Origin of the sequence: Ketobacter sp. GenoA1, from assembly GCF_003671475.1 — a bacterium.
Lineage (GTDB): Bacteria > Pseudomonadota > Gammaproteobacteria > Pseudomonadales > Ketobacteraceae > Ketobacter.
In genome coordinates this window covers 922,743-1,038,085 of record NZ_RCHM01000042.1, presented here as the reverse complement: position 1 = coordinate 1,038,085, position 115,343 = coordinate 922,743, and the positions used below count along the sequence as shown (strand labels likewise).

General features: G+C 52.7%; 99 protein-coding genes and 4 tRNA genes (2 of these 103 cut by a window edge). 36 read left to right on the top strand and 67 right to left on the bottom strand.

Annotated features, from left to right (window positions below):
- A protein-coding gene (ppsA, locus tag D9N13_RS18440) for a phosphoenolpyruvate synthase (protein WP_290593027.1) crosses the window boundary here: on the bottom strand, positions 1 to 674 show its start. It extends 1,693 nt beyond the left edge of the window; the window shows 674 of its 2,367 coding nt (coding positions 1-674); the start codon lies at positions 672 to 674; its stop codon lies off the left edge, out of view.
- Positions 675 to 951: 277 nt separating this feature from the next.
- On the opposite strand from ppsA, the gene D9N13_RS18435 reads away from it, so the two are divergent.
- Both D9N13_RS18435 and pabB read left to right on the top strand, forming a co-directional pair.
- Positions 952 to 1,770 (top strand): pyruvate, water dikinase regulatory protein, encoded by an 819-nt coding sequence (locus D9N13_RS18435; protein WP_290593026.1) that lies wholly within the window; start codon positions 952 to 954, stop codon positions 1,768 to 1,770.
- An 11-nt stretch (positions 1,771 to 1,781) separates the two neighbouring features.
- On the top strand, positions 1,782 to 3,107 hold the full coding sequence (pabB, locus tag D9N13_RS18430) for an aminodeoxychorismate synthase component I (RefSeq protein ID WP_290593025.1): 1,326 nt from the start codon (positions 1,782 to 1,784) through the stop codon (positions 3,105 to 3,107).
- A 9-nt stretch (positions 3,108 to 3,116) separates the two neighbouring features.
- On the opposite strand, the gene thrH is transcribed toward pabB, so the two are convergent.
- Positions 3,117 to 3,734: a bifunctional phosphoserine phosphatase/homoserine phosphotransferase ThrH gene (gene thrH, locus D9N13_RS18425; protein ID WP_290593023.1), complete on the bottom strand. Its 618-nt coding sequence runs from the start codon at positions 3,732 to 3,734 to the stop codon at positions 3,117 to 3,119.
- A gap of 238 nt (positions 3,735 to 3,972) precedes the next feature.
- Here thrH and D9N13_RS18420 point away from each other — a divergent pair, with 238 nt between their 5' ends.
- Both D9N13_RS18420 and D9N13_RS18415 read left to right on the top strand, forming a co-directional pair.
- Positions 3,973 to 4,704: a phosphoadenylyl-sulfate reductase gene (locus D9N13_RS18420; protein ID WP_290593022.1), complete on the top strand. Its 732-nt coding sequence runs from the start codon at positions 3,973 to 3,975 to the stop codon at positions 4,702 to 4,704.
- 12 nt (positions 4,705 to 4,716) lie between these two features.
- On the top strand, positions 4,717 to 5,052 hold the full coding sequence (locus D9N13_RS18415) for a hypothetical protein (protein WP_290593020.1): 336 nt from the start codon (positions 4,717 to 4,719) through the stop codon (positions 5,050 to 5,052).
- Between the two features lie 107 nt (positions 5,053 to 5,159).
- Here the strand turns inward: D9N13_RS18415 and cysB are convergent, their stop codons facing one another.
- Positions 5,160 to 6,131, bottom strand: a complete 972-nt coding sequence (gene cysB, locus D9N13_RS18410; RefSeq protein ID WP_290593018.1) for an HTH-type transcriptional regulator CysB — start codon at positions 6,129 to 6,131, stop codon at positions 5,160 to 5,162.
- Between the two features lie 175 nt (positions 6,132 to 6,306).
- Between cysB and D9N13_RS18405 the strand changes: the two genes are divergently transcribed.
- Positions 6,307 to 7,092 (top strand): sulfite exporter TauE/SafE family protein, encoded by a 786-nt coding sequence (locus tag D9N13_RS18405; protein WP_290593016.1) that lies wholly within the window; start codon positions 6,307 to 6,309, stop codon positions 7,090 to 7,092.
- Here D9N13_RS18405 and D9N13_RS18400 read toward each other — a convergent pair.
- Positions 7,073 to 7,597, bottom strand: coding sequence for a universal stress protein (locus D9N13_RS18400; protein ID WP_290593014.1), 525 nt, complete (start codon positions 7,595 to 7,597; stop codon positions 7,073 to 7,075). The two genes, D9N13_RS18405 and D9N13_RS18400, sit on opposite strands and share 20 nt — an antisense overlap.
- Positions 7,598 to 7,880: 283 nt before the next feature.
- Here D9N13_RS18400 and D9N13_RS18395 point away from each other — a divergent pair, with 283 nt between their 5' ends.
- Positions 7,881 to 8,372, top strand: coding sequence for a hypothetical protein (locus D9N13_RS18395; RefSeq protein ID WP_290593012.1), 492 nt, complete (start codon positions 7,881 to 7,883; stop codon positions 8,370 to 8,372).
- 18 nt (positions 8,373 to 8,390) lie between these two features.
- On the opposite strand, the gene D9N13_RS18390 is transcribed toward D9N13_RS18395, so the two are convergent.
- From D9N13_RS18390 to D9N13_RS18380, 3 genes are read right to left on the bottom strand one after another with little or no spacing between them, the layout of a single operon-like run.
- Positions 8,391 to 9,302, bottom strand: a complete 912-nt coding sequence (locus tag D9N13_RS18390) for a 5'-nucleotidase (RefSeq protein WP_290593010.1) — start codon at positions 9,300 to 9,302, stop codon at positions 8,391 to 8,393.
- On the bottom strand, positions 9,302 to 12,649 hold the full coding sequence (locus D9N13_RS18385; protein WP_290593008.1) for a UvrD-helicase domain-containing protein: 3,348 nt from the start codon (positions 12,647 to 12,649) through the stop codon (positions 9,302 to 9,304). Before D9N13_RS18385 ends, D9N13_RS18390 begins: the two co-directional genes overlap by 1 nt.
- Positions 12,636 to 15,305: a PD-(D/E)XK nuclease family protein gene (locus D9N13_RS18380; protein ID WP_290593006.1), complete on the bottom strand. Its 2,670-nt coding sequence runs from the start codon at positions 15,303 to 15,305 to the stop codon at positions 12,636 to 12,638. The genes D9N13_RS18385 and D9N13_RS18380 overlap by 14 nt, the downstream gene beginning before the upstream one ends.
- Positions 15,306 to 15,461: 156 nt before the next feature.
- Between D9N13_RS18380 and D9N13_RS18375 the strand changes: the two genes are divergently transcribed.
- A complete protein-coding gene (locus D9N13_RS18375) occupies positions 15,462 to 16,529 on the top strand; it encodes a 3-deoxy-7-phosphoheptulonate synthase (RefSeq protein WP_290593004.1) in 1,068 nt (355 codons plus the stop codon).
- A 45-nt stretch (positions 16,530 to 16,574) separates the two neighbouring features.
- Here the strand turns inward: D9N13_RS18375 and nfuA are convergent, their stop codons facing one another.
- Positions 16,575 to 17,171 carry a Fe-S biogenesis protein NfuA gene (nfuA, locus tag D9N13_RS18370; RefSeq protein ID WP_290593002.1) on the bottom strand — a complete coding sequence of 199 codons (597 nt, stop codon included), beginning with the start codon at positions 17,169 to 17,171 and terminating at the stop codon, positions 16,575 to 16,577.
- A 210-nt stretch (positions 17,172 to 17,381) separates the two neighbouring features.
- Here nfuA and metH point away from each other — a divergent pair, with 210 nt between their 5' ends.
- The 6 genes from metH (at position 17,382) to D9N13_RS18340 (ending at position 25,490) form a co-directional block, all read left to right on the top strand.
- On the top strand, positions 17,382 to 21,068 hold the full coding sequence (gene metH / locus D9N13_RS18365) for a methionine synthase (protein WP_290593000.1): 3,687 nt from the start codon (positions 17,382 to 17,384) through the stop codon (positions 21,066 to 21,068).
- Positions 21,069 to 21,098: 30 nt separating this feature from the next.
- Positions 21,099 to 21,545, top strand: a complete 447-nt coding sequence (locus D9N13_RS18360; RefSeq protein WP_290592998.1) for an MgtC/SapB family protein — start codon at positions 21,099 to 21,101, stop codon at positions 21,543 to 21,545.
- Between the two features lies 1 nt (position 21,546).
- On the top strand, positions 21,547 to 22,884 hold the full coding sequence (locus D9N13_RS18355) for an MATE family efflux transporter (protein WP_290592996.1): 1,338 nt from the start codon (positions 21,547 to 21,549) through the stop codon (positions 22,882 to 22,884).
- A gap of 15 nt (positions 22,885 to 22,899) precedes the next feature.
- Positions 22,900 to 23,154 (top strand): DUF2970 domain-containing protein, encoded by a 255-nt coding sequence (locus D9N13_RS18350; RefSeq protein WP_290592994.1) that lies wholly within the window; start codon positions 22,900 to 22,902, stop codon positions 23,152 to 23,154.
- A gap of 202 nt (positions 23,155 to 23,356) precedes the next feature.
- Positions 23,357 to 25,009, top strand: a complete 1,653-nt coding sequence (locus tag D9N13_RS18345) for a nitrite/sulfite reductase (RefSeq protein WP_290592992.1) — start codon at positions 23,357 to 23,359, stop codon at positions 25,007 to 25,009.
- Positions 24,999 to 25,490 carry a DUF934 domain-containing protein gene (locus tag D9N13_RS18340; RefSeq protein WP_290592990.1) on the top strand — a complete coding sequence of 164 codons (492 nt, stop codon included), beginning with the start codon at positions 24,999 to 25,001 and terminating at the stop codon, positions 25,488 to 25,490. The genes D9N13_RS18345 and D9N13_RS18340 overlap by 11 nt, the downstream gene beginning before the upstream one ends.
- 68 nt (positions 25,491 to 25,558) lie before the next feature.
- On the opposite strand, the gene D9N13_RS18335 is transcribed toward D9N13_RS18340, so the two are convergent.
- Entirely contained in the window at positions 25,559 to 27,016 is a 1,458-nt protein-coding gene (locus tag D9N13_RS18335) for a TrkH family potassium uptake protein (protein ID WP_290592988.1), read from the bottom strand.
- 203 nt (positions 27,017 to 27,219) lie between these two features.
- Here D9N13_RS18335 and D9N13_RS18330 point away from each other — a divergent pair, with 203 nt between their 5' ends.
- Positions 27,220 to 28,266, top strand: a complete 1,047-nt coding sequence (locus tag D9N13_RS18330; protein WP_290592986.1) for a methyltransferase domain-containing protein — start codon at positions 27,220 to 27,222, stop codon at positions 28,264 to 28,266.
- A 65-nt stretch (positions 28,267 to 28,331) separates the two neighbouring features.
- Entirely contained in the window at positions 28,332 to 29,498 is a 1,167-nt protein-coding gene (locus D9N13_RS18325; RefSeq protein WP_290592984.1) for a cation:proton antiporter, read from the top strand.
- A 5-nt stretch (positions 29,499 to 29,503) separates the two neighbouring features.
- On the opposite strand, the gene D9N13_RS18320 is transcribed toward D9N13_RS18325, so the two are convergent.
- From D9N13_RS18320 to D9N13_RS18270, 11 genes are all read right to left on the bottom strand, one after another.
- The gene (locus D9N13_RS18320) at positions 29,504 to 30,082 is read right to left on the bottom strand and encodes a hypothetical protein (protein ID WP_290592983.1); all 579 of its coding nucleotides are present in this window, start codon (positions 30,080 to 30,082) and stop codon (positions 29,504 to 29,506) included.
- 155 nt (positions 30,083 to 30,237) lie between these two features.
- Positions 30,238 to 30,741: an FMN-binding protein gene (locus D9N13_RS18315; RefSeq protein WP_290592981.1), complete on the bottom strand. Its 504-nt coding sequence runs from the start codon at positions 30,739 to 30,741 to the stop codon at positions 30,238 to 30,240.
- Positions 30,742 to 30,824: 83 nt separating this feature from the next.
- Positions 30,825 to 31,997 (bottom strand): porin, encoded by a 1,173-nt coding sequence (locus D9N13_RS18310; protein ID WP_290592979.1) that lies wholly within the window; start codon positions 31,995 to 31,997, stop codon positions 30,825 to 30,827.
- 97 nt (positions 31,998 to 32,094) lie between these two features.
- Complete coding sequence (locus D9N13_RS18305) at positions 32,095 to 33,099, bottom strand: YhdH/YhfP family quinone oxidoreductase (protein ID WP_290592977.1); 1,005 nt, start codon at positions 33,097 to 33,099, stop codon at positions 32,095 to 32,097.
- Positions 33,100 to 33,109: 10 nt separating this feature from the next.
- Positions 33,110 to 34,147 carry a protease SohB gene (gene sohB, locus D9N13_RS18300; RefSeq protein ID WP_290593119.1) on the bottom strand — a complete coding sequence of 346 codons (1,038 nt, stop codon included), beginning with the start codon at positions 34,145 to 34,147 and terminating at the stop codon, positions 33,110 to 33,112.
- Between the two features lie 81 nt (positions 34,148 to 34,228).
- Positions 34,229 to 34,885, bottom strand: a complete 657-nt coding sequence (locus D9N13_RS18295; protein WP_290592975.1) for a phage holin family protein — start codon at positions 34,883 to 34,885, stop codon at positions 34,229 to 34,231.
- Positions 34,886 to 34,897: 12 nt separating this feature from the next.
- The gene (nudC, locus tag D9N13_RS18290) at positions 34,898 to 35,731 is read right to left on the bottom strand and encodes an NAD(+) diphosphatase (protein WP_290592973.1); all 834 of its coding nucleotides are present in this window, start codon (positions 35,729 to 35,731) and stop codon (positions 34,898 to 34,900) included.
- Between the two features lie 9 nt (positions 35,732 to 35,740).
- Positions 35,741 to 37,456: a hypothetical protein gene (locus D9N13_RS18285; RefSeq protein ID WP_290592971.1), complete on the bottom strand. Its 1,716-nt coding sequence runs from the start codon at positions 37,454 to 37,456 to the stop codon at positions 35,741 to 35,743.
- Between the two features lie 273 nt (positions 37,457 to 37,729).
- Positions 37,730 to 38,443: a DNA polymerase III subunit epsilon gene (gene dnaQ, locus D9N13_RS18280; protein ID WP_290592969.1), complete on the bottom strand. Its 714-nt coding sequence runs from the start codon at positions 38,441 to 38,443 to the stop codon at positions 37,730 to 37,732.
- Position 38,444: 1 nt separating this feature from the next.
- Positions 38,445 to 38,888 (bottom strand): ribonuclease HI, encoded by a 444-nt coding sequence (rnhA, locus tag D9N13_RS18275; protein ID WP_317622534.1) that lies wholly within the window; start codon positions 38,886 to 38,888, stop codon positions 38,445 to 38,447.
- Positions 38,885 to 39,703 carry a class I SAM-dependent methyltransferase gene (locus D9N13_RS18270; protein ID WP_290592965.1) on the bottom strand — a complete coding sequence of 273 codons (819 nt, stop codon included), beginning with the start codon at positions 39,701 to 39,703 and terminating at the stop codon, positions 38,885 to 38,887. The genes rnhA and D9N13_RS18270 overlap by 4 nt, the downstream gene beginning before the upstream one ends.
- 60 nt (positions 39,704 to 39,763) lie before the next feature.
- Here D9N13_RS18270 and gloB point away from each other — a divergent pair, with 60 nt between their 5' ends.
- Positions 39,764 to 40,543 (top strand): hydroxyacylglutathione hydrolase, encoded by a 780-nt coding sequence (gloB, locus tag D9N13_RS18265; RefSeq protein ID WP_290592964.1) that lies wholly within the window; start codon positions 39,764 to 39,766, stop codon positions 40,541 to 40,543.
- Between the two features lie 206 nt (positions 40,544 to 40,749).
- Entirely contained in the window at positions 40,750 to 42,309 is a 1,560-nt protein-coding gene (locus tag D9N13_RS18260; RefSeq protein ID WP_290592962.1) for a LysM peptidoglycan-binding domain-containing protein, read from the top strand.
- 4 nt (positions 42,310 to 42,313) lie between these two features.
- Here the strand turns inward: D9N13_RS18260 and D9N13_RS18255 are convergent, their stop codons facing one another.
- Positions 42,314 to 43,945, bottom strand: a complete 1,632-nt coding sequence (locus D9N13_RS18255) for an HDOD domain-containing protein (RefSeq protein WP_290592960.1) — start codon at positions 43,943 to 43,945, stop codon at positions 42,314 to 42,316.
- Positions 43,946 to 44,149: 204 nt separating this feature from the next.
- Here D9N13_RS18255 and D9N13_RS18250 point away from each other — a divergent pair, with 204 nt between their 5' ends.
- From D9N13_RS18250 to D9N13_RS18230, 5 genes are read left to right on the top strand one after another with little or no spacing between them, the layout of a single operon-like run.
- Positions 44,150 to 46,021, top strand: coding sequence for an extracellular solute-binding protein (locus D9N13_RS18250; protein ID WP_290592958.1), 1,872 nt, complete (start codon positions 44,150 to 44,152; stop codon positions 46,019 to 46,021).
- A 13-nt stretch (positions 46,022 to 46,034) separates the two neighbouring features.
- On the top strand, positions 46,035 to 47,846 hold the full coding sequence (locus D9N13_RS18245; protein WP_290592956.1) for an extracellular solute-binding protein: 1,812 nt from the start codon (positions 46,035 to 46,037) through the stop codon (positions 47,844 to 47,846).
- Positions 47,847 to 47,851: 5 nt separating this feature from the next.
- Entirely contained in the window at positions 47,852 to 48,937 is a 1,086-nt protein-coding gene (locus D9N13_RS18240; RefSeq protein ID WP_290592954.1) for a microcin C ABC transporter permease YejB, read from the top strand.
- A gap of 5 nt (positions 48,938 to 48,942) precedes the next feature.
- The gene (locus D9N13_RS18235; RefSeq protein ID WP_290592952.1) at positions 48,943 to 49,965 is read left to right on the top strand and encodes an ABC transporter permease; all 1,023 of its coding nucleotides are present in this window, start codon (positions 48,943 to 48,945) and stop codon (positions 49,963 to 49,965) included.
- 12 nt (positions 49,966 to 49,977) lie between these two features.
- The gene (locus tag D9N13_RS18230; RefSeq protein WP_290592950.1) at positions 49,978 to 51,576 is read left to right on the top strand and encodes an ABC transporter ATP-binding protein; all 1,599 of its coding nucleotides are present in this window, start codon (positions 49,978 to 49,980) and stop codon (positions 51,574 to 51,576) included.
- Positions 51,577 to 51,624: 48 nt separating this feature from the next.
- On the opposite strand, the gene D9N13_RS18225 is transcribed toward D9N13_RS18230, so the two are convergent.
- The 10 genes from D9N13_RS18225 to D9N13_RS18180 form a co-directional block, all read right to left on the bottom strand.
- Positions 51,625 to 53,514 (bottom strand): SurA N-terminal domain-containing protein, encoded by a 1,890-nt coding sequence (locus tag D9N13_RS18225; protein WP_290592948.1) that lies wholly within the window; start codon positions 53,512 to 53,514, stop codon positions 51,625 to 51,627.
- Positions 53,515 to 53,630: 116 nt separating this feature from the next.
- Positions 53,631 to 53,707: transfer RNA gene (locus tag D9N13_RS18220), tRNA-Asp, on the bottom strand.
- 136 nt (positions 53,708 to 53,843) lie between these two features.
- Positions 53,844 to 54,119, bottom strand: a complete 276-nt coding sequence (locus tag D9N13_RS18215) for an HU family DNA-binding protein (protein ID WP_290579152.1) — start codon at positions 54,117 to 54,119, stop codon at positions 53,844 to 53,846.
- A gap of 299 nt (positions 54,120 to 54,418) precedes the next feature.
- Positions 54,419 to 56,821, bottom strand: a complete 2,403-nt coding sequence (gene lon / locus D9N13_RS18210) for an endopeptidase La (protein ID WP_290592946.1) — start codon at positions 56,819 to 56,821, stop codon at positions 54,419 to 54,421.
- A gap of 172 nt (positions 56,822 to 56,993) precedes the next feature.
- A complete protein-coding gene (gene clpX, locus D9N13_RS18205) occupies positions 56,994 to 58,295 on the bottom strand; it encodes an ATP-dependent protease ATP-binding subunit ClpX (RefSeq protein ID WP_290592944.1) in 1,302 nt (433 codons plus the stop codon).
- Between the two features lie 131 nt (positions 58,296 to 58,426).
- A complete protein-coding gene (gene clpP / locus D9N13_RS18200) occupies positions 58,427 to 59,056 on the bottom strand; it encodes an ATP-dependent Clp endopeptidase proteolytic subunit ClpP (RefSeq protein WP_290592942.1) in 630 nt (209 codons plus the stop codon).
- Between the two features lie 197 nt (positions 59,057 to 59,253).
- Positions 59,254 to 60,570, bottom strand: coding sequence for a trigger factor (tig, locus tag D9N13_RS18195; RefSeq protein WP_290592940.1), 1,317 nt, complete (start codon positions 60,568 to 60,570; stop codon positions 59,254 to 59,256).
- A 115-nt stretch (positions 60,571 to 60,685) separates the two neighbouring features.
- A tRNA-His gene (locus D9N13_RS18190) sits at positions 60,686 to 60,761 on the bottom strand.
- A gap of 61 nt (positions 60,762 to 60,822) precedes the next feature.
- Positions 60,823 to 60,899 (bottom strand) — tRNA-Arg (locus tag D9N13_RS18185).
- A gap of 45 nt (positions 60,900 to 60,944) precedes the next feature.
- Positions 60,945 to 61,021 (bottom strand) — tRNA-Pro (locus D9N13_RS18180).
- A 197-nt stretch (positions 61,022 to 61,218) separates the two neighbouring features.
- On the opposite strand from D9N13_RS18180, the gene folD reads away from it, so the two are divergent.
- The 3 genes from folD to D9N13_RS18165 are packed head-to-tail and all read left to right on the top strand — an operon-like array spanning position 61,219 to position 63,358.
- Complete coding sequence (folD, locus tag D9N13_RS18175) at positions 61,219 to 62,073, top strand: bifunctional methylenetetrahydrofolate dehydrogenase/methenyltetrahydrofolate cyclohydrolase FolD (RefSeq protein WP_290592938.1); 855 nt, start codon at positions 61,219 to 61,221, stop codon at positions 62,071 to 62,073.
- Between the two features lie 53 nt (positions 62,074 to 62,126).
- Complete coding sequence (locus D9N13_RS18170) at positions 62,127 to 62,624, top strand: peptidylprolyl isomerase (RefSeq protein ID WP_290593117.1); 498 nt, start codon at positions 62,127 to 62,129, stop codon at positions 62,622 to 62,624.
- 2 nt (positions 62,625 to 62,626) lie between these two features.
- Positions 62,627 to 63,358, top strand: coding sequence for a UDP-2,3-diacylglucosamine diphosphatase (locus D9N13_RS18165; protein WP_290592936.1), 732 nt, complete (start codon positions 62,627 to 62,629; stop codon positions 63,356 to 63,358).
- Here D9N13_RS18165 and D9N13_RS18160 read toward each other — a convergent pair.
- Positions 63,350 to 63,979, bottom strand: coding sequence for a tRNA-(ms[2]io[6]A)-hydroxylase (locus tag D9N13_RS18160; RefSeq protein WP_290592934.1), 630 nt, complete (start codon positions 63,977 to 63,979; stop codon positions 63,350 to 63,352). The genes D9N13_RS18165 and D9N13_RS18160 overlap by 9 nt on opposite strands.
- A gap of 111 nt (positions 63,980 to 64,090) precedes the next feature.
- Here D9N13_RS18160 and D9N13_RS18155 point away from each other — a divergent pair, with 111 nt between their 5' ends.
- Both D9N13_RS18155 and acnB read left to right on the top strand, forming a co-directional pair.
- Positions 64,091 to 64,996, top strand: a complete 906-nt coding sequence (locus D9N13_RS18155) for a lysophospholipid acyltransferase family protein (RefSeq protein WP_290592932.1) — start codon at positions 64,091 to 64,093, stop codon at positions 64,994 to 64,996.
- 228 nt (positions 64,997 to 65,224) lie between these two features.
- Positions 65,225 to 67,828: a bifunctional aconitate hydratase 2/2-methylisocitrate dehydratase gene (gene acnB, locus D9N13_RS18150; RefSeq protein WP_290592930.1), complete on the top strand. Its 2,604-nt coding sequence runs from the start codon at positions 65,225 to 65,227 to the stop codon at positions 67,826 to 67,828.
- A gap of 49 nt (positions 67,829 to 67,877) precedes the next feature.
- On the opposite strand, the gene D9N13_RS18145 is transcribed toward acnB, so the two are convergent.
- From D9N13_RS18145 to leuC, 24 genes are all read right to left on the bottom strand, one after another.
- The gene (locus D9N13_RS18145) at positions 67,878 to 68,498 is read right to left on the bottom strand and encodes an outer membrane beta-barrel protein (protein WP_290592927.1); all 621 of its coding nucleotides are present in this window, start codon (positions 68,496 to 68,498) and stop codon (positions 67,878 to 67,880) included.
- Positions 68,495 to 69,406: a hypothetical protein gene (locus D9N13_RS18140; protein ID WP_290592925.1), complete on the bottom strand. Its 912-nt coding sequence runs from the start codon at positions 69,404 to 69,406 to the stop codon at positions 68,495 to 68,497. The genes D9N13_RS18145 and D9N13_RS18140 overlap by 4 nt, the downstream gene beginning before the upstream one ends.
- Positions 69,407 to 70,147, bottom strand: a complete 741-nt coding sequence (locus D9N13_RS18135; RefSeq protein ID WP_290592923.1) for an SDR family oxidoreductase — start codon at positions 70,145 to 70,147, stop codon at positions 69,407 to 69,409. It abuts the gene before it with no gap.
- Positions 70,144 to 71,454: an FAD-dependent oxidoreductase gene (locus tag D9N13_RS18130; protein ID WP_290592921.1), complete on the bottom strand. Its 1,311-nt coding sequence runs from the start codon at positions 71,452 to 71,454 to the stop codon at positions 70,144 to 70,146. Before D9N13_RS18130 ends, D9N13_RS18135 begins: the two co-directional genes overlap by 4 nt.
- A gap of 3 nt (positions 71,455 to 71,457) precedes the next feature.
- The gene (locus tag D9N13_RS18125) at positions 71,458 to 72,879 is read right to left on the bottom strand and encodes a UbiA family prenyltransferase (RefSeq protein WP_290592919.1); all 1,422 of its coding nucleotides are present in this window, start codon (positions 72,877 to 72,879) and stop codon (positions 71,458 to 71,460) included.
- A gap of 4 nt (positions 72,880 to 72,883) precedes the next feature.
- Complete coding sequence (locus D9N13_RS18120; protein ID WP_290592917.1) at positions 72,884 to 73,852, bottom strand: YbhN family protein; 969 nt, start codon at positions 73,850 to 73,852, stop codon at positions 72,884 to 72,886.
- Between the two features lie 20 nt (positions 73,853 to 73,872).
- Entirely contained in the window at positions 73,873 to 75,912 is a 2,040-nt protein-coding gene (locus tag D9N13_RS18115) for a DUF3488 and transglutaminase-like domain-containing protein (protein WP_290592915.1), read from the bottom strand.
- Entirely contained in the window at positions 75,899 to 76,741 is an 843-nt protein-coding gene (locus D9N13_RS18110; RefSeq protein ID WP_290592913.1) for a DUF58 domain-containing protein, read from the bottom strand. Before D9N13_RS18110 ends, D9N13_RS18115 begins: the two co-directional genes overlap by 14 nt.
- Positions 76,742 to 76,866: 125 nt before the next feature.
- On the bottom strand, positions 76,867 to 77,793 hold the full coding sequence (locus D9N13_RS18105) for an AAA family ATPase (protein WP_290592911.1): 927 nt from the start codon (positions 77,791 to 77,793) through the stop codon (positions 76,867 to 76,869).
- 141 nt (positions 77,794 to 77,934) lie between these two features.
- Positions 77,935 to 79,128, bottom strand: coding sequence for an O-succinylhomoserine sulfhydrylase (locus D9N13_RS18100; protein WP_290592909.1), 1,194 nt, complete (start codon positions 79,126 to 79,128; stop codon positions 77,935 to 77,937).
- A 33-nt stretch (positions 79,129 to 79,161) separates the two neighbouring features.
- Entirely contained in the window at positions 79,162 to 80,682 is a 1,521-nt protein-coding gene (purF, locus tag D9N13_RS18095; RefSeq protein ID WP_290592907.1) for an amidophosphoribosyltransferase, read from the bottom strand.
- Positions 80,683 to 80,742: 60 nt separating this feature from the next.
- Complete coding sequence (locus tag D9N13_RS18090) at positions 80,743 to 81,243, bottom strand: CvpA family protein (RefSeq protein WP_290592905.1); 501 nt, start codon at positions 81,241 to 81,243, stop codon at positions 80,743 to 80,745.
- Positions 81,244 to 81,328: 85 nt separating this feature from the next.
- A complete protein-coding gene (locus tag D9N13_RS18085; protein WP_290592903.1) occupies positions 81,329 to 81,922 on the bottom strand; it encodes an SPOR domain-containing protein in 594 nt (197 codons plus the stop codon).
- 16 nt (positions 81,923 to 81,938) lie between these two features.
- Positions 81,939 to 83,204, bottom strand: a complete 1,266-nt coding sequence (folC, locus tag D9N13_RS18080; protein WP_290592901.1) for a bifunctional tetrahydrofolate synthase/dihydrofolate synthase — start codon at positions 83,202 to 83,204, stop codon at positions 81,939 to 81,941.
- Complete coding sequence (gene accD / locus D9N13_RS18075; RefSeq protein WP_290592899.1) at positions 83,194 to 84,057, bottom strand: acetyl-CoA carboxylase, carboxyltransferase subunit beta; 864 nt, start codon at positions 84,055 to 84,057, stop codon at positions 83,194 to 83,196. Before accD ends, folC begins: the two co-directional genes overlap by 11 nt.
- A 33-nt stretch (positions 84,058 to 84,090) precedes the next feature.
- Positions 84,091 to 84,894 carry a tryptophan synthase subunit alpha gene (gene trpA, locus D9N13_RS18070; RefSeq protein WP_290592898.1) on the bottom strand — a complete coding sequence of 268 codons (804 nt, stop codon included), beginning with the start codon at positions 84,892 to 84,894 and terminating at the stop codon, positions 84,091 to 84,093.
- A 37-nt stretch (positions 84,895 to 84,931) separates the two neighbouring features.
- Entirely contained in the window at positions 84,932 to 86,146 is a 1,215-nt protein-coding gene (gene trpB, locus D9N13_RS18065) for a tryptophan synthase subunit beta (protein ID WP_290592896.1), read from the bottom strand.
- On the bottom strand, positions 86,133 to 86,753 hold the full coding sequence (locus tag D9N13_RS18060) for a phosphoribosylanthranilate isomerase (protein ID WP_290592894.1): 621 nt from the start codon (positions 86,751 to 86,753) through the stop codon (positions 86,133 to 86,135). The genes trpB and D9N13_RS18060 overlap by 14 nt, the downstream gene beginning before the upstream one ends.
- 84 nt (positions 86,754 to 86,837) lie before the next feature.
- Entirely contained in the window at positions 86,838 to 87,641 is an 804-nt protein-coding gene (gene truA / locus D9N13_RS18055) for a tRNA pseudouridine(38-40) synthase TruA (protein WP_290592892.1), read from the bottom strand.
- 76 nt (positions 87,642 to 87,717) lie between these two features.
- Entirely contained in the window at positions 87,718 to 90,840 is a 3,123-nt protein-coding gene (locus D9N13_RS18050) for a FimV/HubP family polar landmark protein (RefSeq protein ID WP_290592891.1), read from the bottom strand.
- A 320-nt stretch (positions 90,841 to 91,160) separates the two neighbouring features.
- On the bottom strand, positions 91,161 to 92,183 hold the full coding sequence (locus D9N13_RS18045; protein WP_290592889.1) for an aspartate-semialdehyde dehydrogenase: 1,023 nt from the start codon (positions 92,181 to 92,183) through the stop codon (positions 91,161 to 91,163).
- Positions 92,184 to 92,230: 47 nt separating this feature from the next.
- Positions 92,231 to 93,316: a 3-isopropylmalate dehydrogenase gene (gene leuB, locus D9N13_RS18040; protein ID WP_290592887.1), complete on the bottom strand. Its 1,086-nt coding sequence runs from the start codon at positions 93,314 to 93,316 to the stop codon at positions 92,231 to 92,233.
- A 20-nt stretch (positions 93,317 to 93,336) separates the two neighbouring features.
- Positions 93,337 to 93,984 (bottom strand): 3-isopropylmalate dehydratase small subunit, encoded by a 648-nt coding sequence (gene leuD / locus D9N13_RS18035; RefSeq protein WP_290592885.1) that lies wholly within the window; start codon positions 93,982 to 93,984, stop codon positions 93,337 to 93,339.
- A gap of 19 nt (positions 93,985 to 94,003) precedes the next feature.
- Complete coding sequence (gene leuC, locus D9N13_RS18030) at positions 94,004 to 95,410, bottom strand: 3-isopropylmalate dehydratase large subunit (RefSeq protein WP_290592883.1); 1,407 nt, start codon at positions 95,408 to 95,410, stop codon at positions 94,004 to 94,006.
- Between the two features lie 145 nt (positions 95,411 to 95,555).
- Between leuC and D9N13_RS18025 the strand changes: the two genes are divergently transcribed.
- Positions 95,556 to 96,428 (top strand): LysR family transcriptional regulator, encoded by an 873-nt coding sequence (locus tag D9N13_RS18025; RefSeq protein ID WP_290592881.1) that lies wholly within the window; start codon positions 95,556 to 95,558, stop codon positions 96,426 to 96,428.
- Between the two features lie 4 nt (positions 96,429 to 96,432).
- Here the strand turns inward: D9N13_RS18025 and D9N13_RS18020 are convergent, their stop codons facing one another.
- Positions 96,433 to 97,059 carry a TetR/AcrR family transcriptional regulator gene (locus D9N13_RS18020; RefSeq protein WP_290592879.1) on the bottom strand — a complete coding sequence of 209 codons (627 nt, stop codon included), beginning with the start codon at positions 97,057 to 97,059 and terminating at the stop codon, positions 96,433 to 96,435.
- Between the two features lie 156 nt (positions 97,060 to 97,215).
- On the opposite strand from D9N13_RS18020, the gene D9N13_RS18015 reads away from it, so the two are divergent.
- Positions 97,216 to 98,139 carry a homocysteine S-methyltransferase family protein gene (locus tag D9N13_RS18015; protein WP_290592876.1) on the top strand — a complete coding sequence of 308 codons (924 nt, stop codon included), beginning with the start codon at positions 97,216 to 97,218 and terminating at the stop codon, positions 98,137 to 98,139.
- Positions 98,140 to 98,156: 17 nt separating this feature from the next.
- Here the strand turns inward: D9N13_RS18015 and D9N13_RS18010 are convergent, their stop codons facing one another.
- The 8 genes from D9N13_RS18010 to D9N13_RS17975 all read right to left on the bottom strand — a co-directional run bounded on the left by D9N13_RS18010 (position 98,157) and on the right by D9N13_RS17975 (position 104,892).
- On the bottom strand, positions 98,157 to 98,564 hold the full coding sequence (locus tag D9N13_RS18010) for a gamma-glutamylcyclotransferase family protein (RefSeq protein ID WP_290592874.1): 408 nt from the start codon (positions 98,562 to 98,564) through the stop codon (positions 98,157 to 98,159).
- A 2-nt stretch (positions 98,565 to 98,566) separates the two neighbouring features.
- Positions 98,567 to 99,259: an acireductone synthase gene (gene mtnC / locus D9N13_RS18005; RefSeq protein ID WP_290592873.1), complete on the bottom strand. Its 693-nt coding sequence runs from the start codon at positions 99,257 to 99,259 to the stop codon at positions 98,567 to 98,569.
- The gene (locus D9N13_RS18000; protein ID WP_290592871.1) at positions 99,256 to 99,810 is read right to left on the bottom strand and encodes a 1,2-dihydroxy-3-keto-5-methylthiopentene dioxygenase; all 555 of its coding nucleotides are present in this window, start codon (positions 99,808 to 99,810) and stop codon (positions 99,256 to 99,258) included. Before D9N13_RS18000 ends, mtnC begins: the two co-directional genes overlap by 4 nt.
- Positions 99,811 to 99,821: 11 nt before the next feature.
- The gene (locus D9N13_RS17995; protein WP_290592869.1) at positions 99,822 to 100,436 is read right to left on the bottom strand and encodes a methylthioribulose 1-phosphate dehydratase; all 615 of its coding nucleotides are present in this window, start codon (positions 100,434 to 100,436) and stop codon (positions 99,822 to 99,824) included.
- Positions 100,414 to 101,595 (bottom strand): MFS transporter, encoded by a 1,182-nt coding sequence (locus D9N13_RS17990; protein ID WP_290592867.1) that lies wholly within the window; start codon positions 101,593 to 101,595, stop codon positions 100,414 to 100,416. The genes D9N13_RS17995 and D9N13_RS17990 overlap by 23 nt, the downstream gene beginning before the upstream one ends.
- 3 nt (positions 101,596 to 101,598) lie before the next feature.
- On the bottom strand, positions 101,599 to 102,702 hold the full coding sequence (aroC, locus tag D9N13_RS17985; protein ID WP_290592865.1) for a chorismate synthase: 1,104 nt from the start codon (positions 102,700 to 102,702) through the stop codon (positions 101,599 to 101,601).
- Positions 102,703 to 102,821: 119 nt separating this feature from the next.
- Positions 102,822 to 103,733: a 50S ribosomal protein L3 N(5)-glutamine methyltransferase gene (prmB, locus tag D9N13_RS17980; protein ID WP_317622533.1), complete on the bottom strand. Its 912-nt coding sequence runs from the start codon at positions 103,731 to 103,733 to the stop codon at positions 102,822 to 102,824.
- A gap of 310 nt (positions 103,734 to 104,043) precedes the next feature.
- Positions 104,044 to 104,892 carry a DUF4892 domain-containing protein gene (locus D9N13_RS17975; RefSeq protein WP_290592861.1) on the bottom strand — a complete coding sequence of 283 codons (849 nt, stop codon included), beginning with the start codon at positions 104,890 to 104,892 and terminating at the stop codon, positions 104,044 to 104,046.
- 143 nt (positions 104,893 to 105,035) lie between these two features.
- On the opposite strand from D9N13_RS17975, the gene D9N13_RS17970 reads away from it, so the two are divergent.
- The 3 genes from D9N13_RS17970 (at position 105,036) to D9N13_RS17960 (ending at position 107,471) form a co-directional block, all read left to right on the top strand.
- Positions 105,036 to 105,863: an SDR family oxidoreductase gene (locus D9N13_RS17970; protein WP_290592860.1), complete on the top strand. Its 828-nt coding sequence runs from the start codon at positions 105,036 to 105,038 to the stop codon at positions 105,861 to 105,863.
- A gap of 101 nt (positions 105,864 to 105,964) precedes the next feature.
- On the top strand, positions 105,965 to 107,032 hold the full coding sequence (locus tag D9N13_RS17965; protein WP_290592858.1) for a hypothetical protein: 1,068 nt from the start codon (positions 105,965 to 105,967) through the stop codon (positions 107,030 to 107,032).
- A gap of 10 nt (positions 107,033 to 107,042) precedes the next feature.
- Positions 107,043 to 107,471, top strand: a complete 429-nt coding sequence (locus D9N13_RS17960; protein ID WP_290592856.1) for a phosphate ABC transporter substrate-binding protein — start codon at positions 107,043 to 107,045, stop codon at positions 107,469 to 107,471.
- A 46-nt stretch (positions 107,472 to 107,517) separates the two neighbouring features.
- Here the strand turns inward: D9N13_RS17960 and D9N13_RS17955 are convergent, their stop codons facing one another.
- Both D9N13_RS17955 and D9N13_RS17950 read right to left on the bottom strand, forming a co-directional pair.
- Positions 107,518 to 108,930, bottom strand: a complete 1,413-nt coding sequence (locus tag D9N13_RS17955; RefSeq protein WP_290592854.1) for a hypothetical protein — start codon at positions 108,928 to 108,930, stop codon at positions 107,518 to 107,520.
- A 49-nt stretch (positions 108,931 to 108,979) separates the two neighbouring features.
- Positions 108,980 to 109,576, bottom strand: a complete 597-nt coding sequence (locus tag D9N13_RS17950; RefSeq protein ID WP_290592852.1) for a hypothetical protein — start codon at positions 109,574 to 109,576, stop codon at positions 108,980 to 108,982.
- Between the two features lie 318 nt (positions 109,577 to 109,894).
- Here D9N13_RS17950 and D9N13_RS17945 point away from each other — a divergent pair, with 318 nt between their 5' ends.
- From D9N13_RS17945 to D9N13_RS17930, 4 genes are all read left to right on the top strand, one after another.
- Positions 109,895 to 111,325 (top strand): DUF6986 family protein, encoded by a 1,431-nt coding sequence (locus D9N13_RS17945; RefSeq protein WP_290592850.1) that lies wholly within the window; start codon positions 109,895 to 109,897, stop codon positions 111,323 to 111,325.
- A gap of 105 nt (positions 111,326 to 111,430) precedes the next feature.
- The gene (locus tag D9N13_RS17940; RefSeq protein WP_290592848.1) at positions 111,431 to 113,101 is read left to right on the top strand and encodes an acyl-CoA dehydrogenase family protein; all 1,671 of its coding nucleotides are present in this window, start codon (positions 111,431 to 111,433) and stop codon (positions 113,099 to 113,101) included.
- Positions 113,102 to 113,117: 16 nt separating this feature from the next.
- Positions 113,118 to 114,302 carry a MaoC family dehydratase gene (locus D9N13_RS17935; protein ID WP_290592847.1) on the top strand — a complete coding sequence of 395 codons (1,185 nt, stop codon included), beginning with the start codon at positions 113,118 to 113,120 and terminating at the stop codon, positions 114,300 to 114,302.
- A gap of 24 nt (positions 114,303 to 114,326) precedes the next feature.
- Positions 114,327 to 115,343, top strand: the 5' portion of a protein-coding gene (locus tag D9N13_RS17930) for a protein meaA (RefSeq protein WP_290592845.1). It continues 1,008 nt past the right edge of the window; 1,017 of the gene's 2,025 nt are visible here — the first part of the coding sequence; it begins with the start codon at positions 114,327 to 114,329; its stop codon lies beyond the right edge, outside the window.

The following is a 115,343-nucleotide window of genomic DNA, read 5'->3' as shown; positions in this document are numbered from 1 at the left end:
GTTTCACCCAATCCGTAGGCGGCGGTGATAAAGACCACATCGCGGAAACCGGATTCAGTATCGAGGGAGAACATAACGCCGCTGGCCCCGGTCTCACTGCGCACCATGCGCTGTACCCCGGCGGACAATGCCACCTGGCGATGCTCAAAACCCTGGTGCACGCGATAGGAGATGGCTCGATCATTAAACAGTGAGGCGAACACTTCCTTAACCGCATGGAGAACATTGTCGATGCCGTTAATATTGAGGAAGGTTTCCTGCTGGCCCGCGAACGAGGCATCGGGCAGATCTTCGGCGGTGGCTGAAGACCGCACCGCTACGGACATGTTGTCGTTGCCGTCCTGTAGCTTCTGGTAAGCCTCGCGTATGGCGGTTTCCAGTGCGGGTTGTAACGGGGTTTTGATTATAGATTCGCGGATTTCCTTACCCACCTCTGCCAGCTGATTGACATCGTTGACATCAAGATGGTCGAGGGCATCGTGGATTTTCTTGTCCAGTCCGCTTTGCTCCAGGAATTCACGGTAGGCCTGGGCGGTGGTGGCAAAACCACCGGGTACGGAAACCCCTGCACCAGACAGGTTGCTGATCATCTCACCGAGAGAGGCGTTCTTGCCACCCACTGTTTCAACGTCGTTTTTAGACAGATCCTGGAACCAAATTACATAGTTGCTCAAGGTCGTTCTCCCTACCTTGTAAAATGTGGAATCTAGGCACTTTTGGTGCCCGGCCAAAACGGGCGCAGGATAGCGCTCGCTCCTTTGGCGTGACTGGACGTTCGCTGCCGAAATGGGCAGGAATAATGCAATGACAGGGTACCATCATCCATTAGCAGCCACGCGGCGTTTCTTTTTAAGACGCAAGATTCTACTAAAAAAGTCAATAAATTACTCGTTCTAAATGGGGTTTCACGTTAAATTATTGCGTCAGTTTTGCCAAGCTTGGGAAGCACATATGAAGCGTACGGTTTTTTTTATTTCCGATGGTACCGGCATCACCGCCGAGACCCTCGGGCACTCTCTTCTGGCCCAATTCGATACCATCGATTTCGATCAGGTCACCATTCCGTACGTCTCCGATGAGCAAAAATTACGTCAGGCTGTATCGCGAATCAACAAAGCGGCTTTGGAAGACGAACTACCGCCTTTGGTGTTCAGCACCATAATCAATGATGACATTCGCTCTCAGCTGAGTCGCAGCAAAGCCTTTATGCTGGACATTTTTTCCAGCTTTTTAAAACCGCTGGAGGGGGCACTGGGTGCGGAATCCTCCTACTCAGTAGGCAAATCCCACTCCATCGTGGACGACAAAAGCTATCAGGTTCGCATCGATTCCGTGCATTACGCGCTGGATAACGACGATGGTGCCCGTACCCGGCATTACGATTCGGCGGATGTAATCCTGATCGGGGTTTCCCGCAGCGGCAAAACACCCACCTGTCTTTACCTGGCCCTGCAATTCGGGATCAAGGCCGCCAACTACCCTCTGACGGAGGATGATCTGGATGATCTTAATCTACCCAAGGCCCTGCGGGATCACCGCGCCAAGCTGTTCGGGTTAAGTATTGAGCCCGAGCGCCTGACGGCCATTCGCACAGAGCGTAAACCCAACAGCCGCTATGCCTCCATCAATCAGTGCGAAAGCGAAGTGCGCGGTGCGGAAGCGATCTTTAATCGGTTTGGCATCCCCTATGTAAACAGCACCCATGCCTCCATTGAAGAGATCTCCACACGGGTCATCGAAGCGGCGGGCATCAAACGTCGATTAGCTTAAATATCAATGGGTTGCATAACATAGTTAAACTGGATTCTGTTTTATTACCGTATTCATCCTGCACACTTGGTTGCTTTGAGCGAATAAGAGCACTGGGTGGTGGGCTGCTGCTGGACAGCGGCAGCGGCTACCCGGATCACATTGATGTGATCTGTGCAGCCCCCATCAGTGTGGCGCAGATGAACGCCAACGACACCGATCCTGACTCGTTCTACCGGCACCTGCGGCAACTGCTCGGGCAGCACCGGGCAACAGCCGGTGGGCACCCCGTTGCGCCGGGCTGGTTTGGGGTCTGGAGTTATCACCTGGGTCAGTTGCTGGAGTCGGTTACCTGCCAACAAAGTACATTACCCAAAGCCTGGATGGGCTTCTACCCCGCCATTATTCTGATTGATCATCAACGATGCCAAACTCATATGGTGAGCCTGGCAGACTATAAGGATCATGCGCAACGGTTGCAGTCTGCCTACCTGGCGTCATTGCAGGCACCAGCGGATAGCACACAGCCTTTCCGGTTGACCACGCCCTTTGAGGGCAATTTACCAGAACCGGATTATCAGAAAGCCTTTGCCCAAGTTCAGCACTATATAGAGCGCGGTGATTGCTATCAGATTAATCTTGCGCGGGAATTCAGCGCACACTATGAGGGCTGCCCCTGGCAGGCTTACCGGGTTTTGAGACAACAACAATCCGCTCCCATGGGTGGCTACCTGGAAGCTGACGATTGGAATCTTATAAGCCTTTCTCCCGAACGTTTTCTCAGCGTCAACCAAAGTAATGTACAGTCCAAGCCCATCAAAGGCACCCGCCCCCGCCACGATAACCCCCGCCAGGATCTGGCCAATCGTGAGGAGCTGCTCGGCAGCGTAAAGGATCGTGCAGAAAATCTGATGATTGTAGATTTGTTGCGCAATGACCTGGGACGCTCCTGCTCGGTGGGCAGCGTCAAAGTGGAAAAACTGTTCGACATTGAAAGCTTCAGTAACGTACACCATCTGGTCTCAACGGTGAGCGGCCGCCTGGCGCCGGATCTGGATGCACTGGATCTGCTGGCAGGGGCCTTTCCCGGTGGCTCCATAACCGGTGCCCCCAAACGCCGCGCGATGGAAATCATTGCTGAGCTGGAACCCCACGGGCGTGATTTCTATTGCGGCAGTTTGATGTATCTGGATGTGTGCGGACGCCTGGATTCCAGCATCCTGATTCGCAGCCTGGTGGCCCAGGCCGGCGTGATACGCTGTTGGGGCGGAGGTGGTATCGTGGCTGATTCCACCTGCGCTGCTGAATATCAGGAAATCAATGACAAAGTTGGAAAGATTCTTAAGACAATCCAATAAGATATTAAATTATAAAGAAATATCCCGGTTAGACGCCTTAATAAACTCAAGCTTCAAATCGGCATAGGTATTCACAGCAGGAAACTGGGGAAACTCATTTATCACGTTCTGGGGCGCTTTAAACAGGATGCCTGCTTCCGCCTCGCTGAGCATGGTGGTGTCATTGTAGGAATCACCGGCAGCAATACAGCGATAATTCAGCGAATGGAATGCTTTGACAGAAGAGCGCTTCGGATCTGCCTGGCGTAATTTGTAGTCGACGATGCGGCCGTCATCCGCCACTTCCAGGCGGTGACAGAACAGGGTCGGCCAACGCAGCTGGCGCATGAGAGGCTGGGCAAACTCGTAGAAGGTGTCCGACAGAATCACAACTTGAAAACGCTCACGTAACCAATCCACGAACTCCAGCGCCCCGTCCATCGGGCCCAGGGAATCGATGACTTCCTGAATCTCATTGAGCCCCAGTTTGTGCTGGTTGAGAATGGCCAGGCGCTGCTTCATCAGAACGTCGTAATCAGGAATATCCCGTGTCGTGGCTTTCAGTTCCTCAATTCCGGTTTTTTCAGCGAAATTGATCCAGATTTCAGGAACCAGTACCCCTTCCAGGTCAAGACATGCGATTTCCACGACATTCTCCAGTGATTTGCGTTAATTAGAGGCGTTTTGCTGGCGCAACTCTAGCGATATTCGAGGTGGGTTGCAATCACGGCGTTTTGATTCGGTTGAGTGCTTTACAGGGCTTTTTATATTTCTTTGGGTTATATGAAGGTGCCATTCTTGTATTTCGGACTTTTCTCCTTCTCTGCTAGAATACGCGCCCTCAGAGAGGTATGACGAATTACGTGCAGTGAGTAGAGAGGCTGAAATGACTTTATCCCAAGCGGAAGCGCAAGCGTGGAACAGCGAGCTGGAATCCAAATCACCCCAGGAGGTCCTGGCGGCAGCGCTGGATAAATATGACAACCTGGCCATTTCTTTCAGCGGTGCTGAAGATGTGGTTTTGGTGGATATGGCTGCAAAACTGGGTAAACCCTTCCGTGTTTTCACGCTGGATACCGGCCGTTTGCACCCGGAGACCTACCGTTTTCTGGAGAAGGTCCGCAATCATTATGATGTTAAGATTGAAGCCACCTTCCCGGATATGGCTCAGGTTGAGAAACTGCTCGAAGAAAAGGGCATGTTCAGCTTCTATCAGGATGACCACAAAGAGTGCTGCGCCATTCGCAAGGTGGGCCCACTGCGCCGCAAACTGAGTACGTTGAATGCTTGGGTGACCGGCCAGCGCAAGGATCAAAGCCCCGGAACCCGGGTGGATATCCCCCTTATCCAGATTGATGGCGCTTTCTCCACCGAGACCAATCAGTTGATTAAATTCAATCCTCTGGCAAACTGGAGCTCTGAGCAGGTCTGGGCGTACATTCGAAGCAACGACGTTCCTTATAATGAGCTGCACGAGAAAGGTTTCATCAGTATCGGTTGTGAGCCTTGCACCAGACCGGTTTTACCGAACCAGCATGAACGGGAAGGCCGTTGGTGGTGGGAAGAGGCAACGGCCAAAGAATGCGGCTTACACGCCATTAATGTTGATAAAAAATAGAGAGTTAGTGCGATGAAAATCACTCTGGTTAAGAAAATCCTGGCAGACGGCTCCCCCTGTAAAAAATGTGGTGAGGTAATCGGTCGGCTTGAAGATTCTGGCCAAATGGAGCGCATCGACGAGATTCTGGTGGCGGACGAGCGTGACCCCACCAGCGCCGGCATGTTGTTGGCCGCAGAGCTGAACGTCGACCGCGCGCCCTTCTTCGTGGTGGATTACGATGATGGTCGACAGAGTGTATACACCGTGTACTTCAAATTCGTAAAAGAAGTCCTGGAACAGACCACGGAAGAAAAGGACGAGCTGAAAGAGATTCTGCACAACAACCCGGATCTGGATTTTCTGTAACGGGTCACTGGCGGAAACCACAGCTCAGTACCCTATATACGAGTACCCCATAAAAAAGCCCCGGACGACCTGATCGCCCGGGGCTTTTCGCTGAGGAAAGCGACTTGTTACAGAACTGGCAGCTGGATGTGGCTGAATAACTCATCCAGCTCTGAGCGGGTGTGCCGTTCGACCGCTTCGTTGACCACTTCTTTGGTCAAATGAGGCGCAAACAGCTCGATGAACTCATACATAAACCCACGCAGGAAGGTACCCCGCCGGAAACCGATTTTGGTAACACTGGGCTCGAACAGATGCGACGCATCCAACGCCACCAGATCCGGGTCGTTATCATCGCAGGCCATTTTCGCAACGATGCCCACACCCAGCCCCAGCTTGACATAGGTCTTGATAACATCGGCATCCGCTGCGGTAAACACCACTTTCGGCGATAACCCTTTATCCAGGAACGCATCATCCAGTTTGGAACGGCCGGTGAACCCGAAGGTGTAAGTCACGATCGGCTGGCGGGCAACCTCCTCCAGTGTGATCTTGGATGATTGTGCCAGAGGATGGTTGCGGGGCACGATAATAGCCCGGTTCCAGCTGTAACAGGGCATCATAATAAGGTCACCAAACAGCTCCAGTGCTTCTGTTGCGATGGCAAAGTCTACTGTGCCGTCGGCCGCCATTTCTGAGATCTGGATCGGCGTGCCCTGATGCATGTGCAATGACACTTCAGGGTATTTATCTATGAAAGTTTCGATCACACCCGGCAGCGCATAGCGTGCCTGCGTGTGGGTGGTGGCCAACGACAGGCTGCCTTTGGTTTCATCACTGAACTCCTGGGCAACCTGCTTGATACTGTCAACTTTGCGTAGAATCTCGCCGGAAATCTTGAGGATCGCTTCCCCGGCCGGTGTTACCCGGGTTAAGTGTTTTCCACTGCGGGAAAAGATCTCGACACCCAATTCATCTTCCAGGAGTCGAATCTGTTTACTGATGCCGGGCTGCGATGTGTAGAGGCTTTGCGCGGTAACTGAGACGTTCAGATCGTGTCGCGCCACTTCCCAGATGTAACGCAATTGCTGAAGTTTCATGGATCTCCCTCCCCCTTCCTTTTTTATATTTGCACTCGGGGTTATAACAATATGAAAATATATTCCTTTGCAGAATAGGACAGAATGGATAAATTTACCAACCTCAAAACTTCAGATTGTTAAATTTTTTTCTGTTATTGCTGTTTAAACTTAGAAGAGATTGCCGGCGGCGTCTATGGATTTGGTTGTATACATATTAGCGGGCGCAGCGGTGGGCTTTGCCGTTGGGGTTACCGGTGTCGGAGGTGGCTCATTGATGACCCCTCTGTTGCTGCTGTTCGGCTTTCCGCCTCATGTGGCCGTTGGCACTGACCTCCTCTACGCGTCCATTACCAAAGCAGGTGGTGTGGTGGTGCACAAGCGCCAGGGCACCATACGCTGGAACATCGTATTTTATCTGTTTGCCGGCAGCCTGCCGGCCAGTCTAGCCACGGTGTATGTCCTGCACAGCTATTTCCCAGATTCTGAATCCTATGGCCATGTGCTGACCTCCATGCTGGGCATCATGCTGATTCTGACCTCTATTGTGCTGCTGTTTCGCAAAAAGATACTGTCGGAATCCCACGAGCACAACAAATCCGGGATTCTTGCGCACCTGCAACATCATTCTCCCCGCTATACCTGGGCCATGGGGGTTTTACTGGGAATCATGGTAACGCTTTCCTCGGTGGGCGCGGGTGCCTTCGGCGCGGCCGTGCTTCTCCTCCTTTACCCCCGCCTGCCTTCCATCAACGTCGTGGGCACCGACCTGGCCCATGCCGTACCCCTGACGTTGGTGGCGGGTACCGGACACCTGTTTTTAGGTAACGTGGATTTCTATCTGCTGGGTGCCCTGTTGGTAGGCTCTCTGCCCGCCATTTACGTGGGAACCAAGGTGGCCACCCGTCTCCCGGAGAAGTTTTTACAGCCCATGTTGGCCAGCATGCTGCTGGCTCTGGGTGTCAAATACGCGTTTTTCTAAGTTGTTGCTGATTTGGACGTATTCCTACCGCGGTGGTGGGCACCAGGTAAATGGGAATATGGGATAGCTGCAATACTTTCGATGCCACCGAACCGATGGCGGTGCTGTTATCCGATTGGTTGCCGTGGGTGCCCATCACAATCAGATCCGCATCAACGGCCCGTGCGGTTTCGAGAATCACTTCACAGGCCTCCCCATCCAGCACCAAAACATCCTGTATACAGGTCTTGGCTTCGCTGCGATCAATAAAGTCCTCCTCGAACGCCTGCCTGACCCTGGCGCGGATGGTGGTCATCACGGCTTCGTAGCCATGCAATCTCAATGCAGCCTTATCTTCCTGGGGTACATAGGTTTCCAGCAGCGCACCGGCAAAGACGCTTACCGGTTCCACCGCGTGAATAACCGTGACCCGGGCGCTGTGTTTGTTTGCGAGCTCACACACGTGCTCAAGAATATAGGGGCCATACAGCCCGAGATCGGTAGCATACAGGATGTTGTTTAACATTAATTAACAAGACTTCAACGGCAGAATGTACGTTCTTTGACCATTTTTAAATCATAGCAGGTGCTCCTGTCTTTGCCTGAATTGATTCACTCTAAATAACTGGAAAAGAAGAAGTAAATTCAGTTAGGCGCAGCTAAAAACGGTGGCTTGAAATTGTGCGCTGAAAAGCGCGAAGTGGTCCGCATTCCCGCTATTACAAATTGGTTTAGTTTGGGTTTGGTGACTACTTTTTAAGTATTCAAATGGACGCAGTTTCAATAACGTATTAGGTAGTCGTTGCAGTATGAATGTGCATGGTTTCTGGAAAGGTTTGATCGCGGGCGCAGTGTGCAGTGCGTGTATTGCTTCTGTTGGAGCGAACGCCGCCGAGATCGAAGCCCATGGCATCCGACTGACAGAAGAACAAAGCCACCTGTTAAACGGTTACCATCCCCCTGCCCGTGCCAATTATGACATGCACGGACTCATGCCCAACCCGGGCATGGCGATCCCTTTGGTTGCACTGAAATTTACTGCCGAGACCAACCTGATGAAAGGCAACGCACTTGAGTTGGGGGCAAATTATCGATCCTGGCGCATTGATCCTCTCTCGGCGGAAATCGATGTAACCACAGTGGGCACCACGTTCACAGTGCAGGCCGGATCGCTGCCAACCCCGCTGCTGAAGGCCCTGGATTTCTCCAGCGCCATTCGGGAAAAGGTCGAACTGTGCCCGGAAAAGATCATTGATAAAATGGTCATCGATGGCGCAGTTGGGTTCAACTACAGTTGGTAAGCGCACAAATCGGCTGAACTACTTTGCCTGATTGGCAACGCCATGGGGAACGTGGCCGGCTGCCACATGCTCACTGGCAGACACACAATGCCCTTCCTGATCATCAAAGAACACATCTGCACCAAAGGCCTTAAGAAAGGCGCCCTTATCCAAACCACCCAGGAACAGGGATTCATCAATCCTGATATTCCAGTTACGCAACGTGCGTACGACTCGCTCATGGGCTGGCGCGGAACGCGCCGTCACCAGAGCCGTACGGATGGGGCAATCTTCCTCCTTGAATTGCGCCTGCAGATTATGCAACGCCTGCAGGAAAGGCTTGAACGGCCCGCCGCGCATCGGCGTTTTGGCGGCCGCTCTTTCTGATGCGGTAAACGCTTCCAGCCCCTGGCTTTGATATATCTGTTCTGATTCATCGGAGAACAACACCGCGTCGCCATCAAACGCGATTTTCAATTCAGTGGCCAGGTTCTTCTGTGTCGCTTTGCTGGGGGAAATAATGCTGGCGGCGGCATAGCCATTTTCAAGGGCGTTGCGTACATCCTCAGGGTTGGTGGACAAAAACAAGTGGGCGCCGAAGGCTTCCACGTACCGATAGGGGCTCTTGCCACCGGAAAAGGCCGCACGGGTAATAGGCAGCTTCCAGTTTTCTATGGCATTGAAGACCCTTAAACCGGTATCCGCAGAATTGCGTGACAACAGAATTACCTCGACACCGGTTTCACCGGAAACCATATCGTTGATGGCCAGCAGCTTCTTAACCAGTGGATAAGCCTCCCCGGTTTCCAGAGGCGTGTCCTCATTGTCGATTTGATATTGACGGTAGGCCTCAAGGCCCTGCTCCCGGTAGATTCTGTGGCTCTCCGACAAGTCGAACAGTGCGCTGGAGGACGTGGCAATAACCAATTTGCCATCGAAGGTTATGGGCATTAAATGGCTACCTCTTCCAGATGATCAATGAGTGGAAAATACAGGAACAGTTTTGTTGGCAACGGATGCTCTGCATTCAGCGCAGAGTGGTATCCCAGCAACTGGCTGCGATATTGACCCACCTGCTGTTGCAAAAATTCAGTCAGGTCATTTTCCGGTTCAGAAAGTTTATAGTCAATGATATAGCGGGTGCCATTTTCCACAAAAGTGCGATCCACAATGAATTTCTCTATGGGCTTATCCGTCTGATTACGCATGATCGAAAACTCTGCAGCATCGTGGGATTTGGGCGCCTGGAAGAGCCATGCGCCATGCTGCGACCGTTGTATCTGAGTCACGGCCCGAGTGACGATATCCAGTGCCTGTGGAATGTCTGGTGTTTCAAGTCCCATGCGACTGAGTTCCTGGGCCCAGGTATCCGCCAGCTGCGCCGGATCCAGGGTTCCATAGAGAGACGGGCGCTTAGCCATTGCTTCCAGTATTGCATGGGTGAGAGTACCTGCATGGCGCCTGATCTGAGAGCCTGATTCCACTTGCTCGATGGTAGGCGCATCATGGGGTTCAGGTTGGGCGGCAACCGCTGGCCCGCACCCCGTTTGCACAGCGTCAAGGAAGGCACTGGTGGCTGAACGGAAACAACGGTAGGCAGGTGTTTCCGTTTGGGGTTCAACATCGATCCGCTGATATAACAGATCGGAAATCCGGGGGATCAGGAAAGCCAAAAGGCTTTGCCCATCCGGCGCTTTCAGATCCCCGTCATCCTGTTCCACGCAAGCGCTGAGCAATAAGCGTTGCTTCGCGCGGGTACAGGCTACATACAACAAGCGAGCGGCTTCGTTACGAAGCCTTTGCCGCTGCAGGCGCCATAGATACGCGTATACCGTACTATCGTTTTTCTCATGCCTTAACTCAAACGGCGCCAGAAAAAGTTCCTGCTGCTCCGCGACTTGGGCGGTTTGCTTATCCAGCAGAATTAAGGGCTTATCGTCTGCTCGCGGTTTGCGATGCAGTTGCGGCAGAAACACACTGTCGAATTCAAGCCCTTTGGATTTATGCATGGTCATGACCTGAACCACCCGGGTACCCACCGGGTGGATCTCGGGAGGAACAAACAGATCATCCAGCTTTTTGCGCAAGGCCTGAAAATCCGGAATATCGGCAATGGTATCGATGGTATCAAGCAAACCAAAAAACAAATCAATTGATTGCAGGTCGGCTTTATTCCGGGCAGAAGCCGGAATGCCCAGTTGCAGTACGATGGAACGCAGGGCGTGCTGCCATTCCGACCGGTGTCGGTTAAGGTAAGCGTTCTGATAGACCGCTCTGATATGTTTAAGCTTGCTGACGGTAAGATCGTTTTCCCAGGGGCAGTCCTCAAGTTTCTGCAGCGCATTCCAGGGCACGCTATCCAGGTTGTTCAGCGTATCCAGTTCTTTCAAGGTTAAGCCCAGCCAGGGGCCCCGCAGCAGGGCAAACCAGGAGACCTTGTCGTTAGGTGAAAGCAATGCGCGGGCGGCAGCCAGCAAATCGCTGATGATCTGACTTTGGGACAATGATTCTATGTCCACTGCCTGGTAGGGAATACCTGCATTTTTCAGATGGGGTACGATGTGGCCCACATGAGATTTGCCCTTTACCAGAATCGCAACGCTCTCCTGCCGGGGTAGATCTTTGATCTGCTCGCAGATCCAGTGTGCCTCTTCCACATCGGCGGACGCTCGTTGATTTTTTTCATGGCCGAAGAGGGTAACGGAAACCGCATCAGCCGGCTTGGCATCCTTACTGGCAACAGATGCGGAATACTGTACTGCCCCCGTTCTGGTGTTGGCCGCCGCGGGAAAAATACGCTTAAAAACTCTGTTTACCCAGTCAATCACGGTTGCCGAGGAACGGAAATTGGAGGTCAGGGTTAGCGGGATTAAATTGATACTGCCAAGCCTTTGCGAGCGCCAAAGCCGCAGAAAGAGCCCCACGTCGGCTTTCCTAAAGGCATAGATCGATTGCATTGGGTCGCCCACCAGGAAGAGTGTGCGTCCATCGTTCTGCTCCCATCCCGACGTGAGTCGGTCCAGCAACTCAACCTGAACAAAGGAGGTATCCTGGAACTCATCGACCAGAATGTGTGATATCTTGTTGTCCAACAACAACGTAACATCGGATGGCATGTCCCCGGTGCCAAGGGTCATAAGAGCCGATAACGCTACTTCATTGAAGTCAACGCTGCGTTGGCTCTGGAACACCAGTTTTAAATGGGCTGCGGCATAGCGCATGATCTGTAACACGTCATCCAGCAATTGCCACTGTTCCGGGCTGAGGCTTGCGTGGGGCAGATTGACAAATTCCTGAACGCTTGCGATACCGGGCTCACCACTGCGCTCCAGTTGCTCAACCAGCTGCTTGACACGGGCTTTGTATTCTTTGGCCAGTTTTTTTTCCGCTGCGTTATCACCTGTAGGAAATCCCTCATTCTTGGTGAAGCGTGAGCGCGGTTGAAGTTGACCGGTGAGCAGCAGTTTCAGTTGCTCCTTGGTGTGCTCGAACTCCCCTTCCACGGTATCAAGCAAAGGATGCGTCAGGTTTTGCGCCCGCAGTTGATTCTTGGCATAAATGCAGATTTGCTCCAACTCGGGAAAGAAATCGGGATCGAAATGAGCTTGTACCAGCTCTAATCCATCCTGGTTCAGATTGGCAAGGGAGTGTTCCAACAAAGCCCTGAACTGATCCATGTTGCCATGGACGGCACTGACATCCGCCAGCCAATGATCACGCTGAGCAAGCATCTGGATCACCAGATTGCTTAACTTGGTAAAGTGATTGTCAAGGTTACCCAGCACCCGGCGCAATGCCTTACCCAGCTCATCCCCTGCATCCAGGGAGGCAAGTAACTCTCTGGCAGCCTCGGTGTAGAGTTCCGTTGGGTCTTCGGCAATTGAAAACTGAACCCCCAATCCGGACGCCAATGGCCGGTTCTTGACAATGCCGCTGCAAAAGCTATCGATGGTAAGCAGGCGTAGCCGGTTTTGATTCTGCTTCAATCCCCAGTTGTGTTCACGGTCTTTGGCCAGCACCTGATTGCCTAATGTATAAAACTGAAGTTCGTACGGGTTTTCCGGCGGCGGCCCTGCAGCCAGTTCCAATGCCTCCATCACTCGCACCCGCATTTCCGCGGCGGCTTTTTTCGTGAACGTGATTGCCAGAATTTCTTCAGGCTCCTCCACAAGAGCCAATAACTTGAGTATGCGTAACGTCAACACACCGGTCTTGCCGGAACCGGCCGGCGCCTGAACAATAAAACTGTTGGTGATGTCCAGTGCTTTATCCCGTTGCAGCTGATCACTCACGGTCACGGTGTTGCTCCTTGATACGACAAACTGGTGACAGGTGACAATATTGGCAAACCTGGTTGTTCAGCGGTGTCACACTGGCAACACCCTGCTGATACTCCAGGGCCAATTGTTCCAACGTTTGACGCCATTCCCCAACTTGATCTGCCCACCCTGCTGTGGGGCTCTTTACGGTGCGCGCAGCGCGCTCGGTAAACTGCACGTTATGATCCTGCAGCCCTTGCCACTCTGCTTTCTCAGGGCGGATAATGCCGAAATAAATCCCTTTTGTGTGTTCAGGGTTGATCAGTGCGTAAAGTGGAAGCTGGGGCTCCTCTGGCCTTGGCCCCAGCCATGAGGCTGTATTTTTTATACCGGTTTTATAATCAATAATGGCGCGACTGCCGTCTTCGAGTACATCAATGCGGTCAACCGTCAATGTCAATTCCATACCCGCCAGGGAGACGGTCTGCCGCTTCTCAATATTTTCCACCTTGAACGGTGCTCTTGTTAGCTCCGCGTTGCGCAGCCACTGGTACACGGATTGAAAGGTGCGTTCCCGCTCCAGTTGGTAAAGCGCTTCCGGTTGCAAATACGTTTCCTGCCTGAAACGCGCCATTTCACCATCCAGGATCTGATTGAGCACGCTTTGCAGCTCGTTGTCCCGTGCGATGAGCTGAGCCAGCCCGTGGTAGTCGGTAATCTCACGCCAGAATGACTCCAACACTCGGTGCACCAGCGAACCGCGGTCACTGGCCTTGATCCCTTCCTGCAGATTGTCTTCAGAGCGGATTCCCAGACGGTATTCTGCATAGGCTTTAAAGGGGCACAGTGACTGGGCCTGAATGACACCACTGCCGCCCCTACTGGATTGCGATTGCAGTTCGGTGCCCAGATCATCACCCGCATCCACTGACAGCAAGCCGGCAAGCTGAAACCGCCGCTCTTCTTGTGACACAAAATCCATCCCTACCGTAAAGTCGGTGATCGGTGCGATGGGTTCAAGCAATGGTGACATCAAAAGCTGGGAGTCACCTTCATATTCTCCCCAACTGAACACCACCTGGGGTGCTGCCTGGGCAAAGCCGTCAAGAATGGTGCGGGCGTATTCCAGCTCCCGATCCGGGCCAGATCCGGGCATGCCGTAGCGACGCAAGGTACTGCGCGGCAGCAACGGGTTGGCTGACACCGGCTGGGGCCACTGTCGACTTTCACATTCACACACCCACAAACCATCGAAATTCATGGCCGCCGCTTCAAGAACGCCCATTACCTGTATTGGTGCAGTTTCGGTTTGGGGTTGGAAGGTGACCGCTTTCAACGCCTGGCTGACTTCATTGAGAAAGCCGGCATAGCGGATCGGGTCCATGATTGCATCCAGTTCCGTCAGTGACTGTAATGTTTCCTGAACACGCAGATTTACCTGATACGATTCACTGTCCAGGGTTCTTTCCTGCAACCATCCCAGCGCTGCCAAAATTCGGTTTAGCCAGACCAACCAATTTCGCAGTGATGTGGTTTGCCCCCGTTGAGCAAGTGTCCTGTCACTGACCTTGAACAGAGGAATCGGTTCGGCTTCGGTGGGCGAGTTGCTCGCTGAAAACACTTTCCATAATTCATGGACGATGCTCCAGTTCAAAAATGCCCGGTTCTTGCTTCTTAACCAGACGATGAAGGCGTCGCGCATCTGGAAGTGCTGGACTCCACCGGAAAAAAACGGGCTCTTTAGCAGGACTTCCCATTCAGCCAGCCGCAAATTACCCCCCAACGCCTTTAACATCAACAACAGATGGCTACACAGAGAAAACGACGACAGTGGCTGACCTGCAGTGATATTTATAACGTGCCGCCAATCGTCCGCTAACCGGTCCGGGTACGCTGCCACCAAATCAGCACAGAGTTTTTCCAGATGCAGCCGTTGATGCTGCAGGTTCGGAATGACAATGGCAAAACGCTTCAGGGGCCAAGCAAAGTGCTGCTGCACAGCCCAGGACAGCGCGGCTTTGAACTGCGCCCCATAGTCAACGAAGGATAATGTTCCGCTGTGCCCCTGTTGTCGGTGTTGGCCACTGACGCAGACTTCTATTCCGGCCGCTGTCAGGGCGGATTCAAGGTGTGTTAGCTGCGGCTCCTGCAGATCGTTGAAACCATGCAGAAACACCCGTTCAGCCTCGCATAAGTCCGTTCCCCATCGATCGTGAATCAGGCGGGGCAATCCCGCCGGGTCGATCCAATGGTGCTCGCGAAGATCCTCCAGGAATTGCTGGTGGGCGGCGGCAAACACACGGTTTTCTTCAGACTCCCCGAGATTCCAGTCGGTGCTGGGCAGGTGCCACCGACAAATGAGGGTACGTGCCTGCTGGCAGAGTTGAATGAGCCCTTCCAGGTGATTGGGCTCAGCAACAACATCCGTCAGATGTTTCTGCCACAACGAGCGGACTTGAAGCGGCGAGAGCAGTCGCGGTAAGGCTGGGTTGCTCACCAGCGCCAAGCGGTTGTACTGTTCCAGAAACCAGCTGTCCAGGGGTTGGGTACGCAGTGCGTGCCATGTTTTGAGGCGCTGTCGGGTACGCTGAATCTCATCGTAATCCCGTTGCAACCAGGCCGATAGCCGTCGGTTGGGGGTTAAAATGAGGTCACCTGGCCCCAACTGGGTGAGATCTAATGGTGTATGGGTCACGGGCCTATTTACAGACAAATTAAGGAAAACTATCGGATTAATGCAGATATTTTGCGATTTATACTGTCGAATCTATGCAACTGTCATCCCGATTGGGCTAGAATCGGTTACCTGTTCATGATACCTCAAAGCTAGTTTAAATAGGATCCAATTACAATGTCTGAAAACAGCGTCGACAACGTCAATGTTGCCTCGCAAGAGCTGCTGATCACGCCGAATCAGCTCAAAGAAGAAATACCTCTCACCGATAAGGCCCGTGCTGTCGTGGTCCAAGGTAGAGACGATGTGCGAAACATTCTGGATCGCAAGGATTACCGCCTGTTTTTGGTGGTTGGCCCCTGCTCCATTCACGACGTTGACGCTGCAAAAGATTATGCCCAGCGCTTAAAGAAACTGGCGGATGAGGTGTCGGACACTCTGCTGCTGATCATGCGTGTCTATTTTGAAAAGCCCCGCACCACGGTGGGTTGGAAAGGCCTGATCAACGACCCTTATCTGAATGACACGTTCAAGATCCAGGACGGGCTGCACATATCCCGCAAGTTGTTGGTGGACCTTTCAGAGATTGGTTTGCCACTGGCCACTGAAGCACTGGATCCCATATCACCCCAGTACCTGCAGGACCTGATCAGTTGGTCAGCCATTGGGGCGCGCACCACTGAATCCCAAACCCACCGGGAAATGTCCAGTGGCTTGTCTTCTGCTGTGGGCTTTAAAAACGGTACCGACGGTTCGCTCACCGTTGCAGTGAACGCTCTGCACTCGGTTTCCAGCCCCCACAGTTTTCTGGGTATCAACCAGGAAGGTCAGGTAGCCATCATCAATACCCGTGGTAATGCCTATGGTCATGTGGTGTTGCGGGGTGGCGGCGGCAAGCCCAACTATGATTCCGTCAGTGTTGCGCTGGCGGAAAAAGAGCTGGCTAAAGAGCAGCTTTCGCAGAATATCATGGTGGATTGCAGCCACGCCAACTCCAACAAGGATCCGGGCCTGCAGCCTTTGGTGATGGAGAACGTCACCAATCAAATACTCGAAGGCAACAAGTCCATCGTTGGTTTGATGATCGAAAGCCACATCAACTGGGGTAGCCAGAAGATAACCGATGACCACAGCCAGATGCAGTACGGCGTTTCCGTGACGGACGCCTGCATTGATTGGGAAACCACGGAAAAAAGCATTCGTGAGATGCACGAAAAGCTGAAAGACGTATTACCCGCCCGGTAAACAACAAAAGGCCCCGACAGGGGCCTTTTTCTTCTGGCGCAGACCCTACTTGAAGTAGGCGTTCTCTGTGACACTGTGGTCGGTTTCGTCCGTTACCCGTTTCAGTTGCGGCACTTTTTCCAGGAGGGTCTTCTCGATACCTTCTTTCAAGGTTACGTCCACCATGCCGCAACCCTGGCAGCCGCCACCAAACTTAAGTACAGCAACGCTGTCATCGTCCACCAACCCCACCAGCTGAACATTGCCCCCGTGGGAGGCCAGCTGGGGGTTGATCTCGCTGTACAGAATGTAATTTACTTTCTGCTCCACCGATGCGTTTTCATCGATCTGTGGCACCTTGGATTTGGGGGCGCGAAAAGTAAGCTGCCCTCCCATGCGATCCTTGGCGTAGTCTATGACGGCATCTTCCAGGAACGGTACGCTTTCTGCATCGATAAAGGCGTTAAACCCCTTTAACTCCAGCTTGGTGTCCGTGGGCTCCTCTTCGCCGTGCGCGCAGTAAGCCATGCAGCACTCGGCATGAGGCGTTCCGGGCCTTTCAACGAAAATCCGCACGCCCATCCCTTCGTTGTCCTGCTTGGACAGCAAGTCCAACAAGTACTCTTGTGCTGTGTCGGTTACGTTTATAAAACTGTCTGACATGGTAAAACCTTCAATACGTTGTGCGTTACTAGGATAGCGGGTAGGAACACTAAAACCAAGTACTGCACTCGGGTATTGGCAAAATGATGAAAAAATTCGCTGCCAATATGAAAAATAATCAATCCGGCTGTGCCCGGGAAGAGTGTGGCTTCTGCTACAATGGCGCCCCTTACCATCGTATCGTCAACATTCTAAGAGCCTGATTTTAAGATGAAAACCCTAGAAGATCGCCTTTCCAGCCTGCAAGCCGCGTTGTCCGAACGAATCCTGATACTGGACGGTGCCATGGGCACAATGATACAGGCCTACCAGCTTCAGGAACAGGATTATCGTGGCGATTTACTGGCAAATCATCACAAAGATCTTAAGGGAAACAATGATTTACTGACCCTGACGCGGCCGGATGTCATCGCTGCCATTTACCAAGCCTATCTCGATGTGGGTGCCGACATCATCGAAACCAACACCTTCAACTCCACCGCAGTGTCGCAGGCAGATTACGACCTTGAGAGCATGGTATACGAGCTTAATAAAGTGGGGGCGGAGCTGGCCCGGGTGGCTTGTGATGAGAAGACCCGGGAAACACCGGATAAGCCGCGATTTGTGGCCGGGGTGCTGGGCCCAACCAGCCGTACCTGCTCCATTTCCCCGGATGTGAACCGGCCTGAGTACCGCAATATTACCTTTGACGAGCTGGTGGACAACTACAGTGAGGCTACGCGGGGCCTGGTGGATGGTGGGGCTGACATCATTCTGATCGAAACGGTTTTTGATACCCTTAATTGCCGGGCCGCCATTTTTGCGGTGCGTCGTTACTTCCGCGAGCATAATGTGGAGCTGCCGATCATGATCTCCGGCACCATTACCGATGCCAGCGGACGCACCCTCTCCGGTCAAACCACCGAAGCATTCTACAACTCGATCATTCACGCCAAACCATTGAGCATCGGCTTAAACTGTGCGCTGGGGGCCGACCAGTTGCGCCCTTATGTGGAAGAGCTGTCCCGGGTGGCAGCATGCCGGGTCAGCGCCCACCCCAATGCGGGGCTGCCCAATGAGTTCGGTGCCTACGATCAAACCCCGGAGGAGATGGCACTGATCGTCAAGGAGTTTGCCACCAGCGGATTTCTGAACATTATTGGAGGTTGCTGTGGCACATCTCCCGAGCACATCAAGGCCATTGCCCAGGCGATGGAAGGTATAAAACCCAGGGTCATTCCGCAGATCAAGCCGGCATTGCGATTATCCGGGCTGGAACCCTTCAATGTGGATGAAAGCTCCCTGTTTGTGAACGTGGGTGAGCGTACCAACGTCACCGGATCCGCCAAATTCCGCCGCCTCATCAAAGAGGAACACTTTGAAGAAGCCCTGCAGGTAGCGCGGGATCAGGTGGAGAATGGTGCTCAGATCATCGACATCAACATGGATGAAGGCATGCTTGATTCCGAGCAGGCCATGATCACCTTCCTCAACCTGATTGGATCGGAACCGGATATCAGCCGGGTGCCGATTATGCTTGATTCATCAAAATGGGAAATTCTCGAGGCCGGGCTCAAACGCATTCAGGGGAAAGGCGTTGTCAATTCCATCAGCCTCAAAGAAGGCGAAACAGAATTTCTGGAACGGGCCCGCCTGTGCATGGAGTACGGCGCTGCCATCGTAGTCATGGCATTTGATGAGAATGGCCAGGCGGACACGGCCCAGCGCAAGCAGGAAATTGTCAAACGATCCTATGATTTATTGGTGGGCATCGGGTTTCCCCCGCAGGACATTATTTTTGATCCCAACGTGTTTGCAGTGGCCACCGGTATCGATGAACACAACAACTATGCAGTGGATTTCATCGATGCCTGTGCGTACATCAAACAGAACCTGCCCCATGCGCTGTCATCCGGCGGCATCAGTAACGTTTCATTCTCATTCCGCGGCAACGATCCGGTGCGCGAAGCCATACACGCGGTGTTTCTGTATCACGCCATTAAAGCAGGGCTGACCATGGGCATCGTCAATGCCGGACAGTTGGCCATTTATGAGGATATCCCCGGTGACCTGCGGGAGCGGGTTGAAGACGTGATCTTAAACCGGCGGCAAGATGGTACAGATCGACTGCTGGAGATAGCCGAGCAGTTTCGGGGTGAAGGTGGCCAACGAGTCAAAGAAGATGACGCCTGGCGCGATTTGCCCGTTAATGAAAGATTACAGCACGCATTGGTCAAAGGTATCACCAGCCACATTATCGAAGACACCGAAGAAGCACGATTACAGGCACAGCGCCCCATAGAAGTCATTGAAGGCCCTCTGATGGATGGCATGAACGTGGTGGGTGATCTGTTTGGGCAGGGCAAAATGTTTTTGCCGCAGGTGGTAAAAAGTGCGCGTGTTATGAAGCAGTCCGTGGCCCATTTGATTCCCTACATCGAAGCCGAGAAAGACGAGCACACCAAGGCCAAGGGCAAAATCCTGATGGCTACGGTGAAAGGGGATGTCCACGATATCGGTAAAAACATCGTCGGCGTCGTTTTGCAGTGTAATAACTTCGAAGTTATCGATCTGGGGGTTATGGTGCCCTGCGATAAGATTCTGGCCGAAGCAAAAAAACATGAAGTGGACATCATCGGGCTCAGCGGGCTGATCACCCCATCGTTGGATGAGATGGTTCACGTCGCCAAGGAAATGCAACGCCTGGATATCCAGTTGCCGCTGCTGATCGGTGGTGCTACCACCTCCAAGGCCCACACGGCTGTAAAAATCGAGCCACAGTTCGATAAATGCCCTGTGGTCTACGTGGCCGATGCGTCTCGCAGCGTTAACATCGCTGCCAACCTCCTGAATGCAACACAAAGCTTGGCCTTACATGAAAAAGTGAAAGAAGAGTACGCGGTCATTCGTGAGCGTAACGCAAAACGGGGCAACCGAACCAAACTGCTGAGTTACGGTGCCGCCCAGGATAATGCCAAGCAGGTGGACTGGGAACATTATACCCCCCCTGCTCCTGCCTTCACCGGCGTCAAAGTGTTTGATCATTACCCTTTGCAGGAATTGGTTGATCGAATCGACTGGACGCCGTTCTTTATATCCTGGGAATTGTCAGGTAAATACCCCGCCATACTGCAGGACAAGGTTGTGGGCGAAGAGGCAAGCAAACTGTTTGCCGATGCCCAGGTCATGCTGCAAAAAATTATTGACGAAAAATGGTTGACTGCCAGAGCGGTAATTGGATTCTGGCCAGCACAGCGTATTGGTACCGATGACATTGCGCTGCTCAATGAAGATGGCTCTGAATTGGCCGTATTGCACCATCTGCGGCAGCAAACGGATAAGGCCAACGACCAACCCAATTTCTGTCTGTCTGACTTTGTCGCTCCTGCCGGCACCAAAAGGGATTATGTGGGCGGTTTTGTGGTCACCGCAGGGCACGGAGTGGATGAAAAAGTGGCGGAATTCGAGGCCAATCACGATGACTACAATGCCATCCTGCTTAAATCGCTGGCAGATCGCTTGGCCGAAGCGCTGGCAGAACGCATGCACGAGCGGGTTAGAAAGGAATTTTGGGGCTACGCCAATGACGAGCAGCTTTCCAATGATGAGCTAATTAAGGAAAAATACGCGGGCATCCGCCCTGCTCCCGGCTATCCGGCCTGCCCCGATCATACAGAAAAGGCAACATTGTTTGATTTACTCGACGCCAGCGAGAATACCGGCGTAGAACTAACCGAGCACTTTGCCATGTTCCCCACGGCGGCTGTGAGCGGCTGGTATTTCTCACACCCCGAATCGCGCTATTATGCGGTAGGTAAAATCAACCGGGATCAGGTTGAGGATTACGCCGACCGTAAAGGCATGGATCTGTCGGAAGCAGAGCGCTGGTTGAGCCCCAACCTGATCTATGACCCATAGAACCGGTCCCTGAACAAAGGTGCCTCGATCATGAGCCTGGAGCTGAACGTAGAGCTAATCCTTTACCACTTTATGCAAATCGGTATCGCTTTTTTACTGGCGTTACCGGTTGCGATTAACCGCGAACAATCAGCGGGAGGTGCCGGCTTACGTACCTTTCCTCTGGTAGCGGTGGCCGCCTGCGCCTACATGCTGGTGGGTATGAGTGTCTATGAGGGTTCTGATGCGGAAGCCAGAGTCATGTACGGGATTCTCACCGGCATGGGCTTTATCGGTGGCGGAGCGATTCTTAAAAGCAACGGCAAAGTCGGTGGCACCGCCACGGCGGCCGCCATCTGGAACACCGGTGCAATAGGCGTATCCGTTGCTTACGGTCGATACGAAATCGCGTTGGTACTGTCTTTTATAAACTTTGTTGTGTTTCAATTGGCCAATCCCATAAAAAAAATCAGTGGTGCAAACCGCAACCAGGAATGAAATGACAGGCTACTGGCCGGATACGCAGCGACGACGACAAATATGGAGCCTGGCTCTGCCGATTATGGCAGGCATGATCTCGCAAAGTATTTTAAACATCGTGGATACCTGGATGGTATCGCACCTGGGCAGTCACGCCTTGGCGGCTGTGGGCATGGCCAGCAATACCAACTATCTGGCATCCGCCGCTGTTATCGGTCTGGGAGCCGGCGTACAGGCCATGGTGGCCCGGCGCCGTGGGGAGAATAATGTCACTGAAATGGCATTACCCTTGAATACAGGGTTGCTGATCGCCCTGATCATGGCAATCCCCTTGTTTCTGGTGTTCTTTTTCAGCGCTAAGCCCCTAATGGCGTTTTTAATCGATGATCCTCAGGTCACGCCGCTGGCCGCCGATTACTTTGCCATCCGTATCGCCGGCCTGTTTGCCCTTGGCATGAACTTCAGCTTTCGGGGCTATTGGAACGGAATTAATCGCTCCACCGTTTATATGCGTACCCTGATTGTAATGCATGTGGTCAACATCATATTGAGCTATGGTTTGATTTTTGGTGCCTTTGGTCTGCCTGAACTGGGTGTGGTGGGCGCGGGATTGGGCACCACCCTGGCGTTGTATCTGGCCAGTATTCTGTATCTGATACAGTGCTGGTTATTCTCCCGCAACGCAGGCTTTTTAAGGGCTTGGCCTGGTTGGCGACAAATCAAGGACACCCTTCAGTTGGCGCTGCCCAACTCCATTCAACAGGTGTTCTTCGCCGGTGGGTTGACCACGCTATTCTGGATTATCGCTCAGGTTGGCACCAATGAGCTGGCGATTGGTCATGTGCTGATTACCATCATCCTGTTTCTGATTCTGCCGGCAATGGGCCTGGGCATGGCGGCCACCTCTTTGGTGAGCCAGTCCCTGGGGCGCAGTGAACCTAATGACGCTTACCTGTGGGGTGTGAATATCACCTTGCTGGGCATGCTGTTTCTGTGGCTGGTGGCCTTGCCCTTGGTAGTAATGCCCGATCAGGTGCTCAGTTTGTTTTTCCAGGAGCCGGCCCTTATCGAGCTGGCCCGCGCACCGCTGCAGATCACCGGCTTGTTTATTGGGTTGGATGCCTGTGGAATCATACTGTCGCAGGCGCTTCTGGGGGCCGGTGCCAGCCGATCCGTTATGAAAATCAGCATTCTCCTGCAATGGGGTTTCTTCATACCAGCGGCGTTTCTCGTTGGCCCCTATTTGGGGCTCGGCTTACTGGGTATATGGATATGCCAATTGCTACAGCGTTTACTACAGGCCATTATAATGGCCTATCAGTGGCGGGCCGGGCGCTGGGCAACCATTCGCATTTAAGCAGAGTGTATGCAAATGTCTGAAAATAAAGAAAATACACAGAACAAAGATCAATTCGAAGCCGACAAGCATCATGGTCGGGGTTTTTTGGCGTTGATACAAAGTACGCTGGCGGCCATTTTTGGCGTTCAGAGCGACAAAAACCGCGAAGAAGACTTCAAGCAAGGGGATGCATCCCAGTTCATTACCATGGGTATTATTGCCGTGGTGGTCATCGTGGTGGTGATGATCCTGGTTGTGAGAAGCGTTCTGGAGTCCGCCGGACAATAACCCAAACAATAACCTTCTAGCCTAGTCTGGTAATGCTCGTTATTCATAAATGTATATATTGATATTTCAAAATATTCCTTTTATGAATAAAGCCATGCTGGTAACCTGCTCGCCTTAAAATCGCACGACCCTCTGTATTAACCGCCTAATACCATGATTTTTATGTGGTTACGGCCGTCGAACGCAGTAAACGAACCTAGTTATGTACTCATATACCGAATACGATCAGCAACTGTTGAATGAACGGGTTGCCCAGTATCGCAATCAAACCACGCGATTCCTGGAAGGCAAACTGTCCGAAGAAGAATTTCTGGCCCTGCGTCTGCAGAACGGCCTGTATGTGCAACGCCATGCGCCCATGCTGCGGGTTGCCATCCCATACGGCATGCTCAATAGTGCCCAGGTCAGGGTGCTGGCGGAAATCGCCCGTGATTACGACAAAGGTTACGCACATTTCAGCACCCGGCAGAACATCCAGTACAACTGGCCTGCTCTGGAGCTGGTACCGGATATTCTGGAGAAGCTTGCGTCTGTGCAAATGCACGCCATTCAAACCAGCGGCAACTGTATTCGCAACGTCACCACCGATCAGTTTGCCGGTGTGGCCACGGACGAAAGGGAAGATCCCCGCCCCTGGTGCGAAATCATCCGCCAGTGGAGTACCTTCCATCCGGAATTTGCCTACCTGCCACGAAAATTCAAAATCGCGGTTAACGCGTCGGAATCCGATCGGGCGGCAATCAAGTTCCATGATATCGGGGTTGAGATTGTGGGCGATGCCGACGGCAACACAGCCTTCGATATCTGGGTTGGTGGCGGCTTGGGCCGTACCCCGATAGTGGCAGAAAAAATCACCGAGGCGCTGGCTCCCAAATACCTGTTGTCCTATCTTGAGGCCATTCTGCGAGTGTACAACCGTTACGGCCGCCGTGATAACAAGTACAAGGCTCGCATCAAGATTCTGGTCAAAGCACTGGGCGTAGAAGCCTTTCGGGAAAAGGTGGAGGCCGAATGGCTCCATATGAAAGACACCGATATGGATCTGCCCCAGGCGGAAATCGACCGTATGAAGGCTTTCTTCCCCGCTCCGCAGTATGCCTTGCTGCCGCAAGCCGGTAATCAGCTACAGCAGCAAAGAGCTTCCAATCCTGGTTTCGATGCCTGGGTCAAACGCAATTGCACTGCCCATAAGCAACCTGGCTACATGGCAGTAACGCTGTCGTTGAAAGCCACCTCGGTAGCCCCGGGGGATGTCACCACCGATGAGCTGTTTGCCATTGCCGATCTGGCGGATCAATACAGTTTCGGTGAGGTTCGCAGCACTCACAAGCAAAACGTCGTATTGGCCGATGTCCAGCAAGACCAACTGTTTGAGTTGTGGGAAAAGCTCAAGGGTCTGGGCTTCGCCACCGCCAATATTGGTTGCCTTACGGACGTAATCTGCTGCCCGGGAGGCGATTTCTGCTCCCTGGCAAACGCCAAGTCCATCCCCATAGCCGAGCAGATCCAGCGTCAGTTTGATGATCTGGATTACCTCTATGACCTGGGTGAAATCGAACTCAATATTTCCGGTTGCATGAACGCTTGCGGCCATCACCACATCGGCAACATTGGTATCCTGGGTGTGGACAAGAAAGGCGAGGAATATTATCAGGTGTCACTGGGTGGCTGTTCCGGTCGCGATGCCAAAGTAGGCAAAATCATCGGTCCCTCATTCTTTGAGAACGATATTGCGAATGTGGTCACCAAGATCATCGATGTCTTTGTTGAAAAACGTATCGAAGGCGAGTCATTCCTCTCAACCTACGAGCGAGTTGGCATGGCGCCTTTTAAGGAGCGTGTCTATGCCGCATAAGATTATTAAGAACCGTGCCATCGTTGAAGACACCTTCACTCATATCAATGAAGCCGGTGACTTACCGGCTGAAGGCAACGTCATTATCCCTCAGTCGCTGTGGCCGGAGCTGGAATCCAAACTCAAAGATCATAACGGCAAGGTTGGGATTAAGGTCAGTGGTGACATTGAACCCGAAGAGATTGCCGGCTATTTGGATTCGGTGGACCTGATTGCCATTGAGTTTCCTGTGTTCCGTGACGGCCGGGGCTATTCACTGGCCCGCATTTTACGCGACCGAATGGGTTATGAAGGTGAGCTTCGCGCTTGTGGTGATGTATTGCGGGATCAAATGTTCTACATGCAGCGCTGCGGTTTCAATAGCTTTGAGCCCAGAGCAGATCGCTGTATAGAAGAAGCACTGACCGGATTGAATGATTTCTCGGTTACCTACCAGGCAGATGCGAACGAAAAGAAACCCATTTATCAGCGTCGGTCGTAATTGATTAAGCGGAGTTTCATGGCCACCGGCATACCTGGTGGCCATGATGCACTGGCGCCCTCTTACTATCACCGCCTCCAGAAATCCGGGATCAGCAGGCTCAGCACTGTGAAATATTCCAGCCTTCCCAGAATCATGGTAAAGGTCAGCACCCAGGTACCAAAGTCGGATACCGGCTGAAAGTTACTGTCTAATTCGCCAAACGCAGGCCCCAGCACATTGAGACAGGCCGCAACTGCCGTCAGGGCGGAAAGAAAACCCAGACCCGATGCCATCATAACAAGCGTCAGAACCATTGTGCTGACGGCGGCGACAAACATGAACACCACTGACGCCCCTAACACGGATGGCGTAACAGGTCTGCCCTGAAACTTGACAATAAATACACCACGGGAATGTATCAGGCGTTTGATTTCGAGATTGAAGAGCTTCACGCTCAGAATATTTCTGATCATCTTGTTACCACCTGCAGTGGAGCCCGCACAACCGCCGAGATAGCCAGCAAATATCAGAAGAAACACCACAGACAATGGCCAGTCTGCAAAGCTATCGGCAGCAAAGCCAGTGCTCGTCATGAACGAAATCAAATGAAACGCTCCTGCATTTAGTGCAACCCAGCTGTCGGAATACCCCCCCTGTTGACGTAAACCAAACCAGATCATCGACGTGATGAGTGCGATGCATAGCAGGAAATACCGGGTTTCCTCATCTCTCCAGTACAGTTTCAGTTGGCGACTGCGCCAAACTTTGAAATGCAGGGCAAAACTGATTGCCCCCAACAACATAAATATATCAGCCACCATGAGTACAGCGTTGCTGTTGAAATACCCCAAACTGGAATCATGGGTGGAAAACCCGCCGGTTGAAACTGTAGTTAAACTATGGCTTATGGCATCGAAGACAGACATGCCAGCCACATAGTAAGCAACGGCGCACAGCGCAGTCAGCACGAAATAGACAACCCACAGATAATGGGCTGTCTTGGCTATCCGGGGTGATAATTTTTCATCCTTAACGGGGCCTGGCGTTTCAGCCTTCAAAAGCTTTGTACCGCCCACATTGAGCATTGGCAACACCGCCACCACAAATATCACCACACCCAGCCCACCCAGCCACTGCAGGAACTGCCGATAGAGCAAAAAGGATTTCGGTAGGTCGTCGAGCCCAGTCAGTATGGTGGCGCCGGTGGTCGTTAAGGCGCTGACCGACTCGAACACACCATCACTGATGGAAACCTTGGTTACCATGATGATGGGAAAGGCCCCAAACAAACCGCTTACCAACCAGGTTGACACAGCAAACAGCACCGCATCCCGAAACCCCACTCGACGGAACTCGCGTTCTTTACCGGCCAATTGCACCAATAGGTAGGCAACAGCGAGGAAGACAACCGCAGGTGTGAAGAACTCTACCTCTTCGTGGTCCTCAAAAACGAGAACCGACAACATCCCGAAGAGGAAATCTACAGCCCCCATTAACCCGATAGGCAGAGCGAGCAGGTAGAGTGTCAGGGATTTACGTATCATTACTAAAGCGATACCTGTTTGCAGTTTGAAAAAACGGTGCGTATTGTCAGCACCAAAGGCATATTAGATACTCTGTCTTATCAATGGGCAAGTAATGAACAAATCAGGGAATTGATTTTTTCATGGCGTATGACCTAATCTAGGCAACGGTTATATTCCACACTGAGACTGACTTCACTGGCCACTTTCCGGAGATTCCGAAGATGCATGAGCAAGTAAAGGATTATTACGGCAAAACCTTACAAAACAGTGAGGATTTGCAGACCAATGCTTGCTGCACCGACACCGCAATGCCGGACTACCTAAAAGCCGTATTGTCCTCTATCCATGATGAGGTGATGGCTCGATATTACGGTTGCGGGCTTATTGCACCCCAGTTGCTGAAAGGCATGCGCATCCTGGATCTGGGGTGTGGATCGGGGCGTGATTGTTATGCGCTGTCGGCCCTGGTTGGGGAGCAGGGGTACGTGGTGGGTGTTGATATGACCGATGAGCAACTGCATATCGCCAATCAGTATGTGGATTACCACACCGAGCGATTTGGCTATGATCAGCCTAATGTACGCTTTGTGAAAGGCTATATCGAAAAGCTGGATCAACTCGATCTGGAGGCAAACTCTTTTGATATCATCGTATCCAATTGCGTCATCAACCTTTCTCCCGATAAGGAAGCCGTTCTCAAGCACGCCTACCGGCTACTGAAACCCGGTGGAGAAATGTATTTTTCAGACGTTTACTCCGATAGGCGGATACCACCAGACTTGATCTCCGATCCGGTATTGTATGGTGAGTGCTTGAGTGGTGCATTGTATTGGAATGACTTTGTCAATCTGGCAAAGCATTGTGGATTTACGGATCCCAGACTGGTAGAAGACCGGGTACTCACCATTGATAACCCCGAAATCCAATCCAGGCTTGCCGGCATTTCATTTTTCAGCGCTACTTATCGCCTGTTCAAGCTGGATGCGCTGGAGCCAGCCTGTGAAGATTATGGCCAGGCGGTAATTTACAAGGGCACCATTCTCCACAGCCCCCATCAAGTGCTGCTGGACAAGCATCACCTGATTGCAGCCGGCAAGGTTTTCCCGGTATGCGGCAACACCTACCGGATGCTGCATGACACCCGTTTTAAGGATCACTTTGAGTTTATTGGTAATTGGGAAACCCATTTTGGTATTTTCGAAGGCTGCGGCACCGCCCTGCCCTTTGCCACCACCAGCACCGACCAGAGTGACGGTGGCTGTTGTTAAAAATATCCAACCCAGGCTAATCGGTTTTGCTAAACTGGTAGTATGGTTTACCGGGGGTAGCGCGAATGGGTTCTGAATCCATTGTTTTTTCCATTTTCTTGATATTCAGTGGCGCCGCAGTCATTTCATCCTTCGCCCTGTTCACGCGCCAACCGTTGATTGTGGGTTACATTGTTCTGGGTGGATTATTCGGCCCTTACGGATTGGATCTGGTTTCTGACAGTAAAACCCTCGAACAGATCAGCCATATTGGTATCGTTTTTCTATTGTTCCTGCTGGGCCTGGACCTGCAGCCCCGCAATTTTGGCAAGCTGATCGGGCGAAGTGCGCTGGTCACCATCACCAGCGGGGTTATTCTGTGCCTGTTGGGTACGTTGATCTGCCGGCAGTTCGATTTCAGTTGGATGGAATCCGGGGTAATTGGTGTCTCCCTGATGTTCTCCAGTACCATCATTGGCATCAAGCTTCTCCCCACCACCATGCTCCATCATAAGCACACCGGCGAGGTGTTGATCGCAATTCTGTTGATCCAGGATATGCTTGCCATCATTACCCTTATTTTGCTCTCCGGTACGGATCACATTGGTGATGTGGGTGCCTGGTTGGGGGTTGGTATTGCCCTGCCCGGTTTAATCCTGGGCGCTCAGTACGCGGTACGCTGGGTCATTTTGCCCTTGCTGACGCGCTTTGACCGCTTCCACGAATACATATTTTTGCTGGCGATAGGATGGTGTCTGGGGGTGGCTGAATTGGCGGAAGCGCTGGGGTTGTCTTTGGAGATCGGTGCTTTCGTCGCTGGAATCAGTTTGGCCAACAGCCCTATTGCCCAATACATAGCGACCAATCTTAAGCCTTTGCGGGATTTTTTCCTGATTCTGTTTTTCTTCTCTATCGGCGCGGGCTTCAATCTGGGCCTGGTTAGCCAGATTTGGGTTCCCAGCTTGCTCATCACAGCCGTGGTATTGGTGCTGAAACCCGTACTTCATGCCAAGCTCCTGCGCGCCGTTGGCGAATCGAAGCATCTGTCCTGGGAAGCCGGTTTCCGCCTTGGTCAAACCAGTGAATTCTCGTTACTCATCGCCTTCATCGCCAGCGCCCAGGGCCTGATTGGCGTGGTGGCTGCCCACGTTATCCAGGCAACGGCCATTCTGACGTTTTTGATGTCCACCTACATCGTGGTATTTCGGTTTCCCACCCCAATCGCCATATCCGACCGATTACGCAGGGATTAATCGCATTATCGGGTACGCCGCAAGACGTACATCACTACTCCGGAAAGGGCAAGTGTCAGCATAAAGATTGCGCCCAGGTCCATGAGCAACCAGCCCCAACCGCCGAACCAGCGCCCGGCATGTACATCCAGAATAAAGCGTTCCCAGGTTAGATCCTGTACTCGAAACTGGCTCTGGAGAGATTGGGTCATTGGAGCGGGCACCGACTGCCACTGGGGGAGTATCATCTCATACCCCGATACCGCGGTTACTTCAAAGGAATCAACATCCAGTAAATACTGGTTTTGTGTAAACTGCAGGAGCAACCGGCCATCGTTCTTAATGCGGCCGGACTTGATCAATCGCCCTTCCGGCAGCGCGCTGAAGATTTCAATTCTGTCACCATCGGTGGAGAACAGCTCGACTTTGGAAGCGCAGGATGCAATTACCATAGGATCAAGCCAACTGACGCTGTGCCAGTCGCTGCTGCAGGTCGCTACGGAAACATCATCCCGGAACAGCTGGGTGCCCCCAATAACCCATAGATGTTCATCAACTGCCAGGCCCTGATAGGTTTCAGGGGCATTGAAGCCATAACTGTTCAAGATCCACTGGACTGATATCGGGCTTCGATCCCAGCCAAGTTGGCTACTGTGATTTGCCAGTATCCCAGTGATTGAAAGCACAATGATCAACGCGCACGCCAACAAACCAACACGCCGATGCCAATGCCAAAGAGTTCGAATGATTGTAGCGCGCTTCATAATGCCAATTGTTGGTGAAGATACAGAGCCCATCGAGCCACCGCGGTGACCGCGTTGACCGATAGTGTTGCTCCGCTGATGCTATCAATATTCCGGCTCAATTCATATTGATCCAGATGGGCATCCTGGAATTGCCGTTTAAAGAAATCATGCCGCACCTCTCCCCCCCGGGATTCCCGGTAAACCAGAATCTCCACCATCTTAATGCGGTCACCTTCTATGACCACTCCGATGGTAATCGGATGCTCTTTACCAATTTCATCCATTATCCAGGCGGTTCGCTGCCCTGCTTGCCAATAACGGGTGCGGAGCCCGGAGGGTGGATGGTCCAGCAATTTTGTGCCCACTTCCTTGCGTTCACCGGTAAACCAAATGACATGGTTGTTTGGCTCAGCGTCAGGAAACGCGAGCGCAAGGAATTGCGCTTGCGACAAGTACACTTGATCGGAATACGCAGGCAAGGGAATCAGAAACAGGAACAGGTATACGAATCGTTTCATATCTTTTACTACAAACAAACCCCGGCTGGTGTCTCCAGCTGGGGTTTGCAGGTGATTAAACAATATTGGACACGGTAAGAAAATCAGAAGCTCCAGCCAATGCCCAGATTGAAACCTTTTTTGGTGTCATTAGGTTCATTGGTTTTTTGAAAGTCAGCTTTCAAGGCCACGGTTTCAACCAGCCAATAGTTAATACCGGCATCAATCTGATCGTAATCAGACTCGATGCTGCTGTCGGCGGCCTGATTATCCCATTCGCTGTAACGGGCAAAGATACCCAGCTTGCTGGTCAGCTTATAGGACGGCTCGATATACCAACCGGTTTGCTCGCTGGATCCGGCTGCCACGTCATCAATGGCACTGTCGATATCCCAGGTCGCATACAGCGCTCTCAGACCCACGGGGCCCTTTTGCAGATCAACGTGCGTCTCAAGCAAAAGCGCGTCAAGGTCCTGAACAACGCCAACCACATCGCCCTGCATCAGATCCTGTTGCTGCTGCACGGTAAAGCCTGCCTGTACCCCGGGTATGCCATTCCACACCAGGCGGGCGGTATAAGCCAGATCAGTCGCATTGGCTTCACTGGTTTTCTGGCGGCCATCGCGGACCTTAAACTTACCACCGTCGATATCCAGATACAGACCTGAACTCACCGCCACATCATAGCTGACACCAGCGGCCACTTCACCGGAGCCCATCACACCACCTTCCCACCAGGTGGTTGGAATAATGTTCTTTTCAACATTATTGCGCTCCACACCGTAAAACGTGTCAGGCTCATGGGTTTCATTGAGGATGCCCACAGGAACCAGAAAGACACCGGCCTTGGCTGAGTGATTGGCGGCGTAGTCATACTCGATAAAGGCCTGTTCTATTTCAACTTCGCCGTTTTTACCTTCACCGGCCACGTTGTGTTCCACTTCCAGCTCGGAGAAGAACCGCACTTTGTCGCTAAACCGATGGCCGAAAAACAGTACAAACCGGTGCAGATCCAGCTCCACATTGTCCTTGGCTGCAGATTCGCTGTCGATATTGTTGTAGTGCACCTCAGCATAACCACCGAAACTGGTGTCAGCCCACCAGCCGTGCCCCAGATTGGCGTTGCTTTCCATGGCGCTGGTTAGTGCATCCAGCTGCGCCTGCTGCTCCTGCAGTTGACGCTTTAATAAGTCGATTTCTTCCTGGTTGGCGACGGCCCCGGCACTGGTGATTCCCGCCCCAAGCGCAACCGCTGCTGTTATTAGATTCTTAGCCATTAGCTAGCCCCTCAGCTATGTTACAGATTAATGAATGAAGGGCTGAATTAAAGAGCAAATAGAATACAAATGCAAATAATTTGCGTTTGTCGTCAGGCTAGTCTACTTTGACCACATATCGGCCCAAATGCTGTCCCTTTAATACTTGAGCAATGGCCTCAGGTAATTGTGGCAGGGTAATCTGCCGGGTTGTATCGGCCTTGAACGTGGCAAAGTCCGGGAACATCCATTGTTTTCCAATCATGTTCCAAATATCCTGCTTAACATCCAGTGGCAGCTCCACTGAGTCAACACCCAGTAGATTGACCCCTCTTAAGATAAAGGGAAACACGCTGGTATTGATGTCGTTGCCTCCCACCATGCCACAGCAGGCCACACTGCCACCATACTGAACCGACTTGATGACGTTACTGAGGACCGCGCCACCCACCGTGTCCACCACCGCCGCCCACTGCGGTTTGTTCATGGGGCGAGCGGCGTTTTCCAGTAAGGCCTCACGTGAGATAACACTGGTTGCACCCACCGCTTTCAACAGAGCCTCCTGATCGGACTTTCCGGTGCTGGCAACAACGTCGAACCCCATATTGCGCAGTAACCAAACGGCAACAATGCCAACCCCACCGGTTGCGCCGGTCACCAGTACCGGGCCCTGTTCCGGGGCAATGCCCACCTGCAGCAGCGTGTCCACACACATGGCTGCGGTAAAGCCGGCGGTGCCAAACACCATGGCATCCTCGGCCGATAAACTCTTGGGGCGGCGGATCACCCAATCCGATGGCACACGGATCTTGCCGGCAAATCCCCCGGCGGTGTTCATACCCAGGTCATACCCCATCACGATCACAGGGTCACCCGGCTGCAATCGGGGATCAATGGAAGACTCAACGCTGCCCGCAGCATCGATGCCCGGCGTATGGGGGTAGTTACGGGTTACCCCTTTGTTTCCCGATGCGGATAACGCATCTTTATAGTTCAGTGACGAATACTCTACGTTGATCACCACATCTCCGGGTGGTAAATCATCCAGGGTACGGTCGACGATGGACGGTTCGAACCTGCCGTCCGTTTCGCTTACCAGAAATGCCTTGAAAGTATCCGTCATGGTGGTCTCCTTAAACGAGGTGCTTGCCGCGTGATTGCAGTATACCCATCAGTCTGGTGACGGAGCGGGTCAGCGCGCCTTCCATAGCAAAGCCAAGCCGATCGGCCATGGACTTTTTCACTTCGTATGATACTTCGAAAATATCGCTGCTCTGACTGGCGTCATACAAATAATCGTCACTGGTCTGGATAACGTCGATCAAGCCCAGATCCACACATTGCTGGCCATACCAGTGCTCCCCGGTGGCAACGGCGTCCACGTCCAATGCGGGTCGATTGCGTTTGATTAAATCCTTGAAGAGAACATGTGTTTCCTCAATTTCCTCTACAAATTTCTTTTTGCCTTCTTCGGTGTTTTCACCCAGCATGGTCACCGTGCGCTTGAAATCGCCAGCAGTGTAGATGTCATAATCCACATCGTATTTCTTAAGAATCCGGTTAAAATTGGGCAGCTCTGCAACCACACCGATGGAGCCAAGAATGGCAAAGGGGGCGGCAATAATCTTATTGGCGGTACAGGCCATCATGTAGCCACCGCTGGCAGCAACTTTGTCCACGCACACCGTTAACGGGATTTCCTTTTGTCGTATACGCTCCAGTTGGGAGGATGCCAAGCCATAGGAATGTACCTGGCCACCGGGGCTTTCCAAGCGCAGAACCACTTCGTCCTGTTTTTCTGCCATGGTCAGCACGGCAGTAACTTCGTTGGCGAATTCCTCCACTCCCGAGGCCTTTACATCGCCATCAAAATCAAGCACGAAGACACGTTTGCGGCGCGCTTCTTCTTTATGCTTTTTCTTGGCTTTCTCCTCTTTCTTGCGGGCCTTCTCAATGTCCTTCAATTCATCTTTATCCAGGATATTGTGGCGCAGCGCATCGCGCAGGTCTTCGAAGAAATCGTTAAGGGGCGTGACCTGGATTTCGCCTTTATGATCCCTGCGTTGTCGGGATTGAGCGGTGGCTGCTGCCACGGCGATGATCATGAGAATGGCAATAACAATGGTGACGGCTTTGGCCAGGAACAGGCCATAGTCGGACAAAAATTCGATCACAGATGAACCTCGGGTGTTTTATTAATCCTGATTATTATACGAGGCCCTAAGATACCCCAAAGGGGTTGGGAATCCCACCTATTCCCATTCGCGAATGGCGATGATCGCCCGATCATTCTCCGGGCGTGCAATCAGCCCATTGGAGGTCAGTTGGATTGAAAACAAGGCGCCATCGGCCATGGGTAAAAAGGTGGCACTGCCATACTCTGCATCGAACCAGTGAATATGGCGGGATAGGCGGTCAATAGCGGACCAAAGATCGAATCCGACATCCGGATTACTGAGGGCGTAGACACTGCGCGGCTTGGTGCGCTCATCCTCCAGGGTGAAATAGCGGCCCTGGATGCGATCCAGCTTGTATCCGGGCCGACCACCGAGGCTGGCCAGAAGGCCTTTCCATTTGATCACCCGCGCATCCACCTGCCACAAATCACCGGAAATTTCGAACGGTATTTCAGAGCCGCTGGCGGACATAACCACATTGGCTTTGTATACCTGGTTGTCTAGTTTGTCAAAGCTGATGGTGGCGACAGTAACCTCTTTATCCACAGGTCGATAGGCATTGACGTTCAAAGCGGTGAGGCCCATGAAGATGGCCAGAATCAAGAATATGAAGCCGACCGTCCCCTTGATCCAGCCTAAGAACCAATCTCGGCGTAACAGCATGAATAACGCAATAGCCAGAAAAATCAGGCCAACGATCGCAAATGGGGCGGTGATCCACTGATATTGCATGATTAGATTCCGTTAGTTAAAGCCTTGGCTGGACATTTTCTTCACATAGGTGGCAATCAGTTCATGTGATATTGACCCCCGTGGCGGAATCATGGGCAGCTGATTGATACTCCACCAACCCGCTTCTTCGATTTCGTCATCCTCGAGCACGAGTTCCCCACCGGCATACTCAGCATGGAAACCGATCATCAGTGAATGGGGAAATGGCCAGGGTTGGCTACCCATATATTCCAAATTTGTCACCTTTACACCAACCTCTTCGGCAATTTCCCGGTGTATGGCCATCTCCAGGGTTTCACCCGGCTCCACAAATCCGGCAAGCGTGGAGAACATTCCAGGGGGAAAACCGGAGGACCGGGCCAGTAACACTTCATCGCCTTTAGTCACCAATACGATGATACAAGGGGATATGCGGGGATACTGCGTATGACCGCATTGCGGACACTGTTTGGCGCGATCACGATCATGGGCCAGGGTCCGGGTACCGCAGCGTCCGCAATACTGATGGTTTCTATCCCATTCCAGCACCTGCCGCGCCTTACCGGCGATGGTAAACAGGTTGGGATCGATCATCATGGCCACTCGACGTAAATCGTGCAGGACAAAATGAGGTGGCAGGGGGGCTTCTTCTCGAAGGGCGACAGCAAAACAATGGGTTGTCTGCCATTCTCCCAGGTAATGGGGCTCATCGTGTGCCAGCCCCAACAGGTCAAACTTGTCAATCTGCGGTACACTCAAACCATGCTGGTCCTGAACCATCAACAGTTTGCCCTGATAAAAGGCAAACCAGATTGGGTCACCTTGCACATCTTCGGGTGCTATTACCCCGGGAATAAATTCCATCATCACCTACCGTTATGCGGCTTTTACCGGAAAACCAAGCTCCTGCATGCTTTCTTCCGCCACATCCATTATGCCTTCGCCAATGGGTTTATCGTCTTCCATGCCTTCCAGATAGTAATCCACACTGGTGATGGCATCCGCCAGGGTTTCCATTAACGCCGGCGTGGGGGTTTCCGAGCGATCTTTTATGAGCTTGTTCTCAATAAACGCCTCACAGGAATTAACCACCGCTGCCGCCCGTTGCAATTGCAGGAAGACCAGGCCGCCCCAGACTGATTTGAGTGTCACCGGTACATTATTGAGATGCATGCCATCCCAGTTGGAATCCATAAAGGACGTGATCGCCCGTTTTGCCAGGGACAATCCTGCTCGAGCCTCGCCAACCACTACCCGCCGGGCGTCATCCAGCTGGGTAACTGAAATCCCGTCGTGTATAGCCTCTTCGGCCTTACTGCTGTAGAGGTTGCTGTCGGGGCCACGCCGGGGTGATAAGGTGGCAATGCTGTTTTCAACGTACAGCAACGCATCTGCAACGGTATTGAATTCTTCCGACTCCGGATCGATGTCTTCTGCCGACCAGTTACGAACCACATCGGACTTTTCTTTGAACAGGCCTGCGGCTTTACTCAACCCAAGCATGATCAGGGTATTGGCAACCTTGCGCATGGAATCGGCGATACCATCAAACCCTTCGTCGTCACCGGAGGCCCCGCGGGCCCCGAGATCCAGCGCATCCTTAATGTGGTTGAGTTCTTCGGCAAGGGCTTCTGCTACCGAGCGAATCACTGTACCGCCGGGGCCACGTAAAATTTCGCGCTCATGCCGCAAACTGGCATCGGTCAAACCACCGGTCTCCAGTTTGAACAACTCGGTGACCTGTTTTAGGTTCTCACCCACCGGGCCCGCCAGCGAGGCGATGTAGACACACTCTTGCACGGTGGGTTTGGCAGGTTCCTTATTGAGGGCGCCTTCCCCCAAATGCACCACATTTTTTATCTGGCGGTCCACCATGCCGAGCAAGGATTTACGCGCCGTGTTTAACTCCACCGCTTCCTGTCCAATGGCTTCCAGCACAGCCTGTGTTAACCACCACAGCTTGGAAATGGGTGTGTTGCCGCACAGCGCATCAATGCGCGACACTGCTCTGGACATCATCTTAGCGTTTGCGGAGATGCTCTCATTGCGCAGAATGCCCAGTAAACCCACTTGATACATGTGCCGCAACCTGCGGCCGGACGCCTGCAGCTGCGCGATATCCGGAGTAGCCGCATCCGGTTTCGGCGGCCTGGGGGGGTTATTCTCACCCAAATCGAAAAACACGCTCTCGGTGATCAATGAGCGGTTGAGGAAAAACCGCACTTCGTTGATGGTGGGTATCAGCAGCACCGGCAAAGCCTGTTTCTTCACCTCCACGTACTCGAGGTAATGGATCAGCACCATGATCGCATTACTGATGGCGGCAAGCTCTTTCTCGTTGTTTTTATCGTGATGGGCAAGAATCTTGTGGCCCAGTTGCTCCAGTTCTTCGGACAACAGGGAGGCACCGGGCAGGTTGATCAGTTTGAAAACCCCCTTGATCAGAGCGAATTGCTCGATGGCGGCCTTCAGGCGGGCTTCGTTTTCCGGCTCTTCGACAAATTGCTCCAGATTGGATTCTGCAATCGAGAGCGACTCATCGATTTGCTCTTTAACCAGATTGAGAGAAGCAGAACCTTCAATTGTTAGCATGCTGACACCGTTCTTGTTCTATGGATGCGGATATTGTGGTCAAGCCTGTTTACGGCTCAACCTAACCTAAAAATGTTTATCCAGGGCGTTTAATCATTATAGATTCTTTTTCCCGTTTTACTTCAACGAGATAACTACAGCCCCCACCGCAGGTTACGGGTACACATTAGCTTTAAAACGAGAAATCAGCCCTAACCTATTGTTAAACTGTATCTTTTAATTCAAACCTCGACAAGATAAACAGTGGAACCACTGCACAGAACCGGAATTTTGTTATTGCTTAAGCCAGATACAGTTACCGCCTGAGCTCTTATCGATACTGGCAAGACGCTCATTGTGCAGCGCCAATTCCTCAGAGGTGGCCGCCAGTACCCGTAATCTGGGTCGTTCACCGGCAAGGCGCTTGATGGCGGCTCCGGTAATGCCCCCCTCTTCGCCGTCTTCCCCAGTGGATAACACCAGGTTGGTCTGGCCGCCGGTCATGCCCAGGTAGACGTACGCCAGGATCTCAGCATCGAGCAATGCCCCGTGAAGATCCCGGTGGGAATTATCGATTTCGTAGCGTTTACAGAGGGCGTCCAGACTGTTGCGTTGCCCCGGGTGCATCTTTCTGGCCATCAACAAGGTATCAAGCACGGTGCAGTGGTCTTCTGTCTTGCCGAAACCGGCCTTCAGCAGACCAAATTCGTGATCCATAAAGCCCACGTCGAACGCGGCGTTGTGAATGACCAATTGCGCCCCTTTGATGTAGTCAAGAAACTCCCGGGCGATGTCCTTGAAACGGGGTTTATCCGCCAGGAATTCGTTGGTAATGCCATGTACCTCAATGGCCCCGTCATCAATTTCCCGGTCCGGCTGCAGGTAACGATGAAAATTGTTTCCCGTAAGACGGCGGTTCACCATTTCCACACAGCCTATTTCGATGATGCGGTGCCCTTCTGCAGGTTCCAGGCCGGTGGTTTCTGTGTCCAGTACAATCTGTCTCATGTCATCGCCCTAACATCTCATCTATGGCATCGTTGGCCAGTTGGTCCACAATTTCGTTTTCACGGTGGCCGCTGTGCCCTTTTACCCAATGCCACTCCACCTCATGGGCTTCACTGGCCTTATCCAGCGCCTGCCACAGGTCGGCATTTTTGACCGGTTTCTTGGCGGCATTTTTCCAGCCTTTCTTTTTCCAGCCGTGAATCCACTCCGTAATTCCTTTGCGTACGTATTGGGAATCCGTGGTCAGGCTTACCTTACAGGGGCGCTTAAGGCTTTGCAGCGCCATCACTGCGGCCGTCAGTTCCATGCGGTTATTGGTGGTATCCGGTTCCGCACCCTTGAGCGGTTTTTCGTGGCCATTATAGCGCAGCAGTACACCCCAGCCGCCTGGCCCCGGGTTTCCCTTACAGGCACCATCGGTGAAAATTTCAACAAAATCCATTATGACTCCGAACCGCCTCCGGGACTAAACGGTTTGCGGGTTGAGGGTTTGGCGATCCCAGTGATGGGAATATTAACCAATGTTTCTTTTACTGTTTTGAAGCGGGGCTTGATGGGCGTCAGGGTGGAAACCTGCTTGACCGCCACCATCACGTAAACACCACCCCGTTGTTGCCAGATGCGTTGGCCAAGGTACGACAACCAGTTAAATAAATTGCGGGTGCGCCGGTTTGCGGTGGGCAGGCCGAAGGCGGTACTTTCATACCCCTCCACCTGAAAATCCAGAAGCTTGAGCCAATCCGATAAACGATAAGGACTCAAGAAATTTCCGCTCCAGGGCATGCCGGCGGACTGCATCAGTATAAAACGCCCCAACCCCCAAAGACTCCAGGGATTGAACCCCACGATGACAATCTTGCCACCGGGGATGACGGCACGGGAAATTTCCCGTAAGGCACGATGGGGAGCGCTGCTGAAATCCAGGCTGTGATGCAGGATGGCCACATCGATACTCTCTGTGGCCAAGGCCAGATCGTCAAGATGGCTGCACACACAATGGTAGCGACTGGAGTGCTGTGGCTGGTCACAGACGAACAGCTTGTTGTGGATGGTTGAGGCCTCGGCGAGCCACTGGGGTTCACCGATGCCGGTCTGCACCAGATGATACCCAAACAAGGAGGGTAGCACCCGGTCCAGGATGTCCCTCTCCTGCTGCAGCAGCTCCTGACCTAATTCGGTTTTAAACCAGGCACTCAACAATGGATGCACGGATGCACCATGCACTTGTTGAAAGGGTTTGAACAGTCTGGGTAAACTCATGGTAAGCGGGCGTGTCCAATAGTGCTCATCACAATAATCTCGATCAGGTTATCATATTCCATGCTGAATCTTCATCCTGTACCTGCGTTTACCGACAACTACATATGGTGTTTACACGATAATCAATCGGCGTATGTGGTGGACCCGGGCCAGGCCGACCCGGTGTTGGATTACCTGAATGACCGTGCCCTTACCTTACGGGGTATTTTGATTACCCATCATCACTGGGATCATGTATCCGGTATCGAGGCTTTGTTACAGGTGTTTCCCGGTATCCCCGTTTGGGGCCCTGCCCGCGAGGATATTCCGTGCTGTTCCCAACCATTGGCCGAAGGCGATCAGGTGAACCTGGATTGGGGCCTGGTGTTTCGGGTTCTTGAGGTGCCCGGGCATACCCTGGGCCACATCGCTTACTACGCTGAAACCACGCCTTTGGGGCCACTGTTGTTCTGCGGTGATACCCTGTTTTCCTCTGGCTGTGGCCGCCTCTTTGAGGGGACTCCCCAGCAAATGCATCAGTCATTACAGGCGCTCTCCGTGTTGCCTGTTGAAACGCTGGTGTGCTGCACCCACGAATATACCACCGCCAACCTGGCCTTCGCCCAGGCCGTTGAGCCGCAAAACGCCGCAATACAGGAAAGAATCGCCCAGGTGGCGGCCTTGCGTGATCAAAATTTGCCCAGCTTACCCTCCAGCATTGGCCTGGAGCAGGCAGTGAATCCCTTTTTAAGGGTGACGCAGTCAACGGTACTGGAAAGTTTGCAGCAAAAATGCGGTGAACGTCCGGCCACCGAAGTAGAGAGCTTTGCTACACTTCGCCACTGGAAAGATAATTTCTGATTAGCACCACATTGTTTGGTACCACCGTTTTAGTATCACATTGTAAAAAGGGCGCTCATAACCCTGGATTCCGCTGCGAGAGTAGTCAAAGTAGGATTGAAGTATTGAATTTGTTTACGTTGTTCCGCCCCAGACTGGTTATGACCGGTAGTCTTCTTCTAACGCTATGTGCCTGTTCCCTGAACAGCACCCGGCAACCAGAAATCGTGACTTACAGCGCTGATCCATCGCCAATGGCAGAAGATCTGCCCCTGATGAGCAGCGATCCCACCGCCGACTACAGCGGACCTGATTATTTTATACCCGGCGTGTTCGACCAGGTGCCTGACCCCGCCACCGATGGCGACCTGGCAAGTTCGCTGCCATCGGTGTGGGAGATCTATCGCAAACATACCATACTGGATCTTTCAGAGGACAATCCCAGGATCAAAGCACAACGGGACTGGTACGCCAAACACCAATCCTATATTGACCGGGTCACCCGGCGTGCCGAACCCTATCTTTACTACATTATCGAGGAATCCATAAAGCGCGGCCTGCCCAGTGAACTGGCGTTGTTGCCCGTGGTGGAGAGTGCCTACGATCCGTTCGCTTATTCCCATGGCCGGGCGGCGGGTATCTGGCAATTCATTCCCGGCACCGGACGCGCCTTTGGACTCAACCAGACCTGGTGGTATGAAGGTCGCCGCGACATCGTCGCCGCCACCAACGCGGCCATGGATTACCTGGAATCCCTGAACCGCCAGTTTGATGGTGACTGGATGCTGGCATTGGCTTCCTACAATTCCGGCGCGGGCACAGTGCGCAATGCCATTCGCCGCAATAAAAGCAAAGGCAAACCCACGGATTTCTGGTCACTGGATCTACCCAGGGAAACCCGTGCCTATGTGCCCAAATTGATTGCTATTTCGCAGCTGTTTGCTGAGCCGGAAAAGTATGGCCTGACCCTGATTGATTATCCCTATCAGCCTTTCTTTGAAGCCATCGACATCGGCGGGCAACTGGATCTGGCGATGGCGGCCGGCATGGCCGGTATTACCATGGAGGAGTTGTATCGTCTGAATCCCGCTTTTAATCGCTGGGCGACGGATCCCGCCGGGCCCCATCGACTGCTGGTACCGGTTGGAAATGCAGACGCCATGCGTGCGGAGCTGAACAAACTGCCGCCGGAAAAACGGGTGGCCTGGGCCCGATACACAATTCAATCCGGCGATTCGATTTTGTCGATTTCAAAAAAGCACAACATCACGCCGCAACTACTAAAGCAGGTCAATCATCTTAAATCCAACACGATCCGGGCGGGTAAAACGTTATTGATTCCGCAATCTTCCGAACCGCTGGACCACTACAGCCTGAGTGCCGACCAGCGCCTGGAAGCCAAGCAAAACCGCCTGGTAGAAGGTAAACAAAAGACACTCCACAAGGTGAAACCCGGTGAAACGTTCTGGTCTATTTCCAGGCAATATAATATTCACCACCGCACCCTGGCAAAGTGGAACGGGATGGCGCCTACTGACACACTGTCCACCGGAAAAACGCTGGTGATCTGGTCTGCCAAGCCCCAACTGGCAACATCGGGCATGCAAGGGCAGCGCATGCGGAAGATTCGTTACCGGGCCCGCAGCGGCGATTCCTACGCCGGCATCGCCAACCGGTTCAATGTGTCCCTGGGGCAACTAAAACGCTGGAATGATATTGATATTAAAAAATATCTGCAGCCGGGGGATATGCTCACCCTGTATGTGGATGTGGCAAACGCTCCCTGAGCCGTCAGCCCTGATTGGCCGTGAGAGCCAGCCCCGCTTGCTGCGACAACATTGTGAAGCCGGCATATTGCTGGTCGTTTAGCGGCGTCTTCGAATTTGCACAATCGCCATAGAACACACCGATGGGGCGTCGGGAAACGATAATGGGCGCAACAAAATATTCTTGCCACCCCAGTGCCTCTTGTAACGCCTCGGTATGGAGATAGGCGCGGCCGGCCATCAGGCGGGACCCCATCCAGAACTGCTGGGACTGTCGAATGGCGTTGGAAAAGGCGTTTTCTTCCATCAAACCAATCTTCATGCGTGACTTGAACTCCAGTTCAACCTCGCCTTTGAAAAATTTGGGCACCAGTGTCTTTCTATCTTTCGAAACCAGGGACATCACCACCCGCTCCAGGCCAAGGGCATCGCACATTCCACCCATCACCAGGCTCAACATCTGGTTTACGTCCACCTTCTTATCGGCAATGAGCTTATTCAGCTGCTGCATGATGTTCATCTGCAAATGCACATCCTGGACGCCCACCTGAAGCTTGGTTTCCGTATCGTCCCGGTCCAGCACAGGTTGTGGTTCCGGTTGTCGTGTGCCGGTGAGTGCCATCTCGATAAGATCTTCCAGCCCTTCTTCGCCAGCTGCATCGGCGCCATTGGATTCCGCTGAGGCAGCCATGTTAGCTTGCGGTTGTGAGGTTTCACGCACACGGCTTTTTTCACTGCGCAGGGGCACCACCACGGAGCTGCTCTTATGTGGATCCGAGGTGGTTTCCGAGTTGGGTATCAGGTGCCGTACCTTGGATGCCCCATAATGTACCGCCAGATCCTGGGCCATATCCGCCATCTGCTTTACTTCTTCCAGGGCATCCTTGAAGCTGATATTGCGGTATTTAGCGATCTTCTTGATGACGTTTTTCACCGGTTCTGCGTTCCAGCCAAGCATTGCCACCTGACTGAGTTCATCGCCCAGCAACACAGCCTGCGCCGGCTTGCTGGGTAGCTTGGGACGGTTAAGGGCTTCCAGCAGGACATCACCCAATTCCCATTGCCTGGCAAGCTCTATTGATATCTGATCGAAACTGCAGCCAAGCACCTGAACGGCGGCATCGTTGGCGGTCACAGAAGCATCACGCAACAGCATATTCAGCTTGCGGCTAACTTCATCATCCCGCGACAGCATGGATAATTCGGCGAAATGCAGCAGTAAGGTGGAAATGAAGATTTCTTCCTGATCCGGGGTTTTTGCGGAGCGCAGCAAGCCCCTGGCCTGCATTGCCGCATGAAACGAATTGGCGATCTGCGTCATCAGATGCTCGGAGGGATTCTGCTTTAGGATGTTGTCCAGAATCTGCATGGACAGCGAGACATCGCGAATAGTGGTAAACCCAAGCATGACGATGGCCCGGGTAATGGTCTTGATGTTCCCTCCCAGCCCCTTATAGACAACGCTGTTCGAGATCTGCAAGACACGGGAGGTGAGGCTGGGGTCCTTGAGTATCTGTTCAGTCAACTGGGACACCCGTGAGTCGTCTTCAGTGGTGAGCTTGCTCAGCTTCTGCACGGTCTCTGCCAGTGCCGGCATGTGCTCTTTCCCCAGAAATTCCACCCAATCAGCAACGGAGTTTTTTTGTTCCACCAGCATCCCAACTCACTATCCATAGGCCCAACGTACTTGTAAGTCTAGTCACATTCACAGTGATGTGCTTGTTTTGTTTGAAGTTATTGTGTTATCCGGTTATAAAGGTTGAGTGTTATACACCATCTACTGCAAACCCATAATAAAACCAATAGGTTATCTGTCTTTATGGCTGTAAATTCAGTTGCTTATCCTCCTGGCATGGCCACTATGAAGCCCAGATACCGAAAGCAAATAAGGCCACTGTGGGTCATTTTTGCCAGCCTGCTGTGGGTGACCATTCCCGCCGTGGCCACCGCCGACGTTACCGTCGCCCATGCCATCAGTCTCTATGGGCAACCCAAGTACCCGCAAGGTTTTCAGCACTTTGATTACGTCAATCCCAATGCGCCCAAAGGTGGCCGGATCACACTGCCCGCGTTAGGCAGCTTTGACACACTGAACCCCTATGTACTGAAGGGAATCAGCCCCTCCTCTTTCGCCGGCCTGTATGGTATCAGCGAGCTCAGTGAACCCCTCATGGTGGGTACCAGCTATTACCTGGAGTCCGGCGACGAGCCCCAGACAGCCTATTGCCTGATATGTGAATGGGTGGAGTATCCGCCTGACCACAGTTGGATCATCTTTCAGATCAACCCCAAAGCCCGTTTCCATAACGGCACCCGGATCACCGCCAATGATGTGGCCTTCAGCTACCAGCTGCTCACGTCAGATCAGGCACACCCTGCCTTTCACAACAATCTATTAGCAGTTGAGAAGGTTGAGGTGCTCTCGCCCCAGCGGGTTCGATTCCGCTTTAAAGGGCCCTCTGAGCGTTCCAACCTGCTCCGTGTGGGTGAATTGCCCGTCATGTCGGAAGCCCACTGGAAACAACACCCATTTGGTGAATCGTCTGGAACCCCGCAGCCCCTGAGTGGTCCTTACACAGTGAAAGATTTTGTTTTGGGCAATTACATCACCCTGCAACGGGTCGATGATTTTTGGGCTAAAGAGCACCCGGTATACCAGGGTATGTTTAATTTTGACGAAGTGCGATACGACTTTTACCGGGATCGAACGGTGGCCTTCGAGGCCTTCAAATCAGGAGCGGCTGATTTTTGGATGGAGAACGTTTCCAAGAACTGGGCTACTGCCTATGACTTTCCGGATGTGAAGAACGGCACCATCCAAAAAGTCGAACTGCCCCACTCCATTCCATCGGGTACCCAGGCATTTTTCATCAACATGCGTCGGGCCAAATTCCAGGATGTGCGGGTTCGCAAGGCGCTCTCCCTCATGTTCGACTTCCAATGGACCAATAAGAATATCTTTAGTGGCGCCTACACCCGAAATCAGACCCATTTTCCCAATTCGGTGATGGCTGCACGCGGCCTGCCCTCCCCAAGGGAGCGGGACCTGCTCGAGCCTTTCCGACAACAATTGCCGACGGAATTGTTTACTGAAGAGTTTTCCTACCCCGTGTATGATGAACCGGGCAAACTGCGTAAAAATATGAAATTAGCCATGCAGTTGCTCCGGTCAGCTGGTTGGGAGTATCAGAATCAGCGCTTGATCAACAGCCAAAACGGTCAGCATTTTCAATTTGAGATACTGATCAATAGCCCCTCATTTCAGCGGGTATTGCTGCCGTACTCCAAAAACCTGGCCAAAATTGGCATCGAAACTTCGGTCAGAATTGTCGACCGCGCACAGTATAAAGTGAGGCTCGATGATTTCGACTTCGACATGACTGTTTTCGTACTACCGCAGTCGGCCTCACCCGGTCAGGAACAACGGCTTTATTTTCACAGCAGCCAGGCGAACGTGAGAGGCTCAAAAAACCTCTCGGGTATCCAGGATCCCGTGGTGGATGCCATGATTCAGCATATCACCTCCGCCAACACTCATGCAGATCTGGTGGCGGCGGTCAGAGCCATGGATAGAGTTCTTTTATGGAACTACTACTCAATACCACACTGGCATCTGGGGTATCATCGATTGGCTTACAAGAATATTTTTTCCAAACCCCGGAACCCGGCCGATATGTCACTGGCCTTCCAGACCTGGTGGGTGCGTGATACCAAAAATTCAGTAAATCGTTAAGGAAAGCGCATTGATGCTTGAACTCAAAAAACTTGTCACAATGGCCGTTATGGCAGCCTTATCGACGGTGTCGCTCGCCAACGACATCATCTCAAGTCATGGCATTGCCATGCACGGTGACATGAAGTATGCCAAAGATTTTAGCCATTTCGAGTATACCAATCCCGAGGCTCCGAAAGGCGGCACGGCCACGCTGGCTGTGGCCGGCACTTTCGATTCCTTTAATCCGGACATCGTCAAGGGGGATGCCAGCGCTTATGTGGCATTAACCTACGATACCCTTATGGTGCAGGCGCGGGATGAGCCGTTCACCGTCTACGGGCTGGTGGCCGAATCGGTTGAATATCCGGAAGATCGATCCTGGATTATATTCCACATCAATCCGGCTGCCCGCTTCCATGACGGCCATCCCATTACGGCCGAAGACGTGGTGTTCACCTTTAATACCCTGGTGGAAAAAGGCTCACCCTTTTATAGTGCCTATTATGCAGACGTGGTAAAAGTGGAAGCGCTGGATACCCAACGTGTGAAGTTCACCGCCCGTGACGGCAAAAATCGTGAGCTACCCCTGGTGCTGGGGCAATTGAAAGTTCTGCCCAAACACTTTTGGGAGAACCGGGACTTTGGCGAAGCCAATCTTGACCTACCGTTGGGTAGTGGCCCTTACCGTATAAAATCGTTCGAAACCGGCAAGACAATCGTACTGGAGCGTGTTGCCGATTACTGGGCAAAAGATCTCCCGGTACAGAAAGGTATGTATAACTTCGATACTCTTCATGTGGATTACTACCGTGATCAAACCGTTATGCTTGAGGCGTTCAAAAGCGGTCGCTATGACTACCGCGAAGAAAATCAGTCAAAACGCTGGGCCACTGAATACGATGGTGACAAGTTCCAGAGCGGCGAGATTATCAAAAAGGAAATAGTGCACCAGAACCCAACCGGAATGCAGGCGTTTGTCATGAATACTCGCCGTGATCTGTTCAAAGATCCACGAGTACGAAAAGCATTGGACTTGGCCTTCGATTTTGAGTGGACCAACAAACAACTTTTTTACGGGGCCTACAATCGCACAGAAAGTTATTTTTCCAATTCTGAGCTGGCTGCCACCGGCCTTCCATCGGAGGCGGAGCTGGCCTTGCTCGCCCCCTACCGCGAAGACATCCCTGAAGCGGTATTCACAAAAGTCTATTCTTCACCCACAACCGATGGCAGCGGCAATAATCGCAAGAATATTCGCGCTGCCATCAAGTTGTTAAAAGACGCCGGCTGGACCTTTCGCGGAACAGATCTGGTGCATGCCGAAAGCGGTCAGCCGTTTCGATTTGAGATACTGCTCTACAGTAAAGATTTCGAACGCATTGTGTTGCCCTACGTCAAAAACCTTAAAAAACTGGGTATTGAAGCCAGCGCGCGACTCGTGGATTCAACCAACTATATTCGCATCGTTCGTGACTTCGAATTTGACATGATCATCGGCAGTTTTGGGCAGTCCAACTCACCTGGCAATGAGCAGCGGGACTACTGGTTTTCCAAATTTGCCGATCATAAAGGAAGCCGTAATCTGATCGGAGTTAAAGATCCCGTGGTTGACGTTTTAATAGAAGAGATCATCAGCGCGCAAACACGGGACGATCTGGTGGCAGCCTGTCGAGCCCTGGATCGGGTCCTACTCTGGAGTCATTACGTGGTACCGCAGTGGCATATCAACAAACACCGCCTGGCCTATTGGAATAAGTTTGAGCAACCCGCAATTGCTCCCATCTACGGGGATGTGGGATTCTACACCTGGTGGGCCAAGCAACCAAAAGCGAGTGATCAGTAGTCCTTATGCTGGCGTATATAATTCGCAGATTGCTGCTGATTGTGCCCACCCTGTTGGGAATTCTAACCTTGAACTTCGTTATCATTCAGGCGGCTCCCGGCGGTCCGGTTGAACAAATGATTGCACAACTGGAGGGCATTGAGGGCGGGGCTGCCTCCCGTATCGGCGGTGGAGCCCAAAGCGAAGTTCGTACCAATACCGGCAGCAATTCCAACTACCGGGGCTCCCAGGGCCTTGATCCGGAATTAATCGAAAAAATTGAAAAGATGTATGGGTTTGATAAGCCGGCCTGGGAGCGCTTTCTTATCATGGTGAAAAATTACTTTACCCTGGATTTCGGTGACAGTTTTTTTCGCGACAAAAGTGTCATAGAACTGATCAAGGAAAAAATGCCGGTGTCCATTTCCCTGGGATTCTGGTCTACCTTGATCGTGTACCTCATATCGATCCCGCTGGGCATCCGTAAAGCGATAAAACACGGGGAGAGTTTCGATATCTGGACCAGTTCCGTGGTTATCATAGGTAACGCAATCCCCTCTTTTCTGTTCGCTATTTTTCTAATCGTGGTCTTTGCCGGCGGCAGTTATTTTAACGTCTTTCCGCTGCGGGGTTTAACGTCACCCAATTTTGAAGAACTGACGTTGGCCGGAAAAATCCTGGATTATTTCTGGCACCTTGCCTTGCCCATCACCGCATTAGTCATAGGCAGTTTTGCAACACTGACAATGCTGACCAAAAACTCTTTCCTGGATGAAATAGGCAAACAGTATGTGGTCACTGCGAGAGCCAAAGGTTTGACGGAAACACAAGTGCTGTATGGTCACGTTTTTCGTAACGCCATGTTGATCATTATTGCCGGTATACCTGCAGCACTGGTATCCATTTTTTTCACTGGCGCATTTCTCATTGAAGTCATATTCTCACTGGATGGGTTGGGTTTACTCGGTTTTGAATCCATCCTTTCCCGTGACTACCCTGTGATTTTTGGCACGCTTTTCATCTTTACACTGATCTCATTGATCGTGGGGCTAATCAGTGATGTGACCTACACGCTGGTTGATCCCAGAATTGATTTTGAATCCAGGGGATAGCTGCATTGTTTAATTTAACCCCTATAAACCAGCGACGTTTCCAACGGTTCAAATCCAACAAGCGAGGATGGCTATCGCTTTGGCTCTTTCTGTTGTTGTTTTTTGTCACGCTGTTTGCAGAGCTGATTGCCAATGACAAACCCTTGCTGATCAATTACAAAGGACAGTATTACTTTCCTATCGTTAAAACCTATTCAGAGTTGGAATTTGGCGGCGATCTGCCTACCGAAGCCGATTATCGTGACGAGTTTGTGGTGGATCTGATCACCGAACACGGCTGGATGGTTTACCCACCTGTTCGCTTTAGCTATGACACCATAAATTATGATTTATCGACTCCGGCACCCTCTCCTCCGGATCGTGCAAACCTGCTGGGCACAGATGATCAAGGCAGGGATGTATTGGCTCGGTTGATTTATGGCTTCAGAATTTCCGTGTTATTCGGTTTGGCACTGACTATTTTCAGCTCTGTCGCTGGAATAGCGGTAGGCGCAGTACAGGGATACTACGGCGGTAAAACCGACCTCTTCGGCCAGCGCTTTATTGAGATCTGGTCCTCCCTGCCCACGCTGTTTCTACTCATTATCCTATCCAGCATCGTTAAACCCAACTTCTGGTGGTTACTGGGCATCATGTTGTTGTTCAGTTGGATGTCGTTGGTTCCGGTTGTGAGGGCGGAGTTCCTGCGCGGCCGCAACCTGGAATACGTAAAGGCGGCTAAAGCATTGGGGTTGAACGATATCGGCATCATGTACAAGCACATTCTGCCGAATGCCATGGTTGCAACCATCACCTTTATGCCTTTTATTTTAACCGGCTCCATTACCACATTGACTGCACTGGATTTTCTCGGGTTCGGATTACCTCCTGGTTCCCCTTCACTGGGCGAACTGGTGTCGCAGGGGAAATCCAATTTACAGGCACCCTGGTTGGGAATCAGCGCATTCTTTGTGCTGAGTATCATGCTCACCCTGCTGGTTTTTATCGGTGAAGCGTTTCGAGACGCATTTGACCCCCGTGCACATTAACAGGATTGGAAAATGACAAGCGACACCATACTCAGTGTACAGTCGTTATCAGTAGCCTTTCGGCAGGGTGAACAATCAAATCTTGCTGTCGATAACGTAAGCTTCGACCTTAAAAAGGGTGAAACCTTTGCCCTGGTTGGTGAAAGCGGTTCCGGTAAATCAGTTACCGCCATGGCCATTACCAAATTGCTGCCAGAATCCATCACCGAATACAGCTCGGGGAGCGTTATATTTGAAAATGAGAATCTGCTGGACAAAAGCGAATCTCAATTAAGGCAGATTCGAGGCAACCGGATCGGCATGATTTTTCAGGAGCCTTTGACAGCATTAAATCCTCTACACACCGTACAGAAACAGATCGGAGAGATTCTACGAATTCACCGGGGGCTCAACGGCAAGCCGGCAACAACAAGAATCATTGAGCTACTGGGTTTGGTGGGCATACCAGACCCCGCAAGTCGATTGGGTGCCTACCCGCACCAACTGTCCGGTGGTCAACGTCAACGTGTGATGATCGCCATGGCATTGGCGAACGAACCGGATATTCTGATCGCCGACGAACCTACCACCGCCCTGGATGTCACCATTCAGAAGCAGGTGCTTTTGCTGTTGCAGGAATTGCAACAGAAGCTGGGTATGACGGTACTGCTGATTACCCACGACCTGGGTGTAGTACGGCGCTATGCACACCGTGTGGGTGTAATGACCCGGGGTAAACTGGTAGAAGTGGCCGACTCAGAAGTTCTTTTTACAAATCCACAGCATGCTTACACTAGGGCATTACTTGATGCCGAACCCAAAGGGTTACCGGTGAACGCCCGGCAGGACGTTACCGCGATCATGAAAGTGGATTCGCTGAGGGTATGGTTTCCGGTAAAAAAAGGCGTGTTCAAACACACGGTGGGTTACATCAAAGCTGTGGACGATATCAGTTTTACCATCAAAAGAGGGCATACCCTTGGCATCGTCGGGGAAAGTGGCTCAGGTAAAACAACGCTGGTGCAGGCGCTTCTAAAACTCACTGGCAGCAGCGGTTCAATTCTGTTTAACGATCAGGATCTGCAACCTTTGAATTCCACTGAGGTTCGCCCTTTGCGCAAAAAGATGCAAATTGTGTTTCAGGATCCTTTCAGCAGCCTATCTCCGCGGATGAGCATAGAGGAAATCGTCGCGGAAGGTTTGGTCATTCACGATATCGGCACCGCTGCGGAACGGGCCGACAGAGTCAAGCAGGCGCTTGCCGAAGTGGGCCTGGACCCAGAGATGCGCCACCGTTTTCCCCATGAGTTTTCAGGTGGTCAACGGCAGCGAATAGCGGTGGCGCGAGCCCTTATTCTTGACCCTGAGCTCATTGTGCTGGATGAGCCCACTTCCGCCCTTGATCGATCAATTCAGGCGCAACTCATGGATCTATTACGCTCCTTGCAGGACAAGCATGGGTTTTCCTATATTTTCATCAGCCACGATTTAAAGGTCGTTAAGACCATAGCCCACGATGTTTTGGTGCTAAAAGAGGGCAAGGCTCTTGAGTATGGACCCGCGAAATCTGTATTTGAGGCGCCGCAACACCCATATACAGTGGAACTGCTGGAGTCGGCGTTTGCCATATAGAAAAGCCGGCGTAGTGCCGGCTTTTCTATTCAGTCATATCTGAGGTCACTAGCGCATTTCTATCTCTGCGCTGTCTTTTAACGAAGCAACGTAATTATTGAAATCCTGATTTCCAAACTGCTGTGAAGCGGATGATTTCGCCTGCATAATTTCGGTTTCGCTTAGATCAAACTCACCTTCAATTACTTTATTCAGCACTACAATTTCCTGGTCCCCACTGGGAAGCGAAACCTTCTTCGCGCTGATGGTTGATTCCGTTGGCTTTGGCATCTCATAGGCTGTGGAAATTACGGAACGCGACACATCTCCACTCTGCCGTGTAATCTCGACGTTTTCCTTCCACTCAAGATCAAACTCCTCTGCAATTGCAGCAAGCTCTGAGCCGGCCTTCAGCTTCTCAACTATCTGTTCGGCTTTGTCCTGAGCGAGCTGACGCATTTTCTGTTGCAGCAACGCGGAACTGACCTGGGCACGCACCTCTTCCAGAGATTGGTCACGGGCCGGCTGATGCTCAGCCAGACGTAGTACTGCCACTTTATTGTCCGGCAGCTCAACAACTTCACTGTTGTGACCTTCGTTCAACACCGTATCCGAGAAAGCTGCTGCGATAAAGTCACTGTCAGCCGCCACCCCGGATCCACCACGGGCAGTGAAAAAGTCTGTGGTCTCAACAGGCGATTCGTAGTCTTCTGAAATAATCTGCAGATCACCTGATTCATAGGCTTTTCGGCTAATATCATCGATTGCCACATCAAGCTTCTCCCGCGCCAGGTCCTGCTTTAACTCTGCTACCAGTTCCGCTTTCTTTTCATCGAAAGGCACTGCCTCGGGTTTTTCTATTCCGGTTAACTTGATGAGGTGGTAACCGAACTCAGTCTTCACAATATCTGACGTATCACCTTCTGACTGGAGTGCAAACAGAGCATCTTCGAAGGCACCGTCGTAAAGGCCCCGACCGGCAAAATCCAAATCACCGCCTGCAGGGGCTGTTGCGATATCATCAGAGTATTCGTTTGCCAGTGCCTCGAATGACTCCCCGGCCTGCAATTTTTCCTGCACTTCGGTTATGCGTTCCAGCGCTTCCTGCTCTGAGCGATCATCATTAATCTCCACCAGAACATGAGATGCCCTGCGCCGTTCCTGGGCATCCAGTGACTTCACATATTCATCATAGGCAGACACAATGTCTGCCTCTTCCACCTTAATATCAGCAGCAAAGTCATCCAGACCTATAGTCACGTAATGAACCTTAACCTTTTCTTCCGTGCGATATTGCCGTTGATTGGCCTGATAATAGTCTTCGATTTCCTCTTCTGTTAACTCAATACTGTCTTTCAACGGGGCCGCTTTTAACGTGGAGAAACTGACAACCCGTTTCTGGTCATTGAGCTTAACCACATGTTCCAATTCAGGCTTGGTAATGAAAGCGGTTTTGCCGATCCCAGACTGCAATTGCTCCAATACCATGCTTTCCTGCACAGCATCAAAGAGCCGTGCCTTGCTGAAGTTGGCCTGCACCAGCAGAGTTTCCAATTTGTCGTTGGAGAATTCACCCGACTCATCCTGGAACTGGGGCAATGAGCGCACGTAGGATTTCACCAGATTGCTGGATACCGCCAGGCCTTCCTTCTCTGACGCCTGACGAATGAGTTCTTTCTGAATCAGGCCTTCCACGACGCGCGGACGCAACATGTCATCGGTCAGGAAAGAGTCATCAATGTTGCCGCCCATCTGTTGTTTCAGGTTACGACGTTGATTCTCAATGCCCCGATTCACTTCGATTTTGGATATTTCCACCCCATTGACTGTAAACGCCACATCCTGGCTGCCGCTGGAATTGAAAATGCCTTCTATTCCGAAGAATGCGAATGGCAGGATGAAGATGACAAGCAAAAGCTTACCCAACCATCCTTTCAGCAAATTACGAAACTGCTGCATGATCTTTTAGCTCCAAAAGGGGTTCCCTGAAAATAAAAAGAGAAGCGTATCATAGATGCGCTTCTCTTCAATCTTAACTTCAGGCAACAACCACAGAAAAAGGACTACTTTGATAATGGCGGAGCGGACGGGACTCGAACCCGCGACCCCCGGCGTGACAGGCCGGTATTCTAACCAACTGAACTACCGCTCCATTGACCTGTAAACAATTAAATAATTTAGCGTAAAAATTAGCCAAACTGAAATGCTCTGGGTGACCTTGCCTGGTCCATTTAATCGTTGTTATTGTGATTCTTCCTGACTACTTTTCCAACAGCCGGACACGCTCATCAGCCGTTGACAGCATCCTTGAGCGCTTTACCTGGTTTGAAAGTAGGAATTTTTGCCGCTGGAATTTCAATCGGCTGACCAGTCTGAGGATTACGTCCACTGCGTGCAGCTCGGTCTTTAACGGCAAAGGTGCCGAAACCAACAAGAACTACCTGATCATTTTGCTGCAGCGCACCGGTTACGGTATCAATTACAGCGTCCAGTGCACGACCAGCTTGAGCTTTAGGAATATCGGCAGAAGCGGCAATAGCGTCGATCAATTCAGATTTGTTCACAAGACTCCCCTTTTAAAAGAATAATGTCTGCGGATTTGACCAAGAATCTTGGCTCTATTTTGGTGAAAACGTTCGGCCTTAGGACCGTCTGAGGCCCCGTCTCTTGTGGCGGAGCAACTTTATACCAACTGCTAAAAAGGGCTGTCAAGCGCGCCTCTCTCGCTGCAGAGAAATAATTTTTTTCAAGTCATTTTTCCGGCATTCTTATCTTATTTTTTTGGGAAAGATAGTGAGTTAATAACCACGTCAAGGGATGAAGTGTTCAGGCTGGAAAAAAATCCAGCCTGAACAAACGCGGCTTAGTGAGTACTCAGCCGATCGTTATCGTCTTCTTCTGTGTCTTCCCGGGTCGCAAGTTCAACCGGTTCGGGCAGCGCTTCCGGCATATTTACCAACGCCAGCTCAAGCACTTCGTCAATCCATTTAACACAATGAATATCGAGATCCTCTTTAATATTATCTGGAATTTCTTTGAGATCCCGCTCATTTTCTTTCGGAATAATGATGGTGGTTATGCCACCCCGGTGGGCCGCCAACAGCTTTTCCTTTAAGCCGCCGATGGGCAGAACCTGGCCCCGTAATGTAATTTCACCGGTCATTGCCACATTGGATCGCACGGGAATATTAGTAAGCACTGACACCAAAGCAGTACACATTCCAATTCCGGCGCTGGGGCCATCTTTGGGTGTCGCCCCTTCGGGAACGTGAATGTGGATGTCATTCTTATCATGGAACTCCGGCGATATGCCCAGAAGATGCGAGCGGCTGCGCACCACTGTAAGCGCTGCCTGGATGGATTCCTGCATCACATCACCCAGGGATCCGGTACGAATCTGGCGCCCTTTGCCGGGCACCGAGGCCGCTTCTATGGTCAGCAGCTCTCCACCCACCGATGTCCAGGCCAAGCCGGTAACCTGACCGATACGGTCTTCGTCTTCTTTCTTTCCGTAATTGAACTTACGCACACCGCTGTATTCTTCCAGTTGTTCCGGAGAAATGGTAATGGGTTCCAAAGTGGCACTCAAAACGTTCTCTTTCACGTGCTTGCGACAGACTTTTGCGATTTCCCTTTCCAGCCCACGAACACCGGACTCACGGGTGTAATATCGAATGAGGTGACGAATGGAATCATCGCTCATATCAAGCTCTTCTTCTTTCAACCCATTCATCTTGCGCTGTTTCGGCACAAGGTATTTTTGCGCAATGTTCAGCTTTTCATCTTCGGTGTATCCCGGAATGCGGATTACTTCCATACGATCCAGCAAAGGTGCCGGGATGTTCATTGAATTTGATGTACAGATAAACAATACGTCGGAAAGATCGTAATCCACCTCAAGGTAGTGATCGTTAAATGTATTGTTTTGCTCCGGGTCCAGCACTTCAAGCAGTGCCGAAGCGGGATCGCCGCGCATATCCACACCCATTTTGTCGATCTCATCGAGCAGGAACAGTGGATTTTTAACACCCACTTTAGAGATCTTCTGCACCAGCTTGCCGGGCATGGAACCGATATAAGTACGGCGGTGGCCCCGAATTTCAGCTTCGTCACGAACACCACCCAACGCCATGCGCACAAATTTCCGGTTGGTGGCTTTGGCGATGGACTGGCCCAGAGAGGTCTTACCCACACCGGGAGGACCAACCAGGCATAATACAGGGCCGCGGATTTTATTGACCCGCGCTTGCACCGCAAGATACTCAAGAATCCGTTCTTTGACTTCATCCAGACCATAATGATCCTGATCCAGGATCTCTTTGGCTTTCTTCAGATCGTGACGAACCTTGCTCTTTTTCTTCCAGGGCAAGTTCACCATCCAATCCAGATAGCTGCGCACCACCGTCGCTTCCGCCGACATGGGTGACATCATCTTCAGTTTATTCAGTTCAGCCTTGGTTTTTTCTTTGGCTTCCTTGGTCATACCCGAGGATTCAATTTTCTTTTCAAATTCCTCAAGCTCATTACCACCCTCTTCCAGATCACCAAGCTCTTTCTGGATTGCTTTCATCTGTTCGTTCAGGTAGTACTCACGCTGGCTCTTTTCCATCTGCTTTTTAACACGGCCGCGAATTCTCTTCTCGACCTGCAGCAGATCAATCTCACCTTCCATCAGCGCCATCAGATGATCAATTCGCTCACGGATGTCGAATATTTCGAGAATACGTTGCTTGTCTTGAATCTTCAGCGCCAAATGGGCGGCGATGGTATCGGATAAGCGGCCAGGCTCTTCAATATTACTGACCGACGTGAGAATCTCAGAGGCAACTTTCTTGCTCAGTTTTACGTACTGCTCAAACTGAGAAAGAAGCGAACGGGCCAGCACTTCACCTTCCCGCTCATCAACACTGGATAATGGTGTTTCCCGTACTTCAGCCTTGAGATAGCCATTATCAAGAATGACGTTTTTAGTGAACGCACGGTTAGCGCCTTCAACCAGCACCTTGACAGTGCCATCAGGTAATTTCAGTAACTGGAGAATGGTGGCGATGGTTCCCACCTGGTACAGGTCACTGGGCGCCGGATCATCGTCCGAAGCATTCACCTGTGCCACAAGCACAATTTGCTTGTCCGTCTCCATGGCCTCTTCCAGCGCCTTAATCGATTTTTCACGGCCCACAAACAAAGGGATAACCATGTGCGGATAGACCACTACGTCCCGAAGCGCCAGGAGGGGAAATTGCTTAGATTCGCTGGGAAATGCCATTGACGGTACCTGCTGCAGAATAGGGTTTGATCATGCTTGATTCAATTATCGTGCCGACCACAGTTCGTATTCAAATACAATGGGGGCATCAGATCTGTTTATCAAGGGCTTATCGTCTTGTGCTGAATAAAAAGGGGCCTTACGGCCCCTTTCTAACTCGATCAGTTGCGCTTTAATCGTCAGGGACGGCTCTGGCCTGATCGTTATTCTCATAGATCATGAGCGGCTCAGATTCGCCCTTGATAACAGCACCGTCAATGACGACTTTCACCAGGTTTTTCATGGACGGTACATCGTACATGGTGTCCAGCAATACCGACTCGAGAATGGAGCGCAAGCCCCTGGCGCCGGTTTTACGCTCCATGGCTTTCTTGGCAACCGCCACCAGCGCATCTTCACGAAAGTCGAGGTCAACATCATCCAACTCAAACAATTTACTGTATTGTTTGGTCAGTGAGTTCTTGGGCTCAGTCAGAATCTGTACCAGGGCTTCCTCATCCAGCTCTTCCAGGGTGGCAATCACCGGTAGACGGCCGACAAACTCTGGAATCAAGCCATACCTCACCAGATCCTCAGGCTCAACTACTTTCAGCATCTCGCCCACAGTACGTTTATCATCCTTACTTTTCACGGTGGCCGAGAAACCAATTCCGCTCTTTTCCGACCGATCACTGATTACTTTATCCAGTCCGGCGAAGGCGCCGCCACAGATAAACAGAATATTGGACGTGTCCACCTGCAGGAACTCCTGCTGCGGATGCTTGCGACCACCCTGCGGCGGTACCGAGGCTACTGTCCCTTCGATCAACTTCAACAGTGCCTGCTGCACGCCCTCGCCAGAAACATCGCGGGTAATGGAGGGGTTGTCGGACTTACGGGAAATCTTATCGATTTCATCGATGTAGACAATGCCCATTTGTGCTTTTTCCACATCGTAGTCACATTTCTGCAGCAGCTTCTGAATAATATTTTCCACATCCTCGCCCACATAACCGGCTTCGGTTAATGTGGTCGCATCAGCAATCGTGAATGGGACATTAAGCAAGCGGGCAAGGGTTTCGGCCAGCAACGTTTTCCCGCTGCCGGTGGGGCCGATCAGCAGGATGTTACTCTTACCCAACTCTACTTCGGCATTGTTTCCCTTCGCAGATTTCGCAGATCCTGACCGCAGGCGCTTGTAGTGGTTATAAACAGCAACTGAAAGCACCTTTTTCGCCCGTGACTGACCAATAACATAATCATCCAGGATGTTTTTGATTTCGGACGGCGTTGGCAACTTGTCAGATGTGCTGTCGCTGCTTTCTTCCTGCACTTCTTCCCGAATGATGTCGTTGCATAGATCAACGCATTCGTCGCAGATAAATACAGAGGGTCCGGCTATCAGCTTGCGCACTTCGTGTTGGCTTTTGCCACAAAAAGAGCAATACAGGAGCTTTCCGCTGTCCTCGCCTTTGCCGTCTCTTTCGTCAGTCATTTACTTACCTCATCGGACCTGCATCTTTCACATATAGAAAGATGCAGCGAAAACCCGGTTTTTGCAAGTCCGGGATTCCCGCCTTTTTCACATTTAGTCTAAATAGCAACGATAACTCATTGATTTATAAGCTATCGCTTCTCAAGCACCTGATCAACCAAACCATATTCTTTTGCATCATAAGCGCTCATGAAGTTATCCCGGTCTGTGTCCAGTTCAATCTTCTCAATGGGCTGCCCGGTATGGCTGGCCAGAATTTCGTTAAGGCGCTTTTTCATCTGTATGATTTCTCTGGCGTGGATCTCAATATCAGAGGCCTGCCCCTGAAAACCGCCCAGAGGCTGGTGAATCATAACGCGGGAATTGGGCAGGCAGTAACGCTTGCCATTGGCGCCTGCCGTGAGCAGCAGCGAGCCCATTGAACAAGCCTGACCCACACACATGGTGGATACATCGGGTTTGATGAACTGCATGGTATCGTATATCGCCATGCCGGCAGTCACCGAACCACCCGGTGAGTTAATGTAGAAGTGGATGTCCTTGTCGGGGTTTTCCGATTCCAGAAACAGAAGTTGGGCCACGATCAGATTGGCCATATGGTCTTCCACCTGGCCCACCATGAATATCACGCGCTCTTTCAGCAGGCGGGAGTAGATGTCGAAGGAACGCTCCCCCCGGGCAGTCTGCTCGATAACCATGGGCACAAGGCCGGTATTCAAAATGGGGTTACGGTCTATCAACTCTTCATAGCGGTGAGACATGTGATGATCCTTACAATTCAAACATTGTTGATGGTCTTGTAATAAAAGCCCCGCATCTTCATGTAGATGCGGCCTTTATAAAGCATTTCAATACCTTGGCTCGCTTTTATTTACTATAGCGCCAATATCAAAAGGATCACATGCTTTGGACAAAAAAAAACGCGGCCGAAGGCCGCGTTTTATGTTTCGATTAAAAATTACTCAGCTTCATTCTGAGGTTGTTTAACCGCTTCTTCATAACTCATTTCCTGCTCGGCCACCGTGGCCTGCTCCAGAATCAGGTCAACCACCTGATCTTCCAGCACCATGGCTTCAACCTGTTGCAGCATTTGCTGATTCTCATAGTACCAGGAGACCACCTGCTCCGGGTTCTCATAGGGCTGGGCCATTTCCTCGATGGTGCTGCGCACACGCTCGGCATCGGCTTTCACCTCTTTTTCTTTGATCAGCTCACCCAACACCAGCGCCAGCTTAACGGCTCGGGTAGCCTGGCCTTCAAACAGCTCAGCCGGCAGCATATTCATGTCGAAGTTCTGGCCGCCACCGAATTGCTGCATCATCTGCTGACGCTGACGATCAATTTCAGAATCAATCAGTGCCTTGGGCACTTCAACATCGTTGTTCTCCAGCACGCCATCCATAACCTCTTTCTTAACGCGGTTCTTGATGGCGTTCTTCAGTTCACGCTCCATGTTGTTGCGAATTTCGGCGCGAAACTCATCCATACTGGTTTCTGCTTTCTGGGTAAAGTTCTTGATGAACTCTTCATTAACCTCAGGCAGCGTCTTAGATTCCACCTTGTTCACGGTGATCTTGAACTGAACGGCTTGCCCTTTCAGTACTTCAGAGTGGTAGTCTTCCGGGAAGGTAACGTCGATCACCTTTTCTTCACCCTTGGACATGCCAATGATGCCGTCTTCAAAACCGGGAATCATCTGGCCGGAACCCAGCACCAGATTCTGTCCGTCAGCAGTGCCGCCTTCGAACGCTTCACCGTCTTTGGTGCCGAGAAAATTAATATTAACCTGATCACCCTGCTCTGCCGCACGATCGACTTCTTCAAAGGCTGCTCTTTGCTCCCGCAAGCGCTCGATCATATTATCAATGTCGGTTTCATTGATTTCAGCAACCGGACGCACCACAGAGATGTTATCCAGCCCCTGCACGGTGACCTCGGGATAAACCTCGAAAGTTGCCACAAACTCCAGATCCTGACCGGGCTGGTCTTTGGTTCTTTCGATGGAGGGGTAGCCAGCGGGGCTCAGGGATTCTTTGGTGACGGCGTCATAAAATGAGTTGCTGACCACTTCGCCGATGACTTCTTCGCGAATGGATTTGCCAAAGCGACGACGCACCTCTTTAAGGGGCACTTTTCCAGGACGGAAACCATCAATTCGCACCTGCTTGGCGGCATCCTTCAGTTTTTGATCAACGGCGGTATCAATGGTGTCAGCGGGTACGCCAACAGTCAGGCGGCGGCCGAGTCCAGAAGTGGTTTCCACGGAAACTTGCATAATTAAGTCACCTTTCGGTTATCTACTCTCAAAACAAGAAACCGGCAATATCCGCGGGACATTACCGGTCTCGATTTTTGCCCCTTAACACCCTGCCGCGCAGGACGTGGGAAAATGGGGTGGACGATGGGGCTCGAACCCACGACGACCGGAATCACAATCCGGGGCTCTACCAACTGAGCTACGCCCACCAGCAAAACGTTTTACCAAACCCGGCTACTTTACCGGTTTTGATGTTCCAGATGAAGAGGCTGGCGCGCCCGGCAGGACTCGAACCTGCAACCGCCGGCTTAGAAGGCCGATGCTCTATCCGGTTGAGCTACGAGCGCATTAACCCGAGTACACTGCTAATCATCTGTATTGGTTGAACTTTATGGTCGGGGCAGAGGGATTCGAACCCCCGACATCCTGCTCCCAAAGCAGGCGCGCTACCAGACTGCGCTATGCCCCGAATCTCCACCACTCCGATGAAGAGGGCCGCATAATATACATCCCGTGTGCTTGCGTCAAACACTTTCATAAATTTCAATGAGATCAAACCCTTGATGGCAGATCTTTACCCCATTGCCACTATAATGAGACAATACCGCGCCTGAAAACTGACCCCCGAATTTGAACCCAATTTTGCCTGGATTCCGAACCAAACCTATGACTGCACACATCATCAATGGCACTGCCATTGCCGCCAATTTGAAAGCCGACATCAAGCACGCTGTTGAAAAGCGCCAGCAGGAAGGTAAGCGGGCTCCTGGTCTGGCGGTAATTCTGGTGGGCAGTGATCCGGCCTCCTCTGTTTATGTCAACAAAAAGCGTCAATCCTGTGAGGAAGTGGGCTTTGTCTCCAAGTCGTTCGATTTGCCGGCGGATACCACCCAGCAAACCCTCAATGATCTGGTGCAGACACTGAACCAGGATCCGGAAATCGATGGCATACTGGTACAGCTTCCCCTGCCCGCCCACCTGGATGATAAAGAGATCATTAATGCGATTCGCCCGGACAAGGATGTGGACGGTTTCCACCCTTACAATATGGGTCGCCTTGCACAACGCATCCCCTTACTGCGCCCCTGCACACCCAAGGGTATCATGCGCCTGATTGAATCCACCGCTGTTCCACTGCACGGCCTGGAGGCGGTAATCGTGGGTGCATCCAATATTGTGGGCCGCCCTATGGCGCTGGAACTGCTGCTGGCCGGGTGCACGGTAACCTCCTGCCACCGTTTCACCCGAAACCTGAAGGATCATGTGGCACGGGCGGATCTGCTGGTGGTGGCGGTGGGCAAACCTGAATTTATTCCCGGCGACTGGGTCAAACCCGGCGCCATTGTGATCGATGTGGGCATTAATCGCTGCGAAGATGGTAAGCTCAGAGGGGATATCGAGTTCAAACCTGCCGCCGAACGTGCTGCCTGGATCACCCCTGTACCCGGTGGTGTGGGCCCGCTGACGGTGGCAACACTGCTGGAAAACACGTTGATCGCGGCGCAAGATCTGCATCAATAGAATCCAATTGAAATACATTACTCAATCAACAGGAAAGAAAAATGGAAGCAATCTTGGTAATTCTTCACACCAGCATGGGCGACATCAAACTTGAGCTGAATAAAGAAAAAGCCCCCGTCACCGTGGAAAATTTTGTGGGCTATGTCAACGACGGCCACTACAACGGCACCGTCTTTCATCGCGTCATCGATGGCTTTATGATTCAGGGCGGTGGTTTCGATAAGGATATGCAACAGAAACCCACCAAGGATCCGATCAAGAACGAAGCGAACAACGGCCTGAAGAATGACCTGGGCACCATCGCCATGGCCCGCACACAGGACCCGCATTCCGCTTCGGCTCAATTTTTCATTAATATCAAAGACAACGATTTTCTGAACTTTTCCGCCGAGTCCACCCAGGGCTGGGGTTATGCGGTATTCGGCAAAGTGGTTGATGGCATGGACGTGGTAAACCAGATTAAAGAGGTCAAAACCGGTCGCCACGGCTTCCATCAGGATGTACCCATGGAACCCGTTATCATTGAAACAGCGGAAGTTGTTACCCAGTAAGCATGACCACACTCTTTATTTCCGACTTGCACCTGGAAGACCAGCGCCCGGACATCACCCGGGCGTTCTTCTATTTTCTGGATCAGTTCGAAGGCAAGGCCGAGCGACTGTTTATACTGGGTGATTTGTTTGAAATCTGGTTGGGTGATGATGCCCTGACCGAAACTGCCCGCCGGGTATCCACCCGCTTAAAGCAGTTTTCTGCTACCGGTTGCAGGGTGTTTATCATGCACGGTAATCGTGATTTTCTGCTGGGGCCGGACTATGCCCGGGCTTGCGGCGCCCAGTTGATTGATGAACCCTGTATCATCAGAGTTGCAGAACAGGATTGCCTGTTAATGCACGGTGACACCCTCTGCACGGATGACAGGCTGTATATGGATTTTCGCACGATGGTGCGCAACCCTGACTGGCAAAAAGCGTTTCTCGCCAAGCCCATTGCAGAGCGGATTGCTTTTGGTCGACAGGCCCGAAATCAAAGCCAGGAGGATGCCAAAGACAAAACCTATGAAATCCTGGACGTCAATGAGGACGCGGTAATCAACACCTGCAAACAGCATAACACGCCGCTGTTTGTGCATGGACACACCCACCGGCCTGACCGTCATGTGGTGGATCTGGGGGGCCGGACCTGTGAACGCATTGTGCTGGGGGATTGGCACAGCCAAGGTTGGTACCTTATTGCAGATGAAGACCAACTGGAGTTAAAGAGCTTCAGCTTTCCTTCACAATAAGGGCTGCGCCGGTATACCGCTGTGGAAACGGAATTCCTCATCGGCGCTTTCGATCAGCTCCCGCTCAATCTCTCTGAAGGCGTTCACACGATCATCAATGGGCTCGGATGAATACTCGCGTGCCAGATCCAGATAGTCCTCGAAATGCCGGCTCTCTGATTTGAGCAGAAACTGGTAGTATTTTCCAATATCCTGCGTGGCTTCCAGCTTGAGCAAATGGGGTACCAATGCTTCAAAGCGCTCACAGGAACGGGCTTCAATAAAGGCACCAATGATTAAGGTATCAACCAATTTGTTGGGCTCGGTCTGGCGAATATGCTTGCGCAAACCCATGGCGTAACGTGCCGGGCTCAGGTGATCATAGGTCACACCATGTTTTTCCATGAGTTCCAGCACTTGCTCAAAGTGAAGCAACTCCTCTCTCGCAAGTTGTGACAGTTTGTTCAGTAGATTGCGCCGGTCGACATAGCGGAACAAAAGATTCAGTGCGGTGGATGCTGCTTTTTTCTCGCAATGGGCGTGATCAATCAGCAGCGTGGGAAGATTACTGAGTGCTGCTTCTATCCATTCCGGTGGTGTTGAACACCCCAAAAAGGCTCTGACTTCACTCATTTCTGCCATATCCAAAGTTCCTGCGCTGATTTCAAAGGGCGGATTATACTTACACGATAGTTTGAAATCGATTTTTATCCTATCCTATGTGCTTCATTACCGAATGGATCGCATTACTCAGTGAGCAGCAAGTCACAAACCCATGATGTAAAAGGGGCCGTTTTTGTTCGTATCCTGACCTTGATTGGGAAGCTTCCCCTCCCTACCCTGGGCCTGATCGGTGACATGCTGGGTTACCTGGCCTGGTACATCGCCCCCGGCCCGCGCAACGTCACACTGAAAAATCTTGAGCTTTGCTTCCCAGACATGGACGCAGCGGAACGAACAAGCCTTGCCAAAGCATCCCTGCGGGAAACCTTGCGAACTGCTTTGGAAGTGGCTGCAGCCTGGTCACAAACCAGTGATCGCATGTTGTCTTACATAACCCATGCGGAGAACGAACAGCTGCTGGTCGAGGCCCAAGCGGTAGGTAAAGGTGTTGTGTTTATCGTGCCACATTTCGGCAATTGGGAACTGGCGAATTACTATATGGCCAAGAAGTGTGATCTGCTTGCCATGTACAAGCCGGCTGAATCCGCCGCTTTGGATAAATTAATCCATAAGGCTCGGTCGCAGAATACTCAAATGGTTGCTGCGGACCGACGCGGTGTATTGGCGCTTTACAAAGCGCTTCCCCAAGGCAAGGCGACCGGCGTGCTGCCCGACCAGGAGCCTGAGATCAAAACCGGTGTTTGGGTACCTTTCTTTGGCGTCACCGCCCTGACCCCCAAGCTGGTCAGTAAGCTGAGCAATGACACTGACTCCGTTGCCATCGGTTTTGGTTGTCAACGCAATCCGGATGGAAAAACCTTTCACGTCTTCTATGAGCCGGTGGATGCCGCGTTCTACACATCCGATATCGAAACCTCAGCTGCCGCCATGAATCGCTGTGTGGAGAACATCATCCTGCGGGACCCAAAACAGTACCAATGGGAATACAAGCGCTTTAAGCGACGCCCCAACAAACAACCCAGCCTGTATAAATGACCGATCGGTCCACCTATCAATTTTTATCAAAACTCTGAATTACAATGAGTTACGACAGTTTGTTGCCAAGAGCTCTGAAGTTTTGATTGCTGTAAACTGATTTGAAGTTTGGTATAATTCGCGCGCAAAATTTTCGGTATCGCACGCCCATCTTACATTCGGTGGGCATTCGCTGGCTGGCAAAACCGGCCCACCGCAATCGAAGTCACACTGTAGAGAGGTCATACCGTGCTCGAAGCTTATCGCAAACATGTAGAAGAACGTGCCGCCCAAGGCATCCCACCCAAGCCCTTGGACGAGAAACAAGCCGCCGATCTGGTGGAGTTGCTGAAGAATCCACCCGCCGGAGAAGAAGACTTTCTGGTAGAGCTGTTGACCTATCGTGTTCCTGCCGGTGTTGATCAGGCTGCCTACGTAAAGGCAGGTTTTCTGGCTGCGGTCGCAAAAGGTGAGGCCACCTCTCCGCTGATTGACAAGCGCAAAGCCACTGAATTGCTGGGCACCATGCTCGGTGGCTACAACGTCCAGCCATTGATTGATTTACTGGATGATGCCGAAGTGGGCGATCTGGCCGTTGCCGGCCTGAGTAAAACCCTCCTGGTATTCGACGCATTCCACGATGTGGTCGAAAAGTCCAAGAACAGTGAGAATGCCAAGAAAGTTCTGCAATCCTGGGCTGATGGTGAGTGGTTCACCAGCAAGCCTGAACTGCCGCAAAAAATCACCATCACGGTGTTCAAGGTGACCGGTGAAACCAATACCGATGACCTGTCCCCAGCCCAGGATGCATGGTCGCGACCGGACATCCCGTTGCACGCCAACGCCATGCTGAAAAACGAACGGGAAGGCATCACCCCGGAGAAGCCCGGTGAAATCGGCCCCATCAGCCAGATTGAAGCCCTTAAAGCCAAAGGCCATACCGTTGCCTATGTGGGCGACGTTGTGGGTACCGGATCATCCCGTAAGTCCGCCACCAACTCGGTGCTGTGGTTTACCGGTGATGACATTCCGTATATTCCCAACAAGCGACAAGGCGGTATCTGTATCGGCAGCAAAATCGCACCGATTTTCTTCAATACCATGGAAGATGCCGGCGCCCTGCCCTTCGAAGCGGATGTATCCGATCTGAACATGGGCGATGTGGTGGACATCTATCCCTATGAAGGCAAAATCACAAAGCACGACTCCGATGAAGTGATTTCAGAATTCCAGTTGAAGTCCGACGTTCTGATCGATGAGGTTCGCGCCGGTGGCCGTATCAATATGATCATCGGCCGTGGCCTGACCAACCGGGCCCGGGAAGCACTGGGATTGGGTGCATCCGACCTGTTCCGTTCCCCTGTTGATGTTGCCGCTTCGGATAAGGGCTTCACTCTGGCGCAGAAAATGGTCGGAAAAGCCTGTGGCGTTGAAGGTGTTCGCCCCGGCCAATACTGCGAACCCAGAATGACCACAGTGGGCTCGCAGGACACCACCGGGCCGATGACCCGTGATGAACTGAAGGATCTTGCGTGCCTGGGTTTCTCAGCCGATCTTACCATGCAGTCCTTCTGCCACACAGCGGCCTACCCCAAACCTGTGGATGTGGAAATGCAGCACAGCCTGCCCGACTTTATTATGAATCGCGGCGGCGTATCCCTGCGCCCTGGTGACGGTATTATCCACAGCTGGCTGAACCGTATGTTGCTGCCGGACACGGTGGGCACCGGTGGTGATTCCCACACACGATTCCCCATTGGCATTTCCTTCCCGGCTGGCTCGGGCTTGGTCGCGTTTGCCGCAGCCACCGGCGTCATGCCTCTGGATATGCCCGAATCGGTATTGGTCAAATTCACCGGTAAGCGTCAACCCGGAATCACTCTGCGCGACCTGGTACACGCTATTCCGCTGTACGCCATCAAATCCGGTTTTCTGACCGTTGAGAAAAAAGGCAAAAAGAACATCTTCTCCGGCCGGGTGCTGGAAATTGAAGGGCTGGAAGATCTCACCGTAGAACAGGCTTTCGAACTGTCCGATGCATCCGCGGAACGTTCAGCAGCAGGTTGCACCATTACCCTGTCTGAAGAATCCGTTGCTGAGTACCTGAAATCCAATATCACGCTGCTGAAGTGGATGATTGCCAACGGCTATGGTGCTGCTCGCACTCTGGAACGCCGCATCACCGCCATGGAAGAATGGCTCGCCAATCCATCTTTGATGCGTGCCGATGCGGACGCCGAGTACACCGAAGTTATCGAAATCAATATGGATGAGATCAAAGAGCCCATCCTGTGCTGCCCCAATGACCCAGACGATGCCAAAACCCTGTCTGATGTGGCCGGTGACAAAATCGATGAGGTTTTCATTGGCTCCTGCATGACCAATATCGGCCACTTCCGTGCAGCCGGTAAGCTGTTGGATAAAGTGCCCGGTGGTTCCCTGAGCACACGCCTGTGGCTGGCACCACCCACCAAGATGGACGAGCACCAATTAATGGAAGAAGGTTACTACAACATTTACGGCCGCGCCGGTGCCCGCACTGAGATGCCCGGTTGTTCTCTGTGTATGGGTAACCAGGCTCGCGTCGCACCTGGATCCACAGTGGTTTCCACCTCTACCCGCAACTTCCCCAACCGTTTGGGCCAGGGAGCGAATGTGTATCTGGGGTCTGCTGAATTGGCGTCGGTGGCTGCGGTTCTGGGTAAACTGCCTAGCGCAGAAGAGTACATGACATACGCGCAAGATATTGACAGCATGGCTGCTGACATCTATCGCTACATGAACTTTGATAAGATGCCTGAGTATCAGGAAGTGGCTGACAAAGTGAAGATCCAGGTGGCCCAGGACGCCTAAGATCAGAAGCCAATAAAAAAGCCCCGTTCTGCGGGGCTTTTTTATTGCTCTAGAATGTTCTCGCTATGCCAATATTGATACCGGTACTTCGCACATCGAAAGGCTTGCTGCTGTCATCAAGAAAATCCGAACGTTGTTTGTAGGTAAACTCGGAACGCAGCAGCCACCGGTTCTTCAGATCCCAAAGCACACCCGCACCGACATAAAATCCCCAACCGGAATCGGAAGCAGTGTCGCTACCGGATGGTTTAAGGCCATAGAATGCCTCGTCGAGGGTTATCTCCATACGATAGGCAAGCAGCCCACCGCGACCAAACAATACCAATGAGTCCATCCAATCAGTTTCGGTTTGGTAATGAATACCCGCCAGCAACTCCACACTGTCTAAGGTGAGTTGGTAAGAGCCGGTATTATCCTCCTGTGTGGGAGTGGATGCATCATTGATTCCGGTAACCGCTGCTTCCAGGTAAAAACGCTGCTGCAGATGCCATAGCACTCCCGCTTCCGCCGACAATGAATTATCAAAGTCTGCGTCTGCCACATCCAACCAATCATAGCTGAGCAACAGGTAAACTTGCCGGGATTCAACTGAACCGGTGTCTGCGTGACCCACCGCAGAGTACATACCCAAAACCATCACCGACAACCATGGGAGCAATAAAGACTTCAAGGCCGATACTCCACTGTTACGGTGTCGCTGGTGCTGCCAATGGCGAATCCGCCGCTGATATCCGCACCCAGATCGTTCCCGACTTCGCGGAACACGGTTAATGACAGGGTGCAATATTCCAAGTCGAAAGTTTCAATTTTTATATCCTGGCGCCCAATCAATCCGAATGAATAGGTCTCCAGTATAGAGCCTACGATAATAACACTGAGAGCGCTGAGCGTATTGGTGACTTGAGTAATAAAATTGGTGGACGGTATTAATTCACCAACAGATACCGTATGGGAACCCGGATCCGCACTGGATAGAATGTCGGATGTTCCCCATTGCACCTCGCGGGAGCCCGAGAAACAGGTCTGCACACTGGTAAACCGGGTTTGCTCAGTATCGGGTGAAGACGTCCAACTGAGCACAATCTCCTGACTTCGCGTTGTATAGATCTCATTGGATAACGGCGAACTCAATACAATGGCCTCCGGAAACGCAACTTGCGTGCGGTAACCCACCAACTCCCCGGGGCCCGGGTCCACCAGCAGCTCATCAACCGGATACCAACGATCAGCTCGCGCAGCGACCGGATCAAAATCCACAGCAAACTCAATCCCCGCCGTGGCGTCTGAAAAATCCACAACTGTGGAGTAATCCCCACTCAAATTCTGCAATGAACGCAAAATAGAGGAATCGGTATCACTTTCGGCAACGATGATGTCACCACCAACAAGCGCCGCTTTGCGACCATCCTGAAAATAGGAGGCAGCTACGTTGGCCTGGAGTAAGCCCGCCGGCAGGTTTGCCTGTATCGTGACCGACACACCTTCGTTGGAAACAGGGGCTCGCAGAGAGTCGCTCTCACCCGAGTAGCAGGCGGTCAATGCCGGTAAAAGAACGCATAACAGGGGAATAAAACGCATTTACAAACTCAATCGCTTGAAGACGAATTCAGGGATGTTTTTGATGATCAGCATAACCCCCCACCAAAACCAGGGTAAGTAGACTTCATTACGTTTCTTATCGATGGCACTGACAATACCGGCAGCCACCTGGTCCGGCGTTGCCCAAAGCGGTCCACCCTTATCAAATTCCGTGGTCATCGGTGTGTCGACAAATCCGGGTTTCACGGTCAGAACGTGAACCCCGGATGCGAACAACCGGTTTCGCAACCCCTGTAGAAACAGGGTAACCATTCCCTTGGCCGCGCCATAAACATAGTTGGACTGTCGCCCCCGATCCCCCGCCACTGAGGAAATAACCGCTATATTCCCCGCTCCCTGCTTCTCAAATTCATTGGCTGCAAGCGTGCAGAGTGAGATCACGCTTAGCGCATTGGTATTGATTTCAGCCAACGCGGTTTCATAGGATGCTTCACATGCTTTCTGGTCGGGCAAGGTACCATGGGCAATCAGGATGCCATCTATCCTGCCCATGGCGTCCAGTGCGGCATCCCAACAGGGCTGATGGGAATCCGTAGCGTTTACGTCCAGCAAGTGAGTATGAACCTTGGCGGCTCCTCTTACTTGATAATCATTTGCTAAAGTGTCCAGCTTGCTCTGATTTCGAGCCACCAGAAACAGGCTGTAACCACGAACCGCCCAAAGCCGACAAACCGACTCCGCAATGGCAGAGGTCGCTCCAATAATAATCCAATTTTTCATGATGTTGATTCCATTACTCGCTGCCAGAAACTGGAGGTTATATGAGGATCTTTAAAGTGTTGCAACTTGCTGGCATTCGGATAAAACGACTGAAAGTGCTCAGCTTTCATGTGCGCATCCTTGGCGGGATACAGGGCACCGCCCGCCTGCACCACCACCTCATCAAGTTGATCAAACAGGTGCATGGTGAGACTGCCTTTATAGGGAAAATCCAGTGCCAGGGTGGTGCCCGGCCTGGGAAAGGAAAGCAGTGCCGGCGTTGGAACATCACCGAATACTTTCAATACTGCAAGAAAAGATCCGTAATTGGCTCTGCCGATGCGCTGTAGAAGCTCTGTTATGGCGGCTTCACTGTTTTCCATGGGAATCACACACTGGTATTGCAGGAAACCTTTTGGCCCGTACATTCGATTCCAATTATGAATGTGATCCAGAGGGTAGAAAAACGGATCATAGTGCATCGTCTGATAGGAAACTTTGTCCAATTGACGATTATAATAGAGCCAGTTAAACGCTTTCAAAGACAGGCTGTTCACCAGGGATACCGGCGGATCCAACGGCATGCTCAGTTGCGTACCCGGCCGCGGCGGCCTGGGCTGAACCGGACGGGCATGATTACCCCGGGTAAAATGGCCACGACCAAGCTTGTTACCAGCGGCCAGGCAATCAACCCAGGCTACTGTGTATTCATAATCCTGCTCCGATTCCTCTGAGAGCCGGAAAAATTCGGCAAGGTTTTCATACTTGATATTCTCAGCATTGATAGCGGAATTGGACACTTTTTTCAGTTGCAGTTCCGCCCAGGTAATAAACCCGGTCAGGCCCAGTCCGCCAATAGTGGCAGCATACCAGTCAGCGTTTTCAGTGCTGGAACAGACCCGCCTTGAACCGTCGCTGCGCAACAGCTCAAACTGAATCACATGGGAGCCAAAGGTTCCCGCCACATGATGGTTCTTGCCATGAACATCATTGGCGATGGAGCCGCCAACGGTGGCAAATTTGGTACCCGGTGTTACCGGTAAAAACCAGCCCTGTGGCTCCGCCACGGCAAGGATATCCGCTAATGTAGTGCCAGCCTCGCAGCGCATCACCCCGGATTCCGTATCAAAGCTGATAAAGCGCCTCATAAACCGGGTAGAAAGCACAGTGCCCTCTTGCAGCATGCAACTATCACCGTAGCTGCGCGCATTACCCTGTGGCAGAAACGGTGTTTCTGTTGCAGGCAAAGTATCAGGCATCCAGTGCAGGTCTTGACCCATTTGTTGCTGATAGGGGTATCTGCCCCAGGATACGTAAGGTTTAGTCATACACTACACCGCCAACACCATAAATCCGGCTATCAATATTCCACATATCACGCTGGCCTTGTCTTTTAACGCAAAAACGATGGGATCATCATCCATGTTGCCGCGATGAGCAATAATCCATATACGACTCACCCAATACAACATAATCAAACAAGCGGGCCACATGAGAACCGGATCAGTGTACATGCCTTTCACTTCGGGACTGTTGATGTACAACGCAAGCACCAAAACTGAAATGTATCCGCTGGCCCCTCCCAGAGAAGACAAGAGCTCCAGATCCTCCACCTGATAACCCCGGCCCAGTGCCTTGGTTGCACTGGCGGACTTAAGTTTCATCAACTCAGTATACCGTTTGATAATAGCCAGACTTAGAAAAACGAATATGGAAAAGGACAATAGCCAGAAGGAGAGGAAAACACCGATAGCCGCCGCGCCAGCAACAATCCTGACCGTGTACAGTGACGCCAATGTAACAACATCCACCATCACTAAACGCTTTAACTTGAAACTATAGGCCAGGGTCAGCACATAGTAGACCGCCAGCACAATCTGAAAGTCCGTGGGCAGGAACAGGCAGGCAACAATCGCGACCAACAGTAATAGTGGGGTTCCCACAATGCCGAACAGCAACGACAGAGTTCCGGCGGCAAACGGTCTGTTGCGCTTGGTTGCGTGTTGACGATCGTCACTGAGATCGAGCAAATCATTCAGAAAATACACACTGGATGCGCATAGGGAAAACGCAAAAAAACCAAGCACGCTCATCAACAACACGTCCAGGCTTTGCAATTGGTGCGAGGTGATCAAGGGCACAAAAATCAGCGCGTTCTTCACCCATTGATGCACACGCAGGGCTTTTACGATGGTTCGCAACGATGGCGAGGCAACAGCAAAAGAAGCTTCAATGTCGCACAATGCACCGGCTTTTCGTGCCAACCGATCGTTGCCTACGACAACGGCGGAACCGGCATGGCTCCATACCTTCAGATCCACATCCGCATTGCCGGCATAGGCGTATTGCCCCTCACCAAATCGATCAATCAAGGCTTTTCTCTTCGCCGTGCCGGAAAGGTTAAGTGTGTCGCTTGATGACAGCACGTCATCGAACAGCTTGAGGTAGTCGGCAATACCGTGGGCATAACGCTGGTGAGAAGCAGTTGCCAGGACAATGGTACGACCTGCCTTCTTTTGTTGCTTAAGATAGTCAACAACGGCCTCGTTGTACGGCAACACCTCAACCAGAATATCAACACGCCGGGCAATCTCTGCTTTAAGATTTGCTTTACCCTTGAGCAGCCAAAGAAAAACAAAAACGAGATTGAGCGGATTTGCCTTAATCAGGAGCATAAACGACTCAAGCAGCAAATCGGTTTTAATCAACGTACCATCAAGGTCCACCACCAATGGTTTTTTGTTATCTGTCATGCATTCAACCTAAATCCGATACTTCTTTACCTGAGAGGGGCACAATGCCCCGAATAGCGAGAATTCCCGCCACTATAAGCCCTATGAATACCGCAAACCAGAGGGTCGCAATTCTGCAAATAAGTGTGGCAGCAATGGCCACAGGTTCCGGCACTCCAGAGGCAATCAACAACAATCCCATGACAGCTTCAGTGGATCCCAGACCGCCAGGGAGAAAAGAGATAGCGCCGATTAATACCGCGACACCATAGATACTGATGGCAGCGATTGGGCTGATGTCCTGCCCCAATCGTTCCAACAAATACCAGAACCCAATGCCTTCCGCGGTCCAGGCTACTATGCCGATAATGATACCCCCGAACAGCTCTTTATTCTTCAACAAAACCGCCGACGAATTTAACAGGTCCAATACATGGCCCGCCAATTGCGCCGGCTTGTGGGGTAAAGAGTTGGAGGATCGCTGCAGCCAGCCTAAGATCCATCGGCTGTGGAGCAAAGGCAGACTACCAAAAATAACGGCGGCCGTGAGCACCACCACCAGCGCATAGCCATCAAACAGGACAGCGGCCGCACTGGCCATCAGTACGATGGTCAATAAATCCTGAAAACGCTCCACGAAAAACGTGCTGATGGTATTGTTGAAGCTGATTCCATGTTGCTTTAGATAAAGGGACCTGACAGTTTCACCCGCTTTTCCCGGTGTAGTCGACAGGGCAAATCCGCTCACGTAGTAAGCCAAATGACGGCGGTGAGGAATGGCCATATCCGACAATTTGGTCAGATACCACTCCCAACGCCAGTAACGCAGCAAATAGTTGATCAGGGATAACCCCAAGATAACCGCCCAGCCGATCGCTCCCAGTTTCGCAATGGCCGCCCCGGTTTCGTGAAAGTCTCCGAGAAACATAGCGCCAAAGTACAGGCCAATTGCGATGATTACCGACAGAATGATCGGTTTTTGAAACCGCCCCATAGAAATTCAATCCATCAAATTCAAATTTTGAGGCTGGCGACCGCCTGCCCTAGTTGTTGTTCTAGAGCCGCTATGCTATCACTTTTTGTGGCGGATTTGTTGCCCTGGGATTCACTTTCCCCACTTTTGGAGTACTTGATTTCAGAATATATATTACTGATTTTATTAATATTATTCTTCTGTTCAGGGAACTGCTCCTGGGCCCGGCGGGAAAACGCATCAATACCTTCACCCACCTCGCGGTCTAGACCTTTGAGTGCAAGCATGCTTAGAAACTTCATATAATGCTTGTCTGCCTTGCTTAACCGGTGGATCGGCCTCTGGGAATACAGCATCCAACCAGCGAGACAGAGCACAACGAAGCCACCGCATATTCCCAGCAGCAAGGCAATTCGTTTAGGGGTAACTTCCCCAAGAAATGCTTGCAGCAATCTGTTTTGCGCCTCATGGTCAAACGACACCACGTTCTTGAACCAGAGATAGTCAACATAATCCGCCATCATCCGCAACTCTTCCAGCATAGGAAGATTTCTGACATCCAGATCAGAGAAAGGGGAAAAGCGCAGACTTTCCTCGTCCAGGCTCTGCCGTAAAGAACCGGTTTCAATTCGATGTGGCGCGATGGCGGCGGTGGGATCCACATGCACCCATCCTTTACCTTTGTCCCAAAATTCTACCCAGGCATGAGCGTCGTATTGATGCACCAGCAGGTAATTGCCTATGGGATGTGACTCACCTCCCTGGTAACCACCCACCATCCTGGCTGGAATACCTGCGGCCCGCATAATATACACAAACGCCCCGGCATAATGAGCGCAAAAACCCTTTTTGGTTTGAAACAGAAACTCATCAATACTGTTGGCTCCCAGCTTAGGTGGCTTTAACGTATAGACAAATTCCTCCCGTCTAAATCGCTCCAATATCCCATTGGAGATTAGCGCGGGCGCGCCACCTGTCTGACGATAGAGTTCTCGCCCCCAGGTCAGTGCTCTGGAATTTCCGGAAGGTGGTAAAGTGGTATAACGGACCCAGGACTCCCGGGGCATGCCAAGTGCCTCATATTGGTATTGAAAGTAGCTTTCAACAGCATAACTGACCGGGTTATCGACGAGTTGCTCCGCGTAGTTAACCAGACTATTGGCAGTCTTATGACGGATTCCGTTCAGGTTTGCCCAGGCAATTGCCGGCAGCCAATCCTGGCCTGTGGGTTCAAGGTAAACCCGATAGCTGAGCGGCTCTCCTGCCTTTTCAAGGCGGGCAGGATCAAAAGGCAAATAGACACCCTCTTTTTGAGCATGCCAGGTGCGACCATCAAACCGATCGAATATCAATGCCCGCCAATAACGATCTCGTGGTTCCGGAATGGCGCCATCAAAATCCACTCTGAAAGCGAGTTCTGTAGACAGTGACAGTTCAGCAATGTCCCCCGGTGATATGGATTCACTCAGTCCGGTACGGGCCATTTTCGTTTGCATGCCCAGTTCCCAGATCGGACCAATGCGAGGGAACAAAAAAAACAGCACCAACAGTAATGGAACAGCCTGCAGGATCGATATCAAAGCCACTTTCAGTGGACGCCAAAGCGCAATGTTGGTACCACTCATGTTGAGCGCTACCAACGCAGACGAAATTACGACCAAAACGACGAATACATAGATCGACGTAAACAGTGAACTGGAAAAAAGGAACTCCGTTGCCAGCACAAAAAAGGACAATATGACCACGAGGAAGGCATCGCGCCGGGTATACATCTCCAATTGCTTAAACAAATAAGCCGTTATAAGGAGTGCAACGCCAGCATCCGGCCCAAATATAGTGCCATGATGATAGACTATTGCTAATACACCGCAACAAACCAGCAACAAACGCACCCAACGTGGCGGAAACGTGAGGCGTTGCCTGAAGACCTGAATCCTCCATACCATAACAACCCCAAACACTAACTGCAGCCAGACGGGCACCCGCTGCATATGAGGTAAAACCGATAACACTACACTGGTTATCAAGAATACGAACGCGGTACGCGGCATCGGAAATACATGGGGTTTACTGTCTGCCATGTGGGTACTCTGCCAGTGCCTTCAGGCAGTCCTCTTCATGCTGCTTGCCGGTGGCTGGTGTGATGAGCGTTCCGGGGAACTCCATTCCGAAAGGTTCGTTGGTTTTCGACAGTTGTAGAACCCAAAAACACAGCTGCGACAGCTTGGTTTCAATATCCATGGCTGGCATTTCACTCCATTTAAGCCAGGAGGATTTGGCCTGATAACCATGAAACTCTTTGCTATATAGTACATTGCGCCTGGCAAAGGCTTTCCAATCCACCATTCGCATTGAATCCGATTGATTAAAGGCTCTCAAACCCGCAAAGTCTTCCTGACCATCTTTGATAATGGCACTGCCCTGCTCCCGGTCGCTTGCACTGATACTACTAAGCTCACATTCGATGGGCTTTGGGTACACCAGCGCAGACATATCCAAATCAAGCCAGGTCCATGATTGACACAACCCAAATGGATACACGGCATGCAGTTTAAATCGACCTGGTTTATAACGGCCCCTCTCAGTGGTTTTCAACAATGCTGTGACTGCTACCTGCTGATCGCGTATCAAGTTGTACGCCTGGGACTCGTAACCTTGCCAATAACAGTAGATTGACTGGTGATCCTTACGTTTAGATTTGGAGAGATGAATGACAAACTTCGCCTCGGCCCCAACAAAGGCTGGCTCAGAGTGGCCCGCACTCACCTCCATTCCGGACAAATTGGAAAAAGTTTGCAGAATATTTACAACAAACAGGCTGACTAAAAAGAAACTGAAATTCAGAATCATGGTGTTGTCATAATTAACACCAGCGACAAAAAGCAGAAAGGCAGTGAGCAGATACCCCAACCCCATCCAGGTAGGCAGAATAAAGATACGCTTCTGGGTCAACAGAACCCGGTTTCTGGGTGGAATTCTTTTATCCAGCCAAAGTTCCCAGCGCCCCCTAAACATCTCTCGAATGCTGTTCACCTTTACCGCCCTGCCAGCACATCAACCTGTTTTAACACACTGTCCACCAGGCGCTGCCCCTCATGACCGGTCACATCCTGGGAACCGGCCAAGCGATGCTCGGCAACCGCTGGCAGCACTGCCTGTACATCTTCTGGAATGACATGTTCTCGGCCGGAGACAAAGGCATAGGCTTGCGAGCATTGCACCAAGGCCATTCCCGCCCGGGGTGAAAGCCCGAAGTTGAAACGATTGGATTGCCGGGTGAAAGCCAAAATCCGCTGCACGTAATCAAGCAAAGCGTCGGATACAAAAATCCTGGTCACGCTTTGCTGCAGCTGATCAAGCCCTTCCCCATCAATGGCCGCCGGCAGCTTTTCCATATCCTGACGGGGATTGAAGCCGTTGAGCAATTTTCGCTCTACTGATGGATCAGGGTAGCCCAGACTGATTCGCATTAAAAAACGATCCAGTTGTGATTCTGGCAAGGGGTAGGTTCCCATCTGGGAAATGGGGTTTTGGGTGGCAATCACAAAAAACGGTTTTGGCAAGGGATAGGTGTTACCGTCCACCGTTATCTGGCGTTCTTCCATGGCCTCGAGTAAAGCACCCTGTGTTTTTGGTGTGGCGCGGTTGATTTCGTCCGCCAGCAGCACCTGTGAAAAAACAGGGCCGGGGCGAAATTCGAACTCTGTGGTGGTTTGATTGAAGATGGAGGTACCCAGAATATCGGCTGGCAAGAGATCACTGGTGAACTGTATGCGCTGATATTCCAGGCCAAGCACCTTTGCCAGCGCATGGGCCAGCGTTGTCTTTCCCATGCCGGGCAGATCCTCAACCAGCAAGTGCCCTTTCGCCAACAGGCAAGATAACGCCAGTTTGATCTGTTCCTCTTTACCCAGTAGAACGTTTGCCAATGCACGAATCAGTGCTGAAGCGGATGTGGACACAAGGACTCCCTAGGACAACTGCGACCTGATATCACGACCAATAATCAGTCAACCATAAAAAAGGCTGCCGGCTGCAACCCTTAGGTTACAGTCTAGCAGCCTTCTGCCTACTAGCCTGTGTTGTATTGGTTTTAATGTGAATCAGATCAGCTTGTTAAGGCCTCGAGCCAAGTCCGCTTTGATATCATCAATGTGCTCTAAACCGACAGCAACACGAATGAGGTTTTCACTGATGCCTGCTTCGGCTTTGGCCTCATCAGAAAGCCGGCCATGGGTGGTCGTGGCCGGGTGTGTGATCGTGGTTTTGGCGTCACCCAAATTACCGGTTATAGACAGGAAGCGAGTATCGTCGATGACGCCCCAGGCCTGTTCCCGGCCACCTTTCACACGAAATGACAAAACGCCGCCAAATGCGCTCTGCTGCTCTCTGGCCAAAAGATGCTGGGGATGACTGGGCAACCCCGCATAAAACACTTTCTCAACAGCCACATGCTGTTCCAGCCAGTCTGCCAGCCTTAGTGCATTGGCTGAATGCGCCTGCATTCTGAGGCTGAGGGTTTCCAGCCCCTTCAGAAAAACCCAGGCATTAAACGGACTCATGGTAGGGCCGGCACTGCGCAAAAAACCAAAGACCTCTTCCATCAGCTCATTGCGCCCGCATACCGCGCCACCGATACAACGCCCCTGCCCGTCCAAAAACTTGGTAGCCGAGTGCAGCGCGATATCCGCGCCAAACTCCAACGGGCGCTGCAGCGCCGGTGTGCAGAAGCAATTATCCACTACCAGCAAGGCACCGTGATTATGAGCCAGCTCGGCCAGGTGAACCACATTTGCTACTTCACACAGTGGATTGGATGGGGTCTCCAGAAACAGCAACTTGGTTTTACTGGTGATCGCCGCTTCCCATTGCCCCATATCCGTAAGGGAGACAAAGGTGGTTTTGATACCGAATTTCTGCAGGTATTTTTCAAACAGAACATTGGTGGTACCAAACACACTGCGGGAACTGATGATTTCATCCCCGGCCTCCAGCAAGGCCATTACCGTGCTCAGAATGGCGGCCATACCGGATGCAGTTGCCACGCAGCGCTCCGCCCCTTCCATCGCCGCCAGACGCTGTTCAAACGAGCGCACCGTGGGATTGGTAAAGCGGGAATAGATGTTACCGGGTTCGTCACCGGAAAACCGGGCCGCGGCCTGGGCTGCGCTGTCGAACACATAGCTGGATGTGGTAAATATAGGTTCACCATGGGCGCCTTCATCGGTGCGCAACTGGCCTTCCCGCAGGGCCAAGGTTTCAAGATGCAATGGCGCTGTATCGTCAAAATGATCCATGGAACTCGTCACCTGCCTGTTTATTCAATCGCACTAGTTCGTGTTATGCAGGTCAATACTTTCACTATTAACCATCAGCTGCGACACTTTTTGACTTTTGGCGTCGTCGCTGCGACTGGCCTCCAGCCGCTCCAAATAGCCTGTATTAATGTCACCGGTAATGTACTCGCCATTAAATACAGAGCAGTCAAAATGCTGGATTTCAGGATTGCCTTCCTGAGAGGCAGCCACCAGATCCTCCAGATCCTGATACACCAACCAATCCGCGCCGATCAGCTTTTGAATCTCTTTCACCGAACGGCCATGGGCGATCAGCTCTCGGGCAGCAGGCATGTCAATGCCATACACGTTGGGATAACAAACCGGCGGTGCAGCGGAAGCAAAATACACGTTCCTGGCGCCAGCATCCCTGGCCATCTCAATAATCTGATTGCACGTGGTACCGCGCACGATGGAATCATCCACCAGTAGTACATTCTTACCCTGAAACTCCAATCCAATCGCATTCAGTTTCTGACGGACGGATTTCTTGCGCTCGTTTTGCCCCGGCATGATAAAGGTACGTCCGATATAACGGTTTTTAATAAACCCTTCCCTGAATTTGACGCCCAGGTTGTATGCCAGCTGCAACGCAGAAGTACGGCTGGTATCCGGAATTGGAATAACGACATCGATATCGTGATCCGGCCAGACCCGTTTGATCTTGTCCGCCAGCTTCTCTCCCATACGCAAACGGGATTTATACACTGAAATCCCATCCATGATGGAGTCCGGGCGCGCCAAATACACGTGTTCAAAAATGCAGGGCCGGTACTCGGGACGCCGAGCACACTGACGGGTGAAGAGTTTGCCATCCATGTTGATGAAGACCGCCTCGCCCGGTGCGATATCCCGCACCAGCTCAAACCCCATGGCCTGCAGGGCAACACTCTCCGATGCGATCATATATTCCATGCCCTCGGCTGTTTCACGCTCGCCGAAACACACCGGACGAATGCCGTTGGGGTCCCGAAACCCGACGATGCCGTAACCGGTGATCATGGCCACAACAGCGTAAGCCCCTTTACACCGTTCATGCACTGCAGAAACGGCGGTAAAGATATCTTCTTCCGTGGGTACCAGCTTGCCCAGGCGTTGCAGTTCATGGGCCAGTATATTCAGCAACACCTCAGAATCGGAATTGGTGTTAATGTGGCGCAAATCGGTTTTATAAAGATCTTCACCGATTTCAGCCGCATTGGTCAGATTGCCGTTATGGGCCAACGTTATGCCGTACGGGCTATTAACATAGAAAGGCTGTGCTTCGGCAGAGCTGGATGAACCGGCAGTGGGGTAACGGACATGGCCGATGCCCATATTGCCCATCAGGCGGCGCATGTGCCGGGAGCGGAACACATCCCGCACCATGCCATTGTCTTTACGTAAATAAAGCTTATCCTGGTCACAGGTGACAATTCCCGCGGCGTCCTGCCCTCTATGTTGTAATACGGTCAGAGCATCATAAATGGTCTGATTGACATTGGAGCGGCCAACTATGCCGACTATTCCGCACATTCGTTTTACCTCGATACGTCGTGTGCCTGGATTTTCCTATAATAGCGCAAATAGCGATCTCTATTCAGCGCCAATATCCATGATCTTCTCCCAGATCACCTGCCCCGTTTGTGCTGTCCAGTCTTCCACCATCATAAAATGAGGAATCAACATGGACTCTTTCCACCAGGGGTCCAGCGGCATCTGAGTCATGCGGGCAAGCACGGCCAGTGAGATTACTACCAGCAGGCAGCCACGCACTAATCCGAATGCACTGCCCAGAACCCGGTCGGTTCCGGTCAGACCGGTCACTTTAATCACTTCTTTGATCAGGTGCTTGATCAGCGCACCCACTATCATGGTGAGAATAAACAGGGCAATGAACGCCAGTGGTTGTCTGGCCGAAGGCGGATCAACCCAGTCTGACAGAACGATGGCCAACGGCACACTGAACAGCCGGGCAATTACAAAGGCCGCTATCCAGGTCACCAACGAGAGTGCTTCCAAGGTAAATCCGCGGTGCAGACTGAGGGCCATGGAAAGACCTATAATGCCGAGAATGACATAATCAGCAATGCTCATCGATGGGAAATACCTGGGAAATCCGATTGAATGTGGAAAGGGCGCATTCTAACAGAGCCTCTGTTAAATTCCTAATCCACACCCCTCAAGGAATATACTTTAAAATCAGGGTGTTAAGCTTAAAATCCCGTTCCAGTGCCGTTTTTTGCTGCTCCAGACGGTGGCGCCTTATTTCCGGCCCCACATACACCTTATGCAAACCTGCCACTGCCTTGGTGTATGCCTTGTAGCCGGCATCATTGAGCTTGTCACGCAGGCGGTTTGCATTCTCCTGACTGGAAAAGGCCCCAACCTGAATAATCCAGGCCTCCGCCAGATCCACCCTGTTATCCGCAGCATTCTGAATCGCGCGATCCACTTCCTGTTCTTGGGCGATATAGTCTTCCACAGGGAGCGATTCCGGGGTCTTGGGAGCAGCATCGGGCTCGGCGGAAAAGGTTTCCGTGGAGCGGGTTTCCTCTGCTGCTTTGCGGGCTTCGGTTTGTTCTACCTGGGCGATCACCGATCGCGCCTCATCTTCGAGGGTACTGAAATCCTGCGCCTGAATCGTCATCGCGGGTTGCTCCGGATAAGCGTAGTCCGCGGAATTGACCCGTTGTTGCTGCCCATCGAACACCAGAGGCAAAAATATGACCGCTAATGAGATCAGGACAATGGCGCCCACTAACCGCTGCTTCAAGTTTTGATCCAATGATCTAATCCTTATCCGAGTGCATCAAACCGCTGTATTGTATAACGTCTGCAACGGTATAAAAGGACCCAAATACCAGGATCAGATCATTTTTGTCGACCGTTTTCACCAGTTTCCGGCAAATTGTTGAAGGGCTGGGCTGGGGAGCGTCACACCGGGCACCTGCGTCCAGTAGCCGCTGCCGCAAGTCACCGGCCTGCGCAGCTCGCTCCGCCTGCAGTTCAGCCGGATACCAATGGTCCACCACCGGCAACAATTCCAGTACTGTATTGAGAATATCCTTATCCGCCAACATGCCGATTACGCAATGTACCCGGCGCTTTGGAAGCGCCTTCAGATAGTGGGCAAGGGCTTTCGCTGCATGAGGGTTGTGCCCCACATCCAGCATCACCCTGGGGTGATCGTGAATCACCTGACGGCGCCCGGTAACCGACACCCGGGACAAGGCCTGATTATACTGTGACGGCAAAAGCGGGAACGGGGCCAACACCAGTGCCTGCAGCGCGGTGGCTGCGTTCTGCAAGTAGATGGCCGGTGTGGTCAGCTGCTCATACCGGCATTGCCGCCCATCGTTACCCGTAACCGTGGCCGACCAGCCGGACTCGGTTGCCTGCCAGTCAAAGTGATCGCCCTGCTGGTATAACTGACAGCCCATCTGCCCTGCCCGCTCCGCGACATCCCGCGGTAAATCAGCTTCACCGATCACCAGCGGCCGACCCGCTCGGCCGATGCCAATTTTTTCGTACCCGATCTGGGTGCGGTCAGACCCCAGCCATTCCTGATGATCCAGGTCGATGCTGGTGACCACCGCAATAGAAGGCGCCCACACATTGACCGCATCAAGACGCCCACCCAGACCGACCTCAAGAATCCAGGCATCCAGGTTTTCCTGCTTGAACAACCAAATGGCAGCCAGGGTGGTAAATTCGAAATAGGTTAGGCTGACATCCCCCCGCTGCGCCTCAACGGCTGCAAACGCCCGCACCAACTGCTCATCATCACACTGACAACCATTGATCATGACTCTTTCATTGAATCGAACCAGGTGGGGAGAGGTATAAACGCCGGTTGTATGATTGCCGGCGCGTAAAAACTCATTGATCAGGGCAACCGAAGAGCCTTTGCCGTTGGTGCCGGCTACTGTGAAAATGAAGGGGTTGTCAGAGAGTAACTGAAGGCGCTCAGCCACCACCCGGATACGCTCCAATCCCATATCGATGGATTTGAAATGGAGTTTCTCCAGGCGGCTCAGCCAATCTTCAAGCTGCATTTTGGGGTAACAGTTTGTCCATCAACCGATATAACGTATCGCGCAACTCATGGCGATGGACAATCATGTCCAGGGCGCCGTGCTCCAGTAAAAACTCACTGCGCTGAAAGCCTTCCGGCAGTTTTTGGCGTACGGTCTGCTCGATAACCCGCGGCCCGGCAAAACCAATCAACGCATTGGGCTCAGCCAGGTTGATATCGCCCAGCATGGCCAGACTGGCGGACACCCCACCATAAACAGGATCGGTCATCACCGAAAAGAACGGCAGGCGGTTTTCTTTCAGTTTTTCCAGCACCGCACTGGTTTTTGCCATTTGCATCAGTGAGAACAAGGCCTCCTGCATCCGGGCGCCGCCGCTGGCAGAAAAACAGACCAAAGGACAACTGTGCTCGATAGCGGCATTGGCTGCCCGTACGAACTTCTCACCGACGATGGTTCCCATCGAACCACCCAGAAACTCAAACTCGAAAGCCACCGCCACCACCGGGTAGCCTTGAACCGTGCCCCGGAATGCCACCAGGGCGTCTTTTTCGCCGGTGCCTTTCTGGGCGCTGGCCAGGCGATCTTTGTAGCGCTTACTGTCTTTGAACTTCAAGCGGTCCACCGGCTCCAGTTCCGCCGCCAGTTCCTCCCGGCCTTCGGCATCAAGAAACAAATCCAGGCGCCGGCGGGCATTGATACGCATGTGATGGTCGCACTTGGGGCAGACGTCCTGGTTCTTCTCCAGCTCCGGCCGATAAAGGAACGCACCGCACTTTGCGCACTTCTTCCACAAACCTTCAGGTACTTCGGTCTTTTTGGTCGAACTTCTTCCTACACTGGGTAGTATCTTTCCCAGCCAGCTGCTACTCATAACAACGCCACCCTGATTTCATTATGTTTATTATTACTGATCCAGGCCGTGGCGCAGGGATTGAACGAATTCGGATACCTTGGACATCATGGTATCGCGATCATCCTGAAATTCGGCAATCAACTTCACCAGGGCACTGCCAACCACTACCCCATCAGCGTTCTCACCGATCAGGCGCGCGGTTTCAGCGTCCTTGATACCAAAGCCTACCGCAATGGGCAAATCCGTTGTTTTACGAATTGTTTCCAACTTCCTGTTTACCCCCTCCACGTCCAGGTTGCCGGCACCGGTCACACCCTTCAGGGAAACGTAATACAGGTAACCTCGGCCACTGGCAGCAATCCGCGCAATTCGGGCATCACTGGTGGTGGGTGCAATCAGAAAAATCGTGTCCAGGCCCGCCGCGTCAAACAGTTTGATGGGCTCTACCGCTGCTTCCGGCGGTAAATCCACAATGATAAGACCATCCACACCGGCTGCCGCTGCATCTTGGGCGAACTGTTCATAACCATACACTTCCACCGGATTCAGGTATCCCATTAACACGATGGGCGTATCCTGATTGGTTTCGCGAAAGGATTTGACCATCTCCAGTGCATGGGTGGTGGTTACGCCGTTAGCCAGCGCCCGTTCATCGGCCAACTGAATCACCGGGCCGTCCGCCATGGGGTCAGAAAAGGGAATACCCAACTCAATGATGTCTGCACCCTGCTCTGCCAGCCTATGCATTAACGGCACGGTTACCTCCAACTGGGGGTCGCCGGCTGTAATAAAGGGGATCAGGGCTTTCTTGTTCTGTTGCTTCAAATTCTGAAGGCACGCTGTGATGCGGCTCATCTTGTAAACTCCTTAAAACCTTATCAAAAGCACCCTGTCAGAGGCTGATGCCGTCAATCTCGGCAACGGTCAAAATATCTTTGTCACCACGGCCGGATAGATTGACGATAATAATATCGTCTCTGGTCATGGTCGGCGCCAGTTTGGCCGCGTAAGCCAGCGCATGGCTGGACTCCAGGGCAGGCATGATCCCTTCAATGCGGGTCAGGTTGCGGAATGCTGCCAGGGCCTCATCATCGTTGGCCGCAACATAATTCACTCGGCCACAATCTTTGAGCCAGGAGTGTTCAGGCCCGACCCCAGGATAATCAAGGCCGGCGGAAACGGAATGGGTATGCATAATCTGCCCGGCACCATCCTCCATCAGATAGGTGCGGTTGCCATGCAGCACGCCGGGCCGACCAGCACACAATGGCGCGGCATGCTGACCACTGGCCAGACCTAGGCCGCCTGCCTCCACGCCGTACATGGTCACCGACTCATCGGCGAGGAACGGATGGAACAGACCTATGGCATTGGAGCCACCGCCAACACAGGCAATCAACGCATCGGGCAGGCGCCCCGTTTGATCCTGACATTGTTGCCGCGCTTCACGGCCAATCACACACTGAAAATCCCGAACCAGCATGGGATAAGGGTGGGGGCCGGCTACAGTACCAATGATATAAAACGTATCGTCCACATTGGTTACCCAATCCCGGAGCGCTTCGTTCATGGCATCTTTCAGGGTTTTGGTACCGGAAGTAACAGGAGTCACCTTGGCACCCAAAAGCTTCATGCGATAAACGTTAAGGGACTGACGCTTGATGTCCTCCGCCCCCATAAACACCTCGCATTCCAGCCCAAGCCGCGCTGCCACCGTGGCGCTGGCCACGCCGTGCTGCCCGGCACCGGTCTCGGCGATGACCCGCCGCTTACCGGTGTACTTGGCCAGTAAAGCCTGACCAATAGTGTTATTCACTTTATGGGCACCGGTGTGATTTAAATCCTCACGCTTAAGGTAAATCTGTGCTCCACCCAATTGCTCAGACCAACGTTCAGCATGATAAAGAGGGCTGGGACGGCCGACATAATGGGCCAAATCCTTGTCAAAGGCTGCCTGGAATTCAGGGTCTTTTGACAATTTCAGGTAGATCTCTTCCAGTTCATCCAACGCAGACATAAGCGTCTCGGAAACGAAGCGCCCACCATAGGGGCCAAAATTTCCAAGATCATCCGGCGTATTCAGAAAATCACGCTCATTCTGAGACACTGTGTACTCCTGTGATAAAAGCTTTAATCAAAGCATGGTCTTTCTTGCCTTTGGAAGACTCGACGCCTCCACTCACATCGACGGCCCAGGGCTTAACCTGTCGTATCGCTGCAGCCACATTGGAGGGGTCCAGGCCACCGGCCAGAACGATGGGTTTATCGAGGTCGCGGGGCACCTTTTCCCAGTCGAAAACCTGACCGGTTCCGCCTGGTGTGCCTGACATATAGGTGTCGAGAAGAATACCACGACTGCTGTGGTATGTGTGACATTGTGCCACCAAATCAACGCCGTCTTTCATTCTGACCGCTTTGATGTAGGGCTTGTTCCAACGCCGACAGCGGTGTTCGCTTTCGTCACCATGGAATTGCAACAGATCCAACGGCAGTGCATCGAGAACCCCCCCTAAAAACCGGTCATCCGCATTGACAAACAAACCCACACTGGTCACAAACGGGGGCAAATTCGCCAAAATGGTTTTGGCGGTATCCACGCTAACATTTCTGGGGCTTGGCTCGAAGAACACGAAGCCCAGGGCATCGGCACCTGCATCCACCGCCGCCAAAGCGTCTTCGGTATTGGTGATTCCACAAATCTTTACCCGGGTCAAAGCTGGATACTCTCAATTCCGTAAAAGGAACGGGATTTTAACAGATTAATCCGAATCTGCGGAAAGGATTAGGCAAGGTCTAGGTCAGCTCAGGGTATCCGCAAGTGGCATGAAGGGAATATCGCGCTCCGGTTCAGGGATTCCGAACTCTTCCGGATAGCCCACTCTCATAAAGAACAGGCCAAACGGTGGCGCAGTGACACCGCCGAGGGCACGGTTACGGTGGTCGAGCACTTGATTTACCCACTGCAGGGGTTCTTTGCCGCAACCGATGGCCATCAACACGCCGGCGATGTTCCTCACCATATGCTGCAAAAACGCGTTGGCTTGTATATCCATAACGATCAGATGGCCGTGTCGCCTGAGTTTGATGTGATGGATAGTGCGCACCGGGGACTTGGCCTGGCAGCCCTGGGCCTGAAAGGAACTGAAATCATGCTCACCCACCAAGACATCGGCGGCTTGCTGCATCAGAGCGACATCAAGGGGGCGATAGTTCCAGGTCAGATGTTGCATTCCCAATGCCGGCCGCACCGGGTGGTTATAAATCACGTAACGATAGGCACGGGATAGGGCAGAAAATCGGGCGTGAAAATCATCCGCAACCGGTTTGGCCCAGCGTACAGAAATACTATTGGGAAGATTTCGGTTGCTGCCAAATACCCAGCCTTTTTCTGGGCGGTGGGAACGGGTATCGAAATGCACCACCTGGCCCACGCCATGCACCCCGGTGTCGGTTCTGCCGGCGCATATTACCCGCGTGGGATGATCGGCCACTTTGGCGAGCGCGCGTTCCAGATGCTCCTGCACTGAATCGGGATCATGCTTCTGACGCTGCCAGCCACAGTAATGACTGCCATCATATTCCACACCCAACGCCACTCGCATACATTGCCCCTGAAGAAAACGAAAAGAGGGCCTGCAGGCCCTCTTGCGCGAATGTTACGAAGTTGTGTAATACGAATCAAGACTCCAGACGGGTCAACAGATCCTTGGCCTCGCTTTTTTGATTGTCATTACCCTCGATCATGACCTCATCCAGTATGTCCTTGGCGCCATCGCGATCCCCCATGTCAATGTAGGCTCGGGCCAGATCCAGCTTGGTGGATGCTTCATCGGCATCGGACAGAAAATCAAGCTCTTCACCGGAATCGTCCATATCATTGGCCGCCGGAGCCGCGGGTGCAGCAGGGGGCGTCATGTCGGCTATGATCGTTTGATCGTCGTCGGCGGGCACATCCGCATCGGAAGGCTCCCCACTGTCCAGAAAATCCGCATCCAGATCAAGGTCCAGCTCATCGGCCAACTGCGCCGCGGACTGTGAATCCAATTCCAGATCGTCCTCTGATTCGGAGCTTGCCGGTGCTTCTGGCGCAGGCTCAGCCGGGGCCTCTTCTGAATCGGAGAAATCCAGCGATGGTGTCTCATCCAGTTCGGTGGTGGAGCTGTCAAAGTCCAGATCAAAGTCCATGTCGTTGGACTCAGGCACCTCTTCCGCAGGGGCTTCCGGTTCTTCAACATTGAAATCCATGGACAAATCTTTGTTGCTGTCATCCGGGGTTTCGGTGCTTCCGGCGCCGCTTACCTCATCCAGTGAAAAATCGGTATCAAAATCCAGAGACACTTCATCCGATTCATTGGTGGGTTCCGCGGGGGCAGCACTGCTGCTGTCGGAATCAAAGGCGGTATCCAGGTCGAAGTCCAGGGTGCTGGCATCGTCTTCAGTTTTGGGGCTGTCTTCCTCGTCATCCAGATCAAGGTTCAGGTCAAAATCCAGGCCGGCCACTTCAGCGGCACTTTGCTGCTCGGAGGGTTCTTCAGTTCCGGCTTCCGCCTGATCCGCCGGGAAACTGGTTCCGGTGTCTTCCAGGTCACCCAGATCGAAATCCAGACCGGTATCGGATTCCTGCTCCAGCTCACTCTCTATTTCGCTGCCTGTCTCGCTGGCGGGTGTTTCCCCGGGCTCCGACAGTGCTGAATCCAGATCATCAAAATCAAAACTTTCAGCAGCTGAATCCGCTAATATGGTGTCATCGCCATCCTGATCAGCGCCATGGTCTGACGACACACTATCCTCAGGCACGCTGCTCAGTTTGTCACGCAGGCCGTCGGCCCGGCTGACGTCGGCTGAGGTTCCCACATCCTGCAGCACCCGATAGTGATTCATAAAGATCTCGGGTTCGTTGGCTTCAGCGCAGACCTCACAGAGTTTCAGACGGATGTCAGCTCTGTCTGGCTCGCTTTCCGCTGCTTTCTCCAACATCTCGATGGCCTGCGGGAATCGGCCGTAAGCGATATAAATGTCCGCTTCCCCAATCACATCCGATGTCTGTGGAACGGTTTCCTCATCCGCACTGGCTTCAACCGCTTCCTCGAACGCATCGTCTTCTTCCAGGTTGACGGAATCCAGTTCCAACAGGTCATCACCACCATGGGCTTCAGGCAAATCAAACTCTTCGGGGATATCCTCCTCAAGTTCGGCCCCGGCCTGCTTGCGGCGCGCCGCCACCAGCCCCAGTACGATCAACAGTACAATGGCTCCACCACCGGCGGCAAGGTACATGGGGTTGGACAGGATCTGGCTAACCAAATCCTGCTGCGATACCGCAGGTGGTTGCGCGGGTTCAGGTTGCTTGGGCTCCTCCACCTCGACCCCGGCCAAATCGGGCTCTGCATCCATTGCGGGATCTTCAGCATCGGTTGCGGTGGAGGGCATGGCCTCGGTGCCAACCATTTCATCTTCGCTTTCACCCGTGTCTTCGGCAAAGTTATAGTCAACGCCCTCCTCCGATGATTCTTCCGGAGCAATCAGCTCACCGGTGGTGACATCGTCCTCTGCCATTGGGGCTTGTTCGGGCTCTTCGGTGATCAGGTCACCGGCCATCACCGGTTCGGATGTATCGTCTTCCACTGCCGGGGTTGCCTGCATCTCGGCTTGCTGCGCCGCTTCCAGTTCCCGTAGTTTTGCCTGCAAGGCGGCGATTTGCTCATCCTTTAAGGTAAGAACCTTTTCTGAAGTATCCAACTGGTCTTCCAGGTCAGACATACGCAAGCGGAGTTCTTCATTCTCCAGCTTGAACTTGTCGACGGTCTCTTCCGCTACCACCAATTGATCCCGTAACTGACCAGAATCGCCCGCGCCACCCTGCCCTGTATCGCTGCTGTCGGTGCCGGCGGACACCAGTTTCAAGCGGTCCGGTGATTGGCCACTGGCGGGATCCTGTTCGCGGCTAACACTACGACCGCTGAGGTCAATCTGGCGAGCTTCCGTATCTGAAGAACCTGAAATGCGTTCCCGCCATTGACGGTTTTGCTCTGCCGCCATGGCAATCGCATCGCGACTGGACAGCTGCATGACTTCTTCTTCAGTGGGGGCGCGCAATACGGCGCCTTTCTTCAGTAAATTGATGTTGTCGTCAATGAAGGCATCCGGGTTTTTGCGCTGAATCGCCATCATGGTCTGCTGGATGCTGACCCTGTCTGATGGCTTCATGCTTCTGGCGATGCTCCAAAGGCTGTCGTTACTGCCGATGGTATGCGTACCGGCCTGGCTGCCCTGGGCGTATTCGCCACTGCTGTAGGACGGCTGTGGCGAATCCGTTTGGTAGGTGGTGGTAACCGGTTGCACTGAACGGGTGGGCGTTGCAGACGAGGTTGTTGGCGCTGCGACGCTATCGGCCTGCTGGCTGCTGTAGATCGGAGGATCCAGCAATAGCGTGTATTCCCGCAACAGGCGCCCCGCTGGCCAGTTCACTTCCACCAGAAAATTCAGAAACGGCTCTTTTACGGGCTTTCGGGAGCGGATCTTGATGATCGACTTCCCTTGATCATTGACGGTTACCTCGAATTTGAGATCGGTCAAAAAATGGAAGCGCTCTACGTTGGCAGAAGCAAAATCTTCCTGGGAAGCGAGTGCGGGTAAAATCTCATTGGAAGTAAGCTCTCTTACCTGCACCAGTTCGATTTCAGCGTCCAGCGGTTCACTCAAAGCTGAATTGAGCTTGATTTCGCCCAAACCCAGTGCGTTGGCCAACCCAGGGATAAGTACACCCACACCAAGCATTGCAGCGGCAAGTTTACGAACCATTATCTATTCCTTCGCTTATATGACCACCGGACGGCAAAGCCATCCCTTCGTTTTTCTTAAATTTGTCACGTTAGGTCTCGGCGTGGCCTGACGGCAAGCTAGGCGATCCCCTTCATCAACCCGACTGCAACAAATACGAATCCAGCAACCTGCTGATTTACTAAACTATTAACTTGCTTAGGAGAGCCATTCATTTTTTGAAAGCTACCCCTAACAAGGATAGCTTTCAATTTGCGGTTGTCAGGCAAATTCTTGAATAATCGTGACCCAGTTACCTGATTAATCTAGAACCAGCCTGACAAGATTGAGGTAAGTATCAATTATAAATAGTGTTTTATCAACTCTTCGGCGATTTGCACGCTGTTGGTGGCCGCCCCTTTGCGAACATTATCCGCCACCACCCAGAGGTTGATACCCCGGGGATGAGAGATGTCTTCCCGGATACGTCCAACAAAAGTGTCATCCTTATCGGCAGCATCGGTTACCGCCGTGGGGTAGCCACCATCCTGGCGGGTATCCAGCACGGTTATTCCGGGTGCCGCCTGCAGCAGTTCGGTGACCTGCTGGGCACTGATCTTGGCACGGGTTTCGATATGCACGGCTTCGGAATGCCCATAAAAAACCGGTATGCGCACGCAGGTAGGATTGACTTCAATGCTGTCGTCACCAAAGATCTTCTTGGTTTCCCAAACCATTTTCATTTCTTCTTTGGTATAGCCGTTTTCCTGGAACACATCGATGTGTGGCAGCGCATTGAATGCAATCTGCTTGGGGTACACTTCGGCTTTGGTAGGCTGTCCGTTCAACAGATCCCGGGTTTGTACGGCCAGCTCCTCGATCGCCTCTTTACCCGTGCCGGAAACCGCCTGGTAGGTGGCCACATTAATGCGTTCGATACCCACCGCATCATGGATGGGCTTCAATGCCACCAGCATCTGTATGGTTGAGCAGTTGGGATTGGCAATGATGCCGCGGGTCTTGTACTCCGCAATCTTGTCGGGGTTCACTTCCGGCACCACCAGAGGGATATCCTTTTCATAGCGGTAATGGGAGGTATTATCGATAACCACACAGCCCGCAGCAGCGGCTTTGGGTGCAAATTCAGCGGAAATCGACCCGCCGGCGGAGAACAGGCCGATCTGAACCTTGGAGAAATCGAACTCGGCCAGGTTTTGTACCCGAATATTCTTGCCCTTGAACTGGACGATCTTTCCCTCTGAGCGCTCGCTGGCCAGTGGATAAAGAGTGCCGACCGGAAAGTTTCGCTCCTCCAGTACCCGCATCATGGTTTCACCCACCGCACCGGTGGCACCCACTACTGCTACATCGTATGTCTTACTCATAACATCCTTCTTCAACACTTGGTTGCTTGATCGTTGTTTGTGTTCAATCAGCTACTTGATTTCACTGTATTCAAGACGGCTTCACCCATCTGGGCGGTACTTACTTTCTGGCTGCCGTCGGTGTAGATATCCGCAGTCCGGTAGCCCAGATCCAGCACCTTACTGACAGCGGCTTCAAGGCGATCGGCAGTAGCCCCATACCCCAGGGAATATCTCAACATCATGGCGGCAGAGAGAATGGTGGCCAGGGGATTGGCCAAGCCTTTACCGGCAATATCCGGGGCTGAGCCGTGGCAGGGCTCGTACATGCCCTTGTTGTCCTTATCCAGGGAGGCCGACGGCAGCATGCCGATCGACCCGGTCAGCATGGCCGCTGCATCGGAGAGAATATCGCCGAACATATTGCCCGTAACCATGACATCGAACTGTTTGGGAGCCCGGATCAGTTGCATGGCCGCGTTATCCACATACATATGGCTTAACTCGACTTCCGGATACTCTTTACTGAGATCGGTCATAATCTCACGCCACAATTCGGTTACTTCCAGGACATTGGCCTTATCCACAGAACAGAGCTTCTTGCCCCGTTTCATGGCCGCCTCAAAGGCCATGCGACCAATCCGGATGATCTCTGATTCACTGTATACATAGGTGTTGTAGCCCTGGCGCTCGCCGTTTTCCAGCGTGCGTATCCCTCGAGGCTGGCCGAAGTATATGCCACCGGTAAGTTCACGCACTATCAGGATATCCAGCCCGGAAACCAGCTCCGGCTTCAGGCTGGAGGCGCTGGCCAGCTGTGGATAGAGCATGGCTGGCCGCAGATTACCGAACAGTTCCAGCTCCGAACGCAGTCTCAGCAGCCCTTTTTCCGGGCGAATCGCTATCTCCAGGGACTCCCATTTTGGCCCGCCGATGGCACCAAACAGGATGGCATCCGCTGACTTTGCCAAGGCCAGGGCATCTTCCGTCAGGGGTACACCAGCAGCGTCAATGGACGCCCCGCCCACCAGGGCGTGTTCAAACTCCAATCCCAGGCCCTCGTCTTCATTGACGAAACGCAAAACGGCTTCCGCCTGCGCCATGATCTCCGGCCCGATGCCGTCACCGGCCATAATCAAAACATTTTTAGACATCTCAATTCCTACTGCTTGGTTTATTTGATGACATCGAACAACCAGGGCGAATTTGCTTTGCGCCGGGCTTCGTATGCTTTGATCAACTCGGCATCCTGCAAGGTAATCCCGATATCATCAAGCCCCTCCAGCAAACAATGCTTACGGAACGGATCCACATAAAATTCGATACGGCTGCCGTCTGGTTTGATGATGTGCTGGGTTTCCAGGTCAATGGTCAGTGAGTAACCCTCATTGGCAGCAACCTGCTGGAACAACTCATCGATTATTTTTTCATCTAAAACAATGGGTAACAAGCCATTCTTAAAGCTATTGTTAAAGAAAATGTCCGCAAAACTGGGTGCCAATACCGCACGAAAGCCAAAATCGGTCAAAGCCCAGGGCGCATGCTCCCGACTGGAACCACAGCCAAAATTACGGCGCGCCAGTAAAACGCTGGCCCCTTTGTAACGTGGCTTGTTCAATACAAAATCAGGATTGATGGGGCGGTGACTGCAATCCTGGCCCGGCTGCCCTTCATCCAGGTAACGCAGCTCATCAAATAGATTGGGCCCGAAGCCGGTACGCTTGATGGACTTCAAAAACTGTTTGGGAATGATCAGGTCCGTATCCACATTGGCTCGATCCAATGGTGCAACAATACCTTCAAACTGGGTAAATTTTTCCATCTCTCACTCTCCCCTGGGCTCAGGCCATGTCTCGAACATCTATAAAGTGACCGGCAATCGCCGCCGCTGCCGCCATCGCCGGGCTCACCAGATGGGTGCGGCCACCATACCCCTGTCGCCCTTCAAAATTTCGATTGGATGTGGAGGCGCAATGCTCGCCATCACCCAGGCGGTCGGCATTCATTGCCAGGCACATTGAACAACCAGGCTCACGCCACTCAAAACCAGCCTCAACAAAGATTTTATCCAGGCCTTCTTTTTCCGCTTGTGATTTTACCAGGCCCGACCCTGGCACCACCATTGCCTGCTTCACCTTGGGGGACACTTTGCGCCCCCTGGCAATGGCCGCCGCTGCCCGCAAATCTTCTATACGCGAGTTGGTGCAGGAGCCGATAAAGACGCGATCCGGCACTACATCTGACATGGTGATACCCGGTTTGAGCCCCATGTATTCATAAGCACGGCGCATGCCTTCTGCCTTGACCGGGTCCGATTCACGGTCCGGGTCCGGCAAGGCCTCGTCGATGGCCACCACCATCTCCGGTGATGTCCCCCAACTCACCTGGGGTTTAATCTGCGAGCCATCCAATACCACGACAGCATCAAATTCTGCATCGTCGTCGCTCTGCAAGGTCTGCCAGTAGGCAACCGCTTTCTCCCAGTCATCGCCCTGGGGCGAGTAGGGCCGGCCTTCGAAATAGGCAATGGTTTTTTCGTCAACCGCGATCATACCGGCACGTGCGCCAGCTTCAATGGCCATGTTACAGACGGTCATGCGGCCTTCCATCGACAGGCCTCTGATTACGCTGCCGCCGAACTCGATGGCATATCCGGTGCCGCCTGCAGTGCCGATTTTGGCGATGATGGCCAACACCACGTCTTTCGCTGTCACACCGGGGCCCAATTCACCATCCACCCGCACCAGCATGCTTTTCATCTTTTTCTGAATCAGGCACTGGGTTGCCAACACATGCTCAACTTCAGAAGTACCAATACCGTGGGCCAGGGCACCGAACGCACCGTGAGTCGCAGTATGGCTGTCACCGCAGACAATCGTCATACCCGGTAAGGTTGCCCCCTGCTCCGGCCCCACGACATGCACTATACCCTGGCGGTGATCCTGCATTTTGAATTCGAGGATACCGAATTCATCGCAATTATCGTCCAGGGTCTGTACCTGAATTCGGGACACCTCATCTGCTATGGGGCCGCTTCGGTCGGTAGTGGGCACATTGTGATCCGGGGTCGCAATGTTGGCATCGATGCGCCAGGGTTTACGCCCAGCCAAACGCAGACCTTCAAACGCCTGGGGCGAGGTGACTTCATGCAACAACTGGCGGTCGATGTAGATCAATGCCGTTCCATCTTCCCTTTGTTTGACAACGTGGTCATCCCACAACTTGTCATACAATGTCTTGCCTGCCATGGTGGTTCCTCTCAACAGTTACTCTATCAACAATGACACTCTCAATTGGGCCAATCCTAAAGGGAGCCGCTCCATAAAACAAATTCATATTTTTTATTCATTGCATTACCATATGGAATACAACGAATAATCGAGGGTGAAATCAATGGAAATCGGGGAACTCAAGGCATTCGTTGCCGTGGCCGAGCTGGGATCATTCTCACTGGCTGCCCAGCAGCTGCACCTGACCCAGCCCGCGGTCAGCAAACGCATCAGCCTTTTGGAAGCCGGATTGAACTGTCAGCTGTTTGACCGCATCGGCCGCCAGATCACCCTGACGGAATCCGGCCGCGATCTGCTGCCGCGGGCCAATCGCATTCTGCTGGAAATGGAGGATTTGCGCAGGGCCATGTCGAGCCTGAGCAATGACGTCAGCGGTACCCTGAAAATTGGAACCTCCCATCATATTGGTTTACACCGCTTACCACCGATATTGAAACAGTTCTCCCGCCTGTATCCGCAGGTAAAGCTGGACATCCAGTTCATTGACTCAGAGATGGCATTTGATCTGGTGATGCACGGCAAATTGGAGGTGGGTATTGTTACCTTACCACCGGACCAAGACCTCACCCTTAAAACCATTCCCATCTGGGAAGATCCACTGGCCTTTATGGTTGCGGTGGATCACCCACTGGCTGCCGCCACCGACATCGATATCCAGAGCCTGGCGCAACATCCCGCCATTTTGCCCAGTATGTCCACGTTCACGCGAAGAATCGTCGAGAGCCTGTTTCAGGAGCGGACACTGAACATTGAAGTGCCGATCTCAACCAATTATCTTGAAACCATCAAGATGATGGCCTCCATCGGCCTGGGCTGGACGGTGCTCCCTGCCACCATGCTGGATTCTGAGGTGGTAGAACTGCCGATCCGGGATGTTTCCCTGAATCGTCATCTGGGCGTGGTGTATCACCCGGGGCACTCTCTTTCCAATGCAGCCAAAGCGATTCTGGATCTATTGGAAGCCCCCGGAATCTGATCCGCTAAGGGGTTTTGTGCGCAAAAGCCAGGCGCAGGAATTCACGGTAAAGTAGCACCTGCTGTACCAACGAGTTGTTACTCATGAATATGCGAGAGAGAATGATTCCACCTTCGACACAGGATGTGAACATATCCGCCAGCGCGATGATGGAAACGTCGGTGTTCATGGGGTATTTATCTGCGATTTTGTCCAGTCGAATCTGAATCAATTTACGCCATACCAGAACCCCCTGCTTGATGAGTTCCCGTATTTCTTCATCGAACTGTTGGCTCTCGTAGGTAAAGCCGGCAACAAGACACCCCGGATGGGTCTCATCCAGATTCTCGAGCATGTCTGCAAACAAACCGAGAAACGCCAGCAACTGCTGAAGCGGGTCATCCGAGGACTGATCTGCAAGCAGGAACAACTCATCGAATATACGGTTGTCCTGTTCCAGGTAACGTTCAATCAATGCCCTGGCGAGATCTTTCTTGCCATTAAAATGGTAAAAAAAACCACCCTTGGTGATGGCCGCATTTTTTATGATGTCGTCGATGGAGGTGGCGGAGAACCCATGGTTCAATATGATCGATTCAGCCACTCCCAGTATCCGCTCACGGGTGCCTACCGCTTTTGTGTTGCTCGCCATGATGACAACCAGGGTCCCCTAGCTGTACCAAAGGTACAGTTATTTTGTGAATTTTAACGGCCAAGTCCTGACCTCTGGTCCACTGCTTTTGAACAGCAGACTCCATACACTTCCTGCCCACACCCTACAGCGTTTGACCACACAGGAAGCGATACCATGTTCGATGAAATACTGAGCAAGCTCAATAACCAACCATACCTTACCGACAGCGGATTGGAAACCACTCTGGTATTCCATGAAGGGTTGGAGCTGCCCTGCTTTGCCGCCTTTACGTTGCTGGACTCGGCAGCCGGCCGCGAAACCTTGAGACACTACTATCGCCGCCATTTAGCCATTGCCGCCCGCAAGGAGGTTGGCTTTATCCTGGACACACCCACCTGGCGGGCCAGCCCAGATTGGGCCCTGCGCATGGACATGAGCCTGTCCGATCTGCAGCGACTGAACAGCAAAGCGGTTGATGAAATGAAACAGCTCCAAAGCGAAGCTGGGGCAACCGCCACCCTGATCAGTGGCTGCATAGGCCCCCGCAGTGATGGCTATCAGCCAGCATTTATTATGAGCAGCGCTGAAGCCAAGGATTATCACCAGCAACAGATTCTCTGGCTGCAGCAAGCGGGAGTGGATCTGATCAGCGCCCTTACCCTGTGTTATACCGATGAAGCCATCGGCATTACGCAGGCCGCACAACAACTGGAAATCCCGGTGGTGATTTCGTTTACTGTGGAGACCGATGGCCAGCTCATCAATGGCATGCCGCTACGGGACGCCATTGAATCCGTGGACCAAGCCACCAATGAGGGGCCCCTGTACTACATGGTGAACTGCGCGCACCCCTCTCATTTTCAGAACCACTTGCAGGGGGAGCACTGGTTGAGCCGTATCAAGGGCATCCGCGCCAATGCCTCCACCAAAAGCCACGCCGATCTGGACAACTCGGTAACCCTGGATGCGGGAGATCCACAGGCGCTTGGTGAATCCTATAAGGAACTGAAGCATCTACTGCCCGATTTAAGGGTCTATGGCGGCTGTTGCGGAACCGATCATCGGCATATCGAGGCCATTTCCCATGCCTGTTGCTGAGCAATAATAGCAAGCTGCTAATAACGGTAAGTCAACCGACCCTTCATGCCCTGTTGCCGATACCACTCGATGGTCCACGGTGTATCGGTAACACGGGCCTGTGCCCAGGCGGCAATCACATAGACCCAGCATTGAATCAGGCTATCCTGCTCACTCAACCTGACCTCGGTCCGCACTCGACGATACAGCTCACCCTCATATCTATCCAGGTGCTCAAGTTCCGCCTGCGTCACACCGTATAATAGCGTGCCGGGGACCCGGCAATGAGGGGCTGCTGTGATGCCGGGAAAATTGGCCCGGGCAACCAGGCCACAACGATAACCATCAAGCCAGGCAGCATCACCCGGCAGCGTCCGCCCAATGATGCGTTCAGTAATCTCCGGTAACTGCAGGGTGCCGTAGGCAAACAGGGCGTGTTGCTTCACGGTCAGGCCAGGTGATTCAGGTCGATTTGCAGGAAACTGGTGACATGAGGATGAGCACCAAAGCCGTCACCGATGCATTCCCTGTCCAAGGCCATGGTAACCAGCCCGGCGCTATGGGCAGCGTCCAGCTCTGCCACTACGTCGGATAAAAACAGTATCTCCGCCCCCGGCAGTTGCAGCGTATTCTTGATCCGCTCATACGAAGCCGCATCGCGCTTGCCACCGATTCTGGTATCGAAAAAATGGTCGAATAGCGCCGTCAGATCACCGGCTTCGCTGTATCCAAAAAGCAGAACCTGTGCCGCTTCAGAACCGGACGAATAGACGTTCAGGGAAAGTCCCTGCTGTTTCCAGCTACGCAGCACCGCTGCCACTTCCTGATACAGGTGGCCTTTTAATTGCCCGCTCTCATAACCGTGCCGCCAAATCATGCCCTGCAAGGTTTTCAGTGGTGTGATTTTGAGATCCTGTTCAATCCAGTTAACCAGTATCTCCCCCACCCGCTCCAGGCTGGCACCGGGCTCCCCGGCCTCCGCCCTGACCGCACTGATTTCCTGCTCAACATCAGGCCGCTCGGCATTATCCAATACAAACTGTTGGATTCGTGCTTTGGCATAGGGGAACAAGGTATCTGCAACGAACGAGATGCTGGTGGTGGTGCCTTCAATATCGGTTACGATGGCTTTGATGCTCACTTCGCCAGGGCCTCATAGCGGGGGAACTCATCGGCAATCTTCTCGCCGGTGAAGTTGGCTACCCAACCATCGGGATTGGTAAACAGGCGTACCGCAGTGAAATTGGGGCTGTCGCCCATATCAAACCAATGCTGAGTGTTTGCCGGCACACTGATCAGATCGTTCTTGCAGCATTGCACCGCATAAACGCCATCACTCAGGTGCAGGTAAAACAACCCATCGCCTTTTACGAAAAAACGAACTTCGTCCTCTGAATGAGTGTGTTCATTGAGGAACTTATTACGCAGTGCAATCTTGTCGGGGTGATCCGGTGTCATGTTGATGACGTCCGCTGTCTGGTAGCCGCCTTCTTGTTTCAGCTTATTAATCGAGTCGGCGTAAGCGGCCAGAATGTCATCGGTTGTGGATTGTGCGGTGATCGGGAAGTTCGCTTCCCACTGCTCGAAGCGCACCCCTTTTTCACCGAGTATCCGTGCAATTTCCTGCAGATCCTGGGTAACCACGTCGGCCTGGGCCGCGCTCTTGTCGTTAAAGACGTACAATGTGCTCATTGTCTTTTCCTCTATTTCAGCAGCAAGCAACTTTTGTATTCACATTCCATAAGGAACTCCATGGCTTCGCTGTGACGTTTGGCATCCGCAACGGTTGTGCCCCAACTGTAGATGCCATGGCCGGCCAGGATAAACGCCGGGCATACCGGGCCTGCACGCAGATAAGCATCCACGTCTTTGGCCAGCTCTACCATATTCTGGCTGTTGGGGATCACCGGCACCACAATTTCCTGCTCATGGCTGGTCACCCCTGCGAACGCCTTTTGCATTTCGTAATTGTTAAAACGAATGTCGCCACTCCAGATCACCCGGCTGAATACCGTACCATAGACCGAATGGGTATGGATGACGTAGCCGGCATCGGGCATGTGACCATAAATCAGGGCGTGCAGCAGGGTTTCCGCCGATGGCCTTTTGTCGCTGTTGTAGGGGTCGCCCTGGGAATTGACCTCCATCAGGTCGTCCTCGGTGAGCGCTCCCTTGGCATTCCCCGACACCGTGATGAGAATACGCTGATCATCAATACGTGCGGACAGATTGCCGCTGGTTGCCGGGCACCAATTGTGGGATTCCACCCAGCGCCCTATTTCCATTACATCTTGTTTAAGCTGATTGAGTTCCGTCATGGGATACCCTGTATGAAGAATGTGTTGCCAGCGCCATGGCTAACAGTCCAGCGGCCAATGCGGCAGTGGCTGCCATAAAGTAAGCCATGGATCCACCCCAGTTTTCAACAATGAAGCCGGAAAGAAAGGCCCCCGAAGCGCCGCCGGCACCGAAACTCAGCGCGCTGTACATGGCCTGCCCCTGCCCCGCCGCCGTGGGGCTGAAGTACTGATGAATCAGATGCATGGCAATGGCGTGGAACACGCCAAATGTGGCGGCATGACTGACCTGGGCAATGAGGATAATCAGTAGATGCTCCGGGTACAGCCCGGTCACCAGCCAACGTGCAGCGGCGATGAACAAACAGGCAATAGTCAGACTGCGCACACTAAAATAACCAAACAGCCGGTGCACCAGCAGAAACACGACAATCTCGGCGATCACACCCAACGCCCATAACCAGCCGATCAGGGACTTGCTGTAACCAAAATCCCCCAGATAGATGGAAAAAAAGGTGTAATAGGGGCCGTGGGATACTTGTAACAGAAAGCAGATGGCGAAAAAAAGAATAGGCTGCGGTGATTTCAATTGCTGCACGAAGGCCTTCAGACTGCCCTGATGACGGACCGAATGTTGCGGGCTGCTGACCGCAAAACTGGATAGCGCGATCAGCAACAACATCACAGCAAGAATAGCCGGCAATGTCTGCAGGGAATGGTTCTCAAAAAACCAACCCAGGCCCACCACCGCGACCACAAATCCAACGGATCCCCACACCCTTATGCGGCTGTATTGATCGGTGGCTGTGTCCAGATGGCGCAGGGTAATGACTTCAAATTGGGGGAGAATCGCATTCCAGAAAAAGCTGAAACCCGCCATCACCAGGGCCATGCCCCAGAATCCGGGTTTTAAAAACATGAAGCCGAAGATAAGCACGGCCAGCAGCGCGCCGCCACGAATGACTTGAAGCCGCTTGCCGGTATGGTCCGCCAGCCAACCCCAGACATTGGGGGCAACCAGTTTGGTGCCCACCAGAACAGCCATTAACTGGCCGATTTCAGCCAGCGTGAAACCTTCTTCACGCAGAAACAGGCCCCAGAAAGGCAGCATGGAACCCAACAAACCGAAATACCAGAAGTAGAAACCGGATAAACGCCAATAGGGAACCCGTTCCGACACCACTTATTCCTGGACGCGGCCCGGGATCACCGGAGTGCAGGAATGAACATCCGCATTCTGCCCCCGATGACGCAACAGGTGATCCATCAGCACAATGGCCATCATGGCTTCGGCAATGGGTGTCGCCCGTACCCCCACACAGGGGTCATGACGCCCGGTGGTCACCACTTCCAGTGCGTTACCGCTGGTATCGATGCTGCGCCCCGGTATACGCAGACTTGAGGTTGGCTTGAGCGCTATATTGGCAACGATGTCCTGACCGGAGGAAATCCCGCCCAGGATGCCCCCGGCGTGGTTGCTGAGGAACCCTTCCGGCGTCAGCTCATCCCGATGCTGTTCACCCCGCTGCGTCACACACTGGAACCCGGCACCGATTTCCACCCCTTTCACCGCATTGATGCTCATCAGGGCATGGGCCAGATCCGCATCCAGGCGATCAAAGATGGGCTCGCCCAATCCCGGCATGACCCCGGTGGCGACCACCGTGACCTTGGCGCCGATGGAGCTGCCGTCCCGTCTCAGCTGGTCGATTAGCGCTTCCATCTGTGGTACCACCGCCGGATCAGGGCAGAAAAACGGATTCTGTTCCACTGCATCCCAATCGAACGCGGTTGGTGTGATATCACCGATTTGCGAGACATACCCCCGCACATCTATTCCATACCGGATTTTCAGGTACTTCTTGGCGATGGCGCCGGCGGCAACCCGCATGGCGGTTTCACGGGCGGAAGAACGCCCGCCGCCACGATAATCCCGCACCCCGTATTTCTGCTGATAGGTGTAATCCGCGTGGGCGGGACGGAAAGTATCCTTGATATCCGAATAATCCTTGGACTTCTGATCCTTGTTTCTGATGAGCAGGCCGATGGCCGTGCCGGTGGTCTTGCCTTCGAACACCCCGGACAGGATCTGAACCTCATCATCTTCCCGGCGCTGAGTTGTGTACTTTGAAGTGCCGGGTTTGCGCCGGTCCAGATCCCGTTGCAAGTCCGCCTCAGACAGATCCAGGCCCGGTGGGCAGCCGTCCACGATACAGCCCAGGGCGACACCGTGACTCTCGCCAAAAGTGCTGACGGTAAACAACTTTCCAAAAGAATTTCCTGACATGATGTGCTCTGAATCTGATGAGGTTGAACAGGGCGCCATTATACCTGCCGCCCTGCAAACATGCTAAACCAATTTAGACACGTCTATATTATTTTAAATCAATCAGTTAAGAATCATACCTAAAGTACAAAATCAGCTTGATGATGATCAATTTGCTCCTTGGTCAACAGGAACACACCCATTCCACCCCGCTCAAACTCTAACCAGGTGAAGCCAACCTGGGGGTAGGCGTCTTCCAGTGCCTCCCAGGAATTACCCACCTCGATCACGGCAATCCCACCGGGGTTCAGGTGACGGGACAGCTCGGGCAGCATTTTGCGCACGATATCCAGACCGTCGTTGCCCGCCTCCAGTCCCATCCTCGGCTCATGATGAAATTCATCCGCCAGAGCATCCATATCCTGCTTATCCACATAGGGTGGATTGGATACGATGATGTCATAGGTACGGCCATCCAGAGCCTCAAACAGATCGGAGTAGATCACATTAACCTGTTGCTCAAAGCCCAGATCCAGCACATTACGCTCCGCCACATCCAGGGCGTCTTCGCTGAGATCCGCACAATCCACCAGCGCATCAGGGAAATACTGGGCGCAGGCAATACCGATACAACCACTGCCGGTACACAAATCCAGTATGCTCTCTACTGCCGCGGGATCGATCCAGGGCGCAAATTGCTTTTCTATCAGCTCACCGATGGGCGAGCGCGGAATCAAAACCCGTTGATCCACCTGGAACGGAATGCCGGCAAACCAGCCCACTCCGGTGAGATAGGCGGTGGGCACCCGCTCCAGCACCCGTCGTGCCAACAGGCTGCAGATCACCTTGCGCTCGGCGGGCAATACCCGGGCATCCTGTATTCGAACATCGGTATCCCAGGGTAAATGCAGGGCATGGAGCACCAATGCCACGGCCTCATCCCAGGGATCGTCGAAACCGTGCCCCAGCACCAGCTGATGTTCGTTGAATAGACTCACTGACCAGCGCAGAAAATCCCGGATGGTGGCGAGCTCAGAAATCGCCTCGTCGATGCTGAGTAGGTCCTGACTGGAGTCGGGTATGGCAACCATGTTCTCTCTTCCGTGGCAAAAGCCGGAATTTTACATGGTTGGAGGGAAATCCTCTAACGCCTTGTGCGCATTCGGGACCGAATCAAGGCACGATTCTTCTGACGACGTTGACGGGAGGTAAAGCTGGCTTTGCGGCTGCGCGGCATGGGGGTGGCGTGTTTCACAGTAAGCGCACTCTTGGTCGGACAGTAATCTTAGGAAGATAGGCCAAATCGATCAATTATCAACCAATTTGAGGCGAATCAGCCTTCAACGCGAACCCGATCACATTCTATGGTTCCCAATCCGGCGCCACCCATTCCACCCAGACTCTTCCCGGCGCATCCGGCCTGGGTGCCAGATTGGCCGCATCCAGCACCGGCACGTCAAGCCCCTTTGCTTTCAGCTGAGCCTGTAATACCTCTGCCACAGGCGCTAATGCCTGGGCCTCCCCATGGCGATGAATCACCAGCAGCTCAGGTTTCACATCGCCGGCATGACGGGTCACTTTTTCCACCACCAGTGAAAAATCAGGCATTCCCTCTTTTATAACCAGTTCACCCAGAATCAAATAACCCTGCTCCTCCAGCATGCTTGCAATCACTTGCGCATCCAGCTTCAATTCCGGAACAAACAGGGTTTCACGGTAGAAATACCGGCGGCGGTTAGGCCGTTCAACCAGGTAATAAACATGGTACCGGCGGGCCCCCCTGTCTTTGACCACCCACAGACTCTGCGTACGATCATTGCCATAGAGCATGGGTTCATTGAACTTGGCATTGGCCCAGGCAAAGCTCTCACCGCAATCCCGGCTGAAACAGGAAAACAGAAGTTCATATTGGGCAGACTCCAGAACACTCTGCACCTGATCCCTGGCCTCCTGTATGTTTTCGCCACCGGTTAACTCCCACACCGTGGAAGAAAACTCCCCGTCCATGCGCTTGTAGGTTGCCGGCATGTCCCGGCCCAGTGATCGATCCAGTTTGATTCGGCCCAAGGGCAGAATATAGTGACGGGATTCATCCCGTTGCTCAGAAACCACTTCCGATGACTGAAAAATCGTCTGACCGGATGCAGCCATGGCTGCAAGCGAAGTCAGAAGAAAGCTTAAAACAATGGCCCGTCCACCCAGAATGTCCATTACATTCCCTTTTATGTCAACGGTTTAGAAACTAGCAGACCCCATGCCGGTATTCAAGCTATGTTCAACTGAAGTTAAATTTGGACTACTATCAGGTTTCCAGCAGTTTATTCAACATCAACGTTTTTTATTGAGGGATTTCCATGGATGGGTCGGATTCAAAGCGGGTCTTGATTACCGGCGGGGCCAGTGGTTTGGGCAAGGCTCTGGCAATGAAATACGCGGCAGAACGACATCAGGTTGCCATTGTGGACCTCAATGATGAGCGCGGCGCGGAAACACTCGAGCAATTGCTGAACCATGGCATGGATGCGTTCTACCAGCAATGTGATGTACGAGAGGCCCATAGCGTGCAACGGGCCGTGGCGGCCGTGCAGCAGCGCTGGGGCGGGATCGACATCATGATCAACAACGCCGGGGTGGCCGCCGGTGGCCCGTTTGACTGGGTCAGCAGCGATGACTGGGAATGGGTTATGGACATCAATTTCTTCGGTGTACTGCGCGGCTGCCAGGCGGCGGTGCCGGCCATGAAACAACAGGGCGGCGGACATCTGGTGAACATTGCGTCCATGGCCGGGTTGCTCAACCCCCCCGGCATGAGCAACTACAATGTTTCGAAAGCAGCGGTTATCTCGCTGTCGGAAACCCTGGTGGCCGAGTTAGAGCCGCACGGCATTGGCGTCACCTGTGTTTGCCCCTCCTTTTTCAAAACCAATTTGGGCGAATCCATGCGCTCACCGGATAAAACCACCGCCGCCAAACTGGACAAGCTGGTGGCGGGTTCCAATGAACTCAGCGCCGATGATATTGCCAGCCTGATCTACGCAGCGGTGGATTCCAAAACCTTTTTGTTAATGCCCCATGCAAAAGCCCGCGCTGCCTGGGATTACAAATGCCAGAGCCTTGAGCGGCATTTGGAAGCCCAGCGCAAGCTGGCACAACAAATAAAGGAACAGGCCAAACCGGCATAGAGCCCAGGCCGCTGAATCGCCCCCGCAGCTCCCGCTGACTCTGCTTTACAGGATCGAAAATGAGTCCTAAGTTTGAGTTAACATGCGGGGATTCAGGATTCATGACCAACACCTTTCTCTTGTTGCTGGTGCTCACCGGCGGTCTCATACTGACCGCCAATCATGCGCATGCAGTGGACATTGGTTTCAGCGGTTTTGGTACGGTTGCGGCGGGGAAAGTCACAAGTGAAGCGGACCCTCCAGTGCTGGTTGATCCCGTATCCGGCGCCGAATACGACAACGCCATACGCTTTGAGCCCGAGAGCCTCATCGCCTTGCGGGCGGTTTCAGAGGTAAACGATCAGGTCACTGCCACCATCCAGGTTATTGGCAAAGGTGCCGAAAGCAGTGATGCCGACATTGAATGGGCCTACGCCACGTATCGGCTAAGCGCAGAAACCGTGTTTAATGCGGGCCGTTTCCGCTTACCGCTTTTCTATTATTCCGATTTTCTGGACGCAGCGTATGCCTACCACTGGATTCGACCGCCAGTCGATGTCTATTCCATACCTGCTTCAACCCTCACCGGGGTCAACATCTTCAATACCCACTATTTCCACAACGTAGGTTTGACAACTCAAATCTGGTACGGCGCTGAGGAAAAAGAGGACGATGAGGTGGTGGCCGATATCACCAAGAGCCAGGGCATCAATGTCATACTCGACTATGAGTGGCTCCGGCTGCGGGCTGTGTACCATACCATTCGCATCAGCCTGGATGTTAAACCGATCCTGGTGAGCAGCGCCGGAGGCTTGATCCAGTTGGACCCTGAGCCCTCAGAGGGTAAGGTGGAATACATCGCGCTGGGCTTTATGGCTGACTATGGATCACTGCTCTGGCGCAGCGAATTCACCCATATCGACAGTGTACTTAACGTCGATACAGAGATAACTGGTTACGCATCCCTTGGATATATGATTGGCCGATTCACTCCGCACTATACTTATTCATTCAGAGATGCATCCCCTGATACTGAAACCCACACGGTGGGCGTGCGCTGGGATTTCAAGCAGGCGGCGGCGTTGAAGGTAGAGTATTCCAATTCGTACCAGGATGGCCGTGACGAGACTCCCCCGACCGGGGAGTCCCGTACAGAATTCATATCCATGGCATTGGACTTTGTGTTCTAGAGGCATGACTATGTTACGTCAAGCTGGACCCATCTTCACCCTGCTGGTTGCACTCATGCTCCACGCACCGCCGGTGTTTGCAGAACAATATGCCGTGATCGTTCATCCGAGCAATGCCGCAGACTTTGACAGCAATATCATTGGGCGGATTTTCCTGACCAAACAAAAGACCTTCTCCACCGGGGCAGATGCCATCCCCATCGAGTTAAAACACCCCTCCAAATCGCGCCAACTGTTTCACCAGAAGATCATCAAAAAATCGGACGCACAAATACGCTCCTACTGGACCATGCTGTTGTTCTCCGGTAAGGGAACACCACCGAAAGAGGTGCCCTCTGAACAAAAAGTACTGGAGCTGGTGGCTGGCAATCCCAACATGGTGGGTTATGTATCGGCTCAAGCGGTAAACGATCAGGTAAAAGTCGTTTTGCGGTTCTAACCGGAGTACCTGAATCAGGCCTGCTTATCCCGCCGGCTGCACACTTTCAGGAAGGGTTGTAGCCCTGCTCATAGCGAACATCGCAACCCGTGCCTCCGTTATCATAGCCAGGCAGCGATATGGGCAGCTCCGGTTCTGAATTGGTCACCCGCTGCAAAAACTCCCTGGCGGTATACCGGTCAGGATAACGGTTATGCCCCGTTCCCAGCTCCAGAAACAGCCCTATGCCAGCGTTTTCCAGATTTGGTTCCTGTACCGGGCCGGTATTACTCAATGGTGTTAAATCCAGAATCTGGTCGGTATCAAAAAACGATGATTGGCGACTCAAAGGTGCCACCGGTTGAATCAGCCCCGCTCTTGCCAGCCCGAAACCCAAGGCCGCGGAAGCTTCCCGCGGCACACAGCCATCCTGATAACCGGCAGTCTGCAGTAAACTTTTTGTTTGCATATCGCGGACATAATTCGCCGAATCTGCAGGATCGTGCATGGTCTGCAAGACTTGCATCAGGGGGTGGAAATAGTCCACCTCCGACTGCACAAAACCCGGCAGAATGACCGGTATAAGCTCACGAATACTGCCCCGATGGGTTGCCTGAAAATAGGCATGGGATGCCGCGGCGCTCAGGATTCCGATGTCGAACACCGGGTCCATGGCCATCGCCAAAGGTGCCACACTGGCCCCCTGACTGTGTGCGCCCAGAACCGCAGTATCGTCACGTACGCTGAATTGCGAAAAATCAAAGTTCAGCGCTTGCTGATCCAAATCAGACCGCTGGAGGATCTCTGGTAACAGCAGGGCGATGCGGCGCAGATAAAGTTGATCGGCGGCACTTTGGATATGGTTTCCAATGTTGGCAGGAGGGTTGAACAGATTGTAAAACGTTAACCCTTCTATCCCGATATCAGGAACATTAAGGCCTATCGCTTTCAGCCATTCCCGATAACTTGCCAAAATCGGGGCGGCACGGTAGCCGGTTTGATGGGGCGCCACTGAGAGGGCGACATGCTCGAATGTTTGGCCATCATAAAAGCCGGGAAACCTGGAGGCAGAGCCGTACGAGGCGCCACTGCCATCGGCATAAATCATCGGAATCCTGGCGGTGTCACCACCTGAGCAGCCAATGAGAATGGTCATCCTGGTGGATTCCCACCCCTGTTGCAGCGCCAGCCCACTCTGCTCATCCACGGCAATCATCCCCCCGGCCAGGGTGTAGGGTGCCACCCCTTGTTGCCACACGGGCAGATCAACATCGGCTTCCATGGGCAGATAAGAATAATAGCCACACATGGGCCCGGCACTTCGGATAGTGACCGATTCCATGATGCTGTCATCATCCAGCCGGGCGATTGCCCGAGCCACAGGATAGGTATAACGGGTGGGATCCATGGTGCTGTAAACGGTAAACGCAGCCACCTGATCCGGGCTCCAGGCGGTGTGATCGGCGGTATAGCTGGCCACCAACCGCCACTGGTCTTGCAGTTGTTGCCAGAGATCCCCCGCCAATGCTTCAGGCGCAGAGCCGGCCGCCAGCGCGGTTAGCAGGGGGGGCAGCCAGGATCGGTTCCCCTGTCAGGCTTCGCAGGCCCTTGAAAATAATAGCTGCATAGCGGGTATCCGGTTCCAGGGAATAACCAGGGACCGGCATCATCGTCAACAAGTGACCCGGCTGATAAACCGTCGTGACCGGGTCGAAATTGGAACGTACGGGAATTCGCTGCAGATAGGCCGGATGATCAGGATCAATGTTCACCAACATCATGACCGAATCATCGGCCAGCGTCGCTTTGGCCGGTGGCAAAACGCTTGGGTCGAGCGCACGGTTGAACTGAAACACGACACCTGCATTGGTGCTGAAACCGTTTATGTAGGGAACCCCTTTTGCCAGCACCGTGGCCAGCAGTGGATTGCCGGTTCCCGGGAACCCGGCTAAATCCAGTGTGCCATCCTGCTGTCGCCGCAAATCGTTGGGCCAGGGAAAACTGAAGAAGCCCTCCCCCTGCCAGTCCATCTTCGGTACGGCCGACCCGCCACACCCCGGCAGCGTCCCCAAGACAGCCATTGTCAGCATCAGCAGGCTCAACGCGTTCCGTTTTCCCATCCCCATGGCACCCATTCCTTTATTGGCCTGATAAAGTCCGTTTTCTTGGTGTTTTACGTTGTGGAAATACTATCAACATCTTATGCGGATTCACCATCACCCGATCAGGTGACCGGCAAATTACCTGCAACCAGAATGGTCGTGACCGCTCGTCCACTATATAATCTACCTTTCTTTAGTAGGGGCCGGTAAAATGTGTGGCTTCTCGATCTCCACCATTTCACCGTCTAATCGATTAAATACCTTATAAATCAGGTATTAACGATTCACGGCCTGAAATTAAAACGCTTGTTTAAAGGACCTTTATAAGGGCACGGGTAATCCATGAAACTGACATTGACCGATTCTGACACCCAATCCATCCTTGCCAGACTGGCTGAATCCAATCAAAAGCACAGCTCAATGTACCCCGGCGATTCTTCTGACCGACAGCCGGTGCACACCGTGTACGGTGGTGCCAACCTGTTCAAAGCTGGCGCCGCACAGAAACTCGGTGGACTGGCGCAACGAGCCTTGAATACCTATGCACCGGATTTCTGCGCCCTGGCACGGATTGTTGGGATGACCGGAAGCGAATCACTGCCCACCACGGCCACAGAGGCCGCCGCGCTGGGAGAAGCCGTCGCGGCCGATCCGGTCAAGATGAAAGACGCCAACCCTGCAGCCTGGTTGGCCTATACCGTATACGATCGTGTCCTGAAAAAACTCTCCAGCGAGCCCATCGAAGACAGCCGCATCGACTTCGAAGATGGTTACGGTAACCGCCCCGATGATGAAGAAGATGCCGATGCGGTGCGTTCCGCGGAGGAAGTTGCCAAAGGTATGGAAGAAGGCACCCTGCCTCCCTTTATCGGTATTCGAATTAAAACCTTCACCGAGGAATGCCGCGAGCGCTCGGTACGCACACTGGATCTGTTCTTAACCCGCCTGGCCGAGGTGACCGGTGGCAAGGTGCCGGAAAACTTTATCATCACCCTGCCCAAAGTAACCCATCCCGAACAAGTGTCGGCGCTGGCAGATCTGCTGGACATTCTGGAAGAAAAGTGCGGCTACGCAGCGGGCAGCCTGAAACTGGAAATCATGATTGAAACCACCCAGGCCATCATCGATGCCGATGGTTCCAACCAGGTTCGACTGCTGGCAGCGGCGGCCCGTGGCCGTTGTCGCTCCGCCATTTTCGGAACATACGATTACACTGCAACCTGCAATATCACTGCTGCGCACCAGACTCACACCCACCCGGCCTCGGATTTTGCCCGCCATGTTCTGCAGGTAGCCTGCGCCGGTACCGGCCTCACCATCAGTGATGGTGCCACCACTGTGATGCCCATCGGCCCCCACAAGGGTGAGCTGACCAACCAGCAGGTGCTGGAAAATACCGCCGTCGTCCACTCCGCCTGGAAACTGCATTATGACAATATCCAGCATTCTCTGCGGCACGCCTATTACCAGGGCTGGGACCTGAATCCCGGCCAGTTGCCGATTCGATATGCAGCCGTGTATGCGTTCTTCCTGGAGGGGTTACCGGATGCCTCCAAGCGCCTGGAGGCCTTCATTAATAAGGCAGCCCAAGCCACCCTGGTGGGCAATACCTTTGACGATGCCGCCACCGGCCAGGGCCTGCTGAATTTCTTCCTGCGCGGAATCGCCTGCGGTGCCATCACCCAGCAGGAGGCCATTGCCACCGGCATTACCATGGATGAACTGAAATCCCGCTCATTCGTTCACATCGTTTCAAATCGTGCTCAGGGTTAATTGGGCTGTCGTCGTTGTTGATCGACGCAAAATAGACGATATTGATTAGATGCTAAGGGTGCGCAATAGTCGCACCTGACTCTTTCAGCTTTAACGGAGATCCCAATGTCTTCAGCTATCGACCAGGCACGCGCCCTCATTGATCAAGCTCAAACTGCTCTCAACGCTGCGCTCAGCCACCTCAAGGCCTACAGTACGTCAGCAGGCCGCGTGTCCGGTTCCAAACTGGATGAAAAGCAACTGGCCTGCTACGAGGTCGCCTATTGCGAAGCCGAAATCACCGCCGCGAAAGTCATGCTCGGCTACAGCAGCAACGTGGCGCAAGCCAAAAATGGCGAGGCCAACCGTATTGAGGAACGCCTGGCCCTGCAGTACTCGGCTGAAGCTCTGCAGAATGTGCGCGGGCGGTTTAACGCACGTCGTGCAGATTTTGGTTTTACCCGGCAACAGCTGACGGCAACCCTGGATTCCGATGAGGTGGATGCCTTTATCAATCAGTATCTCTCCACCGAGAGCATGCAGGCTGTGGGCAAAGCTGTACTGGAGAACGCCGGATTCACCGGTGAATACATGCTGGACGAGGAAAAGGAAATGATGCGGGACCAGTTCCGTTCATTTGCCACGGAAGTGGTCATGCCTCTGGCCGAGCATATTCACACCAAGGACCTGGACATTCCCGACGATATCCTGAAGCCTCTGGTCGACCTGGGCTGTTTTGGTTTATCCATACCGATGCAATACGGTGGTATCCAGCCTGACGACAACGAAGATAATCTGGGCATGATTGTTGTGACCGAAGAACTGTCCCGTGGCTCGCTGGGAGCGGCTGGCAGCCTTATTACCCGCCCCGAAATCATGGCCCGCGCGTTGCTGAAAGGGGGCACCGAAGAGCAAAAGCAGTATTGGTTGCCCAAACTCGCGCAAGCTGAACCCCTGAATGCGGTGGCCGTCACTGAACCTAACTTTGGCTCTGATGTGGCCGGAATGAAGCTGAAGGCCACCCAGGTGGAAGGCGGCTGGGTGCTGGATGGCGAGAAAACCTGGTGTACCTTTGCCGGCAAAGCCGGTGTGCTGCTCACTCTGGCCCGTACCAATTCTGATATGAGCTCCGGCCACAAAGGCCTCACCATGTTCCTGGTTGAAAAACCCTCCACCGCGGGCCACGCCTTCGCCCATGAGCAAACCAATGGCGGCACCATCACCGGCAAAGCCATCCCCACCATTGGCTATCGTGGCATGCATTCCTTTACGGTATTCTTTGATAATTACTTTGTGCCCGATTCTCATGTGTTGGGCGGTGCGGAAGGTATCGGTAAAGGCTTCTATTACACCATGGCCGGTTTTGCCGGTGGCCGCATCCAGACCGCCGCCCGCGCCACGGGCGTAATGCAGGCTGCCTTTGAACGGGCACTGGATTATTCCCGCGAGCGGGTGGTCTTCGGCAAAGCCATTGGTGAATATCAGTTAACCCTGGTCAAAATCGCCCGTATGGCCATGTTGCTGCAAGTCTCCCGGCAGTTTACCTACCATGTCGCGCGGCTGATGGACGAAGGCAAAGGCCAGATGGAAGCCAGCCTGGTGAAACTGTACTCCTGTAAATCCTCAGAATGGCTGTGCCGGGAGGCCATGCAGATTCACGGTGGAATGGGGTACGCTGAAGAATCTTCAGTCAGCCGTTACTTTATCGATTCCCGCGTGCTTTCCATTTTCGAAGGCGCAGAAGAGACACTGGCACTGAAAGTCATCGCCAAAGCACTGGTCGAAAACGCGGCTTAATCAAGAAGGATTTAGTATGCCCATCAAGTTCAGCCCCCAAACCGAATTGGCCCCCGCAACCGAGATTACGCTTGCCAGCGTTCGTCATCCCCAGTACGGACGCTATTTGGAAGAGTACGTACCCGGGCAGATTTTTGTCCATCCGCGGGGATTCTCGTTTACCCAGTCCGCTATTGATGCCTTCTCACGTACCTACATGCAGTGCAATCCGCTGTATCTGGATCTTGAGTATGCCAAAGCCCACGGTTTTGAGAAGCTGCCGGCATCACCGCAAATGGTATTCAACGTGGTGTTGTCCCTGGGTGTGCAGAACGACTCGGAAAAAGTCATCGCCAATCTGGGTTATTACAATGCACAGTTTTTAAATCCTGTGTATCCGGGCGACACCGTACGCGCCATGACCATGGTGGTTGATCGCAAGGAACGGGGCGCAGACAAGCCGGGCATTGTCACCATTCGCACTTTGGGTGTAAACCAACGCTGTGAAGTGGTATTGCAGTATGAGCGCAAACTGATGGTGGCCTATCGCGGCGACCGCCTGCCCACCGTGCCCGTGGCCGAGGGGGAAGCACCGGTTTTTCCCTGGCAGGAGGATGCCCGGATCAACCTGCCTGACGCCCTGCCCACTGCATTGCGTCATGTGACCAGGAGCGTCACCGGCTGGAACACCTATGCGGAAGATTTCACCCCTGGCGATATCATTGTTCACAATAATGGCCGTACCATCAGCGATGAACATTTTGCCCTGACCTACCAGGTGGGTAACACTCACCCTCTGCACTACGACAAGGTGTTCAGTCAAAGTCTGAGCGGCCCCATGAGCGGTAATCCCATTGTCTATGGGGGCCTGGTCTACGCCTGGCTGGAGGGCCTGGCCAGCCGCGATCTGTCGGAGAACGCGGTCTGGGAATTGGGCTTCACCGAAGGTTACCACACACAACCGGCGTTCGCCGGCGATACGGTATTCGCCCTCACCCGTATCCTGCGGGTTGACGATGCTCCGGACGAGCTCAAAGATCACGCCAGCGTGGTGAGCCTGCAATTTATCGGCGTGAAGAACATCACGGCAGCCGCTGCCCTTGAGCAGCACGGCGCGGATCTCTTCATCAAGGAGAACGATAAAAAAGCCCTTGGCAAGAGCAAGATCACTGACAAAATATTTGAAATCGAGCGCCGCCTGCTGATCAAAAAACGCGGTTAAGCCCACTGTTTCTGGAATACGGCCATGAGCGATAAAAAACCCCATATTATTTACGATCAGGAAGGCCAAGCCGGCAAAGACCGCCCCTGGATATTCAGGACGTACGCTGGCCACACCAATGTGCGGGCATCCAACGAGCTGTATCGCAGCAATCTTGCCAAGGGGCAAACCGGCCTCAGCATCGCCTTCGACCTGGCCACCCAATGCGGATACAGCTCGGATGAAGACATCGCGCGCCCGGAAATCGGCAAAGTGGGTGTGCCCATCAATACGCTGGATGATTTTGCCATTCTGTTTGATGAGATGGCGATGGATGAAATCAATACGTCCATGACCATCAACGGCACGTCCATGTGGCTGCTGTCACTGTACATTGCCCTGGCGCAAGAGCGCGGCATTGAGTTGGCAAAACTGCAGGGCACCACCCAGAACGATCTCATCAAGGAATTTTTGGCCCGCGGCACCTATGTGTTCCCACCGGATCAGTCCATCAAGCTGATCGTGGATATGTACGAATATTGCTTGAACAATATTCCCAAATGGAACCCGTCCAACGTCTGCTCTTACCATTTGCAGGAAGCAGGCGCGACCCCGGTGCAGGAGCTGGCTTATTCCCTGGTGACCGCCATCACCGTGCTGGACGCCATTAAAGAACGCAACTGCTTCAACGAGGAAGAGTTTGAGCGCTGCGTAGGCCGGGTTTCCTTCTTCGTTAATGCAGGCATGCGCTTCATTGAGGAAATGTGCAAGATGCGCGCGTTTACTGAGCTGTGGGACGAGATCTGCCAGGAGCGCTATGCCGTCAAAAACCCGAAATTCCGCCGCTTTCGGTATGGCGTGCAGGTGAATTCTCTGGGGCTAACCGAAGAACAGCCGGAGAACAACGCCTGGCGCATCCTGATTGAAGCCCTGGGCGTGACCCTGTCCCGCAATGCCCGCTGTCGTGCCCTGCAACTGCCGGCCTGGAACGAAGCCCTGTCCCTGCCCCGCCCTTGGGATCAACAATGGTCACTGCGCCTGCAGCAGATTCTGGCCTACGAA

Excerpts from the sequence above, each read along its gene's own strand:
- D9N13_RS18435 (WP_290593026.1), top strand. The coding sequence starts at position 952 with ATGAAGCGTACGGTTTTTTTTATTTCCGATGGTACCGGCATCACCGCC.
- D9N13_RS18420 (WP_290593022.1), top strand. The coding sequence starts at position 3,973 with ATGACTTTATCCCAAGCGGAAGCGCAAGCGTGGAACAGCGAGCTGGAA.
- D9N13_RS18415 (WP_290593020.1), top strand. The coding sequence starts at position 4,717 with ATGAAAATCACTCTGGTTAAGAAAATCCTGGCAGACGGCTCCCCCTGT.
- cysB (WP_290593018.1), bottom strand. The coding sequence starts at position 6,131 with ATGAAACTTCAGCAATTGCGTTACATCTGGGAAGTGGCGCGACACGAT.
- D9N13_RS18405 (WP_290593016.1), top strand. The coding sequence starts at position 6,307 with ATGGATTTGGTTGTATACATATTAGCGGGCGCAGCGGTGGGCTTTGCC.
- D9N13_RS18400 (WP_290593014.1), bottom strand. The coding sequence starts at position 7,597 with ATGTTAAACAACATCCTGTATGCTACCGATCTCGGGCTGTATGGCCCC.
- D9N13_RS18395 (WP_290593012.1), top strand. The coding sequence starts at position 7,881 with ATGAATGTGCATGGTTTCTGGAAAGGTTTGATCGCGGGCGCAGTGTGC.
- D9N13_RS18390 (WP_290593010.1), bottom strand. The coding sequence starts at position 9,302 with ATGCCCATAACCTTCGATGGCAAATTGGTTATTGCCACGTCCTCCAGC.
- D9N13_RS18375 (WP_290593004.1), top strand. The coding sequence starts at position 15,462 with ATGTCTGAAAACAGCGTCGACAACGTCAATGTTGCCTCGCAAGAGCTG.
- nfuA (WP_290593002.1), bottom strand. The coding sequence starts at position 17,171 with ATGTCAGACAGTTTTATAAACGTAACCGACACAGCACAAGAGTACTTG.
- metH (WP_290593000.1), top strand. The coding sequence starts at position 17,382 with ATGAAAACCCTAGAAGATCGCCTTTCCAGCCTGCAAGCCGCGTTGTCC.
- D9N13_RS18360 (WP_290592998.1), top strand. The coding sequence starts at position 21,099 with ATGAGCCTGGAGCTGAACGTAGAGCTAATCCTTTACCACTTTATGCAA.
- D9N13_RS18355 (WP_290592996.1), top strand. The coding sequence starts at position 21,547 with ATGACAGGCTACTGGCCGGATACGCAGCGACGACGACAAATATGGAGC.
- D9N13_RS18350 (WP_290592994.1), top strand. The coding sequence starts at position 22,900 with ATGTCTGAAAATAAAGAAAATACACAGAACAAAGATCAATTCGAAGCC.
- D9N13_RS18345 (WP_290592992.1), top strand. The coding sequence starts at position 23,357 with ATGTACTCATATACCGAATACGATCAGCAACTGTTGAATGAACGGGTT.
- D9N13_RS18340 (WP_290592990.1), top strand. The coding sequence starts at position 24,999 with ATGCCGCATAAGATTATTAAGAACCGTGCCATCGTTGAAGACACCTTC.
- D9N13_RS18335 (WP_290592988.1), bottom strand. The coding sequence starts at position 27,016 with ATGATACGTAAATCCCTGACACTCTACCTGCTCGCTCTGCCTATCGGG.
- D9N13_RS18330 (WP_290592986.1), top strand. The coding sequence starts at position 27,220 with ATGCATGAGCAAGTAAAGGATTATTACGGCAAAACCTTACAAAACAGT.
- D9N13_RS18325 (WP_290592984.1), top strand. The coding sequence starts at position 28,332 with ATGGGTTCTGAATCCATTGTTTTTTCCATTTTCTTGATATTCAGTGGC.
- D9N13_RS18315 (WP_290592981.1), bottom strand. The coding sequence starts at position 30,741 with ATGAAACGATTCGTATACCTGTTCCTGTTTCTGATTCCCTTGCCTGCG.
- D9N13_RS18310 (WP_290592979.1), bottom strand. The coding sequence starts at position 31,997 with ATGGCTAAGAATCTAATAACAGCAGCGGTTGCGCTTGGGGCGGGAATC.
- D9N13_RS18305 (WP_290592977.1), bottom strand. The coding sequence starts at position 33,099 with ATGACGGATACTTTCAAGGCATTTCTGGTAAGCGAAACGGACGGCAGG.
- D9N13_RS18295 (WP_290592975.1), bottom strand. The coding sequence starts at position 34,885 with ATGCAATATCAGTGGATCACCGCCCCATTTGCGATCGTTGGCCTGATT.
- nudC (WP_290592973.1), bottom strand. The coding sequence starts at position 35,731 with ATGATGGAATTTATTCCCGGGGTAATAGCACCCGAAGATGTGCAAGGT.
- D9N13_RS18285 (WP_290592971.1), bottom strand. The coding sequence starts at position 37,456 with ATGCTAACAATTGAAGGTTCTGCTTCTCTCAATCTGGTTAAAGAGCAA.
- dnaQ (WP_290592969.1), bottom strand. The coding sequence starts at position 38,443 with ATGAGACAGATTGTACTGGACACAGAAACCACCGGCCTGGAACCTGCA.
- D9N13_RS18270 (WP_290592965.1), bottom strand. The coding sequence starts at position 39,703 with ATGAGTTTACCCAGACTGTTCAAACCCTTTCAACAAGTGCATGGTGCA.
- gloB (WP_290592964.1), top strand. The coding sequence starts at position 39,764 with ATGCTGAATCTTCATCCTGTACCTGCGTTTACCGACAACTACATATGG.
- D9N13_RS18255 (WP_290592960.1), bottom strand. The coding sequence starts at position 43,945 with ATGCTGGTGGAACAAAAAAACTCCGTTGCTGATTGGGTGGAATTTCTG.
- D9N13_RS18250 (WP_290592958.1), top strand. The coding sequence starts at position 44,150 with ATGAAGCCCAGATACCGAAAGCAAATAAGGCCACTGTGGGTCATTTTT.
- D9N13_RS18245 (WP_290592956.1), top strand. The coding sequence starts at position 46,035 with ATGCTTGAACTCAAAAAACTTGTCACAATGGCCGTTATGGCAGCCTTA.
- D9N13_RS18240 (WP_290592954.1), top strand. The coding sequence starts at position 47,852 with ATGCTGGCGTATATAATTCGCAGATTGCTGCTGATTGTGCCCACCCTG.
- D9N13_RS18230 (WP_290592950.1), top strand. The coding sequence starts at position 49,978 with ATGACAAGCGACACCATACTCAGTGTACAGTCGTTATCAGTAGCCTTT.
- D9N13_RS18225 (WP_290592948.1), bottom strand. The coding sequence starts at position 53,514 with ATGCAGCAGTTTCGTAATTTGCTGAAAGGATGGTTGGGTAAGCTTTTG.
- lon (WP_290592946.1), bottom strand. The coding sequence starts at position 56,821 with ATGGCATTTCCCAGCGAATCTAAGCAATTTCCCCTCCTGGCGCTTCGG.
- clpX (WP_290592944.1), bottom strand. The coding sequence starts at position 58,295 with ATGACTGACGAAAGAGACGGCAAAGGCGAGGACAGCGGAAAGCTCCTG.
- clpP (WP_290592942.1), bottom strand. The coding sequence starts at position 59,056 with ATGTCTCACCGCTATGAAGAGTTGATAGACCGTAACCCCATTTTGAAT.
- tig (WP_290592940.1), bottom strand. The coding sequence starts at position 60,570 with ATGCAAGTTTCCGTGGAAACCACTTCTGGACTCGGCCGCCGCCTGACT.
- folD (WP_290592938.1), top strand. The coding sequence starts at position 61,219 with ATGACTGCACACATCATCAATGGCACTGCCATTGCCGCCAATTTGAAA.
- D9N13_RS18165 (WP_290592936.1), top strand. The coding sequence starts at position 62,627 with ATGACCACACTCTTTATTTCCGACTTGCACCTGGAAGACCAGCGCCCG.
- D9N13_RS18160 (WP_290592934.1), bottom strand. The coding sequence starts at position 63,979 with ATGGCAGAAATGAGTGAAGTCAGAGCCTTTTTGGGGTGTTCAACACCA.
- D9N13_RS18140 (WP_290592925.1), bottom strand. The coding sequence starts at position 69,406 with ATGCGTTTTATTCCCCTGTTATGCGTTCTTTTACCGGCATTGACCGCC.
- D9N13_RS18135 (WP_290592923.1), bottom strand. The coding sequence starts at position 70,147 with ATGAAAAATTGGATTATTATTGGAGCGACCTCTGCCATTGCGGAGTCG.
- D9N13_RS18130 (WP_290592921.1), bottom strand. The coding sequence starts at position 71,454 with ATGACTAAACCTTACGTATCCTGGGGCAGATACCCCTATCAGCAACAA.
- D9N13_RS18125 (WP_290592919.1), bottom strand. The coding sequence starts at position 72,879 with ATGACAGATAACAAAAAACCATTGGTGGTGGACCTTGATGGTACGTTG.
- D9N13_RS18120 (WP_290592917.1), bottom strand. The coding sequence starts at position 73,852 with ATGGGGCGGTTTCAAAAACCGATCATTCTGTCGGTAATCATCGCAATT.
- D9N13_RS18115 (WP_290592915.1), bottom strand. The coding sequence starts at position 75,912 with ATGGCAGACAGTAAACCCCATGTATTTCCGATGCCGCGTACCGCGTTC.
- D9N13_RS18100 (WP_290592909.1), bottom strand. The coding sequence starts at position 79,128 with ATGGATCATTTTGACGATACAGCGCCATTGCATCTTGAAACCTTGGCC.
- purF (WP_290592907.1), bottom strand. The coding sequence starts at position 80,682 with ATGTGCGGAATAGTCGGCATAGTTGGCCGCTCCAATGTCAATCAGACC.
- D9N13_RS18090 (WP_290592905.1), bottom strand. The coding sequence starts at position 81,243 with ATGAGCATTGCTGATTATGTCATTCTCGGCATTATAGGTCTTTCCATG.
- folC (WP_290592901.1), bottom strand. The coding sequence starts at position 83,204 with ATGCAGCTTGAAGATTGGCTGAGCCGCCTGGAGAAACTCCATTTCAAA.
- accD (WP_290592899.1), bottom strand. The coding sequence starts at position 84,057 with ATGAGTAGCAGCTGGCTGGGAAAGATACTACCCAGTGTAGGAAGAAGT.
- trpA (WP_290592898.1), bottom strand. The coding sequence starts at position 84,894 with ATGAGCCGCATCACAGCGTGCCTTCAGAATTTGAAGCAACAGAACAAG.
- truA (WP_290592892.1), bottom strand. The coding sequence starts at position 87,641 with ATGCGAGTGGCGTTGGGTGTGGAATATGATGGCAGTCATTACTGTGGC.
- D9N13_RS18050 (WP_290592891.1), bottom strand. The coding sequence starts at position 90,840 with ATGGTTCGTAAACTTGCCGCTGCAATGCTTGGTGTGGGTGTACTTATC.
- D9N13_RS18045 (WP_290592889.1), bottom strand. The coding sequence starts at position 92,183 with ATGAGTAAGACATACGATGTAGCAGTAGTGGGTGCCACCGGTGCGGTG.
- leuB (WP_290592887.1), bottom strand. The coding sequence starts at position 93,316 with ATGTCTAAAAATGTTTTGATTATGGCCGGTGACGGCATCGGGCCGGAG.
- leuD (WP_290592885.1), bottom strand. The coding sequence starts at position 93,984 with ATGGAAAAATTTACCCAGTTTGAAGGTATTGTTGCACCATTGGATCGA.
- leuC (WP_290592883.1), bottom strand. The coding sequence starts at position 95,410 with ATGGCAGGCAAGACATTGTATGACAAGTTGTGGGATGACCACGTTGTC.
- D9N13_RS18025 (WP_290592881.1), top strand. The coding sequence starts at position 95,556 with ATGGAAATCGGGGAACTCAAGGCATTCGTTGCCGTGGCCGAGCTGGGA.
- D9N13_RS18020 (WP_290592879.1), bottom strand. The coding sequence starts at position 97,059 with ATGGCGAGCAACACAAAAGCGGTAGGCACCCGTGAGCGGATACTGGGA.
- D9N13_RS18015 (WP_290592876.1), top strand. The coding sequence starts at position 97,216 with ATGTTCGATGAAATACTGAGCAAGCTCAATAACCAACCATACCTTACC.
- D9N13_RS18000 (WP_290592871.1), bottom strand. The coding sequence starts at position 99,810 with ATGAGCACATTGTACGTCTTTAACGACAAGAGCGCGGCCCAGGCCGAC.
- D9N13_RS17995 (WP_290592869.1), bottom strand. The coding sequence starts at position 100,436 with ATGACGGAACTCAATCAGCTTAAACAAGATGTAATGGAAATAGGGCGC.
- aroC (WP_290592865.1), bottom strand. The coding sequence starts at position 102,702 with ATGTCAGGAAATTCTTTTGGAAAGTTGTTTACCGTCAGCACTTTTGGC.
- D9N13_RS17975 (WP_290592861.1), bottom strand. The coding sequence starts at position 104,892 with ATGGACATTCTGGGTGGACGGGCCATTGTTTTAAGCTTTCTTCTGACT.
- D9N13_RS17970 (WP_290592860.1), top strand. The coding sequence starts at position 105,036 with ATGGATGGGTCGGATTCAAAGCGGGTCTTGATTACCGGCGGGGCCAGT.
- D9N13_RS17965 (WP_290592858.1), top strand. The coding sequence starts at position 105,965 with ATGACCAACACCTTTCTCTTGTTGCTGGTGCTCACCGGCGGTCTCATA.
- D9N13_RS17960 (WP_290592856.1), top strand. The coding sequence starts at position 107,043 with ATGTTACGTCAAGCTGGACCCATCTTCACCCTGCTGGTTGCACTCATG.
- D9N13_RS17950 (WP_290592852.1), bottom strand. The coding sequence starts at position 109,576 with ATGGGGATGGGAAAACGGAACGCGTTGAGCCTGCTGATGCTGACAATG.
- D9N13_RS17945 (WP_290592850.1), top strand. The coding sequence starts at position 109,895 with ATGAAACTGACATTGACCGATTCTGACACCCAATCCATCCTTGCCAGA.
- D9N13_RS17940 (WP_290592848.1), top strand. The coding sequence starts at position 111,431 with ATGTCTTCAGCTATCGACCAGGCACGCGCCCTCATTGATCAAGCTCAA.
- D9N13_RS17935 (WP_290592847.1), top strand. The coding sequence starts at position 113,118 with ATGCCCATCAAGTTCAGCCCCCAAACCGAATTGGCCCCCGCAACCGAG.